General features: G+C 53.2%; 98 protein-coding genes and 1 pseudogene (1 of these 99 running past the window's edge). 72 read left to right on the plus strand and 27 right to left on the minus strand.

All coding sequences use genetic code 11. The annotated features are described in order from the left end of the window. The first annotated feature begins 280 nt into the window (after window positions 1–280). The 3 genes from IAE55_RS19400 to IAE55_RS19410 all read left to right on the plus strand — a co-directional run bounded on the left by IAE55_RS19400 (window position 281) and on the right by IAE55_RS19410 (window position 4,893). Window positions 281–1,951, plus strand: a complete 1,671-nt coding sequence (locus IAE55_RS19400) for an ABC transporter substrate-binding protein (protein WP_325168667.1) — start codon at window positions 281–283, stop codon at window positions 1,949–1,951. A gap of 109 nt (window positions 1,952–2,060) precedes the next feature. Continuing rightward, the gene (locus tag IAE55_RS19405) at window positions 2,061–3,974 is read left to right on the plus strand and encodes a DUF5711 family protein (protein WP_200633617.1); all 1,914 of its coding nucleotides are present in this window, start codon (window positions 2,061–2,063) and stop codon (window positions 3,972–3,974) included. A gap of 19 nt (window positions 3,975–3,993) precedes the next feature. Beyond that, window positions 3,994–4,893 (plus strand): carbohydrate ABC transporter permease, encoded by a 900-nt coding sequence (locus IAE55_RS19410; protein ID WP_200633618.1) that lies wholly within the window; start codon window positions 3,994–3,996, stop codon window positions 4,891–4,893. Between the two features lie 132 nt (window positions 4,894–5,025). On the opposite strand, the gene IAE55_RS19415 is transcribed toward IAE55_RS19410, so the two are convergent. From IAE55_RS19415 to IAE55_RS19425, 3 genes are all read right to left on the minus strand, one after another. Beyond that, entirely contained in the window at window positions 5,026–5,502 is a 477-nt protein-coding gene (locus IAE55_RS19415) for a MarR family transcriptional regulator (protein ID WP_200633619.1), read from the minus strand. 188 nt (window positions 5,503–5,690) lie between these two features. Then, on the minus strand, window positions 5,691–6,740 hold the full coding sequence (locus IAE55_RS19420) for a flavin-containing monooxygenase (protein WP_200633620.1): 1,050 nt from the start codon (window positions 6,738–6,740) through the stop codon (window positions 5,691–5,693). Between the two features lie 230 nt (window positions 6,741–6,970). Continuing rightward, window positions 6,971–9,628 carry a DUF4855 domain-containing protein gene (locus IAE55_RS19425; RefSeq protein ID WP_145156509.1) on the minus strand — a complete coding sequence of 886 codons (2,658 nt, stop codon included), beginning with the start codon at window positions 9,626–9,628 and terminating at the stop codon, window positions 6,971–6,973. Between the two features lie 406 nt (window positions 9,629–10,034). Between IAE55_RS19425 and IAE55_RS19430 the strand changes: the two genes are divergently transcribed. Continuing rightward, the gene (locus tag IAE55_RS19430) at window positions 10,035–10,502 is read left to right on the plus strand and encodes a DinB family protein (RefSeq protein WP_145156510.1); all 468 of its coding nucleotides are present in this window, start codon (window positions 10,035–10,037) and stop codon (window positions 10,500–10,502) included. Between the two features lie 88 nt (window positions 10,503–10,590). Here IAE55_RS19430 and sigJ read toward each other — a convergent pair whose 3' ends face one another. Next, a complete protein-coding gene (gene sigJ, locus IAE55_RS19435) occupies window positions 10,591–11,454 on the minus strand; it encodes an RNA polymerase sigma factor SigJ (protein ID WP_200633621.1) in 864 nt (287 codons plus the stop codon). A 68-nt stretch (window positions 11,455–11,522) separates the two neighbouring features. After that, window positions 11,523–12,188, minus strand: a complete 666-nt coding sequence (locus IAE55_RS19440; protein ID WP_234489703.1) for an NAD(P)H-dependent oxidoreductase — start codon at window positions 12,186–12,188, stop codon at window positions 11,523–11,525. A gap of 223 nt (window positions 12,189–12,411) precedes the next feature. Between IAE55_RS19440 and IAE55_RS19445 the strand changes: the two genes are divergently transcribed. From IAE55_RS19445 to IAE55_RS19470, 6 genes and pseudogenes are all read left to right on the plus strand, one after another. Continuing rightward, the gene (locus tag IAE55_RS19445; protein ID WP_200633622.1) at window positions 12,412–13,194 is read left to right on the plus strand and encodes a class I SAM-dependent methyltransferase; all 783 of its coding nucleotides are present in this window, start codon (window positions 12,412–12,414) and stop codon (window positions 13,192–13,194) included. Between the two features lie 641 nt (window positions 13,195–13,835). Then, entirely contained in the window at window positions 13,836–14,924 is a 1,089-nt protein-coding gene (locus tag IAE55_RS19450; protein ID WP_200633623.1) for an amidohydrolase family protein, read from the plus strand. A gap of 28 nt (window positions 14,925–14,952) precedes the next feature. Further along, entirely contained in the window at window positions 14,953–15,363 is a 411-nt protein-coding gene (locus IAE55_RS19455; protein WP_105443884.1) for a Rieske (2Fe-2S) protein, read from the plus strand. A gap of 132 nt (window positions 15,364–15,495) precedes the next feature. Next, complete coding sequence (locus IAE55_RS19460) at window positions 15,496–16,449, plus strand: D-2-hydroxyacid dehydrogenase family protein (protein ID WP_200633624.1); 954 nt, start codon at window positions 15,496–15,498, stop codon at window positions 16,447–16,449. A gap of 1 nt (window position 16,450) precedes the next feature. Beyond that, a pseudogene (locus tag IAE55_RS19465) lies at window positions 16,451–16,582 on the plus strand (N-acetylmannosamine-6-phosphate 2-epimerase); the annotation flags it as partial. A gap of 226 nt (window positions 16,583–16,808) precedes the next feature. Then, complete coding sequence (locus IAE55_RS19470) at window positions 16,809–17,408, plus strand: short chain dehydrogenase (protein ID WP_200633625.1); 600 nt, start codon at window positions 16,809–16,811, stop codon at window positions 17,406–17,408. 210 nt (window positions 17,409–17,618) lie between these two features. Here IAE55_RS19470 and IAE55_RS19475 read toward each other — a convergent pair whose 3' ends face one another. The 4 genes from IAE55_RS19475 to IAE55_RS19490 form a co-directional block, all read right to left on the minus strand. After that, window positions 17,619–18,323 (minus strand): DUF421 domain-containing protein, encoded by a 705-nt coding sequence (locus tag IAE55_RS19475; RefSeq protein ID WP_200633626.1) that lies wholly within the window; start codon window positions 18,321–18,323, stop codon window positions 17,619–17,621. 268 nt (window positions 18,324–18,591) lie between these two features. After that, complete coding sequence (locus IAE55_RS19480) at window positions 18,592–19,209, minus strand: hypothetical protein (protein WP_200633627.1); 618 nt, start codon at window positions 19,207–19,209, stop codon at window positions 18,592–18,594. Window positions 19,210–19,413: 204 nt separating this feature from the next. Further along, window positions 19,414–20,436: a cytochrome d ubiquinol oxidase subunit II gene (locus tag IAE55_RS19485; protein WP_200633628.1), complete on the minus strand. Its 1,023-nt coding sequence runs from the start codon at window positions 20,434–20,436 to the stop codon at window positions 19,414–19,416. Next, entirely contained in the window at window positions 20,433–21,779 is a 1,347-nt protein-coding gene (locus tag IAE55_RS19490; RefSeq protein WP_145022664.1) for a cytochrome ubiquinol oxidase subunit I, read from the minus strand. The genes IAE55_RS19485 and IAE55_RS19490 overlap by 4 nt, the downstream gene beginning before the upstream one ends. 197 nt (window positions 21,780–21,976) lie before the next feature. Here IAE55_RS19490 and IAE55_RS19495 point away from each other — a divergent pair, with 197 nt between their 5' ends. The 5 genes from IAE55_RS19495 (at window position 21,977) to IAE55_RS19515 (ending at window position 27,995) form a co-directional block, all read left to right on the plus strand. Continuing rightward, window positions 21,977–22,342 (plus strand): MerR family transcriptional regulator, encoded by a 366-nt coding sequence (locus tag IAE55_RS19495; RefSeq protein ID WP_200633629.1) that lies wholly within the window; start codon window positions 21,977–21,979, stop codon window positions 22,340–22,342. A gap of 111 nt (window positions 22,343–22,453) precedes the next feature. Further along, window positions 22,454–23,389: an NAD(P)-dependent oxidoreductase gene (locus IAE55_RS19500; RefSeq protein ID WP_200633630.1), complete on the plus strand. Its 936-nt coding sequence runs from the start codon at window positions 22,454–22,456 to the stop codon at window positions 23,387–23,389. Window positions 23,390–23,696: 307 nt separating this feature from the next. Continuing rightward, the gene (locus IAE55_RS19505) at window positions 23,697–26,498 is read left to right on the plus strand and encodes a glycoside hydrolase family 2 TIM barrel-domain containing protein (RefSeq protein WP_234489704.1); all 2,802 of its coding nucleotides are present in this window, start codon (window positions 23,697–23,699) and stop codon (window positions 26,496–26,498) included. Between the two features lie 137 nt (window positions 26,499–26,635). Further along, window positions 26,636–27,238: a TetR/AcrR family transcriptional regulator gene (locus IAE55_RS19510; protein ID WP_200633631.1), complete on the plus strand. Its 603-nt coding sequence runs from the start codon at window positions 26,636–26,638 to the stop codon at window positions 27,236–27,238. 187 nt (window positions 27,239–27,425) lie between these two features. Beyond that, window positions 27,426–27,995: a VanZ family protein gene (locus IAE55_RS19515; protein WP_234489705.1), complete on the plus strand. Its 570-nt coding sequence runs from the start codon at window positions 27,426–27,428 to the stop codon at window positions 27,993–27,995. A 186-nt stretch (window positions 27,996–28,181) separates the two neighbouring features. Here IAE55_RS19515 and IAE55_RS19520 read toward each other — a convergent pair whose 3' ends face one another. Continuing rightward, window positions 28,182–29,054 (minus strand): ergot alkaloid biosynthesis protein, encoded by an 873-nt coding sequence (locus IAE55_RS19520; protein ID WP_200633632.1) that lies wholly within the window; start codon window positions 29,052–29,054, stop codon window positions 28,182–28,184. 34 nt (window positions 29,055–29,088) lie between these two features. After that, complete coding sequence (locus IAE55_RS19525; RefSeq protein WP_200633633.1) at window positions 29,089–29,484, minus strand: nuclear transport factor 2 family protein; 396 nt, start codon at window positions 29,482–29,484, stop codon at window positions 29,089–29,091. A 276-nt stretch (window positions 29,485–29,760) separates the two neighbouring features. Between IAE55_RS19525 and IAE55_RS19530 the strand changes: the two genes are divergently transcribed. The 8 genes from IAE55_RS19530 (at window position 29,761) to IAE55_RS19565 (ending at window position 39,234) form a co-directional block, all read left to right on the plus strand. Continuing rightward, window positions 29,761–30,138 carry a nuclear transport factor 2 family protein gene (locus IAE55_RS19530; RefSeq protein ID WP_076168916.1) on the plus strand — a complete coding sequence of 126 codons (378 nt, stop codon included), beginning with the start codon at window positions 29,761–29,763 and terminating at the stop codon, window positions 30,136–30,138. 335 nt (window positions 30,139–30,473) lie between these two features. Then, window positions 30,474–32,972, plus strand: coding sequence for a glycosylhydrolase-like jelly roll fold domain-containing protein (locus IAE55_RS19535; RefSeq protein ID WP_200633634.1), 2,499 nt, complete (start codon window positions 30,474–30,476; stop codon window positions 32,970–32,972). A gap of 381 nt (window positions 32,973–33,353) precedes the next feature. After that, a complete protein-coding gene (locus IAE55_RS19540; protein WP_234489706.1) occupies window positions 33,354–34,847 on the plus strand; it encodes a spore germination protein in 1,494 nt (497 codons plus the stop codon). 10 nt (window positions 34,848–34,857) lie between these two features. Next, on the plus strand, window positions 34,858–35,943 hold the full coding sequence (locus IAE55_RS19545) for a GerAB/ArcD/ProY family transporter (RefSeq protein WP_200633635.1): 1,086 nt from the start codon (window positions 34,858–34,860) through the stop codon (window positions 35,941–35,943). Continuing rightward, on the plus strand, window positions 35,940–37,037 hold the full coding sequence (locus IAE55_RS19550; RefSeq protein WP_145156528.1) for a Ger(x)C family spore germination protein: 1,098 nt from the start codon (window positions 35,940–35,942) through the stop codon (window positions 37,035–37,037). The genes IAE55_RS19545 and IAE55_RS19550 overlap by 4 nt, the downstream gene beginning before the upstream one ends. 150 nt (window positions 37,038–37,187) lie before the next feature. Next, window positions 37,188–37,556 carry a MarR family winged helix-turn-helix transcriptional regulator gene (locus IAE55_RS19555; protein ID WP_234489707.1) on the plus strand — a complete coding sequence of 123 codons (369 nt, stop codon included), beginning with the start codon at window positions 37,188–37,190 and terminating at the stop codon, window positions 37,554–37,556. Between the two features lie 109 nt (window positions 37,557–37,665). After that, complete coding sequence (locus tag IAE55_RS19560) at window positions 37,666–38,604, plus strand: ring-cleaving dioxygenase (RefSeq protein ID WP_200633636.1); 939 nt, start codon at window positions 37,666–37,668, stop codon at window positions 38,602–38,604. A gap of 21 nt (window positions 38,605–38,625) precedes the next feature. Next, window positions 38,626–39,234: a flavin reductase family protein gene (locus tag IAE55_RS19565; RefSeq protein ID WP_200633637.1), complete on the plus strand. Its 609-nt coding sequence runs from the start codon at window positions 38,626–38,628 to the stop codon at window positions 39,232–39,234. 141 nt (window positions 39,235–39,375) lie between these two features. On the opposite strand, the gene IAE55_RS19570 is transcribed toward IAE55_RS19565, so the two are convergent. After that, entirely contained in the window at window positions 39,376–39,972 is a 597-nt protein-coding gene (locus IAE55_RS19570; protein WP_200633638.1) for a GyrI-like domain-containing protein, read from the minus strand. 161 nt (window positions 39,973–40,133) lie between these two features. Between IAE55_RS19570 and IAE55_RS19575 the strand changes: the two genes are divergently transcribed. Next, complete coding sequence (locus IAE55_RS19575) at window positions 40,134–41,066, plus strand: helix-turn-helix transcriptional regulator (protein WP_200633639.1); 933 nt, start codon at window positions 40,134–40,136, stop codon at window positions 41,064–41,066. A gap of 95 nt (window positions 41,067–41,161) precedes the next feature. Here IAE55_RS19575 and IAE55_RS19580 read toward each other — a convergent pair whose 3' ends face one another. Together IAE55_RS19580 and IAE55_RS19585 are read right to left on the minus strand one after the other, a co-directional pair. Beyond that, window positions 41,162–42,157 (minus strand): acrylyl-CoA reductase family protein, encoded by a 996-nt coding sequence (locus tag IAE55_RS19580; RefSeq protein WP_145156534.1) that lies wholly within the window; start codon window positions 42,155–42,157, stop codon window positions 41,162–41,164. Between the two features lie 79 nt (window positions 42,158–42,236). Continuing rightward, on the minus strand, window positions 42,237–43,106 hold the full coding sequence (locus IAE55_RS19585) for an alpha/beta fold hydrolase (protein ID WP_186381810.1): 870 nt from the start codon (window positions 43,104–43,106) through the stop codon (window positions 42,237–42,239). Between the two features lie 103 nt (window positions 43,107–43,209). Here IAE55_RS19585 and IAE55_RS19590 point away from each other — a divergent pair, with 103 nt between their 5' ends. Then, window positions 43,210–44,106 (plus strand): LysR family transcriptional regulator, encoded by an 897-nt coding sequence (locus IAE55_RS19590; RefSeq protein ID WP_186327559.1) that lies wholly within the window; start codon window positions 43,210–43,212, stop codon window positions 44,104–44,106. 12 nt (window positions 44,107–44,118) lie between these two features. On the opposite strand, the gene IAE55_RS19595 is transcribed toward IAE55_RS19590, so the two are convergent. Genes IAE55_RS19595 through IAE55_RS19605 form a run of 3 tightly spaced genes read right to left on the minus strand, consistent with a single transcriptional unit; the run spans window position 44,119 to window position 47,785 of the window. Further along, window positions 44,119–45,255, minus strand: a complete 1,137-nt coding sequence (locus IAE55_RS19595; protein ID WP_186381812.1) for a Ger(x)C family spore germination protein — start codon at window positions 45,253–45,255, stop codon at window positions 44,119–44,121. Between the two features lie 8 nt (window positions 45,256–45,263). Beyond that, complete coding sequence (locus IAE55_RS19600) at window positions 45,264–46,703, minus strand: spore germination protein (RefSeq protein WP_200633640.1); 1,440 nt, start codon at window positions 46,701–46,703, stop codon at window positions 45,264–45,266. Beyond that, on the minus strand, window positions 46,700–47,785 hold the full coding sequence (locus tag IAE55_RS19605) for a GerAB/ArcD/ProY family transporter (protein ID WP_200633641.1): 1,086 nt from the start codon (window positions 47,783–47,785) through the stop codon (window positions 46,700–46,702). Before IAE55_RS19605 ends, IAE55_RS19600 begins: the two co-directional genes overlap by 4 nt. A 241-nt stretch (window positions 47,786–48,026) precedes the next feature. Here IAE55_RS19605 and IAE55_RS19610 point away from each other — a divergent pair, with 241 nt between their 5' ends. The 3 genes from IAE55_RS19610 (at window position 48,027) to IAE55_RS19620 (ending at window position 57,389) form a co-directional block, all read left to right on the plus strand. Beyond that, on the plus strand, window positions 48,027–54,269 hold the full coding sequence (locus IAE55_RS19610) for an invasin domain 3-containing protein (protein WP_267918365.1): 6,243 nt from the start codon (window positions 48,027–48,029) through the stop codon (window positions 54,267–54,269). 168 nt (window positions 54,270–54,437) lie between these two features. Next, window positions 54,438–56,042, plus strand: coding sequence for an extracellular solute-binding protein (locus IAE55_RS19615; protein WP_234489708.1), 1,605 nt, complete (start codon window positions 54,438–54,440; stop codon window positions 56,040–56,042). A 258-nt stretch (window positions 56,043–56,300) separates the two neighbouring features. Then, window positions 56,301–57,389 (plus strand): Gfo/Idh/MocA family protein, encoded by a 1,089-nt coding sequence (locus IAE55_RS19620; RefSeq protein ID WP_200633643.1) that lies wholly within the window; start codon window positions 56,301–56,303, stop codon window positions 57,387–57,389. A 90-nt stretch (window positions 57,390–57,479) separates the two neighbouring features. On the opposite strand, the gene IAE55_RS19625 is transcribed toward IAE55_RS19620, so the two are convergent. Genes IAE55_RS19625 through IAE55_RS33890 form a run of 3 tightly spaced genes read right to left on the minus strand, consistent with a single transcriptional unit; the run spans window position 57,480 to window position 59,139 of the window. Next, entirely contained in the window at window positions 57,480–58,598 is a 1,119-nt protein-coding gene (locus IAE55_RS19625) for a DUF4179 domain-containing protein (RefSeq protein ID WP_200633644.1), read from the minus strand. Further along, on the minus strand, window positions 58,595–58,783 hold the full coding sequence (locus tag IAE55_RS33885; protein WP_234489709.1) for an RNA polymerase sigma factor: 189 nt from the start codon (window positions 58,781–58,783) through the stop codon (window positions 58,595–58,597). Before IAE55_RS33885 ends, IAE55_RS19625 begins: the two co-directional genes overlap by 4 nt. After that, a complete protein-coding gene (locus tag IAE55_RS33890; protein WP_234489710.1) occupies window positions 58,759–59,139 on the minus strand; it encodes an RNA polymerase sigma factor in 381 nt (126 codons plus the stop codon). The genes IAE55_RS33885 and IAE55_RS33890 overlap by 25 nt, the downstream gene beginning before the upstream one ends. 172 nt (window positions 59,140–59,311) lie before the next feature. On the opposite strand from IAE55_RS33890, the gene katA reads away from it, so the two are divergent. Next, window positions 59,312–60,772 carry a catalase KatA gene (katA, locus tag IAE55_RS19635; protein WP_105443860.1) on the plus strand — a complete coding sequence of 487 codons (1,461 nt, stop codon included), beginning with the start codon at window positions 59,312–59,314 and terminating at the stop codon, window positions 60,770–60,772. A gap of 503 nt (window positions 60,773–61,275) precedes the next feature. On the opposite strand, the gene IAE55_RS19640 is transcribed toward katA, so the two are convergent. Further along, complete coding sequence (locus IAE55_RS19640) at window positions 61,276–62,259, minus strand: bile acid:sodium symporter family protein (RefSeq protein ID WP_200633645.1); 984 nt, start codon at window positions 62,257–62,259, stop codon at window positions 61,276–61,278. 258 nt (window positions 62,260–62,517) lie between these two features. On the opposite strand from IAE55_RS19640, the gene IAE55_RS19645 reads away from it, so the two are divergent. The 4 genes from IAE55_RS19645 to IAE55_RS19660 all read left to right on the plus strand — a co-directional run bounded on the left by IAE55_RS19645 (window position 62,518) and on the right by IAE55_RS19660 (window position 67,208). Further along, window positions 62,518–63,519: a LacI family DNA-binding transcriptional regulator gene (locus tag IAE55_RS19645; protein ID WP_200633646.1), complete on the plus strand. Its 1,002-nt coding sequence runs from the start codon at window positions 62,518–62,520 to the stop codon at window positions 63,517–63,519. A gap of 326 nt (window positions 63,520–63,845) precedes the next feature. Continuing rightward, complete coding sequence (locus IAE55_RS19650) at window positions 63,846–65,204, plus strand: MFS transporter (RefSeq protein ID WP_145156549.1); 1,359 nt, start codon at window positions 63,846–63,848, stop codon at window positions 65,202–65,204. A gap of 23 nt (window positions 65,205–65,227) precedes the next feature. After that, complete coding sequence (locus tag IAE55_RS19655) at window positions 65,228–66,073, plus strand: sugar phosphate isomerase/epimerase family protein (RefSeq protein ID WP_145156550.1); 846 nt, start codon at window positions 65,228–65,230, stop codon at window positions 66,071–66,073. Between the two features lie 40 nt (window positions 66,074–66,113). Beyond that, window positions 66,114–67,208, plus strand: a complete 1,095-nt coding sequence (locus IAE55_RS19660; RefSeq protein ID WP_200633647.1) for a Gfo/Idh/MocA family protein — start codon at window positions 66,114–66,116, stop codon at window positions 67,206–67,208. A gap of 77 nt (window positions 67,209–67,285) precedes the next feature. Here the strand turns inward: IAE55_RS19660 and IAE55_RS19665 are convergent, their stop codons facing one another. Then, complete coding sequence (locus IAE55_RS19665; RefSeq protein ID WP_200633648.1) at window positions 67,286–68,056, minus strand: SDR family NAD(P)-dependent oxidoreductase; 771 nt, start codon at window positions 68,054–68,056, stop codon at window positions 67,286–67,288. Window positions 68,057–68,205: 149 nt separating this feature from the next. Between IAE55_RS19665 and IAE55_RS19670 the strand changes: the two genes are divergently transcribed. The 3 genes from IAE55_RS19670 (at window position 68,206) to IAE55_RS19680 (ending at window position 70,090) form a co-directional block, all read left to right on the plus strand. Next, window positions 68,206–68,790, plus strand: coding sequence for a TetR family transcriptional regulator (locus IAE55_RS19670; protein ID WP_145156553.1), 585 nt, complete (start codon window positions 68,206–68,208; stop codon window positions 68,788–68,790). A gap of 54 nt (window positions 68,791–68,844) precedes the next feature. Next, entirely contained in the window at window positions 68,845–69,489 is a 645-nt protein-coding gene (locus IAE55_RS19675; RefSeq protein ID WP_200633649.1) for an alpha/beta hydrolase, read from the plus strand. Between the two features lie 148 nt (window positions 69,490–69,637). After that, window positions 69,638–70,090: an SRPBCC family protein gene (locus IAE55_RS19680; protein WP_105443852.1), complete on the plus strand. Its 453-nt coding sequence runs from the start codon at window positions 69,638–69,640 to the stop codon at window positions 70,088–70,090. Between the two features lie 113 nt (window positions 70,091–70,203). On the opposite strand, the gene IAE55_RS19685 is transcribed toward IAE55_RS19680, so the two are convergent. Further along, a complete protein-coding gene (locus tag IAE55_RS19685) occupies window positions 70,204–70,857 on the minus strand; it encodes a cell wall hydrolase (protein ID WP_234489711.1) in 654 nt (217 codons plus the stop codon). A 277-nt stretch (window positions 70,858–71,134) separates the two neighbouring features. Here IAE55_RS19685 and IAE55_RS19690 point away from each other — a divergent pair, with 277 nt between their 5' ends. The 11 genes from IAE55_RS19690 (at window position 71,135) to IAE55_RS19740 (ending at window position 85,322) form a co-directional block, all read left to right on the plus strand. Further along, the gene (locus IAE55_RS19690) at window positions 71,135–73,387 is read left to right on the plus strand and encodes a helix-turn-helix domain-containing protein (protein WP_200633651.1); all 2,253 of its coding nucleotides are present in this window, start codon (window positions 71,135–71,137) and stop codon (window positions 73,385–73,387) included. 258 nt (window positions 73,388–73,645) lie between these two features. After that, window positions 73,646–74,620: an ABC transporter permease gene (locus IAE55_RS19695; RefSeq protein WP_116231465.1), complete on the plus strand. Its 975-nt coding sequence runs from the start codon at window positions 73,646–73,648 to the stop codon at window positions 74,618–74,620. Further along, complete coding sequence (locus IAE55_RS19700) at window positions 74,614–75,528, plus strand: carbohydrate ABC transporter permease (RefSeq protein ID WP_234489712.1); 915 nt, start codon at window positions 74,614–74,616, stop codon at window positions 75,526–75,528. Before IAE55_RS19695 ends, IAE55_RS19700 begins: the two co-directional genes overlap by 7 nt. Before the next feature lie 88 nt (window positions 75,529–75,616). Further along, window positions 75,617–77,281, plus strand: a complete 1,665-nt coding sequence (locus tag IAE55_RS19705; RefSeq protein ID WP_442793341.1) for an ABC transporter substrate-binding protein — start codon at window positions 75,617–75,619, stop codon at window positions 77,279–77,281. Between the two features lie 102 nt (window positions 77,282–77,383). After that, on the plus strand, window positions 77,384–78,811 hold the full coding sequence (locus tag IAE55_RS19710) for an alpha-L-fucosidase (RefSeq protein ID WP_200633653.1): 1,428 nt from the start codon (window positions 77,384–77,386) through the stop codon (window positions 78,809–78,811). Window positions 78,812–78,998: 187 nt separating this feature from the next. Then, window positions 78,999–79,787, plus strand: a complete 789-nt coding sequence (locus IAE55_RS19715; protein ID WP_076168852.1) for a helix-turn-helix domain-containing protein — start codon at window positions 78,999–79,001, stop codon at window positions 79,785–79,787. A 172-nt stretch (window positions 79,788–79,959) separates the two neighbouring features. Next, a complete protein-coding gene (locus IAE55_RS19720; RefSeq protein ID WP_234489713.1) occupies window positions 79,960–80,904 on the plus strand; it encodes a carbohydrate ABC transporter permease in 945 nt (314 codons plus the stop codon). A 22-nt stretch (window positions 80,905–80,926) separates the two neighbouring features. Continuing rightward, window positions 80,927–82,309, plus strand: coding sequence for an ABC transporter substrate-binding protein (locus IAE55_RS19725; protein WP_200633654.1), 1,383 nt, complete (start codon window positions 80,927–80,929; stop codon window positions 82,307–82,309). A gap of 80 nt (window positions 82,310–82,389) precedes the next feature. After that, complete coding sequence (locus IAE55_RS19730) at window positions 82,390–83,259, plus strand: carbohydrate ABC transporter permease (RefSeq protein WP_200633655.1); 870 nt, start codon at window positions 82,390–82,392, stop codon at window positions 83,257–83,259. Between the two features lie 59 nt (window positions 83,260–83,318). Continuing rightward, window positions 83,319–84,641 carry an alpha-galactosidase gene (melA, locus tag IAE55_RS19735; RefSeq protein ID WP_200633656.1) on the plus strand — a complete coding sequence of 441 codons (1,323 nt, stop codon included), beginning with the start codon at window positions 83,319–83,321 and terminating at the stop codon, window positions 84,639–84,641. Between the two features lie 69 nt (window positions 84,642–84,710). Beyond that, the gene (locus IAE55_RS19740) at window positions 84,711–85,322 is read left to right on the plus strand and encodes a DL-endopeptidase inhibitor IseA family protein (RefSeq protein WP_200633657.1); all 612 of its coding nucleotides are present in this window, start codon (window positions 84,711–84,713) and stop codon (window positions 85,320–85,322) included. Window positions 85,323–85,826: 504 nt separating this feature from the next. Here the strand turns inward: IAE55_RS19740 and IAE55_RS19745 are convergent. Continuing rightward, window positions 85,827–86,216 carry a hypothetical protein gene (locus IAE55_RS19745; RefSeq protein WP_105443842.1) on the minus strand — a complete coding sequence of 130 codons (390 nt, stop codon included), beginning with the start codon at window positions 86,214–86,216 and terminating at the stop codon, window positions 85,827–85,829. 399 nt (window positions 86,217–86,615) lie between these two features. Here IAE55_RS19745 and IAE55_RS19750 point away from each other — a divergent pair, with 399 nt between their 5' ends. The 6 genes from IAE55_RS19750 to mmsB all read left to right on the plus strand — a co-directional run bounded on the left by IAE55_RS19750 (window position 86,616) and on the right by mmsB (window position 94,870). After that, the gene (locus IAE55_RS19750) at window positions 86,616–87,623 is read left to right on the plus strand and encodes a substrate-binding domain-containing protein (RefSeq protein ID WP_105443841.1); all 1,008 of its coding nucleotides are present in this window, start codon (window positions 86,616–86,618) and stop codon (window positions 87,621–87,623) included. Beyond that, window positions 87,613–89,535, plus strand: coding sequence for a cache domain-containing sensor histidine kinase (locus IAE55_RS19755; protein WP_145156561.1), 1,923 nt, complete (start codon window positions 87,613–87,615; stop codon window positions 89,533–89,535). The genes IAE55_RS19750 and IAE55_RS19755 overlap by 11 nt, the downstream gene beginning before the upstream one ends. After that, entirely contained in the window at window positions 89,535–90,749 is a 1,215-nt protein-coding gene (locus IAE55_RS19760; RefSeq protein WP_200633658.1) for a response regulator, read from the plus strand. Before IAE55_RS19755 ends, IAE55_RS19760 begins: the two co-directional genes overlap by 1 nt. 281 nt (window positions 90,750–91,030) lie before the next feature. Further along, window positions 91,031–92,116, plus strand: a complete 1,086-nt coding sequence (chvE, locus tag IAE55_RS19765) for a multiple monosaccharide ABC transporter substrate-binding protein (RefSeq protein WP_200633659.1) — start codon at window positions 91,031–91,033, stop codon at window positions 92,114–92,116. Window positions 92,117–92,166: 50 nt separating this feature from the next. Beyond that, entirely contained in the window at window positions 92,167–93,717 is a 1,551-nt protein-coding gene (mmsA, locus tag IAE55_RS19770; RefSeq protein ID WP_200633660.1) for a multiple monosaccharide ABC transporter ATP-binding protein, read from the plus strand. Next, window positions 93,701–94,870 (plus strand): multiple monosaccharide ABC transporter permease, encoded by a 1,170-nt coding sequence (gene mmsB / locus IAE55_RS19775; RefSeq protein WP_089546345.1) that lies wholly within the window; start codon window positions 93,701–93,703, stop codon window positions 94,868–94,870. The genes mmsA and mmsB overlap by 17 nt, the downstream gene beginning before the upstream one ends. 70 nt (window positions 94,871–94,940) lie before the next feature. Here mmsB and ant(6) read toward each other — a convergent pair whose 3' ends face one another. Next, window positions 94,941–95,795, minus strand: coding sequence for an aminoglycoside 6-adenylyltransferase (ant(6), locus tag IAE55_RS19780; protein ID WP_200633661.1), 855 nt, complete (start codon window positions 95,793–95,795; stop codon window positions 94,941–94,943). A gap of 388 nt (window positions 95,796–96,183) precedes the next feature. Between ant(6) and IAE55_RS19785 the strand changes: the two genes are divergently transcribed. From IAE55_RS19785 to IAE55_RS19795, 3 genes are all read left to right on the plus strand, one after another. After that, window positions 96,184–96,576: an NIPSNAP family protein gene (locus tag IAE55_RS19785; protein WP_145156566.1), complete on the plus strand. Its 393-nt coding sequence runs from the start codon at window positions 96,184–96,186 to the stop codon at window positions 96,574–96,576. Next, window positions 96,573–97,361, plus strand: a complete 789-nt coding sequence (locus tag IAE55_RS19790; RefSeq protein WP_200633662.1) for a hypothetical protein — start codon at window positions 96,573–96,575, stop codon at window positions 97,359–97,361. Before IAE55_RS19785 ends, IAE55_RS19790 begins: the two co-directional genes overlap by 4 nt. Window positions 97,362–97,504: 143 nt before the next feature. Continuing rightward, window positions 97,505–98,860, plus strand: a complete 1,356-nt coding sequence (locus tag IAE55_RS19795; protein WP_200633663.1) for a serine hydrolase domain-containing protein — start codon at window positions 97,505–97,507, stop codon at window positions 98,858–98,860. A gap of 24 nt (window positions 98,861–98,884) precedes the next feature. On the opposite strand, the gene IAE55_RS19800 is transcribed toward IAE55_RS19795, so the two are convergent. Next, window positions 98,885–99,163: a hypothetical protein gene (locus IAE55_RS19800; RefSeq protein ID WP_200633664.1), complete on the minus strand. Its 279-nt coding sequence runs from the start codon at window positions 99,161–99,163 to the stop codon at window positions 98,885–98,887. A gap of 333 nt (window positions 99,164–99,496) precedes the next feature. Between IAE55_RS19800 and IAE55_RS19805 the strand changes: the two genes are divergently transcribed. The 16 genes from IAE55_RS19805 to IAE55_RS19880 all read left to right on the plus strand — a co-directional run bounded on the left by IAE55_RS19805 (window position 99,497) and on the right by IAE55_RS19880 (window position 114,828). After that, entirely contained in the window at window positions 99,497–99,814 is a 318-nt protein-coding gene (locus IAE55_RS19805; RefSeq protein WP_200633665.1) for a hypothetical protein, read from the plus strand. Between the two features lie 98 nt (window positions 99,815–99,912). Continuing rightward, window positions 99,913–100,275, plus strand: coding sequence for a DUF3147 family protein (locus IAE55_RS19810; RefSeq protein WP_105444128.1), 363 nt, complete (start codon window positions 99,913–99,915; stop codon window positions 100,273–100,275). Window positions 100,276–100,290: 15 nt separating this feature from the next. Then, on the plus strand, window positions 100,291–100,689 hold the full coding sequence (locus IAE55_RS19815) for a DUF3147 family protein (RefSeq protein WP_145156570.1): 399 nt from the start codon (window positions 100,291–100,293) through the stop codon (window positions 100,687–100,689). A 145-nt stretch (window positions 100,690–100,834) separates the two neighbouring features. Further along, window positions 100,835–101,380 (plus strand): ribosome hibernation-promoting factor, HPF/YfiA family, encoded by a 546-nt coding sequence (hpf, locus tag IAE55_RS19820; RefSeq protein WP_200633666.1) that lies wholly within the window; start codon window positions 100,835–100,837, stop codon window positions 101,378–101,380. A 260-nt stretch (window positions 101,381–101,640) separates the two neighbouring features. Then, the gene (adhE, locus tag IAE55_RS19825) at window positions 101,641–104,247 is read left to right on the plus strand and encodes a bifunctional acetaldehyde-CoA/alcohol dehydrogenase (RefSeq protein ID WP_200633667.1); all 2,607 of its coding nucleotides are present in this window, start codon (window positions 101,641–101,643) and stop codon (window positions 104,245–104,247) included. A 104-nt stretch (window positions 104,248–104,351) separates the two neighbouring features. Further along, window positions 104,352–104,975, plus strand: coding sequence for a molybdenum cofactor guanylyltransferase (mobA, locus tag IAE55_RS19830; RefSeq protein WP_200633668.1), 624 nt, complete (start codon window positions 104,352–104,354; stop codon window positions 104,973–104,975). A gap of 110 nt (window positions 104,976–105,085) precedes the next feature. After that, window positions 105,086–107,356: a formate C-acetyltransferase gene (gene pflB, locus IAE55_RS19835; RefSeq protein WP_200633669.1), complete on the plus strand. Its 2,271-nt coding sequence runs from the start codon at window positions 105,086–105,088 to the stop codon at window positions 107,354–107,356. Between the two features lie 75 nt (window positions 107,357–107,431). Further along, on the plus strand, window positions 107,432–108,169 hold the full coding sequence (gene pflA, locus IAE55_RS19840; RefSeq protein WP_200633670.1) for a pyruvate formate-lyase-activating protein: 738 nt from the start codon (window positions 107,432–107,434) through the stop codon (window positions 108,167–108,169). A gap of 294 nt (window positions 108,170–108,463) precedes the next feature. Next, a complete protein-coding gene (locus IAE55_RS19845) occupies window positions 108,464–109,192 on the plus strand; it encodes a Crp/Fnr family transcriptional regulator (protein WP_200633671.1) in 729 nt (242 codons plus the stop codon). A 362-nt stretch (window positions 109,193–109,554) separates the two neighbouring features. Next, on the plus strand, window positions 109,555–110,001 hold the full coding sequence (locus IAE55_RS19850; protein WP_200633672.1) for a hypothetical protein: 447 nt from the start codon (window positions 109,555–109,557) through the stop codon (window positions 109,999–110,001). A gap of 34 nt (window positions 110,002–110,035) precedes the next feature. Continuing rightward, on the plus strand, window positions 110,036–110,689 hold the full coding sequence (locus IAE55_RS19855) for a response regulator transcription factor (RefSeq protein ID WP_076168789.1): 654 nt from the start codon (window positions 110,036–110,038) through the stop codon (window positions 110,687–110,689). After that, a complete protein-coding gene (locus tag IAE55_RS19860) occupies window positions 110,682–111,803 on the plus strand; it encodes a sensor histidine kinase (protein WP_200633673.1) in 1,122 nt (373 codons plus the stop codon). Before IAE55_RS19855 ends, IAE55_RS19860 begins: the two co-directional genes overlap by 8 nt. 62 nt (window positions 111,804–111,865) lie before the next feature. After that, window positions 111,866–112,270 (plus strand): nucleoside-diphosphate kinase, encoded by a 405-nt coding sequence (ndk, locus tag IAE55_RS19865; RefSeq protein WP_145156579.1) that lies wholly within the window; start codon window positions 111,866–111,868, stop codon window positions 112,268–112,270. Window positions 112,271–112,497: 227 nt separating this feature from the next. Further along, entirely contained in the window at window positions 112,498–112,686 is a 189-nt protein-coding gene (locus tag IAE55_RS19870) for a hypothetical protein (RefSeq protein WP_105443826.1), read from the plus strand. Window positions 112,687–112,945: 259 nt separating this feature from the next. Further along, on the plus strand, window positions 112,946–113,491 hold the full coding sequence (locus tag IAE55_RS19875) for an OsmC family protein (protein ID WP_076168781.1): 546 nt from the start codon (window positions 112,946–112,948) through the stop codon (window positions 113,489–113,491). After that, a complete protein-coding gene (locus tag IAE55_RS19880; protein WP_200633674.1) occupies window positions 113,488–114,828 on the plus strand; it encodes an LLM class flavin-dependent oxidoreductase in 1,341 nt (446 codons plus the stop codon). The genes IAE55_RS19875 and IAE55_RS19880 overlap by 4 nt, the downstream gene beginning before the upstream one ends. A 382-nt stretch (window positions 114,829–115,210) precedes the next feature. On the opposite strand, the gene IAE55_RS19885 is transcribed toward IAE55_RS19880, so the two are convergent. Then, a protein-coding gene (locus IAE55_RS19885; RefSeq protein ID WP_200633675.1) for a carbohydrate deacetylase crosses the window boundary here: on the minus strand, window positions 115,211–115,343 show its end. Its footprint extends 800 nt past the window's final position; the window shows 133 of its 933 coding nt (coding positions 801–933); its start codon lies beyond the right edge, outside the window — the gene reads right to left on this strand; it ends in the stop codon at window positions 115,211–115,213.

A 115,343-nucleotide genomic window follows, 5' to 3' on the forward strand; every position in this document is an offset into this window, starting at 1 on the left:
CTTTAAACGCGGTCTGTCTTCTTTGAAGGTACGTCGATGACGTTTTTCTTAAGATAGAAGAACATGTTCCCCGGTAATGTATCATCCTTATCCCGCCAGCAAAACTTCGGCTTTCCTCATAAAAACTATTGCAATAGGCAAACTCCTACAGTATACTTTGTTTATTAAAGTATACAAAATTTAAAACGTATACTTAGAGCTGAAGCGTATTCGTTCAAGTTTATTGCAATTGAAAGCGCTTCATATCATTCATGACCATTCGAAAATAGGGGAGATCAATGTGAACAAAAGGAAGGGATTCATCGTTCTCTTGAGTATTGTGATGCTTTTGGCTTTATTGTCAGCATGCACCAAAGCAGCTCCCACACCACCAGACAATTCAGGCACCGCAGAATCCAATCCAACGGGTGAGGATCAGGGTAAGGAAGATGCCGGGAAGGATCCGGCCGCGTCGCAGCTGACAGGAAATATTAACATTTCCTTGCCGAATGCATCGGCGTCAGTATGGAATGCGGTAGCCGAAGCGTATATGAAGAAAAATCCGGGAGTGAAGGTCAAAGTCGACAACAAGCCGGCGGAAGGCTACAAGGAATGGCTGACGGCTCAATTTGCAGCAGGTGTGCCGGATGTTGACCTGGTTACGAATAACGAAGTCGGTGGCCTAGTTAACAGTAAAAAATTTATGGACTTTTACCCTTATTTCGATAAGGTCAATCCTTATACGAACCAGCCTTGGCAGGACACCCTGGATCTGAAAGCGATGGGCATTAACCTCGAAGGTATTGGAGCCGAAGACCATTTGTACAACCTGAACTTTGAATCCGTACAGATCGTATGGGTGTACAACAAGGAGATTTTCCAGAAAGTCGGCATTACCGAAGCTCCCAAAACGTTTAACGAGATGATCGATGCTTTCAATAAAATAAAAAAGGCCGGATATACACCGCTGGCGCTCGGCGGAGACTCCAAGTCGATGTGGAGCGGCCAGGCGGGATGGCTGGTGCGGATCTATGCCGATCAGTACATGCGCGATTACATTAACATCATCAGGTCCCAAGAGCAGGACTATACTTACGTCCCTGAGCTCGACGAACAATGGAAATACGATCTGACAGATCCGTATAACGATTCCAACAGTAAGGTGACCAAAAACGAAATGCGGCTGTGGAAAGCTGTTAAAGACAAAGAAGGTCCCTTCAAAATTGCCGGCAATCCCCAGTGGAAGGCTTACTCGGAAAATCTGAAAAAACTGTTCGATTATGTGCCGGACGGATTTTTCGGAGTGAAAGAGGACCAGGCTTACAATCTGTTCCTGACGGGAAAAGCGGCGACGATGTTAGGTACGCCGGCCTCCTACTGGCAGCTCCCTAAAGATTTCGCGGATGAGGAAAAAACGGGTGCCACAGGAGGCGTGAAGCCTTTCGAATACGGATTCTTCAACATGCCTTCCATGGAAGGACCTGAGGTGATGGCACCGGCCCGTACGATCCAGATTCCGATCGGATTCTACGGTTTCGTCAATAAAGACGCGAAGCAAAATGAACTGAACGTGGATTTCATGATGTACCTGACGAGTCCGGAAGGCTACGCCGTATATTTGGATGCGATCCAGAAGAGTGACGACGCTTCCCTCTCAGGTGCACCGGCCATTAAAGGCATTACGCTCCCGGATGAGATGGCGGAGGCATTCGCCGACTTCAAGCCGATTGGAAATACCGAAGGCTATACCAGCGCCGCGAACAATCTGGCTCGCGGAATGTGGGATTACCAGCCGTCCGTGCAGGATTGGGTAGGGCTCGTACAGCGGTACTTCAGCGGTAAGCTGACAACGGATCAATATTTGGAGCAGCTGCAGGCGAATATCGATAAATATATGGAACCTGCTATGAAAGAAGCCAAGAAAGAACTCTCCGACTTGGATCACCCCGAGCGGCGTCCGCCGCAGCGTTAATCACTTTTTCACACAGGTCTGCACATGCATTTGCATGTGCAGACCACGTATGATGACCCGAGGAAAACAGGCAATTCGTAAGGATGACGGATAAAAAGGGAGGTTCATCATGAGGAAAGCCCCATGGATATTTCTTGCACTGGTCCTGCTTCTAGGGCTTGTCCCGGGCGCAGCACTTGCCAAAGACCATTGGTCCATTGAAGGAGCGGGGAATATCACCTCCCTCTCCGTATCAGCGGATGGGAGCCGTGTGGCCGTTGGGGGTCATAATGCGAAGGCATTTCTTTACGATTCCGAAGGCAATCCCATCTTTGAGGTTGAGGCCGGAAATGTCGTTACAGGGGTAGCACTTCTGAGTAACGGCACCTTTCTGGTTTCATCGGATGACAGGCATCTGTATGCGTATGACGAGACAGGAGGTCAGCTGTGGGATTCGGATCTGAAGCGGCAGGTCAAAAGCTTGGCCGCATCGCAGGACGGGTCCACCATCGTTCTCGTTACCCAGCGCAGCAAAGATCTGGTCATTGTGGATCAAAATAGCGGAGAACAGACAGGCAGCATTCCCATCGGTTCCCTGTTGAAGGAAGTGAGCGTATCGGGCAGCGGACAGTGGATCGTTGCCGCAACAAGCGACCAATTCGCCTATCTCCTGGACAAGGATGGCAGCCTGCTGTATAAATTCAGCGCAGATAATCAAATCCAGGCGGTGGCCGTTTCGGAGAATGGCCTGGCTGCTGTGGGTACGGCTTCCAATAAGGTGGAATTGTTTGATCAGAACGGGAGCGTTAACAGCTCAATTAACACGAGGGACATCGTGACCGATGTCTCCTTCTCAAGCGATGGGGAACGGATCGGCGTCTCGGATTTATCCGGTAACTACTATATTTTCGACGGGCACGGAAAGCAGCTGTGGGAGTCAAAGATCACTGGGGAAGGCCGGGGCGTTCAATTTGACCGGGAGGGCAAGACGCTGTATTCGGGCACCAATGACGGAAGGATTTTTAAGTACGATGTAGGCAGTGTCATCGATCAAGCGGCAAGCAAGGCACGCCTAAACGCTATGTTATGGGCTGCAGCCGGTGTCTTGGCGGTCGTCCTTATTCTGCTGTACTTGCATTACCTGAAGAAGCGCAACCGGCTGGTTATTTTCCGCCAGATATGGAAAAGCAAATATATTTACCTGGGCTTGGCACCGACCTTTATCCTGGTGTTCGTCTTTCTCTATTACCCGGCTTTTTCGGGCTTATTCCATTCCTTATATGACTGGCAGCCAGGGGGCAGGACCACCTTTGTCGGCTTGGCCAATTTTGAACGAATGATTCATGATCCTTATGTCATTAAGGGGATGGGCAACCTGCTCATTCTGATCATCACCGGTTTGATCAAAGCGATTATCCCTGCACTCATTACCGCTGAACTCATATTCCATCTACGCAGTAAACGTCTGCAATACGGCTTTCGGACGGCATTTACCGCATCGATGGTTATTCCGGGTGTGGCCCTATTGTTGATTTGGCAAAACCTGTATGATCCGAACGTGGGTCTGATCAATAACGTCTTAGAACTGATCGGGCTTGGTTCCTGGGCGCATGGTTGGCTTGGTGACCCTAATACCGCCTTGTGGGCTATTATTTTTATCGGGTTTCCGTTTATCGGCATCCTGCAGCTGCTGGTGTTTTACGCAGGTCTGCTGTCCATTCCGAACGAGCTGATCGAGTCCGCAAAAATGGATGGGGCCAATCTTTGGCGGATTATCCGTTCCATTCATTTGCCGCTGCTGGGCGGTCAATTCAAGTTTCTGATCATTTTAACCCTCATTGGCATTATTCAGGATTTTAACGGCATCATGATCGTTACGGGCGGCGGTCCCATGGACTCGACTTATGTACCCGCACTGCAGATGTATTATGCCGCCACCAAGTTTAACGATCTCGGGTATGCCTCGGCGCTCGGTGTAAGCATGTTCCTGGCGATCCTTGCGATTACGGTTGTGAACATGAAGCTTATTAAAACAGAAGATTAAGGAAGGAGGAGAGGCATCGATGTATACCCAAACGGATACAGCGGCAGAAAGCGTTGGCCCCGTGAAAAAGCTCAGAAAAAACGAAGGTTGGCTCATTAAGGTTCTCAGTTTCCCTCAGATCACCATCATCGTGCTGCTGTGCGTGCTGGTCATCCTGATGCTGGTGCCGATTCTGTTCATGATCGTCAGCTCCTTAAAAAGCAATGCGCAAATTCTCGGCAATTTCTGGGGACTGCCTTCTCCGGCCAAATGGAATAATTACGGCGCTGCGTTCACCAGTATTTGGCGATATATGGTGAATTCCATCTTGTATGCGGTCGGAGCCAGTGCTAGTGTCATTCTGCTCTCTTCCATTTCAGGATATATATTCGCCAAAAAAAGCTTTCCCGGTAAAGAACTGCTGTTTATGATGATGCTGGCAATGATGATGATTCCGGGTGTGTTAACGCTGATTCCTTCGTACGTCCTGTATAATAACCTGGGACTAACGAATACACCTTGGGTGATCATTATTGCCGGTGCAGCCGGCGGGCAAATCTTCGGAACCTTTTTGTGCAGGAGTTTTATGTCCGGCATCCCCAGCGAGCTGTTTGAAGCGGCCCGGATGGATGGAGCATCGGAGATTCGTGTATTTTTTCAAATCGTCATCCCGCTGTCGCTGCCGATCCTGGCCACCTTGTTCATTATGCAGGCTGTTGGCGTGTACAATGATTACATTTGGCCGCTGCTTACGATCAGGGACAGCAGTCTTCAGGTGGTTGCTGTTGGCCTTACCGTCTTTACAAAGCAGTTCGGCATCACCGATATGGGAACGCAGTTTTCGGCATACGCCATTTCCTCGATCCCGTTAATTTTGATTTTCTCTTTCGGCATGAAATATTACATTCAGGGCATGACGCAAGGGGCTTTGAAAATGTAGCGTGTGAGATGAATCGTTTGATCAATGTAGCGCTCTCGGCGCTGTGCTCACTTCATCGAGTAACAAAAAAGCAGCCGGCGGCTACCGGTTGCTTTTGATTTTGGTTTTGGTTTCTTTGGCCGGTGGTACGTGTCAGCGATAGAAGTCAACCATGTCTGCAAACAGGCGCTTGATCAAATCAAGCTCGGCATCGCTGTACCTTCCCAAAAACTCGTACATTCTTTGCCTTTCCATCATATGGAGCTCATCATGCGCAGCAAACAGCTTTTTGCCGGCAGGAGTTAACCGAAAGTACACTTCCTTTTTGTTATCATTGAGCTGGGCTTTCCGCACCCAACCGGCTTTAAGTAATTTGTTCGCGATCTTGGAGGTGTTCCCTTTGCTCAAATTCATCTTTTCCGCGATGGAAGTGACATTGATCGGCTCCTGCTCCCCGATGCACGCAATGGTGTGCAGTTCTGTCATGTTCAAACTGAATTCGGCACCGATGTGCTTCCGGATATCTTCAAGATAGGTTGCGGATATTCGGGATTCGTATTCTTCTTTTTGCTGAAGAAACTGAATAAAAAATTCATGAATTGCGGCTTTGCTTTTATCTGCAGTGTCCATGGTTCATGCTGGCTCCTCGACTCATTTTTTTTAGTATATCATAAATAGTTTCCTGAGAAATAATTACGCATACTTCTAGGCAAGGATGACACGTCAAGGGTGGCCGGTACAAGGGAAGCTGGTTTCAGACTTTTGTTTGCGAGCGAAAAAAAGAAGTGCTAAACCTAGATAAGTCCCGGCGAGAAGAGTTAAATTGACTTTAAATCATTATTTATGTATTCGGCGATACGTCTGGCATCCTGCTGTACCCACCCCAAAAGAGCAGACCCTCTGCAGGACAGCCACGGTAGACCGATAAAATATAGGCCAGGAATATTAGAAATACCTTTGAACTGGGTAATTTCTTGATGTTCATTAAACAGATGATTGATTTTGATCCAGGAGAAATCCGGCCGGAACCCGGTTGCCCAAATGATATTGTCAGCCTCAACATGTTGGTCGTCCGCAAAAAATACAGTACGTGACTCCGCGCTGACTGCCCTCGGGAATAACTTGATTTTCCCTTCTTGTAATCGTTGTTTTAATTGGAATCCATAGATTTGTTCAGGTTGTTGGCGTAACCACTCCCCGCGTTTGGTGTGATTTCCTGCCTGTAAAAAACCCAATTTGTCGTAATACCAAAAAATACTCTTTCCCAATATGTACAGAGGTTTAAAATGGAGCTGGTTTGATGCGGATAAATAGACATCAAAGTTATTAGACAGTTCTACTGCAATTTGTGCACCTGAATTTCCTGCTCCCACGACCAACACGCTTCCTGGTTTAAGCTGGCCGGGATTCCGGTATGCGGAAGAATGAAGCTGAGTCGTATCATTGGAAATGGATTGGCTGATGGCTGGAACATACGGTTTATGAAAAGGCCCTGTAGCCACGATTACATTTTTGGATTGAATCGTTCCTCGGATTGTCTCCACCTCAAATCCCCTTGGGATGGAGGTTAACGACTTGACTTCCGTATCCAATTGAATCGGAAAATCAAAGGTTAAAGCGTATTCCGATAAGTATGCGGCAACCTCATCTTTTGTAGGAAGGCCCTTTGGATCTCCAGGCAGATCAAGACCAGGTAAACGGCTGTAATTCCTGGGTGTGAATAATTGTAAGGAGTCGTATCTGTTGCGCCAGGAATCGCCTAAAGCTTTGGCTTTATCGATTAACATAAATGGTATTTCTTTTTGCTTTAAGAAGTAGGCAGCTGCAAGACCAGCCTGTCCGGTACCAATAATCAAGACATCCAGCATAGAAACTCCCCCATGAAAATTAATTTTTATTATATAATACATGATCATTTGTTCATATGTAAATGAAATGATTTGAATCTTCGCTTGAAAGCCAAGTCCAGATATATGGAAAAAGGTGGGATTATACCGATGGAAAGCAAGCAAGAAAGAAGACTACCGGTTAAACGGCAGTCTTCTTCTAACAAGGACTATATGGATGACAAGAGGAGAGTTATCTTATACCAAAGTTCTTACTCCCTTGACTGCGAGAGATTATAGATCCCAAACTCATAAAAGGAATATCCATAATCGGTGGCTCTTTCAATCCCCTGAAATTTAACGTATCTGGCTGTAACGGGAGCGAAATGGACCGTTTCTTTGCCATCATGGGCCGCAATGATGCCATCATTGTCCTGGATCACGCTGCTCCAGTTCTGCTGGTCGTCAGAGACAAGGATTTTGTAAGTTTTGGCGCGGGCGAATTCCCACTCGATGCGGACCGTATCGAATGCTTTGGTTTCGCCTAGATCGACCTGGAACCAGCTGTCATTCACGTAGCTGCTAGCCCATCTTGTCGAAGAAAACCCATCGACGGCATATTTCGGCGCCAAGGTCGAAACGGAGCCTTCGACGGAAGAGGCGGTTGCGGTTTTATTTTCCGCCAGGTTACCGGCAAGATCATACACCTCTTCTTTCAGCGAAGCATAAGCCGTATCCGAAACGATACGATCCGCATACAGTTGATTCAGCTTTGCATTGAAACCTTTGAGGAATTTGTCAAACTGCGCCGCATTCTTTCCTTCAAAACGCTTCATCTGGTCCAGCTGTGCGTTCAACGAGCGGGGAGCCCCGGGCGTCGTGAACTGCTTTTGCTCGGCGAAGAGATTCACATGAGCTTTCATCGTGTCAGCGGAAGATGCCGCCCGGATCGTGTAAGCCGTCGTTTTGGATTTGGCAGCCGCCACGGTAATGGCCAGTTGATGCTTACCTGGCATTCCCTTCAGATCAATCGGCGTTCCAGGGGCGTAGGGTTTGCCGTCGAAAGTGGCCGTAACCCTCGTCAAACCGCTGTCGTCACCGTCACGGACTTCCCATGTGAATGCTACTGTTTCGGTATCCGGTACGACCACATCGCCTTGTAACATTTGTCCGTTGATAAATACGTCTGCTTCAGGTGGTGTACTGTTTTGAATGTCGTATGTTCCGTTCAAGTATTGATACAGCCAGTCATACATGAGACGCAGGCCGGGATCTTTGCTCACCGCCAAATTATAAACCGCATTATTTCCCTGGTAATAAGCTCTGAATCCCTTTTGCATCAAGCCGGTTGCGGCGCCGCTGTTCAAGTAATCGATATAACGCTCACGGAATACGCCATCCTGCAGCATCCGGTCATCAAATTCGACTTCATTCGACATTCCGTACCGCTTTGCAGTATCTGCGGCATCTTCCAACCGGTCTTGATCCATACCGCCAAAGAAATAGTTCGGTTGAAGCGCCGCGGCATCAAATCCTACGTCTTTCCACACATAACTTTTATAAGCCAAAGAGTGGGGGATCCAGAAAAATTTCAGATTCATGTCATGGACCTTGCCGCTCACGGCTTTAATCAAGCCGGGTCCCGTTTCGCTTGTGCTGATTTGTTCTTCCAGCCAGTACATGCCGACGAGCTCCAGGTTGGAATAATTCGCGGCCTGCCATCTTTGCCGTACCTGATCCAGCCACCACTGAACCGCTTTTTTTCTGTTTTCGAGGGCTTTCTCTTGTCCGACGACAGAGGCATTAAAGCTTAACGATTCCCCTGATCCGTCCACATCGCCAAAATCGTTTAAAGATTCCCCTGGATTCGGAATCATGAGCACAACCTTCTCTTTATAATCAGGTTGGTTCAGCTTGGACCCGACTTCCTTGGTCGCCTCATTCAACTGCTGCATATCTCCCGCAGCCGCAAAGGTTTTGTCCAAATACCAGGTCCAGTCCCCCAGATTTGTTTGCCCAAGACCGAAATCCCGGCCGGCAGGGGAAGCAAGCCCGAGATATAATACACCGTCAAAAAGCCAGTCGGCAGGTTCCCCGTTCTGATCCACGTAACTGATGTTCGGGATGATCCGTTCCTTGGTCCAGTCCCCCAAACCATCCGCATACTGTCCGTTATACAGCAGATTCAGATTCCGGATCCCGCCCGTAGCGTCGCCCGGCTCCAAAAAATGAGGCTGCTCAGCGGGAACCTTTACCGCTCCGTCAATCTTTCCGTCCATGCCCATAATTTCAATTTCGTCAATGTATTCCCATAGGGTAGGATGCATCGTGAAAATGACTTTTACATAGCGGGCATAAGCCAGCTTGCCGTCCGCGCTTCCGCCTTGGATTCCGTCCCGGCTGCCATCCCACGCAAACGTTTCCTGCCTTGGCGGTCCTTCTCCCCAGAGCAGTTGGGTGGCGTTATGGGAGAGAAGGCCCCAATTCTCCTTATCGTCCGAGACATACATCGATACTGTCAAAGGTACGAGGATGGAGTTGGCAGGGTAATCCTGAAAAAAATGGGCGGTTATTTTTCCGATCGACTTTTCCTCACCCAAATCAAACACGACTTCACGCGCTTTGCCCCGAACATGTCCTACCCAGGCCGGGTCCTTCATATCCAATTGTCCATATTTCCCATCTGTAAGCTTATTCCCGGCATCAGGATGCGACGGATCCGGGGCTTCAGACCATTCATAAGGGAGTCCAAGGGCAAGATTACGGAGCTCCGGCTGCACCTCATCTAGTGGTGACGCTGGATCTTCCGCCGGGGAAATCCCTTTTGCCTGTATCGTCGGAACCAGCTCGCTCGCTTGGGCCGCGGGAACCAGCGACACCATCATGACTGCAGCCATTGCAACCGCAGCCCATCTCTTATACCAACTCATTAAGTTCAGCTCCTTTTCTCGGGTTAAGAAACCGCTTTCAAATTTTGGTCAGCATTTTCTTCGAATCAAACTTTCCGTCACCCCCTCACTGCGATTCGATCTGACAGGTGTAAGTCATGGAGACACCCTTCCGCATGTTTGATGGTAAATGGGGCCATATAGGCAAGGCAAGCAACATTTTTTGATGCGTTCGCAATATTTTCATAACACTGGAGGGAGGGGATTTAAAGACTCATTTATGCGATTCTGAGTTCATTGGCCCGAATGAATAAACCGCGTTTTATGAGATAATCATCGCTATGTCATCCGAACTGAGCATAGAAGGAAATGGGTCCAGGCTGGCGAACTCCTCAGATAACCTGAATTTTGATAAGGAAAATTATGGTGTGAGGGGGCGTTTAAGGAAATGAAAACGATTCGCAGCATGTACGAACAGCTCTATTGGGCCGACAAGCGCATACTGGATGCGCTGGAAGCTGGCGGGGAGGGGGAATCCGAAGCCGAAGCGCTCCGGCTGCTAAGTCATACTCTGCGTGCGGAGCAGGTGTGGTTCACCCGGCTGCAGGGACAGGACAGCAACCACCTGCCGCTTTGGCCAAACGACAGTCTGGATGAGTGTAAACGTCTTGCGCAAGAGATGCGGGAAGCCTTCAGCGCATATCTCGCCGAGCTAACCGACGAACGTCTGGACGATGTGATTACTTACAGCAACCAGTACGGGAGATCGTATCGGACATCCGTTCAAGACATTTTGACTCATCTTGCGCTGCATGGCCAGTATCACAGGGGGCAAATCAACATGAAGCTTCGCACAGCCGGCATGGAGCCGGTCAACGTGGATTATATTACATTTGTGCGGCAGCAGGGACAGTAACCCCCCCGTTCTCACTCAAATGAAAAAGTCATAACCACAGATTGTGGCTATGACTTTTTTTTGGATGACCGGTGCTCCAGTTCGTACGCTAGAAGATATGCCCCAGCTTGTCGGGGTTTCGAACAATATAGATGTTGTGGATCTTCCCATCTTCGAAGTGAAAGAGCAGCACTCCATTGACCGCGCTGTCTTCCGAACGCAGCAGTATGGCAGCTTCTCCATTGACTTGCCCCATATCGACAGTCGTTCCTTCTCCAAACATGGCTGCTTTGCGCATGCCGCCGAGAAGGTAACGCCCGACCCGTTCACGGGAGACAACCGGATGGACCGTTGCAACCACTTTGCCGCCACCGTCGGCAACCAGCACGACATCTTGGTCCAGCAGCGATAAAAGCTGATCCATGTTCCCTTTCTTGAGGGCTCCCATAAATCCATGAACCCATTGCTGGCTCTCAGGGTGGATCTGAACGGGCTCGTCGGTTACCCGTCCCATCTTTGCGCTCGCACGGCTGAACAGTTTCCGGCAGCTCACTTCGCTTTTTTCCATAAGCTCGGCGATCTCGTTGTAATTGAAGCCCAGCGCTTCGCGCAGGATGAACACGGCACGCTCGGAGGTCGTCAGATTTTCCAGCAGAACAAGCATTCCATAAGAGAGGAGATCATCCCTTTCCAATGCTTCCGTTGAATCGTCGTTTAACATGAGAAAGGGCTCGGGAAGCCATTCCCCGTAATATTCTTCCCTTTGTTTTCGTGCCGATTTCATCATATCTTTACAGTGGTTCGTGACCATTTTGCACAAAAAAGCCTTGGGCTGTGTTAAACGTTCCCGTGGGATATCATGTACCTTCACAAAAACATCCTGCACGGCGTCTTCCGCATCGGAAACCGAACCTGTCAATTGATAAGCAAGCTTGAATAACAGCTTCTTGTACTGCTTGTAAAGATCCTGCATCCGACTTGCTCCTTCCGCAGCTGATTTTCTATTTTCACCTTAAAGGAATCAGGGCTTTTACACAACCTTTACCGCCACTCGACGATCTCATCGAGGCGCTGCCTTGCTTTTGGACGTTTGGGGTCCTCTTGCCGGTATCCGAAAGCAACCATACAGGACACGCCGAAATCGCCGTCACCGATAATACCTTCGTTTTGTAAAATAGAGGTCACCTGCTTTTTATCAAATCCTTCGATGGGACTGGAATCAATGCCGATTTGAGCCGCGGCTGTCATCATGTTGGCCAGTGCGATATACGTTTGTTTGCATGCCCATTCAAACAGGAGACGGTCATTATTTTCGAGCTCCGTTTCGATGAAGGTTTTATAGAACCCGGAAACCCGCTGCACTACTTCTTCAGGCATATGCTGGATGTCTTTCAGCATTTTCATGACATGAGCCGAATCATGCCTTAAGCCTTGTCTGGCCAAAATCACAACAAAATGGCTCGCCGTAGGCAGTTGTCCTAGGGCTCCGCCCGTGACAGGTTTTAACTTTTCGCGGAGCGCCGCATCCTGAATCACGACGAACTTCCAAGGCTCAAGGCCAACCGAACTCGGAGACAATCTTCCTGCCTCCAAAATAAAGTGGAAGTCTTCATCCGGGATTTTTTGGCTGCTATCAAATACATGGCAAGCATGTCTGAATTGAAAAGCATTTAAAATTTCTTCTTTTTTATTCACCGCTGCGATCATATGGGATCAACCTTCTTTCGTGGGTTTACACATATAACGAGGTAAGGCTGGCATTTGTGACCGCTGCTCAAACACGACTCTTGGTTCATTTACAATGCGGAAGTACTGTGTTAAATTTAATCGTGTATCAACAAATGAAATCTAGTTTCATCTTGTGAAACATATTAGTGGCTATTGTATAAAAATGATTTGGATGATGAGGATGGAATAAGGGAGGAATATGATGGATGAGTCGATGAAGAACCAGGTAAAGCAGCAGTTTTCCCGGAATGCGGATAAGTACGTGACGAGCGCAATCCATGCCAATGGCGAGGATCTGGCCTGGCTCGTGTCCTGTGCCAAAGCAAACGCAAATATGAATGTGCTTGATATCGCAACAGGGGGAGGGCATGTAGCCAATGCGCTTGCCCCGCTAGTTCGGCATGTAACGGCTTGCGATTTGACCCGTGAAATGCTGGCGGCAGCAGAACGCTTTATCGGCGGCAACGGACACACGAATGTAAGTTACATAACGGGAGACGCAGAGCAGCTGCCTTTTGAAGATGAATCCTTCGATCTGGTGACCTGCCGAATCGCCGCGCATCATTTCACAGATGTTCCGGCTTTTGCCGCTGAGGCTCTGCGGGTTGCCAAACTTGGAGGGAAACTGCTCTTCATAGACAACGTAGCTCCCGAGCAGGACCCTTTGGATCAATTTTATAATGATATCGAAAAGTTACGGGACCCGAGCCATGTCCGGGCATGGAAGAAATCGGAGTGGATTCATTTGCTCGAAAGCACCGGCTTCCGCATCGAGATGGCCGTCTGCTTCCCGAAACCGTTCCGGTTTCAGGATTGGTGCGAGCGGGCAGGGCTTCCGCAAGCGGAAAGAGATGCTTTGGAGAACAAGATGCTGCAGTCTGCAGAAGGCATGCGCAGGTTTTTCTCGATATTTTCTGATGAAAACGGCAGGCTTTCCAGCTTTTCCGGAGAATCCGTCTATATTCAGGCTGTCCGGGTGGAGTAACAGACGGGCTCCTGCCGCTGGGCGGCTGCCACGCCTTAACTTATCGATAACGGATGGGTCGGCCGCCATTCCGTTTCCCACTTGAACTGGGAACCAGGTGACGGCCGAAATATTGATCCTGAACTTAAGACAGAGATTCTGAGGAGGTTGCTGATCTGAAAGGAGTCGTTCAAAATGTTCTTATAGGAGCTGCAGTATTTGTTGTAGGATTAATCGTTATTTTACTTCTTACAAGCTCTGATATGGATGCAGAACTGACCTATTATGCGGCGATTGCTTACGCCCTTTTGTAATTAGCAAGCGTTATATCCGTTTGTACCGCGGTTGTCATTAGAAAGATCAATTCAATAAAGAAAAAAGAATCTGATTCATCTAAGGGGTTATGACGAGCAGCAATTAAGAACGCCGGGAATGATAAAAATGTACATCATCAGGCAGGAAATGGCGAAAAAACGGATAAATGATGTAATAGCGCACATAAAATGAATTGGATCGTTATTACCGCTGACAACGCAGCGTTAATTGGTTTTAGAAGAATACGCCGCAGCACGGAAGGGTCATGCAAAGAGGCCGGCGGAATTGCCGCTTGTTTTTGTATGCGCTTGCAAAGAGTCTACTACGTTAAGGAGGTTGAGGAAGTAATGGAGCAGCAGGTACAACCCGAAACGAAGAAAACGAGGGGCGGCCGGACCTACGGCATTATCGATTGCGACGTTCATCCGTCCCCCATAAACACGGACGAAATCCGGTCTTACATGTCCCAGCCGTGGAAAGACCGCTATCACGGAAGCACGCGGGGCTTTTTCGGCAATCCAGTTCACGGCGCGCGTCTGGACGCGACGCCCCCAGGGGGCGGCCCGACCGGCTCCAACCCCGATTTTTTGCGGGAGCAGCTCATCGACAAATATGGCCATGCGTATGCGATTTTGCTGCCGCGTGCTTTCTGCAATCTTCAACCCGACCCTGATTTCGGAACCGCGATCGCTGCCGCATTCAACGATTGGCTGGCCGACACTTGGCTCGGCAAGTACAACCATGACGGCGTGTTCAAAGGATCGATTACGGTCAACCATCAGGACCCGCAGGCTGCTGCTCGGGAAATCGAGCGATGGGACGGGCACCCGCATTTCGTCCAAGTCATGACTGATTCGGGTGCCCGGGCCCCTTTCGGACAGCGGCAGTATTACCCTATCTACGAGGCATGCGAACGCCACGGCCTTCCCTTCGCCATCCATCCGGGCACGGACGGCATGGGTATCAACATCCAGCCTTCTCCCGGTTACCCCACGCATTATATCGAATGGCATACCTGTCTTTCCCTGGGCTTTCAGGCCCATCTCGTCAGCTTCCTTACTGAAGGCGTGTTCGAACGCTTCCCGAATTTCAAAATCGTCTTGACCGAGGGCGGCGTCGCTTGGCTGCCCGGATTGATGTGGCGCCTCAACGCGGAGTATAAGGCGCTACGGTACGAGGTTCCGTGGATGAAACGCCGCCCGAGCGACTACCTGCGAGATCATGTCCGGCTCTCCTCCCAACCGCTGGAGCGGCCCGATGATGACCGCGAGCTGCTGCAGATGCTGGAGATGATGGACGCGAAGCACATTCTGATGTTCGCGAGCGATTATCCGCACTGGGATTTCGATTCGCCTACGCAAACCTTTCCGAGACTGCCTGAAGAGATGCACCGGCGGATTTTCTTCGAAAATGCACGCGAACTGTATAACCTATAACCTATTCGGCTGGGAGGAAGCGTGAGAGATGGGTAGACATGTGATCGGAGCCGCGGCGGAACTGCCTCCGGGCAAGAACAAGATCGTGATGGTCGAAGGACGTTCCGTCGGAGTGTTTAACGTAAACGGCAGCTATTATGCGCTGAAAAATGCCTGTCCGCATCAAGGCGCCCCGCTGTGCATGGGCCGGGTGACCGGGATGACCCTGCCGTCCGAGCCGGGACAGTATTTGTATGGAAGGGACGGCGAGATTTTGCGGTGTCCGTGGCACGGCTGGGAGTTTGACATTACGAACGGCAAGTCGATCTTTGATCCGCATAAATGTCTGGTAAAGACTTATAAGGTGGAGATCGAGGAGGGGCATACCGAGGAAGAAAGCCCTTCCGTTGAAACTTATGAGGTCAAAGTGGAGGATGCGAAGATCGTCGTCTATATTTAACGGGGACGAACGGTATGAACCCGGGCTGAAGGTATCAGTCGCAGCGGCCGACAATTTCGGGAGCTTGGCAAACCTTTCGCCGTATGCGATGATGGGTTCATATATTCGCTCGGGAAGGGGAAATAACGGATAATGAAATGCGCAATTCTGGACGATTATCAACAGGTTGCCTTATCGATGACGGACTGGTCCGCCGTCGCGGAGCGCGTCGAGCTCCGCGTATTCGATCATCATTTCGATGACGAGGAGGAGCTGGCCGCCGCGATCGAAGATTGCGAGATCGTCGTCATTATGAGGGAGCGGACGCCGTTCCGGGAATCGCTGTTCCGGCGTCTGCCGCGCCTGAAGCTGCTGGTCACGACAGGCATGCGCAACGCCTCGGTCGATCTGGCCGCGGCTGCGGAACGAGGCGTCGTTGTATGCGGGACGCGAGGAGGCGGCGAGGGGACGACGGAGCTGACTTGGGCGCTCATTCTCGGGCTCGCAAGAAGGCTGGTACAGGAGAACGAAGCGCTGCGCAGCGGCGGAGCCTGGCAAAGCACGATCGGCGTAGACCTGATCGGCAAACGGTTAGGGCTGCTCGGCCTCGGCCATATCGGAAGCAACGTCGCGCGCATCGGGCAGGCGTTCGGCATGGAGGTTATGGCCTGGAGCCAGAACTTGACCGCCGACAAAGCCGCCGCCGCGGGAGTGAAGCTCGCATCGTCGAAGGACGAGCTGCTGGAGAGCAGCGATTTCGTCTCCATCCATGTCGTGCTCAGTGACCGCACGAGAGGGTTGATCGGCGCGCGGGAGCTTGGACTCATGCGTCCGTCCGCCTACCTCATCAACACCTCGCGGGCACCGATCGTTGACCGCGAGGCTTTGATCGAAGCCTTGCGCAGCGGCAAGATCGCGGGTGCCGGCTTGGACGTATTCGAGCAGGAGCCGCTGCCTATAGACGACCCGCTCCGGACGATGCCGAACGTGCTGGCCACGCCGCATATCGGTTACGTTACCGAAGCGACCTACCGCGCCTACTTCCGCGGCATCGTCGAGGCGATCGATGCGTACCTGAAAGGCTCGCCCGTGAATGTGATTGGGTAACGAAGGCGATGTCATCACGCCGGACATGTTCAGCCGCTGTCTCGAGCTTGGCGCATACGCCGCCGTCGTAGGCGGTGCTATTACGAGGCCGAAGGAAATTACGTTCCGAATCGTACAGGCATCCGCGAGATGATTTTTTAATGGATTTGGTGATTATTTTAAATCCCTGATTCGTCAGTATCTCTGATGTATCCGGGTTTTTTATTTTAATATAGGGGCATTTTTGGGAGCAGCATATTCAGATACGCCAAACCAAATCAGTGCAGCCCACATTGATGGAAATTCTCCTATTGTGTTAAAATTTCTTGTGTTTGTTCAATCAGATTGCCGAATAATAGCTGGCACAGGAGGGTTCGAACATGAAAATATTGATCGTCGGCGCAACGGGTACGCTTGGAACGGCGGTTCGCCGTGAATTGGAGCAGAGCCATGAGATCATTACGGCCGGACGCAAAGGGGCTGACGTCACCGTCGATATGTCGGTACCTGATAGCATCATCGCCATGTATGATGCTGTCGGCAAGGTCGATGCGGTGATCTGCACCGCCGGACAAGCTTACTTCGGTCCGCTGCAGGAATTAACACCGGAACGTAATGAAATCGCGGTCTTAGGGAAGCTGAAAGGACAAATCAACCTTGTGCTGCTGGGGTTGGACCATGTAAATGATCAAGGAAGCTTTACCCTGACTACCGGTATTATTATGGACAGTCCCATTGTGGGCGGAATCTCATCAGCGATGGCGGGCGGTGCCATCAAAGCCTTCGTACAGTCGGCAGCCATTGAAATGCCAAGAGGAATCCGGATCAACAATGTCAGCCCAAATGTACTGGAGGAGTCCATGGATACCTATGGACCCTATTTCCCGGGCTTTGAGCCTGTACCTGCTAGAAGAGCTGCCTTAGCGTTCCGGAAAAGTGTGGAAGGTGCCCAGACCGGACAAACTTATACGGTCTATTGAAGTAAGACGACCGAAGCGAATGTTGTTGTCCGTAAAGTCGAAGCTAGATTAACAATTGAATGTAGCTGTCAGCGAACAAGAAACTTTGGCAGATATGCAGAGCCAGTGGTTGGAGGATATCCAGCGACTGGCTCTTTTTATGCAGTTCCTCGTTCTGCTATCCTCTACAGGATCCGAAGGTTGGCAAATCGAATGATGGAACCCCAGGTCCTACCTGCCGCTAGCGTCTTTGTCATAAGTCTGGACGTAAATACCGTCCCCTTCCTGCCATTCGGCGATCAGAACGTCTTTATAATCGGTTATGTGATACGGTTCCAGCTGTGCTCTCAACCAGGATTCGTCAAATCCGAGATCCTTGATTTCGTCCCATAACACCTTCCCGTCGCGGATAATCGTTACGGGAACGTATACCGGTTTGTCAGGCAGGTTTAAGTCCTCCCCGGTCGTTTTCTGATACTTGGACTTTTTTAAAATGCTGAGGGAGCCGTCGGCCTCCAAATAGCAGAAGGCGACCTCCCGAATCGAGAAGGTTTCGCTCTGGCGGAGCAAGCTTTGCAGCTGGTTTATGTTCATCCGGTTTTTCTTCAGCGCCTGAAGATCCAGGACGCCGTTTTTGATCAATGCAGAAGGCTTGCCCTCAAATATCCCCCGGAAAAACAGCGATTTTTGCCCCAGGTATTCGATAATGACAAGCAGCACTCCCCACAGGCAGATGGAATAGACGATATAAGACAACCCGACTTTCGGTTCATACAAGGCGTTTCCGAGCAGCTCTCCAAACACGATGGAGGCGATGAAGGTGAAGGGGGTAATTTGTTTTATGATTTTTCTTCCGGCAAATCTCACGATCACGAACAATAAAAAAAATCCGACGATTAGTTTGAGGGTTACGGGCCCTAAATGTATTTCCGGCATATCATTAACCTCGCAGCGGCTTCTATTTTGGATTACATTCTATGTATGCCCATATTGCGCCCGATATTTACTATCTACGTTTCAAGCTGGACGGTAACACAAAAGAACCGGCATTTGGCCGGTTCCTGGATTAAGGATAAGTATGTGCATCTGAGATTTTGATTTCCGATATCGCAAGGAAAGCTTCCGCTAAGTGCAGCCTGCTTTCCTTGAAGATTCGTCGATCGACGTTTTCTAATGCGGCGAGTGGCGGAATGAAAGACAGATGTTACAGTTTGCTTATCGTCAGCAATCTTTTTCCCATGAACCATATGACAGTGCCGGTGCCCCACAGAATCAAGGCGGACCCAAGGCCGACTACGGACATATACGCATTGATGTGAGCCTCGCCAAAGCTGGCCTCCACAGGCAGGAACAACAGTGTTGCTAGCGCGAGCAGACACAGTAACGCCCCGGTCAGATGATAAAACTTGACCCGGAACAAAGAGGCCAGCGGAAAAAAGTGAATTCCGACAATCAGAGCGGTGACACTGGGGATCAACGCCGTGCGGCCGGCGGCATAGCAGACAGCAACCGCAATGGCGATTGCGGCACCCTCTGCCGCAAAGACGATATTGAAACGGATGGCGATCCGTTTGCCGGGCCTTGCATCAGCTACTGCGCTTTGATCCTTGATCTTCCGCGACCCACGGATCAGCGAGGCACCTCCGATGAACAGCACAACCCCAATGGCGACAGCTGCGGCTAACCACAAAGGAGCTGCTAACTCCTGCAATCCCATGATGCCGGTATACGCCCACAGCGTACCGAATAAGGCCATAAAAAAAACGCCGCTTGCCGTTCCGCGTATGGCGGAACTATGGATGGTGCCAGATGGTTTTTTCATAATATTAACTCCTCCGAATGGATATGATCTTCACTGGATTCATCATATCAAACGGACCGAACCCCCAGGTATTCACGGTTGTCATGACTTTGATGTGACAGTTGTCATCAATTTCCCTATGCTCCAACGCCGCAATATTTCGGCAGTATGCCATGCCAAAGAAGCCGACCGGCAATGGGCGCCGGTCAGCTTCTGCAGGTCGTATTATTTTGTCCGCAAATACCGCTTGTCCTTCAGGAATAACCACCAGAACAAAATAAACGCCGGCAGCAGAATGACGGTGCCGAAGCCGTAGCCCCAGAGCAGCGACACGAACATCGAGTGGTTCGTAAAACCGGCCTCCACGGTCAGGTCGGGGTGTACGATGTAGGGCATATGCGCTCTCCCGTAGGCGTAGCTCGCAAGGGCAAACTGCAGGATCACGGCGATAACGGACAAGCGCAGCCAGCCTTTTCTGCCGTTTTTCCGGCGGATCCACAGTGCACCGTACCCGATGGCAAAAGCGACGACCGACAGCAAGAACCACACCGACTGCTCCTGCATTCGGGCTACGATCCATAAGGCTTCCGGAACCATCGTAAACGTCGCCAGGACGGCCATCGCCAGCGCCAGCGGCCCCAGAACGACCGCGATGGAGCGGTAGTGCTGCGAGACCTGTTCGTCGCCGGCTTCCCGGCCGTAGTCGGACAGGAACAAGGCCGACAGGAACAGCTCGGTCAGAATGCCGAAGCCGACGTGGGCGTACAGCGTGGCGCTGGTCAGCAGCTTCCCGAACTCCAGCTGGGGAAACCCCTGGCTCATGTGAATAAATCCGCCGAGCGAAATCGGCAGTACGCTGACGAGCAGACCTGGGATCAGCAGTCCGGTGACGCCGGACACGATCCGAAGCGCCAGTTCATGCTTCTGGACAGAGTACGAATAGACGATGAACGCGCTCCGAAACAGCAGCAGGACGAGCACCAGGCTCACTGGCACGAGCAGGAGCGTGCCCAGGACATAAGCGGCCCGGGGGAAAAAGCCGACCAGCGCGACCACGAGCAGGACGAGGAAGACGTTGGTGACTTCCCAGGAAGGGGACAGGAAGCGATTGGCGATGTCGGCCGCATGCGGATTCCGTCTGCTGAACACCATGGACCAGAAACCGGCGCCGAAGTCGATGGAACCGGCGATGGAATAGATGAAAATAAAGCACCAGAGAATGGTGATCGCAAGCTGCGTGTCGCTCATAGGCTTCTCCCCTCTCCGTTTACGCCCTCCACCCCGTCGAAGGTGACCGGATGCCGTTTGAAATAGTAGTACATCACCACGGCCGTGACGATGAGCAGAAAAACATACAGGCCAAGGAAAAGGACAAACAGCGAGCCGAGATGCTGCGCCTTCGTCGCGGCCGACGCCGTCGTCTGCATATGGTAGATCGTCCACGGCTGACGCCCCGTACAGCTGAACACCCAGCCCGTTTCAATGCCGATCATGGACAGCGGGCCGGCCAGCAGCAGGGCGGACAGCAGCCACCTCGGATAGGGACGCTTGGTCAGCAGCCGCAGACCGACCGTAAAGGCCGATGCGAGGATCAGCAGCGTGCCGATCCCGACCATGACGTTGAACAGCGTATGAATGATCAGCGGAGGCCACTGATCCTCCGGAAAATCGTTCAGACCCTTCACCACCGTGTCGAACCGGTTGCCCGCCAGAAAGCTGAGCGCCCACGGAATTTCGATGGCGCCTTTAATACTGCGGGTTTCTTTATCAGTGACACCGCCGATCGCGAGCGGAGCATAGGCTTGGGTCTCAAAGAGTCCCTCGGCCGCCGCCAGCTTCTCGGGTTGATGCTCATGCAGCATTTGCGCGGTTTCGTGGCCGCTCAGCGCCGTCATGAGCGAAATGATCCCGCCGATGAGCAGTCCAAGGAACAGGCTCTTCTGGTGATAGGACCGCTCGCGTTCCGACGATCCGCGCTTCAGCAGCTTATAGGCGGCAACCGAAGCGACCGCAAACGCGCCGGTCATATAGGCCGAGAGCAGGACATGCATGGCCGTCGTCGGCAGGCTCGGGTTGAACACGGCCGCCCATGGATGGACGTCAAACACCCGGCCATTTTCCATCCGGAAGCCGCTGGGCGTATTCATCCAGGCGTGGGCGTCGGTAATGAGCACAGCGGACATGCTGGATCCGATCGCAACAAAGATGACACTCAGAATCCGCAGGGTTGGCGGAAGCCGATCCGCCGCGTAGACATAGATGGACATGAACAGCGCCTCGAGGAAAAATGCCCAGATCTCAATCTGGAAGGGAAGCGCGATCACTTGGCCGACGATTTCCATAAAGCCGGGCCACAAGAGGGACAGCATCACGCCGACCAGGGTTCCCGACGGAATGGCGACGCCAAGGAGAATGGCGAGGCCTTTGGTCCAGCGTTTGGCGAGCGTGGCGTAGTCCTTGTCCTTTTTCACCTGGTACAAAATTTCCGCGATGACGATCATGAAGGGGATGCCTACCCCGAGTGTCGCAAAGATGATATGAAACGCCATGGACGATCCGAACAGTGACCGTGCCAGCATAACGTTATCCATAAGAAGCCTCCGTTCTGAGCGTAAAGTCGCATCTTATTGTGAACCAAGGTTATCCAAAGTATTCCTGCACAGATAAATAACGCCAAGAGCGTAAAGCGGCCGGAACAGAGAGTAAGCGGGCGGGGACAATGGATTGTGGCTGTAACCATCCTGACTGTATAATGAAGATAAGATGACTAGGAAAGGGGCGACCCGGAGTGAAAATCAGCGAATTGTCGCAATTAACCCATGTCAGTGCCCGCTCGATCCGTCATTACGAAAATAAAGGTCTTCTAATCGCCGACAGACTAAATAACGATTACCGGGATTTCCCTGAATCGGCCGTCGGGCGGGTCAAGGCGATCCAGCTGTACTTGAAACTGGGATTGACGGTTGAAGAGATCAAAGCGTTATTCAGAACGGAAGTGGCCGATCCTGACGGTTATGAATATTGCGAGGAGATGCTGGCCACGTATGAGGGAAAGCTGCAGCAGGTAAATGAGCAGATCGAAGCCTTGCACGGGCTGAAGACATTACTGGAAAGGCAAATCGCCTTCACCAACGGGAAAAAGAACGTCGTATAGCCAAGACAGCACTGGAGCGCCGGAAGCATGCTCCGGTTTTTTTATGTTGACATTGACACTAGTGTAAACCTTTATGATGGGCTTAATCTCGTGATGAAGGGAGCTTTACCTATGAATACAGGTTTTCCAAATGACAACCGTCAAGCTGGCGATTCGTATGCGGCCGGCCATTCCAAATCAATCACCCTCATCGGACTCGGCCCGATGGGACAGGCGATGGCGCGCGTACTGCTTGACCGCGGCTATGCCGTGACCTTGTGGAACCGGACCCTCGGCAAGGTGGAAGAGCTTGTCCAGCAAGGTGCCGTCCAGGCCGAGACGGTTGGCGAAGCTTTGGATGCGAATGAGCTTACGATACTTAGCCTCACCGATTACGACGTCATGTACACTATTTTCGAACCGGCCATAGAGCGCTTAGCAGGCAAAACGATCGTCAACCTGAGCTCGGACACGCCGGCGAACGCCCGTAAGGCGGCGGAGTGGCTAGCGGACCGCGGCGCCCGTCTCGTCACTGGTGGCGTGCAGGTTCCTCCTTCAGGGATCGGCCAATCCGGATCCTACACGTATTACAGCGGGCCAAGGGAGGCGTTTGAGGCTTATAAGGAGACGCTGGAGGTGTTGACCGGCACCGATTACAGGGGAGAGGATCCCGGACTTTCCATGGTGTATTACCAGATCCAAATGGACATGTTCTGGACATCCATGCTCAGCTATTTACATGCGCTTGCGCTGGCTGACGCAAATGGCATTTCAGCGGAACAGCTTCTGCCGTATGCTTCAGCGACCCTGTCGTCGCTGCCGGGCTTCATCGCGTTCTATACGCCTCGCCTTGACGAGGGGCTGCATCCCGGCGATGTGGACAGACTGGCCATGGGTGTGGCGAGCGTCCAGCATGTCGTGCATACAGCAGAAGATGCGGGGATTGATGCTGCTTTACCGGCTGCCGTTCTCCAGATTTTCAGGCGGGGAATGGACCAAGGATATGCCGGGAACAGCTTTACCAGCCTGATTGAAACGTTCAAAGCAGCCAAAGTGCGGAACACATGACCCGCAATGCCGAAGCCTGACTCCATTTGGAGTTCAGGCTTTTTTGTACTGTATCTGAGAAGCCGATTGACCTTCGTCAAGGTCTAGGGGTATACTTTATTCAATTTTTCAGAATACGTTTTCGTAGCTCGGCATGAGCAAAAAAACGAGAGTCTGTTTTACATATAACGATATAAGTTGACCTATCGTAGGGACATTTTACGTACTTGCTCCTATCGTTCATTTCAAATTTTCAACTTATACAGCTTCTGTTTCTATGACTATGTATGCGCTGCATGCAGCGTAACGATCTCAAGGAGGTTATCATTTGCTTACTACATTAAATCTAGCCGGAATTTGGGAACTCCAACTGGATGGGGAGAAGTCCGGATTGCAAACGCCGTTCACCGATACGATGGAGCTCCCGGGCACGACATCCCATGCCCGAAAAGGGGAGCGGAACGAAGCCGCAGAGATCGGCTCGCTGACGGATGAGTATCGTTTTGAAGGCTATGCCTGGTTTTCACGGACGTTTGAAGTGGACGCATCACTCACGGGGTTACCCTGCCTCCTTTACCTGGAGCGTACGCGTGTGACAACCGTTTGGATCGACGGTGAGGAATTGGGCAGCCGTAACAGTCTGAGCACCCCCCATGTGTACGAGATCTCCGGAGGACTGACGGCAGGAACGCATACGATGCTCATTCGCGTCGACAACACGAACTATCCGACCAAAGGCGGCCATCTTACATCCCCGGATACGCAGACGAACTGGAACGGCATCACCGGACGGATCGAGCTGCAATTTACGGGCCAGCGTTACCTGCAAAATGTCCAGGTCTATCCGGATACAGCAAGCCGCTCGGTCACCGTCAAGGCGTGCCGCGTGGGCATTTCCGCAGACAAGCTGGTCGTGTCAGCATCCGGATTCAACGGCGATTACGAGCATCGGCCGGAGGCGCAATCGTTCAGCCTTTCCGATGATCGCGAGGTCGTTATCACATACCCGCTCGGTGAAGACGCCAGACTGTGGAGCGAGTTCGATCCCTACCTGTACAAGCTGAACCTTCGTCTGGAGGACGAGGAAGGAACGCTGCTGGACGTGACCGAAATCGTATTCGGACTGCGGGCATTCCAGGCTGATGGCGATAAGTTTACCATTAACGGGGTCCGGACCTTTTTGCGCGGGAAGCATGACGGCCTCATTTTCCCGTTGACAGCCTATGCGCCGACAACCGTTGACGAATGGCTGCGGGTGCTTACCATTGCCAAATCGTACGGCATCAACCATTATCGCTTCCATACCTGCTGTCCGCCGGAAGCCGCTTTTACCGCGGCCGATCTGCTGGGGATCTATATGGAGCCGGAGCTGCCGTTCTGGGGAACCGTCACCGACGAATCCGATCCGAATCATAACGCCGCCGAACAGGAATACCTGATCCAGGAAGGGTTCTCCATGCTGGAGAGCTTCGGCAATCATCCGTCTTTTGTCATGATGTCGCTCGGGAACGAGCTGTGGGGGAGCAAGGCGCGCCTCAGTGAAATCCTTGCCGCTTACAAAGCGTTCGATGACCGCCCCTTGTATACGCAAGGATCGAACAACTTCCAGTTCGTGCCGGACATTCTCCCGGAGGAGGATTTTTTCTGCGGCGTCCGATTCTCGCGGGATCGTCTCTTCCGCGGATCCTACGCCATGTGTGACGCGCCGCAGGGCCACGTGCAGACGGACATGCCAAGCACCCGCAAAGATTATGACGAGCAGATCCAGCCGTCCGTCATCGGTAAAGGACCGGAGGAAGGGACCGGGAACAGCATCCAGATCCAGTACGGAACAGGTACGAAGACCGTGCAGGCGTCAGCCGTAGAAGAACAATTGATCCCCCGCATTCCGGTCGTTTCGCACGAGATCGGACAGTATGCCACCTTCCCGAATTTTGGCGAGATCGAAAAATACACGGGTCCCCTCAAAGCCCGCAATTTCGAAACGTTCCGGAAACGGCTCGAAGATAAGGGGCTTGGCCATTTGGCGGAAGCATACTTTTGGAACTCGGGGCAGCTGGCGGTAGACTGCTATAAGGAGGAGCTGGAAGCTGCTTTCCGGTCCCGACGGCTGGCAGGGTTCCAGCTGTTGGATCTCCAGGATTTCAGCGGCCAAGGGACGGCGCTTGTGGGTGTGCTGGATGCTTTTATGGACAGCAAGGGCTTGGTGGCTCCGGAGGAGTGGCGGACGTTCTGCTCCGACGCCGTGCTGCTGGCGCGTTTTGACAAATATCATTTTACAGCCGGCGAGCGTTTCGATGCGCACGTCGAACTGGCTTATTTCCGCGGCATACCGCTAAACGCGGCTGAGGTGGTCTGGAACGTTGCGGAAGGCGGGACGATACTGGCCGAAGGAACGCTGGCTGCAGAAGTATCAAAAGACGACAACTACGTCGATTTCGGGGATATCTCCTTTGTGGTTCCTGAACCTGCGGGAATGACACAGGTCACCTTGTCACTCGCCATCACCGGGACGGATATCCGTAAAACCTACCCGCTCTGGCTCTACCCGTCTGGAGTGACTGTCGATGAATCTGCCGAGCAATGGGTAACCGCACTGGACCCAGGTGTCCTGGCGCGTCTTGCGCAGGGAGAGTCTCTGCTGCTTACGCCTGACCCGGCCCGGCTGGAATCCGCCGTAGACGGTACGTACTGCACGGATTTCTGGTGTTATCCGATGTTCCGGTCGATATCGGAGAGCATGAACAAGCCTGTGCCTGTCGGTACGATGGGACTGCTGATCGATCACTTGCATCCGGCACTGCGGCATTTTCCAAGCGTGTCGCATTCGACGTATCCTTGGTGGAGCATCGCGACCCACTCACGTCCGCTCATTCTGGACGAACTGTCCCAAGCATTGTCGCCGATCGTTCAGACGATTGACAATTTTGAGCGCAACCATAAGCTGGGCCTCTTGTTCGAGTGCCGGGTCGGCGCCGGCAGGCTCCTCGTCTGTCCGCTGAATACGGAAGCGGTGATTGGTACGCCGGAGGGCAAGCAGTTCCTGCACAGCCTGATCGAATATGTACGATCCGAAGACTTTGATCCGCAGGTTGAGCTTGCGCCTTCCGAGCTTCAGGCCATCCTGTAAGCTCACGATCTTCAGGAGGGCTCCATCCAAACCGGACGTTGCTGAAAACACGGGGACGTTTGGTTGAGCAAAGCTGCCGCTGACGTTGCAGCTCCCCGTAATTTGCCCTATGATGAGAGAGAAAAGGGGAGCTGAGCGTGGCAAGAACCAAAGCATTTGATACGAATGAAGTTCTGCATAAAGCGATGAAGGTTTTCGGGAGCCGGGGCTACGAGGGCACTACGCTGCCGGACCTGCTAACCGGGCTGGGCATCGCCCGCCAGAGTTTGTATGACACGTACGGCACGAAGCGTGACCTGTTCGTGACAGCCGTCAAATATTATATGGATCGAAAAAATCGCGATTTGCTGGAATTGATGGACCAGCCGGGTGCGGTTATGGATAAAGTGAAGCTGGCTTTCACTGCGATGATCAGCGCTCTGGCGGACCCGGAGCTGCGCCGGGAGTGCTTTATCATCAGCAGCGCGATTGAGTATGCGCCTCATGACGAGGAGCTGGCCGCCTATATCCGCTCCAACACCGAACAGGTGGAGCAGGCTTTCTATAGCATGCTGGAGCGCGGGAAGGAGCGGGGCGAGATAGATCCGGAAACCCATATCCGCGAGCTGGCCCGCTTTCTGGCGCATGAACGGATATCCTTGGTCGTTGCGGCAAAGATGGGGATGGATGAACAGAACCTGTTGGGGATCATGGAGATCGTGCTGTCGGTCGTCAATCCAAGTAAAAGTCATGTTGAATAGAAGCGGTGCACAAAAAGGGCAATCCCGTGGTCATCGGTCATGATCATGGGGATAGCCTTTCTTCATGTTGCTTAAAGAGTAAATAAGCTATTACAAGCGTAGTAGAATGGTTTTACACGTAGGGCGGCTTAAAGCCAAAGCCGATGTGAATTTTGTGAACTGAACACTGGAGCATAGGCGGGGAAAAATGAAAATGAAAAACGGAAGTATGATGAGTACACAAGAGAGAATGGAAACTGCCTTTTTATATGCAGTGTTCATTTGTTACATCCTTTTTTTATGTAAATTATTGTTCTTATCAAGGGTTTCGCTTGTGGATTTGTTCAATAGTCAAAGGACTGTAGATAGGTCGATCAATCTCATCCCTTTTCATAGTATAAAGGACTATATATTTAGCAACTCTGCCACGATAAAAAAATTCGCTTTTGCTAATGTGGTTGGCAATATCGTTATCTTTATTCCTCTCGGCACCTATTTGTCGTTATTTAAGAACAATAAAAGAACAACCAATCTGCTATTCATAGTAATAATAAGTTTATTTATTGAAATCATTCAGGGTCTTTTAGGCATTGGAGCATCAGACATTGATGACATCATTTTAAATGGTTTGGGTGGATTCGTCGGTGTTTTAGGGTATACGTTTTTAATGTTTATATTACGGGATAAGAAAAAAGTACGTACTGCAATTACAATACTATCGGCAATAGGATTACCCGTTCTATTATATTTATTATTTGCGGTGAGATTGCGCCTCTGAATATCTTTATTGCATAAGCAAGATGGTCCCTTACGGAAACGGAACGGACTTATGACAAAGGATTGTTCTTCTGCTTATGAACAATCGTTCTTTGCCGTAAGCCCGCTCCATGACCGTAATAAAGTCGAGCTATTCTTTTGCTAGCGTTTATTGGTTAATCAACAGCCCGAAACTATACATCGTTGCTCAGACGTAAGCCTTCTCCAGCCAGCACCGGTTGTCCCGGATAAAATCCTCCAGCGACCGCGGATTCCGCCCGGTTACTCGCAGAACCGTGTCCGTAACCTGATCTTCCACGCCTTCCGTCCGAATACGGCGATCCAGATCAGCCAGGAGTTCGGCGTAATCATTCGGAATACCGACAGTTGTAAGCGACTGTGCCAGCTGCTCTTCCGTAATGCGGCTGTACTTGACGGCCAGGCCGGTAACCCGGCTGATTATCGCTGCGGCTTCATCATAGCTGAGCGATTCGGGGCCCGTAATGATATGCTCCGTATTGTGCGGTTCCTTATCCGTCAGCGCATGGAAGGCGACGGCTGAAATATCATCCGCATCAACGAAGCCGATTTTGCCGTCTCCGGCTGCGGTGATGATTTCTCCCTGCTGGCGAATCGTATGGCCATGTCCTGCTTCCGTAAAGTTCTGCATGAAATAGGATGGCCGCAGCACGGCCCACTCAGGCACATGCTCTTTCAGGTACTGATGGACGGGGCCGAAGACCGGCCCCTGCTCCGTGACAGATGCGCTGGACAGCAGGACAAAGCGGCGGACAGAGGCGGCCAGTGCTTTGCGGATAAAAGGGATCATGACTTTATCCGGGTGCATGCCCGTCGGGGCGACGAGATAAATGGCACCAACACCTTGCAGGGCTGCTTCGTGGGTGGAATCGTCGTACCAGTCAAAGCGAACATGGTCTGCCAGCGCATTCTCCATGTTGGACGGACTTCGTCCGGCAATCCGGATGGAGCAGCCTTGGTTGATCAAAAGCTGGGCGAGGCGGGAGGAAGTTTTTCCTTGTCCTCCCGTGATTAGAATGCGATTGGATGAATCGGTATGCATAAGAACAGCTCCTTTTTTATCGTTTGGATGATGATCAAAGTGCTAACGGGTTCCAGTAGTCCTGAAACCGGACAATTTTTCCGTTCTTAACCTCTACGACAGAAATATACTTCTGCTCGTATGGTTTACCATCTGAGAGGACCGTCCCGCTTCCTTTGTACTGGGCGATAAATACCGGAGATTCCGCCGATACATGGATAAGCGGTTCGGTAAAAGAACGAATCTCAAGGAGGGTGTCCAGTCTTTCCAGGTACTCCTTCAGCGCTCTTTTACCATTTAAAAGTTGCGTTAGCGCTTCAGGCGCGTAAGGGAATTCGAAAATGACATCCTCATCAAATAAATCTAGAAAACCTTCATAATCTTTGTTCTTAATACGATCTGTGAACAATTGCATGATCGTTTCTGCTTGTGCGTAAGAAATCGTGCTCATTTCAGATGCCTCGCTTTCTGCGGTGGATTGGACCTGTTTAGCAATTCGCCAAAGGTATGGACCTAATATAACAATTCCGGACTAAATGGTCAATAATATTTTGACTAAATAGTCCGAAAAAATGGGTGGAAAGAGAGCGCCTGTTAACAGGAAGCCGACCCTGCTTTTCATGAATAAGGTGCGCTCCATTGGCATACGGACGAAGGGAGGTATACAATACCATTTGGGCGAGCATCGCAAATAACCCATGAAAAATCTGTTCATAGGAGGGGAACCATGCCGCAGGAAGACGTGATCAAAACCGTGATGAAACAGTATATTGACCGCTTCAATCAGGATGATGTGGAAGGCGTGCTTTCCCTTTTTGGGGAAGAAGCCACCGTGGAAGATCCGGTCGGTTCACCGGCTGTAGAAGGGAAATCCGCAATCGCTGAATTTTACAAAAAGGTGGTTAATGGAAATACCCGAATCCGGCTTGAGGGACCCATACGGGGATCTCACGGCAATTCGGGAGCCATGGCGCTGCAAATTACGACCTCAGCTGAAGGGAAAACCATTTCCATACCGGTCATTGAAGTGATGACCTTCGACGAACAAGGCAGCATCGCTTCGATGAAGGCATACTGGGGACCGGGGGATATGGTCATTAAGTAATACGGTATTGGCATGGGTGCCGCCGTACTGGAGCACATGCTGCCCGGTGCGGCGGCTTTATTTCTTCTGGGGAACAGGATGCACGGGGATACTCACGACACCAGATAATCATAAAACTTGATTTTTTTCACGTCCGGCAGCAGGTGATATTCTGGGGAGGCGCAGCCCTGAAGTCCAAATTATTATATGATTTCGCACTATTTTAATATTGTCCTTTCCACTGCATGACGGTAAGATCGTTGTAGTTTGAATTGAAACCGCTTCCTAAAAAGAATTCCATATGCGTATTTCTACAGGTATGGATTGCTGATCAACGTGAAAATGAGGTGCAGTTCATGACGGAAATCGAAAATCTTAAACAGCAGTTTGCCGATCCGCCTGCTGAATTCAGCCCTATTCCTTTTTGGTTCTGGAACGATGCCCTGACCGAGGAGGAAATCATCCGCCAAATCCATGATTTTTATGCCAAAGAGGTGGCAGGGTTCGTCATTCACCCGCGGATGGGCATGCCCAGAGAGATCCCTTATTTGTCGGAGAAGTACATGGACTTGGTCGAAACAGCCGTATCGGAAGCCGCCGATCTGGGGATGCGGGTCATTCTGTATGATGAAGGGATGTATCCTTCCGGGTCCGCCTGCGGACTCGTCGTGCAGCAGAATCCCGGGTTTGCCAGCCGGGGGTTGCGGCTTCAGGAGATCCCATGCGATAAAGGAGTAGGCCCCGTCAGGGTCCCCATCGCGCTGTCCCCAGGGGAGACGCTGGTGTCGGTTCAAGCCGTCATCAAGCCGTCTGCAGGTGAGGCTCAAGTTGAAACGGCAATCGTGCTCGAATGTGAGAACGACGGCGTGTCGTTCACGCCGCCGGCCGTAGGAAATTGGTCGGTTTTATTGTTCATCGAGACTCCATCGCGGGGAACCATCCGCGGCGTTCATCCCGGACAGGACGATGGCGAGCCGGACGCCCCATTAGCGGCCGATTTGCTGAATCCGGATGCGGTGAAAAGCTTTATTACGATAACGCATGAAAGATACTATCAAAAGCTGCATCACTATTTTGGATCGACCATATTCGCCTTTTTCACCGACGAACCGGATTTGCTCGGCCGCGGCCATATCAGGGGTCTGAAGCCATGGACGAACGGCTTCCTGAATGAGCTTATCGAAGGCGGCTTTCGCGAGCAGGATTTGCCGGCGCTATGGTTCGAGACGGGAGAATCGGCTGCTTCGGTCCGCGAAGCCTACGAAACGGCGGTTCGGAACCGGCTGGGTCGCACGTATTATAAGCAGATTGCCGATTGGTGCGAAGCGCACGGCATCAGTCTTACCGGTCATCCGGCGGGAAGCGACGACATCGGGCTGCTGGAGCATTTTCATATTCCCGGGCAGGATGTCGTCTGGAGGTACATTGCACCCGAAGACGGCAAGTCGCTCACCGGCGTGCACAGCACCATGGGCAAGTGCTCATCGGATGCCGCCCGCCACCGGGGAAGACGAAGAAACCTGAACGAGTGCTTCGGCGTTTGCGGAATCGAGGGCGGCTGGTCGCTGACCGCCGACAATATGAAATGGTACCTGGACTGGCTGTTCGTCCGGGGTGTCAATCTGATCAGCCCGCATGCCTTTTATTACTCCATCCGTGGGGAGCGCAGGGACGAGCGTCCGCCGGATGTCGGACCTCATAACATATGGTGGCCGGAATACGGCCGGTTCGCAAGATACATCAAGCGGATGAGCTGGATGATGACGGGCGGCATAAACGGAGCGGAGGTCGCCGTATTGGCGGGGGCCAAGCACCTGCCTTGGCAAATCGTCAAGCCGCTGTATGAGCAGCAGATCGAGTTCAATTACTTGGAGGAATCGCTGCTGAACACCTTCTGCGAGTTAGAGGACGGGACGATTGCGATTGCCGGTTACCGGTATATAGCGCTCCTGATTGAGGATTCCCTGCGGCTTGCGCCGTCCAGCCTGCAATTCCTGAGGACGTTTGCCGATCAGGGCGGGGTGATCATCGAATGGAGTCCTGAAAGAAAGGATAGCGCGCATATCGGCCAGGTCGAGGTAAGCCGTGCCGAAGAGGTTCCGGAAGCGCTGGGGCGCAGGCTGGGCTGGAAGCATAGGCTCGAACCCGCCGCGGAAGCGATTCGGATCACTCGGGTGATGAAGAACGATATCTGTTTCTATGTCATCGTCAATGAGGGCGAACAAAGATACGAAGGTAACTTGCGGATCAACCACACCGGTACGGCGGAATATTGGCGGCCTTGGACAGGGGAATGCGAAGCAGCGGGGACGCTTCGAACAGAGGATGGACAGATCGTTGACTTACGTATAGAGCGCAGGGAATGCATCATCCTTGCCGTGGATCCGGCCTCGGATGACCAAGGGACAGGCTTCAGAGTGGAGCCGGCGAAAAGCAAGAGGGATGGGGACGTATCGGTGGAGGACCTGTCGGAAGGCTGGCAGGTGATGGATGGTCCATGGACCGGGGAGCTCCCTTCGCTGTCGTCATGGACTCATTGGGAAGGGATGGACCACTTCTCGGGAACCGTTGTTTACGAGCGGAGCCTCGAGCTCGCAGACCCGTCCGCGTGGTCGGAACTCCTGCTTGATCTCGGCGATGCTCATGAATTCGTTCAGCTCGAGGTGAACGGCAGGGAGGCGGGGGTCCGGATGTGGAAGCCTTACATTTTTGACCTTGCCGAAACGGCGGTGCTTCCCGGAACGAACCGCCTGCGTGTGTCCGTCACGAACAGCCTGGCCAACCGCTACGACGGCAAGTCCTTCCCGTCCGGGTTGATTGGCCCGGTACAGCTGATGAAGGTGCCGCATCATTGAGATTTCTTTGGCAGGAAGACATGAGTTCGTGACGGCAAGTTGTCGAACCACTCATATGAAAGGTAACTCTTCGCTGCAGGCTGATCTGTTAAGGGATAGCGGATGACGTTACCAGTTTGACGGCCAGCTTGACGAAGCGGCACAGCGGTTTGAGTTTGAACCGGGACATAATTTCAATTGAGATCATCTTAAAATAACGGCAGGATCTGCTCCTCTTCCTGCGGCTGCACAGCGACTGTGCAGCCGTCCGAAGGGGAGTTTTCGCTTTTTGCCGTCATTGGCTCATATACGCATGCGCAACGATTCTCAAGTATATGGGTTCTGCGAGATGGCGAAAATGATGAGAAAGATTCATAAACCGTGCTGCAAGGGGACCGACAAATGTCATTTATCAAACAACTATGGAAAGCCATGCTCAAGGATGAATCTAAATCACAGGAAGCGATTGTCACACCATACACGGAAAACAATGAAAGACCATCCCTTCAACATACGCTGGAGCAATTTGACGATTGCGCCGATCTGGTGCATCGAGCTTACCCCAAACTTCAAGTTGATATCGTGTACTTTAGTCCCATGATGGATATGGACAAGCTGACTCGCGACGTATTAACCCCGATAATGCAGGCTGGTGAAGATGAAGTATCCGACTTGTTGGAGCAAAGCCAGTTTTCCAAAAATGAGGACAGCAAGCAAATCATTAAAGGGATTCTTTCCGGGCGGGCTGCTATCTTTTACGGGCAATCCGCCTATTTAGTGGATGTTTTTGGCCCTGAATCGCGCGCCGTTACCCAATCCGAAACGGAGACGGTCATAACCGGTCCCCATGATGCTTTTACAGAACGGGCGGGAACGAATCTGGCCCTGATTCGCAGCCGAATTCGAAGCTCACATTTAAAAGTGATCCAGTTGTCCGTGGGGGAAGTCACCAAAACGGATGTGTTTATCCTTTATATAGAAGGAATTGCAAACATGGATTATGTCCATGAGGCGATAAGCAGAATTAAAGCCATTGAAATGGACGCCGTGTATGACACCTCAATGCTCATCCAATGCATAGAGGACAGCCCGAAATCCGTGTTTCCCCAATTCATTACATCGGAACGTCCGGACGCGATTGCATCCAAGCTAGTATCCGGGCGGGTGGTCGGGCTCTGTGACGGGAGTCCTTCAGCATTTAGTGCCCCTACATCCGTGTTCGAATTTTTCTCTTCCTCGGACGATTACTACCAACGATGGATGGTCGGTACAGGGATCCGCCTGCTGAGATTCGTGGCCTTTATCATCACGGTGGCCTTCACCGCCCTTTACGTGTCCGTCACGACGTATCATTATGAGATGATTCCTGAAAATCTTCTGATCCCGTTAACGGAATCCAGAAGCAGGGTTCCCTTTCCGCCTTTATACGAAGCTCTGCTGATGGAAACCACGATCGAGCTGCTAAGGGAAGCCGGCGCACGGCTGCCTACTAAAATCGGGCAAACCATCGGTATCGTCGGGGGGATTGTGATAGGACAGGCAGCCGTTCAGGCCGGTCTGACAAGTAATATTTTAATTATCGCCGTGGCGATCTCTGCGATCTCCTCCTTTGTTATTCCCAGTTATGCCATGAGCGGCTCGATTCGAATCATCCGTTTCGGAATCATCGTATTGGCAGGAATATGGGGGAACTTCGGGATTGCGATCGGTTTCACCGCGATCATTATTCATCTTGGGGGAGTGCTCAGCCTTGGTACGTCATATTTAACTCCCGTTGCCCCGTTTAAGTTTAGGGATTGGAAAGATACGTTTATCCGGGCTCCATTTTTTATCCTGGATGAAAGACCTACGCAATCCAAGACTCCAAACCGGATAAGACAAAAGCCCAGAAGGTAGGTGACGGCTCATGAAGGAGAAGTTATCTGCGTTTCACGCCACCATATTAATCTATATGACCCAAGTCGGCGTATTCAGCTTCAGCCTTCCCCGAATGCTTGCCCAGCATTTTGGAACGAACGGTTGGCTTGCGATATTCATTATGGCGGCCTTTGTATTTCTAAACACCGCGATCATTGCTGTTGTTTATCGGCTGTCCAAAGGGAAATCCGTATTTGAAACGCTGGAAAGGTCGATTCCCAAAATCGTTCTGTTCCCGCTTTACCTTTTTTTATGCTGTTTCTGGGTAACGATCGGCTGTTTAGCCGCGAAGGAGTACATATTTATCTTTCAAATTATCGCTTTTCCTTCGACCCATCCGATGATCTTTATGTTTATTTTTTGTGTGCTTGCCTATTTATTAATTAATAAGGGAATTTACAATATTGCCAAAGTTTCGACCGTTTTTTATATCATCACGGTGTGGATCCTTTTTTTGTTCTTTTTTTACTATCATGACTTTAAGTGGACCCGGCTTACGCCTTTCATTTTTCAAGGTGGAAATCCGGACAAAATCAAAGGGTTTTTCGATGTGTATCCGGCTTTTCTCGGATACGAGCTGACCATACTGCTTTTTCCATATGCGGACAAAAAAACGCATCTAATGCGGTCGGCATTTATAAGCAGCGGGCTGGTGACCATCGTATATGCGTTCATTGCCTTCGTCTCATTTGGCTTTTTCAGTTTGGGCTATCTGAAGGTGCTGCAATACCCGATTCTGGTCTTGTTTGCGTATGTTCACCTTCCGCTCATAGAACGCATTGAGAATCTGCTTTACGGTTTTCTCTTGTTTACGACCATGATCACAACGGTGATGAACAGCTGGGCTGCCGTTGAGGTCGGGAAAAGGATGTTCCCCAAATTAAAAAATGCCGTATTAAGCTTTTTGATCATATTGTTCGGTTATGTGATCTCCTTTATCCCGGAGGTGCTGATGGAGGCACAGAGGTGGCTGAATTACGCAGCTTACATAGAAACCGGTCTTGCTTTCGGCTTCCCGATTGCTTTGATCCTGTTGTTGCTTATTCAACGAAGCAGAGGTGAATTACAATCATGAACAAAAGATGGCCCGGATTATTGTTGACCCTTGCCATGCTTACGGGATGCGACGATCAGCACATATTGGAGAGAACCGGATTTTGCCACACGATCAGCTATGATCTTTTGCCGGACCATAATTTTAAAATCGGACTGAGCGTACCCAAGGCAGATCCGAACTCCAAGACGGACCGGGAGGTGCTGCAAGCCATCGCCCACAGCAGTAAGGACTCACAACCGAAATTGGTCAGACAAACCAGTCTGCTGCTGGTTAACGGACAGCTGCGGAACCTTCTCTTCAGCCTGCCTTTAGCCGAGGGCGGTCTTTTGGACCAAATGGATACACTGAGCCGAGATCCATCGATTCCGCCTAAAGTCAAGATTACTTTGGCTGATGGCGATGCCTATGATTTGCTTAAAAAAAATTACAAGGAGCACCCCCGAACCGACCGGTACATTTATACTTTGCTGGAAAAGGAAGCGGCGTATCAAACGGTGCCTGAGGCTACCCTGTACGAATTCATACGGGATTATTACGATGACGGAATTGATCCGATCGCTCCCATCATCAAAGACGCGGGAGATACGATTACGGTCTCCGGCGTAGGACTGTTTAGAGGGGACAGATATATTACCAGGATCAAACCGGATGATTTGAACATATTGGCTTTGTTACGACATAATCTGCGGCATGCGGATATGACAATCCATCTGGCCTCGGAAGGACAGCACAAAGAGCTGATCACCTTCAACTATCTGAAGAGTGACCGGAAGATCGATGTTCTTCGCGACAAGAGCGGCAAACCCATGGTGATGATTCATATCAAGGCGTCCGGATCGGTGCTCGAGTATATCGGAAAATTGAAGCTGCACAGTGATGCGGACCGAAATACATTATTGCAGCAGGCAGCCAGGCATCTAGAGAGCAGAGCCGAAGAGATGATCAAGTTTTTGCAGGATAACAAGGTGGACAGCATCGGGATTGGTGCTTATGTGCGCAACAGTATGAGTTATGCGTCCTGGAAGAAACTTGACTGGTATGAAGAGTATGCTCATCTTACCGTGAAATGCAAGGTCGATTTAAACATCATCAACTCTGGACAAACCCTCTAGAAGCGGCTAACTGAGGCAGGGAAGGGGTTATTCAGAAAGACGAAAAAAAGGGGGTTGACACCAACCGCATTTAAGCATAGAATTTTCTCATAATCAAATATCTCAATTTAAAGACAAATTAATTTAAGGTTTTTGAAGGGTGGGAATCGGATGCAATCGACATGCAAAAATAAAGCGTACCTGGCGTTAATGCAGACTTCTAAAGAAATCCAGGAATGCATTAGAGCCGAGCTGGCGAAAACCGACCTTCACGTTACGGAATTTTCAGTATTGGAAGTCCTCTACTTCCATGGTAAGCAGACGATCCACGAAGTGGCGCAGCGCATTTTAGTGTCAAGCGGATCCATGACGTATGTGATCGATAAGCTGGAGCGCAAGAATATGCTCAAACGGGTACCGTGTCCTGACGACCGCCGGGTGATCCATCTGGTTCTTACCCCCGACGGGGAAGCGTTCATGCAGTCCATCATGCCGAGACATCAGGAGCGGGTTGAGCAGCTGGTTCGGATCACTGTCTGAAGAGGAGTCGGGAACCTTCGTACAGCTGCTCGGAAAAATCCAGCATCAGCTTCATGCGCAGGTTTAACCATCATCATATCCAAATAACGAGATACCGGAGGAATTTAAAATGAGTAAAAAAACGATGGGAATTCACCATATTACAGCAATTGTAGGTCATCCGCAGGAAAACGTCGATTTTTATGCCGGCGTATTGGGGCTTCGCCTGGTAAAGAAAACCGTCAACTTTGACGATCCGGGTACCTATCATTTGTACTTTGGCAATGAAGGCGGCAAACCGGGGACGATCATTACATTCTTCCCTTGGGCAAACGCGTATCAGGGCAAAATCGGCGACGGCCAGGTTGGAGTAACCTCTTATGTTGTTCCTGCCGGTGCGATGTCCTTCTGGGAAAAACGGCTGGAGCAGTTTCAGGTTCCTTTTACAAAAACGCAGCGCTTTGGCGAAACGTACTTGACGTTTGACGATCCGCACGGACTCCATCTGGAAATCGTTGAGCGGGAGGAAGGGGAGCCTAATGCCTGGAGCTTTGGCAGCGTAACTGCGGACGTTGCGATCAAAGGATTCGGAGGCGCGACCCTGTATTCTGCGCATCCGGAGCAGACGGCGGAATTGCTGGAGAACGTGATGGGTCTGGAACTCATCGGCAAAGAAGGGGATTTGGCCCGGTATCGCTCTACCGCAGATATCGGCAACGTCATCGATCTGAAGCTGGCCTCGGCAGGCCGCGGCCAGATGGGGGTCGGAACGGTTCACCATATTGCCTGGCGGGCCAAAGATGATCAGGATCAGCTGGACTGGCAAAGCTATGTTGCTGACAACGGCTATCATGTGACGCATGTACGCGATCGCAACTATTTCAATGCCGTCTACTTTAAAGAGCATGGCGAAATCTTGTTTGAAATTGCCACCGATCCTCCAGGATTTGCCCACGACGAGACTTTGGAAACGATGGGACAGCAGCTGATGCTGCCGGCGCAATACGAACCTCACCGCGCTGAGCTTGAACGGGTTCTGCTTCCGTTTGAAGTCAGAACACTGGACTAATTGAAGGGAGGGGCAACCTGTATGATATCCATCGATCCCCAAGCCCAGAGCGAAAGGGATAACTACAAGCTGCTGATTGGCAGCATCATTCCCAGGCCGATCGCGTTTGTGACGACGAAATCACAGGATGGCGTATTGAACGGGGCGCCATTCAGCTACTTTAACATCGTGTCCAGTAACCCTCCGATGATTTCCCTGTCCATTCAGCGGTCAGGCGGCGAACTTAAGGATACGGCCAGAAACATTCGCGACCTCCAGGAGTTAGTCGTTCATATCGTGGATGAGCAGAATGTTCGGCAAGTGAATGAAACCGCGGCCAAGCTGCCTCCGAACCACAGCGAAATCGAATTAGCCGGATTGACGCCAGTCAAAAGCACCAAAGTCTCTGTTCCGGGCGTCGCCGAAGCCAAGATACGGATGGAGTGTGTGCTCGAACAAGCGCTTGAGCTGGGCGGAACGGGTTCTGACGGATGCGACTTCATTATCGCCCGAATCGTTCAGTTTCATATCCAGGAGGATCTGTATGAGAACGGCCGAATCGACGCTCGGCGTCTGGCTGCGGTTAGCCGGCTGGCCGGCAACCATTACGCGCGGATCGGGGACATATTCACGATTGAGCGCCCGCAGTAATTTTGCTCGAATGGAACTGAAAAAATGGCGGTGCAGGGGGTTATCCCTGCGCCGCCATTTTTGACTTCCAATCGATTGCCGCCTCCTTTTGGCAAATTACGGGCAAGCGAAGTGATCCGACCTCAAGGCTCACCTTCTGGTTTATGTTGTGCCCTTTCTTACCGGGTGTCGTAAAATGGTCCTTGCCTTCTCCGGAGGGGTGCTCATGATATCGGAAATATAAATTTCATGATGAAGCCCGTTTTGTACCAGGTTATGTTCCTTCATAAATGCCTCAATCAAATCGACGGTTTCCTGCTCCCGATCATAGGGGCCGTTATGCATCATTTGCACGCATTTACCCTCATTGATCGTTTCTAGGACGATAGATTGAATGAGCGGATTGTCCATGATCGCATTTATTTTGGTCCTCTCCCAATGGCTCTCCGTCACGTAGTCGGGAACTCGTATGAGCAGTTTCCAATACCATTGCTCCATTGGCACTTCCCGAACAGGCTTATTGCTGTCCACCCACCAGAGCCCCTCCAGAACCGGCACGATAAAATCTTTGCCTTCCATCATCATCAGTGATTTGACTCCGTATGCAGAGGTGTGAAGTGCTTGTACAGCAGCCAGGTGGGCAGATCCGCCAGGGGCACCCTGATCGGAAATTGTAAGATAAAGGTTGCTTTCAAGCTCAATCAGTTCGGGGTGATCCGGAGCGTGATAATACTTGTTGTCTGTAATCATTAGATTCATCAAGGTTTGCCTCTCCTTTCGTTTAAGGTGCAGTGACATTGTACTATACCGTTTACGACATCATTATGTCATTAACTGTTCGGTTTTTTTAGGCCAACGTTTTGTGTTTTAATGAGTGTGTATTGAACTATAGTGTGAAGCGGGAATGGAGGACAAGGGCCTTGAAAATCGACAGGCTTCTTGCTATCGTGACGCTGCTGTTGGGGCGCGATAGAATAAGCGGCAAGGAACTCGCCGAACGCTTTGAGGTATCGGTCCGAACGATCTGCCGAGATATCGACGCAATTAATAAGGCGGGTATCCCTATCGTATCCTATACGGGGATCGCTGGGGGTTACGGACTGATCGATCATTATAAACTAGACCGTCAGCTGCTGACTTTTGAAGAACTGTTTGTGATTGAGACGGCTCTGAACGGGATGCTCTCCTCACTGGATGATCAGAAGATCCAACTGTTAATGGATAAAGTACAAGCTCTTATCGTAAAAGCGGAACGTGATCAAATGCAGGAGCATAAGCAGAAAATGATCGTAGACTTTAATCCGTGGGGGCACGGACGATCGGAACAAGACATTATAGAACAATTGCGCGGAGCCATTAAGGACAACCTGATGGTTGAATTTGATTACCCAAACACGATTGGCGAATATTATGCTCGCAAAATAGAACCGATGACGATAGCATTAAAAGGTTATCATTGGTATGTGTACGGGTATTGTACGACTCGGAAGAATTATCGAATCTTTCGATTATCCCGAATAAACAACCTCCGGATTGCCTTAGAGAGCTTTGTTCGCCGAGATAAAACGATCGAGGATTTAGAGGCTTTATGGAACGATCGCGGTCCGGTTACTCGTTTGGAGTTACATTTTCAGCCGCAGGTAAGAACTAGAGTACAGGACTACTTCAAAGCGGAATCGATCACCCCTTTACCTGACGGCTCACTTCAAGTTAAAGGGGAGTTTCTGGAGGATAGTTGGCTATATGATACGATTCTAAGTTTTGGGCCGAATGTCCTTGTATTGGAACCTGAACACATAAGGGCAGAGATCGCCGATCGAGTACGCAGAACTGCTCAATTATATGATAAATGATTTAACTCCTAACAATTGAAAAGACGTGACCGGATTGGCCGTTAACAGCGACCAGCGTTCCAGTACACGTCTCATGCTTTACCATGACAAGCTGCTCAAGTGAGGTTCACGATAGCCCGGCCCCGCATGCGGCCTTGAAGAATTTGAGTCAACGCGTCCGGCAGATCGGGCAGCGCAATCTCGTGAACGACGGAATCGAGCATTTCTTCTTCCGGCAACCACTCGGCCGCGATCCGTCCCCACACCTTGCGCCGGAGCTCCATAGGGCTCTGCACCGAGTCAATGCCGAGCAGATTAACGCCGCGTAAAATAAACGGAAGTACCGATGAGGCGAAGTCCATTCCCCCGGTAAAACCGCTGACAGCGACAGAGCCTCCGTAACGGACCGATCTTAGGACATGAGGCAGAAGAGCCCCGCCTACCGGATCGACCGCACCGGCCCACCGCTCCTGATGAAGGGAGCGTCCTTCAGGCAATTCCAGCTCTTGGGGCGAGATGCATTCGGTGGCGCCTAGTTTTTGCAAATACTCGGCTTCAGCGCTCTTACGGGAGCTGGCCGTCACGTCATAACCTGACCGCGCCAGCATGGCGACGGCCCAGCTTCCCACGCCGCCGGTGGCGCCGGTCACGAGCACAGGGCCTTGGCCGGGAGCCAGCCCGTTCTCCTCCATCCGGTGAATGGATAACGCAGCGGTGAACCCGGCGGTGCCGACCGCCATCGCTGCCTTCGCCGACATACCCGGCGGCAGGGGGACGACCCAAGCAGCGGGAACCCGCGTCATTTTGCTGAAGCCACCCGGATGGGATACCCCCAATCCGTATCCCGTAACGAGGACTTCGTCTCCCTCACGGAATGCAGGATCAGACGAAGCGACGACGGTTCCGGACAAGTCGATTCCCGGAATATGCGGGTAACTGTTCACGATATTGCCTCCAGGGATGCTGGCCAGCCCGTCTTTATAATTCACGCCTGAGTATGCAACACGGATCGTTACGTCTCCTTCCGGCAGATCGTCCAGCGAATAGCCCCGTATTTCCGGCTTCAGCTTTTCCCCTTTCCAATCTACCGTTAATGCTTGATAAGTGTTCATTTTTGATGCCGCCTCTCTTGAAAAATGATGGATGATTTGCAGAAAATTAAGCTCTGAGCATCGATTCAGCGTTTCAGATTCAGCTCTGCCCGATCGAATCAACAAACTCTTTGAGTTCCAGATTAAAGCGCTCCGGCTGATCCCAAAAGACCGCATGTCCTGCTTCTTCATACAGGGATACCCCGGAATGGGGGATGATTTCAGCGGTTCGCCGGCTGGCCTCAAGCTTCACGGTGCAATCCTGGGCTCCGTGCGTGATCCGAACGGGCTTCGTCATCGACGACAATACATCGTCGTTCGTGATCTGCCTGTTAAAGATTCCTTGATGTACGAATGCCGGAACGACCACATTGGATCCGAGAAAGAGATAGTGCTCCTCGCGGGTCAAAGTGTGATAAAACACGCTTTGCCCCAGCCACTGGTCCAGCGTGTTGATCCGAACCATCGGTTCGTCGGAGAAGAGGCCCGCCGACATGTTCAGCGTGTCGCTTCCCATATCGGCTATTAAGGATTCCCTGCCCAGCCGGGTTAAAGCACCAGCAAACAGGATACCTCCAATTTCGTTCTCCCCATACTCCCGGATATAGTCGAGAAGGGGGATTCCCGCGAATGACCACCCGACCAATACCGGTTGAATCAATCCCATCTCTCGGATGACTGAATGAATATCCTCTGCCCACAGCCGTCCATCGGCATACCCTTGCGCCGGTTTATCCGATTGCCCGTGTCCGCGAAAATCCATCGTTACCAGGCGGTAATCCAGAGCAAGCTCCGAATGAATCTGCTTCTTCCAACACAAGCTACACTGCGATCCGCCGTGCAGGAACAGCATCGGGCGGCCATGGACATTGCCCGATTCCTCGACATGGAGCTTAACGCCACCGCCCCCAGTTACCGTAAAAGACACGGGCTGCCGCAAGTGGTTTAGCATCTGCTTATCGAACGTCATCTGCGATCCCTCCTTATAGTTAGAATCGTATCCTTGTTCATTCATTTCGTCTAATTTATAATTCGTATATAAATCATGCATAAATGTAATGGATGAGGAGGGGATGAAAATCGAGTGGCAGCAGATTGAGTATTTTATTGCGGTGGCGAAGCTGCAGCATATGACGAAGGCGGCACAGCAGTTATCCCTGTCCCAGCCTGCCTTGAGCCGTTCCATTGCAGGCTTGGAGAAGGAGCTGGGCGTGGCTTTGTTCGAACGGAGTGGACGTAATCTGGTCCTGAACCGGTTCGGACGCCTTTTTCTGGAACGGGCCGAACATGCTTTTCGTGAAATTGAGCAAGCCAAACAGGAGATCGCAAACCAAATCAATCCGGAGGCGGGTGTGATTTCCCTTAGCTTCCTGCATACGCTCGGAGCTCAGCTGATCCCGAGCCTGCTCGGTTCCTTTCGGGAGCGTTATACCGACATCCGTTTTGAGCTTCATGAGAGCTCCAATCAACAATTGCTTACGCTCATCTCCAATCACGAATGCGATTTCGGCCTTTCCACGCCCGAGCTGCTGGATGACAAGTTCAACTGGCATTTGCTCGGCATGCCCGAATTATTTCTGGCCCTTCCGCAGCATCATCGGTGGAGCAGCAAAAGCCAAATCAGTTTGGAGGAGCTGCAGGATGAGCCTTTTGTCGGTTTAAAGACGACCTGCGGGTTAAATTTCACCATCAACCAATTGTTCGAAAAAAAACAGATTCGCCCGAACACCGTATTTGAAGCGGACGAATTGGATACGGTGGCCGGGCTCGTTTCTGCGGGTTTTGGAGTTGCCTTGCTGCCGAAGACGATAGGTGTTCAAAATCATCAATTGCACTGGGTGAAGGTCGATGACCCGGCATGCAAGCTTCCGATCGGCGTAGTATGGAAAAAAGACAGGCCGCTTACCCCGGTATCGGAAACTTTCCTTGACTTCATCCGCGAAAAATATCCCTTGGTTCAACAGGAGTAATGCTGTATCATTTCATCGCATTTTGGAAATACCGCCGCTGATCAAATTCACCTTGACGGTAATGATACCAATGCTGCCCCGATCCAGCTTTAATTGGCCTTTGGCGCTGAGTTCCTGCCATTCCTTGGGCATGCTGCGGTACAGTTTTGCCGACAGGCTGTACACGTCAATGTCCTTCTCCAACCCCTTTACATACGTGTCCATGATCTGACTTTTGACTTCTTTGGCAGCCTGCAGCTCAAGCTGTTGTCGATGAAGGCTTGTGCTCAGCTGCGGAAGCGTACCCTGCATGGAAACCTTGATATCGAAGACAGGTTTCCCGTTGACGGTACGTGGCCGGATCGAAGATTTGATGTTGTTCATGACGATGACGGCTTTGATTTTCTTTTTTTCCTTGATGATCAGGGGCGTTCTTATCGTTTTTTTCTCCGTCCAGCGGAGTCCCAGGATATCTTGGGCCGGAAGACAGCTCCGGAACTTCTGATGATCCAGAAAGCATACGCCGGCCATGCTGTTGTTAGGGGACTGCTTCTGGTTGTCGGTCCAACCCGATACGGTTTCCAGGTAAGGCAGTTGGACCGTTTCACCTTTTTCTTTCCATTTCCAAATGAATTTGTACATATACAGCGGGGCGACAATGGAGCTTTGTTCATAAGACCGCATCGGGCTGTTCAGCTGCGAGTATATGGCGGACAGTTCGCTGGTTGACGTCGCATTGAGCACCCGCTCCAAGGGTTCCCTAGTGGCCATTGCCCATACGGTATAACGAAACTCGTAATACCGGTCCCATACGTCAAAAACCTGATCGATCAGTCCGTGCTTTAATGCATTCTCGGTAAAGACAACCGACTTCACGTTGCTCCAGACAATTCGCTGCGGACTCGATTCGTACAGGTTGAATACCGCGGCGTCGAACGCATCGCCTTCAGCTTTCCCGACATAGGTCTTCTGCTGTTGGGACTGCCCCGATTCTTTCTTGGCAATCCCTCCAAAGTTAACCATTTGGATGTACACGACGACTTTGTCTTTGACATAATCTACGCCTAGTGTATTTACATAGATCATATGATCGATTTCCCTCGTTCCCCAGCAGCCGGTCAGCAGCGTGGAGAGCAGGATCACAGTTAAAATGCATCTTATCGTTCTCATGCCTCTACTCATCCTTTGTTTCCGGATTGGTCGGTGAATTTTCCTTTGCCCCAAGGCATGCGGAAAAGGACCTTAAACCATTCCTTAAATTGCGGTGGGGATAGAGGGGCCAAATAAGGGGTGCCAAAGGATCGAAGATTGACCAGGAACAGGACGAGCGCCAGCAGGCTCGTCAGCGTGCCGAACAGTCCTAGAAACCCGCTGATCAGCAGAATCGCCAGCCTTAGCAAGCTTACCACCGTGACCAAGGATTGGTTCACCAGTGTAAAGGTGGATACGACCGATATCGCCGTAACGACGATGGTTCCCGGTGCTGCAATCCCGGCGCTAATGGCCGCCTGGCCAATAATCAACCCGCCGACGACCGACAAGGTCTGTCCGAAGGATGAAGGCAATCTCATCCCCGCCTCCCTGAAAATCTCGAATAGCAGCAGGCTCACCACAGCCTCCAAAGGGACGGGGAGCGGCACGCCTTGCCTGGAATTGACGATGGTCGCCAGCAGGGTGAAAGGGATCTGATCCTGATGGTATGTCGTAACCGCTGTCCAAAAGCCCGGCAAAAAAAGCGACAGCAAAACCCCGCTTATTCTTAATAATCTGGTGAAGGCCACAAAGACATTGACGTAATGAGCGTCTTCCGACGTGTTAAGCAGAAGGTTAAAGGTCACGGGGGCAAAGACCACCGTCGGCGAACCGTTCATCACCAGCACGAATTTGCCATGAAGCAGCGCGTTTACGGCGTAGTCCGGTCTGCCCGTGTAGGACATCAGCGGAAAAAAGGAAAAGCCTGTCAACGTTTCTTCCAGCTGCGTATTGCTGATCAGGCCCTTGGTACGTACGTGCGTAAGCCTGGAGCGAATTTCATCAAGTACGTTCTTCTGAATTTCACCCTTATGGTACATCAGAAATACCTCGGTCGACGTTTCGGATCCGATCGTGAACGCTTCAACCGCCAGCATCTCAGTCTTGAGCCTTCTTCGAATCAAGGCCAGATTGGTATATGCATCTTCCACAAATCCGTCCCGCGGTCCGCGGGACGACACCTCTGTATTGGGCTCCTCCGGCTGCCGTAAGGGCGGATCGGCTACGGTCACCGAGTAAAACTGATACGTAGGTTTGAATAGGAGCAGAAGATTTCCGTTCAGCACCGTTTCCTTGATGGCTTCTTCACGGCCTTTTTCAGGCAGGTTTTTCATGTGAAATGGAACCTTCTGCTGCAGGTTCATCTGGTCCGATCGAAAAATATCTTCAGAAATGTCCTTCAGCGCAGGAATGATATCCTGCTCCACTTTGTTGACGTCACACAACCCTTGGCAGTACAGCAGCTGAACGCTGTAGTCTGCATTGGATAGCTGGAGGGTTATATTCTTAATATCCGCACTCGAATCGAATAAGCGGGAGACCAAAGCATCGATCGCTGAACCGTTCCGGCTGCTTTTTCTGATCATGATGCTGCTTTCCCCCTTCGCTTGGCCAGCAGGATGAGTCCGGCCATAATCACCGAAAACGCCAGCACTCCCCACAGCGAGATAGGGAGCAAATAGTTGGACATTATTTTTAAAAATGCCTGATCGCTGATCGGCATGGTTGAGATGAAAAGGATGACCGCGTATAGGCAGCCCAGCATCCAGGCTTTTCCCCTTTTGCTCTGGATCCGGAATATGTCCAGCATGAGAAACAAGGTGAGGGAAATCCGGATGAACGCGCCGCTGAACCACTGGTACACGCTAAAAAAGTCCAGATGTTCGATGTAGCGGCCGATCGTGAGCAGTCTCCATTCCTCGTAAGCCGGAAACCTCAGCTTGGCCGCTTCGTCCGTCCCGAATTCCGTGATGGCACCGATTAGCGGCCCAAAGGTAAGGCCTGCCAGCAGGAATATGATGATCATAAAAGATAGATACGACAGGCGGGTTTTGATGTGATGATGCATGAAGAACAGCATGATCACTTCCGAGAAGCCGGCTCCGACATAGATCACCCCGCGCCACACCGGCTGCATGCCATGGGCGAGAAGCGGTTTAAGCAAGGAATAATCTTTATGCGGAGTGTTCGAAAACATGACGAAAAAGCCGAGCAGGACGACCACGGGCAGCAGAACGCTGGCCGTATTGGCAATCGATTGGATACCAAGGTACGCGTTGGCCACCGAAATGAAGAGAAAAATCAAGGCGAACACCAGAATCGGTGTTTCAGGGGAAAAGGTCTGGTGGATCCAGTAGACGGTATCCCGGGTCGTGACCGTGCATATCGCAAAGAGGTAGATCGCTACCGCTCCGGCCAGCACCCTTGCAACGAAAGGGTGGTAAGCTTTCGAGACCATCTCGAATATCGGCTGCTTGCCGATTTTACGGATTCCGAAAGACAGGATGGCAATCCACGCTAGAGAGCATGCTCCCGCAAGAAGTATGGACATCCAGGCGTCCCGATCGGCCGCATCCAGCAGAACCGGAATGATGATGACATGGTTCATCAGCCCCGTGCTGAGCATCAAGATCATGACCGTTTGAATAAACGAAATAGGGGTTTTCATGGTCATCTTCCTCCTGATTTGGCAATCCTTCCTTCTTATAGTGGGATATTTTAGATGAATTATACTGTCGAACCAAAACGAAGGCAGAGGATAACATGAGCTTCTTATGACAGTAGTAGCATCAGCTTTATTAAAAAGAGTTAACCTTTGTTAATCGACAACGCCACTTTTCGCTCCTATAATGATTCAATCTTAGGTTTAGGAGTTGATCATATTGCTTTGGCGATGGAAACAGGCTGGATTGATATTCCTTTGTTTATGCATCGGGCTTCCATCCATTTATTCATTTCCGCCTGTACAAGCATTCGCTTCTTCAGCGGCTGCGCCTTACGATATTCAAGACATAGCGGCTGGCGGTTATCACTCCCTCATGCTGACAGCTGACGGTACCGTTTGGGGTTGGGGGGGCAACGAGGCTGGCGAAGTAGGCAACGGGACGAGCGGGAATAATGTCCAGCGTCCAGTGCAAGTGCTGCAAACGGGCGGAACGGTCCTGACGGGCGTAACCGGAATAACAGCAGGCACCTGGCATTCAGCCGCCCTAAAGTCGGATGGAACCGTCTGGACATGGGGATTCAATAGGTATGGACAGCTTGGCGACGGAACCATGACGGACCAATCCCAAGCCGTTCAAGTGATAACTTCCGCTGGGGTGCCCCTCACCGAAGTAAAAAGAGTTCAAGCGGCAGGCCAAGAAACGTTTGTGATTAAAAATGACGGTACTCTGTGGGGCTTCGGGATCTCCGGCACATTGGCGGGTACCGACAATTCCAGCAATCGGGCGGTCCAAATCAAAGCTTCGGCCAATGCGTATTTAACCGGTGTTAAGGATGTGGCCGGCAGTCAATACCACGTGTTGGCCCTCAAAGAAGACGGGACGGTCTGGGCTTGGGGGTATGGCGGCTATGGAGCCCTGGGAAACGGATCAACAAAAGATGCCGAATACCCGGTGCAAGTAAAAATGAGCAGCGGAGACCTCCTAACGGATGTCGTTGATGTTGCCTCGAATGATATTGCCTCGTTTGCATTAAAGAGTGACGGGACGGTCTGGAGCTGGGGGAACAATTTGTACGGTAACCTCGGCAATGGAGGCGGAAACACAACGACTGCCATCCAGGTACTCGACTCAACAGGCGAACCGCTTACGGATGTCGTTGGGGTTGCAGGCGGTATCCAAATCAACGTAGCCATGAAGAGCGACGGTACGTTATGGTGGTGGGGTCTTCAAAATTCGGGATATCCCAAAGCGACCAAGGTGAACCTAGCCGGCGTTACCAGCTTCTCGGCCGGAGCCAATTTTGGCGTCGGGCTGCTGAGTGACGGCACGATATGGAGCTGGGGGTGGAACACCGACGACCAGTTTGGAGTGGATACCAACAAGCTCACATATTCCATAAACCCGATCAGGACCTATCCCGCAGGCGCAAATTTTGCAGCGAATCCTGGATCGGTTCAGGCAGACGGGATTAGCAAGTCAGCTATTACAGTTACGCTGAAGGATGGGATTAACGAGTCTCTTACAGCTGGTGAGGGGCAGCTCGAACTAATGTCTACGCTCGGTCGTCTTAGCGAAGTAACAGATAATGGAAACGGGACCTACAGCACCGAATTGACTCCGGGCTCTGAAGCAGGTACGGCGAAAATTACGGGGACGATCAACGGCTATCCGTTGTCCGGGCAGGGATCGGTGGTAATCACACCGTTAGCGGCATCGACCGAGGCATCCACGCTTACTGTAAATCCCCTATCCTTGACCGCGAATGGGACGAGTAAAGCCACGGTTACCGTACAATTAAAAGATGCGAACGGGAACAGCCTGACGGCCAGCGGCGGATCAGTAACGCTCAGAACGACGGCAGGGACATTGGGTCCGGTCAGCGACAAGGGGGATGGCACCTATACAGCCATTGTGACCTCGCCGACCACTGTGGGAACGGGTGTCGTCAGCGCGAAGTTGAACGGAAAGGCTCTGAGCCAAACGGCAAATGTAAAGTTCATTCCCGGAGCGGCATCGGCTTCCCAATCCGTTCTGTCGGCGAGCCCAACGACGCTTACGGCGAACGGCAGCAGCAAGTCGACCATCACTGTTCAACTGAAGGATGCGAACGGCAACAACTTGACCGCCAGCGGTGGAACGGTGACGCTCAGCACAACGGCGGGAACGCTGGGTGCGGTAACGGACCGCGGAGACGGCAGCTATACAGCCCAGCTTACGGCACCGGCAACTGCCGGTACGGCCACGGTCAGCGGGAAAGTATCGGGAACATCCATGAGCCAGACGGCCACCGTCGGCTTTGTCCCCGGCCCGGCATCTGCCGCCAAGTCCACGGTAACTGCGGCTCTATCGTCGATCACGGCAGACGGGAGAAGCAGCACAACCATCGCTGTTCAATTAAAAGATGCGAATGGCAATAACTTGACGGTCAGCGGTGGACCGGTGACGCTGAGCACGACGGCGGGGACGCTGGGAGCGGTAACGGATCACGGAGACGGGAGCTATACAGCCGAGCTCACGGCGCCAACCGCTGCCGGAAAGGCTGCGATCAGCGGCAAACTGTCGGGAACAAGCTTGTCGCAGACTGCTGCCGTAACTTTTGTCCCAGGGGCGTCTTCCGCGGCCAAGTCAACTCTGACGGTAAGTCCGGCTACCCTTACGGCCGATGGGACCAGTAAAGCGACAGTTACCGTTCACCTTAAGGACGCCTACGGAAACAGCCTGACGACCAGCGGCCGAGTCGTGACGCTGGGCACGACGGCCGGCAAGTTAGGTCCCGTGACCGATCACGGCGACGGCAGTTATACAGCCGAGCTCACGGCGCCAACAGCCGCCGGTCCGGCCGTCGTCAGTGGGAAACTGTCAGGCACGGCCCTGGCGGAGACCGCCGCTGTGACTTTTGTTCCAGGTGCGGCATCCGCCGCCAAATCGGCCTTGAGTGCAAGCGAGAGCGCGATCACGGCGGACGGGAGCAGCCGCACGAAGGTGACCGTGCAGCTTAAAGATGCCTACGGGAACCAGCTTACGGCCAGCGGCGGCCCCGTGTCATTAAGCACCACGGCCGGGGCATTGGGAGCGGTGACGGATCATGGAAACGGCAGTTATACGGCTGTGCTTACAGCACCGACGGCGGCCGGAACGGCGGTGATCAGCGGGAAGCTGTCGGGAACAAACATGGCACAGACAGCGACTGTCCATTTTGTTCCGGGTGCGGCATCCGCCGCTGCATCAGCTATTTCCGCACGCGAGAGTTCGATCACCGCGGACGGCAGCAGCCAGACGTTGATTACCGTCCAGCTGAAAGACGCCTACGGGAACGACCTGACGACCAGCGGCGGACCGGTGACGATCAGCACAACAGACGGGACGCTGGGCACCGTAACGGATCATGATGACGGCAGCTATTCGGCCGTGCTTACGGCATCTACTGCCGCTGGACCGGCGGTAATCAGCGGGAAGCTGTCGGGAACAAGCCTGACGCAGACAACGACCGTCCATTTTGTTCCGGGTGCGGCATCCGCCGCTGCATCGGCCATTTCCGCACGCGAGAATTCGATCACAGCAGACGGCAGCAGCCAGACGTTGATCACGGTGCAGCTGAAGGACGCCTACGGGAATAACTTAACGACGAGCGGCGGAGACGTAATGCTCAGCACGACAGGCGGGACGCTGGGCACCGTGACGGATCACGAAGACGGCAGCTACACAGCAGTGCTTACGGCACCGCTTGGAACCGGCAAGGCAGTGATCACCGGGAAGCTTGATGGGGTTGATCTGGAAGGGAAGACAATGGTCGATTTCGTACCGGGAGCAGCTTCACCGGAGACGTCCTTATTGACTGTCAGTCCGAACGTGATCACCGCTGATGGACAGAGCACTTCCACCATCACCGTTCAGCTTAAAGATGCCTATGGGAACAATCTGACCTCAAGCGGGGGAGACCTCGAGCTCATGGCCGACTCGGGTTCCATAAGCGAAGTAACCGATTATGGCAGCGGAACGTATTCCGCCGTCCTGACTTCTTCGAAAGCGGCAGGAACGGCCACCGTCACCGGCGTATTAAACGGTGTTGAATTAACGCAGACAGCCACGGTCATCTTCTCGCCGGGGGCCCCTTCGGCGGCAGTCTCAACGGTCTCCGTTGACAAGGACAGTGTAACGGCAGACGGAATCAGTTCGGCTGCGGTCAGCGTCCGGCTGAAAGACGAGAACGGAAATGACGTTTATTCGGATGACGGCAGTCAGGTGCAGATCTTATCGTCGCTTGGCTCGATCACGGACACAGCGGTTCTTCCGGACGGAAGCTATGAAGCTTCGGTCACGTCGACAACGGCCGGAACAGCTGTTTTGACCGCTACGCTGGACGGAATTCCGCTTGAGGGTAAAGCTGAGGTTGAATTTACGGCTGGACCCTATGTATTGGAAAGTTCCGTCATCACAGCCGGCGCGACGGAGCTTCCGGCGAATGGACTCGGTCTCTCAGTAATCACGATCGAAATCAAAGACGCTTTCGGTAACCTGACAGATCAGCATCCGGAGGTTCATGGTGACACAACGCTTGGCAACCTTTCAGATTTTACCTATAAGAGCCAGGGTGTCTATACCGCGCTGATCAGCTCTTTCCAATCGGGTACCGCGGTGATCCGCGGATTTATTGGCGAGGAAGAGCTGATGCCGGAGATCCGTATCGACTTTGGCGACGGCATGTTTATCGTTCCTTCAGACTATTCCATTGAAGTGGGGGGAAAGGCCCCTACGGTGGTGCAAACGGTAGATGGATCATCGACCGTCGATTGGACCTCAGAAGTCCAGTGGCAATATGATCCGGAAATGATCAAAGTGGGTCAGGAGGATGACAACTGGTATATTTACGGCTTGAAGCCTGGAACGAGCGTAGTTTCGGCCGTATATGGCGAAGGAGCCGAGGCCCTGACGGCGACAGCTTCCGTCACGGTGTATGCCGTTCTGAACGGATTGACATTGGATTCTCCTTCCTACGATTTACGGACGCGCGGACAAATACGGATTCAGGCCATCGCCAGTTATTCGGATCAAACGGAGAAAGATGTGACCGGATTGGTGGATTACCATATCGATGATCCGAACATAGCCAAGGTAGACTCCGATGGACTGGTTACGGGGCTGACAGCCGGGCAAACCGTCATTACGGCAACGTACGGAGGACAGGCGGCGACTGCGCTGATCAGGGTCAGCGAGCCGGTCATTGCCGGAGGAGGCAGCAGTGGTTCGTCGTCTAACGCTGGCGGTAAACCGCCCGAAACGCCGGCTCTTCAGCCGCTCTCCCTCCAAATCGAGTACGATCAAATGAAAGGGACGATCTTGCTTCACGAGGAAGAGGTCAAGCAAGGGCGCATCCATGTGCGTACCGAGGAAGGAGATCAGAGCTGGGGGCTCCGTCTTTCCGGACCACTCATCCATCGGCTTTTATCCATCAACCCGGATCTGAAGATCGAGTGGGCGACACCGGGTGGCAGCGTTGTATTGCCGCTCAAGGAGATCAAGATGGCGGATTCGGGTAATCCATCGGAAGGTACGAATGGCGAAGGGTTGTTGTTTACGATGAAACGCCCGGACGCCGGGTTGAAATCACAAATCCAAGACGCCGCAAAGCGCGCGCATGCCGAAATGATAACCGAACCGTTCCAGTTTAATGTCTCGGCGGTTCAGGATGGTGCAGGAATAGCACACGCGGTCAATATAGATAAACTGACTTTTTTGCTTGACGACAGCGCTGGCGGTAAACTTCAGCCTGATCATGCATCTGCTGCCGTTTTACAGCCGACCGGGCAAACCTTCCGTTTCGTTCCGGCTATGTTTGGAAAGGACGCAGCCGGTTCACAGACAGCTACGGTTCTTCATAAAGGCTTCGAAGCGGATGTGATTGTTCTGCTTCAACGAAACGCATCCTTTGCGGATCTTCAGAACCATTGGTCGCAGGGGGATGTCCTGCTGCTTGCCAACAAATGGCTGCTTCAAGGGAAAACGGCGTCCAGCTTCGCTCCCGGAGACACCGTTACCCGGGCGGAATTTGCTGTGCTGCTGGCCCGGGCGCTTCAGCTCCCCGAACAGGCAGGAACAAGTATCTTCGACGATGTTGACGATAAGGACTGGTATGCGGCGGAAGTACAATCGGCCACGAAGGCAGGAATCATCCAGGGGGCAGGTGACGGCGGATTTCTTCCGGATCGCGCGGTAACCCGGCAGGAAATGGCGCTGATGATCAGTAAATTCATGACGTACTCAGGCAAAGCGGATACTCAAGGCAGCGTTGAACAAGTGAGTCTCGAGGGTTTCGCTGACCAAGAAGAGATCGCCAGCTGGGCCCATGATGCGATGATGAAGATCGTTCAGGCGGGAATTATGCAAGGTGACCAGCATGGCGCACTGCGTCCGGACGAGACTTGCACTCGTGCCGAAATGGCGGTCATGATCGTCCGGATGCTGAAGGAAATCCAATATATCAATTAGGCTGTTCCCATGGTCGATTGACGTGACACTTTGATATAGCGTTTAGTCGCAGAAACATCAGTGTACACAGGATATGGATTAGAGCAGATTTTTATTGTTTTCGATATGTAAAATCAAGAAAAAAACAGCCATTCGCCTGTATGTAACCGGCGATTGGCTGTTTTTGTGTTGGATCAACATGTGAAAAGAGCGGAGCGCTGCATCCAGGTTCCGCTAACCGCTTTGGCTGGTGCTCTGAAGCCAATGCCTTTTGCGGTAGGCACCCGGCGTGATGCCGGTCACCTTTTTAAAGGTCCGGTTGAAAGAGGTGATATTGAGCTGACCTTTTTCACAGGCAAGTCGCCGACCAACGGCAGCAAATTTGAAGATACGCTGATTTGGAAAACGTACAGCCAAATGTCGAATGTCCAGGTGAAGTTCAATCTGGTGCCGTTTGAAACGCTGACCGAGAAGAGGAACCTGGCGCTGGCGGGAGGCGACTATCCGGACGTCTTTTATTCGGCGCGCGTCGGATCGGCTGAGCTCGCCCGGTACGGGCAGGAGGGCGTCTTCATCCCGTTAAACGACCTGATCGATAAATATGCGCCCAATTTCAAAAAGCTGATGGATAAATATCCGGACATCCGCAAAGGGTTGACGATGCCGGACGGCAACATTTATTCGCTTCCGTCCTTTTATGACCCGGACCTTTTCTCCATGCTGATCGGTACGCCGCTGTGGATCAACCAGGATTGGCTGAAGAAGCTGGGGATGGAGGAACCGCAGACGACCGAGGAATTTTACAAGTACCTGCAGGCGGTCAAGGCGACGGACCTGAACGGGAACGGCAAGCATGACGAGATTCCGTTCAGCGCCGGCGGCGTCACGGCACTGATCGACCACATGAAAGGAGTCTGGGGGCTCGGTACCAGCGGCCTTGGGCATAAGCTGGTGGATGTGGACCCTGGGACAGGCAAGCTTCGTTTTATCAAAACCCTGCCGAAGTACAAAGAGGTGCTGCAGTTTATAAGCAAGCTCTATAAGGAGGGGCTGATCGATCCCGAAATATTTACGATCGAGGGCAGCGCCTTGAACGCCAAGGGTCAAGCCGGTCTGCTCGGTTCAACAGTGGTGCCGAACCCTGAAACCGTGATGGGGCGCAAGGAATTTACGGGACTCGGAGCCTTGAAAGGGCCGCATGGTGACCAGCTGTATGCCCATGTCAAAGTTCCGATGGTGCATGTCGGCGCTTTTGCCATTACCAATAAAGATCCGTATCCGGAAGCCACGATCCGCTGGATGGATTACTTCTACAGCGATGAAGGCGCCAAGCTGTATTTCATGGGCAAGGAAGGGGAGACGTATACCAGTGACGCGAGCGGCAATTTGAAATACGTGGACGAAATCACGAACAATCCGGACGGGCTGACCCAGGACCAGGTATTGGCCAAATACTTCACCTGGCTGGGTGGAAGCTATCCCGGCTTCGTGACGGAAAAGTATTTCAAAGGGTCGGAGACGCTCCCGAATTCCATGGCCGCGGCCGAAAAAGCCAAGCCTTACGCGGTGAAGAACATCCTGTATAACTTTAACTATACGCCGGAGGAGACGGAGGTCATGTCTTCTATCGGCAAGGACATTGAGGATTACACCACGGAAATGGAAGCAAAATTCATTAACGGCTCCGCGTCTTTCGATCAGTGGGACGGGTACGTCAATAACTTAAAGAAAATGGGACTGGACCAGTACATGTCCGTGTATCAGGCGGCTTATGATCGGTATCAGGCGGAATAAATCATCATACGAAGCTTGGAATTCTTCCGGGAACAATGATGACAGGTACACAAGAAAAAATAGTTCCATCCTCATCGGGGAAGAACCGGCCAACGGCCGGTTCTTTCTTCTGACTATCGGCGGATTGTCAATGATCAGGGCCAGTGCTAAGGTAGTTATTATCCAAGGGAGAAGCGGGCGATATCCGCGATTCGTTCATGGCTGTCGCTCATGGTACTGCCGCCTTCGGGCTGCTCTCAATAAAAAGGAGGTGTTGTTATGGGAAGGCCTGCAACTTTCGGCATTATCGGTGGCGGTGGATTTCGGGCCCAATATTTTTTAAGAATTGCGCAAGCGCTTCCAGAGAAATTCCAGGTCACGGGAATGGTGGTCCGGGACGCAGCCAAAGGCCAGGCGATGGAGCGCCAGTGGCAGGTGGCCGCATATAGGACGCTTGAACAGCTGTTGACCGGCCCGCAGCCGGATTTCATGGTTGTATCCGTCAGCGCATCGGCTTGCGCGGAGTATTTGATTCAGCTTGCGGACCATGGCATTCCCGCATTGGCGGAAACGCCTCCTGCACCTGATTTGGACGGGCTGATCAGGCTGCATGACCAGCTGACACGCCGTGGTGCGCGGGTGCAGGTCGCCGAGCAGTATCCGTTCCATCCGATGAATCAAGCTAGAATGGCTATCATTCGGGAAGGGCTGCTCGGGAACGTAACCCAGGCAACCGTATCGATTTCACACTTTTACCACGGAGCCGCCCTGCTTCGGAAGATGCTCGGTATTGGATTTGAAGACGTCCGCGTTCGGGCAATGCGGTTTGAGTCCGACTGGGTGGCAGGACCTACCCGGAGCGGACCGCCGCCGGAAGAACAGATCGTGACGTCCCGGCGAGATTTGGCCTGGCTGGATTTCGGCGGCAAGCTCGGGATCTACGATTTCACCGCGGAGCAGCATCGTTCCTGGATCCGCTCGAACCACCTGTCGGTTCGGGGGGAGCGGGGCGAAATATTCGATGACCGGCTGACGGTCCTGAAGGACTTCCGTACGCCGCTTTATTTGAACTTCAAGCGAATCAATAAGGGTGAGCTCGAGAATCAAGAAGGGTACTTTCTGGAGGGGATCATGGCAGGAGAACGGTGGGTGTATAACAATCCGTTTGCTCCTGCAAGGCTGTACGACGACGAAATCGCGATTGCCTGCTGCCTGCAGCAAATGGCTGTCTACGCTGCGGGCGGGCCCAGTTTCTACAGTCTCTCTGATGCTTCGCAGGATCATTATTTAGGCATGCTCATGCAGCAGGCGATTCAGTCTGGAGAAACTGTCGTTTCTCCACGCCAAGTTTGGTCAGGAGATGAGTAGATGAAGATCCCGATGCCCGAGCCCGGATCATAAGGCAGCAGACTAAAAAACCGGGAATATATCGCGGTTTTTTAGTCTTCATTACAGCCATCATTTGATTTTCAGTTCAACGACGGGCAGATCCTTTAGCGGTTTGGGGGCACCTGTGTCCGAATCGATGTACATCTTCAGCACAAGCGAGCGGGGCTTGTCGAGCATGCTGCTGCTGAATATTTGCTGGAAGCCCTCGTCGGTCCCGTTTCCGGCTACCGGACTCAGCTGCACAGCCCTTCCATTTCTGTTAGTGGAGACGATGGTCATGTAACGGAGCTTGTCTCGAATGGATTGCTTTGTTTTGAAGTCCAATTCGCTGCCGTTATCGATCGCGAAGGTGGTTCGCGTCATCAGCGGAGATATTTCCATTTTGGAGAGAACAACCTTACGGCCGTCGATGCTTATGGACCGGTCAGGCTGCATCACAACGGTCGGCGTCTTTTCAAATTTTGGTTCTAAATCAACGTTAATTTTCATACGGTCGGAATAAAGGAAGTCCGTAGCGGCCGCTCTGGTTTTGGGGTCGCCCAGCTTCCCGGGATTTACGGAGGTCACCTGAAGATCGACCTCGATGTGGCTCGGAAAAGGCTGGCTTCGGTCAAGCATCACCGTGCTCAGAGCGGAGAAGCTGTGTACGTCTCCGTTGCTGATCTGCAGCTCAGCATTCAGAGGCCTGCCTGAATTCAAATCGGTCACTTTGACGCTGTTCACCGCTTTGATTTCATGGCTGGACTCTGCCGTTGCCGTGTAAAGCAGCAGCATCTTGTTCTCGTCTGCTGTGACGGCATCGAGTGTAATTCGGTAAAGACCGGAGGAAACCGACTTGTTGACGATTTGGATGTAATCGTTGCGTACTGCGGATTCGAGTGTCGCATGGTCCACGTCTTTGGTGGATAGGGCCCTGTACCTTTCCAATGCGCCCCAACTCATATCCTTCGCCGTATGCGGTGCAGGAATGCCGATCGGGCCGCCCTGCCACCATCTGGCACCCAGCAGCACGGCCAGCACCACTGCAGCGACGGCATAGGGCAGGAAACGCCGCTTCCGCGAAGCCGATCTATTCGCGAACCCGCGCCGGGTCGCCTCGGTAGCTTCCGTGTCGCCGATTTGCATCCTTTCCCGCCGGAGCTGCGCCGCGTCGGCAAGCAGGGCTTGTTCTTCAGGGTTCGTGTTCATTCCCAATCCCTCCGATTCTTCATCCATTTGCGGAGCTGGCCAAGCCCCTTATGCTGCCACGTTTTGACCGTGCCTTCCGGTTTGCCGAGAACCGCGGCGATTTCCGTGAGCGTCAGGTCGTTGTAGTATTTCAGGATCAGCACATGGCGGTATTTCGGCTTCACCTTTTCCAGCAGGGGACCCATGTCGACCTTATCGTGGTTGAACGCTTTGAATGCTCATGAGGCTGGCTAATCTCCTCAAGCTGCTCATCCACGGTAGGAACGGCCCGCTTCCGGCGCCGCTGCTCATCGATGCATACATAAATGAGAATGCGGATGAGCCAAGCCTTCAGCGCCCTGCCGTCTTTCAGCGTCGAGCGTTTGACCCATGCCCTGCACGTCATTTCCTGCAGCGCCTCCAAGGCATCATGACGATTGCGCAAATAGCTGTAAGCGATGTTCAGCAGCGTTTCCCGGTGCTCCATGATGGCGTCATAAACATCGGTTTCTACTCCGGCTTGACCCATGCTAACCTTTTTCATTTCTGCGTGAGAGCCCAAGCGGGCAGCCCTCCTTTCTTTGTCTCTGTGGTACAGACGGACCAACGTTTCAAACGGTTTTAAAAATCTTATTTATAATTATTCTAAATAAATATTGACTTTAAATTGATAAGTGTTATCATTTGTTTATGAGGTTTTTTGATGATCATTTTACGAAAAAGGTGGAGAGCTAATGAGTACAAATCATTCCGATTCCAATAAACTGACAACGAGCTGGGGAGCCCCGGTTGGGGACAACCAAAATTCCATCACGGCCGGACATCGCGGTCCTACCCTGATTCAAGATGTTCACCTGCTGGAGAAATTAGCCCACTTTAATCGCGAGAGAGTTCCTGAGCGTGTCGTTCATGCGAAAGGTGCCGGAGCACACGGTTATTTCGAAGTGACCAACGACATGTCTAAATATACCAAAGCGAAGCTGTTCCATGACAAGGGCAAGCGAACCGACCTCTTTATCCGGTTTTCGACCGTTGCGGGAGAACTTGGCTCCGCAGACACCGTCCGCGACCCGCGCGGATTTGCTGTAAAGTTCTACACTGAAGAAGGCAATTACGATATCGTCGGCAACAACACGCCGATCTTTTTCATTCGCGACGCGATCAAATTCCCGGACTTTATCCATACTCAAAAGCGCGATCCGAGAACGCACCTTAAAAATCCGAACGCCGTATGGGATTTCTGGTCCTTATCTCCTGAATCGCTGCACCAGGTTACTTACCTGATGGGCGACCGCGGCATTCCGGCGACGCTGCGTCATATGCACGGTTTCGGCAGCCATACATTCAAATGGGTCAACGAGCAGGGTGAAGCCGTGTGGATCAAGTACCATTTTAAAACAGACCAAGGCGTGAAGAACCTGGATCCGGATCTGGCGGCAAAGCTGGCAGGTGAAAATCCCGACTACCATACTCAGGACCTGCAGCAGGCGATCGAAGCAGGGGACTATCCGTCCTGGACGCTGTATGTTCAGATCATGCCGCTGGAGGACGCAAATACGTACCGGTTCGATCCGTTTGACGTGACGAAGACGTGGTCCCAGAAGGATTATCCGTTAATCGAGGTTGGGAAAATGGTGCTTGACCGGAATCCGGAAAACTATTTTGCCGAAGTGGAGCAGGCCACGTTCTCTCCGGGCAACCTCGTTCCCGGCGTTGAACCGTCCCCGGACAAAATGCTGCAGGGCCGCCTGTTCGCTTATGCGGATGCGCACCGTTACCGTGTAGGGGCGAACCACAACCAGCTGCCGATCAACCGTCCGAAGGTACCGGTCAACAACTATCAGCGCGACGGATACATGAATTCGGGTACGAACGGCGGCGGATCGGTCTATTACGAACCTAACAGCTTCAACGGACCGAAGGAAGATCCGCATGCCCGGATCACTCCGTTCGAGGTTGACGGCTATGCTGCACAAACGGCTTACGATCACGATGATCACTATACGCAAGCCGGGGACTTGTACCGCTTGATGAGCGAAGAAGAGAAGGCCCGCCTCATCAGGACCATCGTGGAAGCGATGAAGCCGGTAGAGCTGGAGGAAATTAAGCTGCGCCAGATCTCCCATTTCTACAAAGCGGATCCGGATTACGGAACCCGCGTTGCCGAAGGTTTGGGCTTAACCGTCCAAGCGTAAAGCGGCGGCAGCGGTTTTGCCCCTTAAGGGCGGCAGCCGCATGGATCGAGGCGTGCGAACAAATGAAAGGGAGGGTGATCCGGCATGATGCTTCAGCCAAGTGTATGCCCCATGTGCCACCAGCCGATCAAAAATTTGAAGCATACGATCATTTGCGGCTGCGGGAGCAAAATCAAAACCAAAATCAAATTCAAGTAACAAGAAGAAGCTTACCCTTCACGTCAAGGGTGAGCTTCTTTTTTTGATATAAATATTCGTTCTTCTAGCTCCCGCAGGAAATACCCCGCCAAATTGCTGTCCGGCTTCCTTGATTCCTTGATGCGGCAAGGACTGATAAACGGCTGGTTGCAAAAAAGAGGTCGTATGTTTATATTAAAACACACCACTTTATGATCGAAATGATAAGGTAAGGTCTACACGTAATTCTGAAAAGCCACAAAACGAAAAAAATCCCGTACAGTCGAATGACTGCACAGGATCGTTGTGCTTCTCCTACAGGATGCTTACAGGGCGCGAGTTTGCGTTTTTCCTGATTCTTCCCGCTGGATACGCAGCTGCGTGCGGCGACCGAGCAAGAGTCCGACCAGAGACGCCATCATCTGCTGGAAGACCATACCCAGAACGACGGGAACGGCGACCGGCGCGGGAAAATAGGCGACGGCCAGGACGGCGCCCGCGCTGATGTTGCGCATCCCGCCGTTGAAGACGAGGGCGACCTGCTCCGGCTCGCTCCAGCCCATCAGGGCGGAGATCGCGAAGCTCAGCAGGTACCCGGCCGCGGCCAAAAAGACGATAACCGCAGCCATGCCGACCAGCCGGGGGCTGATGTCGGACAGATAGGGAGCGACCACGGAGCCGTTGATCATGATGACCAGCGCCATGGCCAGTTTGGAGAACGGGTTGAGGCGCGGTCCCCAGACCGGAACGATGGCGCCTTTGCTCCATTCGTTCAAGGCCATGCCGAGCAGGGAAGGGACCACGATCATGCCGAACAGGCTGCTGATCATCGGCAGGATGTCCATATGAACGCTCGTTCCGATCAGCAGCGACAGAATGCCCGGAACGGCGAAAGGCGCGATCAGCGTGTCGACCAGGATGATGGACAATGTCAGCGCGATATGGCCCTTGTACAGGCTTACCCATACGAAGCTGCTGACCCCCGTAGGGATGACGGCGGCAAGCACAAGCCCGGTGATCGTATAAGCATCGAGCGGGAATAGAACCTTGCCCGTGCCGAGGGCGACCAGCGGCATGATCACATGCAAAACGAGCAGGCAGGCGAAGAGCGGCAGCGGCCTTTTCATGACACTGAGAAAATCCTTGAAGCTTAAGCTGATGCTTCCGGCAAATGTCATAAAAGCAAACAGCCAGGGAGACATGAACGTATACGAAGACAGCAAACCTCCGCATAAGACGCCGATGACGATGCTGGCCGGCGTAATCAAAGGCATGATTCGGTTGAGTCGGGCATTCAGCGATTGCAGCATAAGCAGTCCGTCCTTATGTTTTCGTATTCATACATTATACATGGCATGGCAGTATTGAAAAAGGCTGAATCTGCCAAGATGGGCACAGGCGAGCTGTTTGATTTCGGCATCAGGTCTCCTGATAAAGGGTATCCCGTGTACAGCGTTTTCTATGAAAATATGGAGCTTCAGCCAACCATGTAATTGGAATTGGCTTTGAAATCTATGATAAAATGAAAGATAAACCCATTTGTACGGAGTAAAGGAGCGGCCTATTATATGAGACCCATACAGTTCGTGGCCAAGACGGCCGGCGTGTCCGTTGCGACCGTGTCCCGGGTGCTGAACAACAGTCCCCTCGTCAAGGAATCGACGCGCAAGAAAGTGATGGAAACGATCAGAGCGCTGGAGTATGAGCCCAATTCCCTCGGCAGGGAATTAAGAAGAGCGGAGACGCGCCGCATTATGGTGCTGACTCCGAGCCTCGTCTTTCCAATTATGGCGGACGTGTATAAGGGCATACAGGATGTAGCTCAGAAGAACGGATATCAGGTGCTGGTCTGCGCCTCCGAGGACGACCATGATAAGGAAGAAGAACTGCTGCAGATGCTCAAGAAAAAAATCGTCGACGGCGTCATCATCGTGGCCTCCACCTTGAGCGCGGAGGAGCTGGATCAGCTGGCGAAAGATTACAGCATCGTGCAGTGCTCGGAATATGAGCAGGTGCAGCACGCTTACAGCGTTTCGGTCGACAATGAGCAGGCAGCTTATGATGCGGTGTCCCACCTCCTGTCTTTGGGTCACCGGCGAATTGCCATGGTTAAAGGGGGAAACGCGAAGAGTTCTTCCGCCGCCCGGGAGCAGGGGTACCGGCGAGCGCTGGAATCGGCGGGGATCGAGGTGCGCCAAGAGTGGATCAGGGAGAGCGACTACGAGTACCAAAACGGGTACGACCTTGCCGTCGAATGGCTTCAAGCTGCGGAGCATCCGACCGCCATTTTCTGCTCCAGCGACGCTACAGCCATCGGCTGCGTCAATGGGGCGTTATCGCTGGGCAAATCGGTGCCGGATGACGTCGCCGTCGTCGGATTCGACGATACGGTGGAATCGCTGATGAGCCGGCCGCCTATCACGACGGTACGCCAGCCCAAGTATGATCTCGGCCGTGCCGCCATGGAGGCGCTCCTGCAAAGCTTGCGCGGAGAAGCGGGCGAGAACAAGACGATCCTGCTGCCTCATGAAATCGTCATTCGGGAGTCGACGGCAAAGCGCTCCCGCTGACAGGTGAAAAATGGGGGTTGCGCTCTTCCGAGAAATCGCTTACAATATCGCTTAAAGAAACGGTTACCAAGCAGCCGTTTTTTTAAAACCGCTGAAATGTAATGCGTTACATTTCTGGATCCGGATTCGCGCGAATCAAAGGTACCGCTTAGCAAAACCAACCAGTAAGGCCAATATCTCTTTTTCATACCTTAAAATGTAACGCATTACATTTTGCCGGAGGAAGGGTGATTTTCCGGATTCGCCCGGGGGAAGAAAGCAAGCATGTTCATCAGGATAGGAAACCGAGAAACCGCATTGTAAAACACAAAAAGTGGTGATGAGACATGGCTCAAGCGGCGGGAAAGCTGTCCTTAAGCGAAAAAATCAGTTACGGCTTTGGAGACTTGGCGTCCAACTTCGTCTGGGGGATGACGACAAGCTATCTGCTCTATTTTTACACGAATGTGTACGGCCTGGCCGCCACGGCCATCGGCACCTTGTTTCTGATTACAAGAATTCTTGACGCGGTGATCGACCCGGTGATCGGGGTCATGATCGACAAGACCAGCAGCCGGTTCGGCAAGGCGCGGCCGTTCATTCTCTTTTTGACGATTCCGTTCGCCATCTTCAGCGTCTTAACGTTCATTACGCCGGATTGGTCGGAAGGCGGGAAGCTGATCTACGCCTATTTGACCTACCTGATTCTTGGGATCCTGTATTCCGGTGTCAACCTTCCTTACGGCGCACTGATGCCGATGATGACCAAGGATCCGGAGGAGAAAAACCAGCTCAGCAGCTTCCGGATCATGGGGATGGCCATTGGGGCCATCGCGGTATCGGCGCTCACCAACCCGCTGGTGAAATGGATCGGCGGCGGGAACGACCGCTTGGGGTTCCCGGTTACGATGGGCATTTTCACGGTCGTCGCCGTCGTGATGTTTTATGTGGTGTTTCTCAAATGTAAAGAACGGTTCTCGGAGAGCGCCGAGAAAACCAAAGAGTTTAACACGCTCACATCGGCCAAGCATATGTTTGGCAATCAGCCTTGGGTGATGATCGCCCTGAACTCCCTCTTCATGTTTCTGCGGATCGGCGTCGTGTTCGGCGTGCTGGTGTATTTCGTTCAGTACGTTCTGGGCCAGCCCGAAATGATCCCGCTGTACCTGACACTCGCGAATGTCGCCAACTTTGTCGGAGGCGCACTCGCCCCGTTTGTACTCAGAAGGCTTGGTAAGCGTAACGGCAGCATCTTGGCCTTGACTGGCGCCGTGCTGCTGTACGGATTGCTGTTTTTCCTGGAAAGCAGTCCGCCATTTCTGTATCTCGTCATTTTCTTTATTGCCAACATTGGCATCGGCATTAACAGTCCGGCCAACTTCTCCATGCTCGCCGATACGGTGGATTACCATGAATGGAAGTTCGGCCACCGGTCCGAAGGCATGCTGTATTCGGCATACAGCTTCGCCACCAAGTTCGGCATTGCCGTCGGCGGCTCCGTTGTCGCTTATGCACTTGGTTTCGCCGGATATGATCCCGATGCGGTTTCGCTGCAGGCGACCGATATGATCCGCGTCCTGTTCTACCTGGGACCGATCCTACTCACCATTCTGCAAATCGGTTGTCTGGTGCTGTATAAGCTGGACAAGGAGCACAAGCAGATTGTTCAAGATTTGGACCTGCGCACATCGTCGGTCAAAGCCTAAATTTTATAGAGGAGTGATTTCACATGATTCAAATTCCAGTTGGTCTGCAGCTGTTTTCGGTACGGGAAGCGCTGGCTAAAGATTTTGCCGGGACGCTGCAAAGCATAGCGGATATCGGATACAAAAACATCGAGTTCGCGTTTCATAACATCCGGGAAGACGGCACGTTCGAGGTCGACTACACGGCGGCGGAGCTGAAGGCCATGATGGACAAGCTGGACCTGCAGGTGGTCACGAGCCACGTGGCCTATCATCCGAATCTGGATCTGGATGCGGTCATTCGGTATAACGCGGAGATCGGAAGCAAGGGCATCGTTATGCCGTGCGCCTTTTTCCGTGACCGGGAGGATGCGGTGGAATTGGCCAAATGGCTCAATGCGTCCGGACGCAAGTCCAAAGAAGCCGGCATTCAGTTCTACTTCCATAACCATTTTCATGAGTTTCAGGAGTTTGATGGCCAGACCATTATGGACATTCTGCTGGAGCATACCGATCCGGAGCTGGTTCAGATTGAATTCGACACGTTCTGGGCGCTGCGCGGCGGCGTGGATCCCATCGCTTTTATGGACAAGTACGGCAGCCGGATCGGGCTTCTTCACCAGAAGGACCTTGCCCCGTCGGCCAGTCCGGTGAATCTGCTGGAGAAGGTTTCAGGACATCTTACCGATGAAGTGGTGTTCTCAGCCGCAAACCAGGAGGATTTCACCGAGATCGGCGCAGGCGTCATGGACATTCCGTCGATTCTGAAAAAAGCGGAACAGCTTGGGACGGTTCAATACATCATCGTCGAACAGGATCAGACCGTAAAAGGCGAGCTGGCCAGCGTTAAGGAAAGCTTCGACAACATCCAGCGGCTGCTGGCACAGTAAGGCAGAACTTCGGATAGACAACCAACAGGGAGGGAACCAGATGACTACTTTGAAAATCGGCATTATCGGATGCGGCGGGATCGCCAAGGGCAAGCATTTGCCCGCGCTGGCCAAGCAGCGCCACAAGGCGGAAATGACGGCGTTTTGCGACATCGAGCTGGATCGCGCGGAGCTTGCGGCCAAGGAGTATGGAATGGAAGAAGCCAAGGTATATACGGATTATAAGGAGCTGCTCAAGGACCCGTCGATCGACGTGGTGCATGTGCTTACCCCGAACAGCACGCATGCCGTCATTACGGTCGCCGCGCTGGAAGCCGGCAAGCATGTCATGTGCGAAAAACCGATGGCGATGAATACCGCCGAGGCGCAGCAAATGCTGGATGCTGCGAAGCGCACGGGCAAAAAGCTGACGATTGGCTACCAGAACCGGTTCCGTTCGGATTCGAGAGCGCTATATACGGCATGTGAACAAGGGGATCTTGGCGAGGTTTATTTTGCAAAGGCGCATGCCATCCGCAGACGCGGCGTTCCGACATGGGGCGTGTTTATGGATATCGAAAAGCAGGGCGGCGGCCCGCTGATTGACATCGGCACGCATGCCTTGGATCTGGCTCTATGGACCATGGACAACTATAAGCCGAAGCTCGTCGTCGGGTCTGCGTTCCATAAGCTGAAGGATAAGATGGACGGCAACATGTTCGGCCCATGGAATCCGGAAGAGTTCAAGGTGGAGGATTCGGCCTTTGGCTTCATTAAGATGGAAAATGGAGCGACGATTACGCTGGAAGCTTCGTGGGCGCTGAACATGATCAACGCAAAAGAAGCGCAGGTCACCCTGTGCGGTACCGAAGGCGGGGCCGAAATGTTCGGCGACGCCTGGGATAACAAAGGCACGGTGACATTTAACCATACGCGGTATGGGCAGCTGGTCGAAACGAGCACTTCTGTAGGGGGCGGCATCGCCTTTTATGAAGGAGAATCGCTGAACGCCGGCGAACTGGAGGCGAAGCAGTGGATCGATGCCATTCTGGAAGATCGGGAGCCGCTGGTCAAGCCGGAGCAGGCGCTTGTGGTGACGCAGATCCTCGAGGCCATCTACAAATCGTCGGAGACCGGCAATGCGATCACATTGTAATCACCTATATATATGAAGAGAACTGCCTGTCCTCCGCGATGTGGACAGGCAGTTCTTCGTTTGTTGGGGAAGGGACGTCAGATTAACATGCCTCCGGAAACCTCGATTCGCTGCGCGTTCACCCAGCGGTTGTCTTCGGAGAGGAGGGAAGCAATCATCGGCCCGACGTCATCCGGAACTCCGGCGCGTCCAAGCGCCGTCATGCCGGCGATCTGCTGATTCAGCTCGGCGTTGTCGCGTACCATGCCGCCGCTGAAGTCGGTCGCGATCGCTCCGGGTGCCACCGTATTGACGGCGATGCGGCGCTCGCCGAGCTCCTTGGCCAGGTACCGGGTAAGCACCTCGACCGCACCCTTCATCGAGGCATAAGCGGCGCTTCCCGGGATGCTCATGCGCGTCAGCCCCGAGGAGATGTTAACGATGCGCCCGCCATCGTTAATGAGGGGAAGCAGCTTTTGCGTCAGGAAAAAGACGCCCTTGAAGTGGACGTTGTACAGCTGGTCCAGTTCTTCTTCGGTTGTCTGCTCGATGGAGTTGTGATGCGAGGTTCCGGCATTGTTAACCAGGTAATCGAACCGCTTCGCCCCAAGCTCCGCCAAGACTTGGCGGACGTTCTGGGCGAAACCGTCAAAGGAAGAGGTGTCTGCCGTGTTCAGCTGCAGGGCGACAGCTTCCTGCCCCAGATCCCGGACAGACTGGACGACTTGCTGCGCTTCGGTTTCATTGGTGTGATAGGTAAAGATCGAATCGACGCCGCGTTTGGCAAGCTGAAGAATCGTATTGCGGCCCAGACCGCGGCTTCCGCCGGTCACGAGTGCGATTTTATGATCAGAGGTTTGTACAGTCATTCAAAGGACCTTCTTTCCATTGATTTTTCCAGCGATCAGGTTTACTAACTAACTGGTTAGTTCATAATATATAACTAACTAACCGGTTTGTCAATGGCTTAAAAATCGTGATATAGTAAATCCTATGCAAAAACACGGGAGGAACCACTATGCGTAACGCCGAAGCTACGAAAGAGAAAATACTGGAGGCGGCCATGGCCGAGTTCTCCGCCTACGGAATTGCCGGCGCCCGGGTGGACCGGATCGCCAAGATGGCGAAGTGCAACAAGAACATGATCTATATTTATTTTGAAAATAAAGAGCAGCTCTTCTCGACCGTGCTGGAAATGCATTTGACGAGGGTGTACGAGGAGTTTGCCTTTACTCCGGAAGATCTTCCGGGGTATGCCGCGCGGGTTTTTGATTTTATGATGGCCAATCCCGACCTGATGCGGCTGATGACATGGTTTACGCTGGAGCAGAAGACGGAGCAGCTGGATCAGAGGAAGGAAGCCCATAACCGCAAGATTGCGGAGCTGGCGAAAGCACAGGAGGCCGGGCACATCGGAACGGATTTTTCCCCGGCGTTTCTTCTGACCAGCATCATGGTTCTGGCCACGGCCTGGATGCCGACCAACCCGTTTGGTCCATCGATCGATCCGGCCAGTGCCGGCAAAACTGATGAACTTCGGGAAGCGATCATGAGGGCGGTCGGACGGTTGGCAGGCGAACCTGCATCTAAGGAAAATCGCTAATCTAGATAGAAAAGTGAACCCTCATTAGATATGTCTGAAAAGGGAGGTTTATGGATGAAGATCATGGCAGACAGCGTGCAAGGTTATAAGGACAGGGAAATATCCTATACCTTATTGTCTAAAGCAGAATCCAACTCCAGCGGCTTGGCGATCATTTTTCCGGGACAGGGGTACACCGCACAGGCGCCTCTTTTGTACTACTCCATGGGGATTTATCTGAACCAAAACTACGATGTGCTGCAGGTGAACTATCAGTATAATGATCCGTTCTACCGGGAGTTCGGCTTTGATGAGATCGCCGAAGCGATCCGCACCGATGTCGGAGCCGTGATCGACCATGTGCTGCAGAACGCATCCTACGACGACTACATTCTGATCGGCAAGTCCATTGGAACGATTGCGCTTGGGTTTGAGGTGCAGCGTGATCTGTTCCGAAAGGCCAAGGTCATCTGGTTTACTCCCCTGCTGGGCAGAGATTTCGTCTGGAACGCGATGATGCACAGTAAGCAGAGAAGCCTATGCTTCATCGGCGACAACGACAGCTGCTATATCGAGGAGAGATTTCAGCAGCTTCGGGCAAATCCGAATCTGCTGCTGCGCTTGATCCCCGGCGTGAATCACGGCCTGGAATACGAAACCGATCTTTTTGCGTCGATGGACGTGTTAAAACAGGTGATGAAGGAAGTCGAAGCATTTTAGTTCGGTATTTCGTTCAAGCCCGCTCTTGGAGCGGGTTTTTTGTTTGCTTAAAAAAGTGGCTTGCACCTGACGCGGCGTCACCTTTTATAATGGGCCTACCGGTAAAAAATAGGCGCCTAAAAAATTGAGCCTGTAGGAGGACATTGGCATGACGATCGGTAAGAACGAAATTATTTCCACACGGGCGTTCGACGCACCGCAGCACCTTGTGTATCAGGCCTGGACGACCCCGGATTTATTGGCCCGCTGGTGGGGGCCTCACGGGTTCACGAATACGTTCCATGAAATCGACATCACGCCGGGCGGAGCCTGGAAATTCACCATGCACGGACCGGATGGCCGGGATTATCCAAACGAGAGCGTTTTTGTAGAAATTGTCCCTATGGAGCGGGTCGTCCTGGAACATCTCTCCGAGCCCCAGTTCCGCGTTACGGCGACGTTTGAAGAAGAAAAGGGCCGGACTAAAGTTGTTTTTCGCCAGACGTTCAAAAAGGAAAAGCAATTTGAGCAGATCAAACAAATGTGCATCAACGGCAATGAGGAAAATTTCGACCGGTTCGGCCAACTGCTGGAGGAAATGAAGTCCGGCACCGCGGGTTAAGCGCAGCTTAAGGGGAGCGGGAGTGACAGTCAAGACAGGTGGCATTCACGATGTTACTGCCGTATTAAAAAAAGGCCCAGGGGCATGATCCCTTGGGCCTATGTACGTTGATATCAAATGGCAAATACATGACGTCCGATATTTACGGTACGGGCGCGCGTCCAAATCCACTTGTTCGTTGCCGTTTTCGGGTTATAGTAGTAGAGCGAGTTATGGGTCGGGTCCCATCCGCGCACGGCATCGATGGCGGCACGATAGGCGGTCCGGTTCGGCTTCATGCCGTACTGGCCGTCGCTGACGGCGGTGAATGCGTTTTTCTGAAAAACGACGCCTTGAATCGTGTCCGGGAACTCGTCCGACTGAATCCGGTTCATGATGACGGCACCGACGGCTACCTGTCCTTTATAGGACTCGCCGCGGGCTTCAGCGTAAATGATTTTCGCCATAATCTCCATATCGTTTTTGCTTAAGGTGTACTTCCGGAGCTGTCTCCACGTAGCGGGACCGACCGTGCCATCCGCAGCGGAGCCGTACTCCCTCTGGAATTCCTTGACGCTGGCTTCCGTGCCGGGGCCGTATTTTCCGTCCAGAGCACCGTCATAGAGACCGAGCACCTGCAGCCGGTACTGTAAATCAGAAACTTTGGGATCCTCGCTCCCTAATTTAAGGACGGGAGCCGCTTCGGCATGATCAGCCTTCCACGCGAAGCTTTGAATGACTAAGAGGACGACGAGGATCGAGGTAACTGCCCATTTTTTGGTTGTCATCGAAATCATCTCCTTCACGAGGCATTATAACGGGAGGAGGACGGACAAGGCAAAGCCATAAACTGGAAAATATGTGGTAAAACCTTGCGGCTCTAAGCGAAATTTTGGAAAATCGGCGGGGTTAAAATGATGGTGTAGGTTCGTTTTTTACACGTTATGCATTTGGAACTAATGAATTCGAGGCCGCAGGATGCTATAATTGAACAAATATGAAAGCGTTTTACTAGGGCGGCAGACAGGAGATTTAGGAGCCATACATAAGGAGTGCATAGAACGGATGGGGAAACGGAATTGGTTTTACCGCCAGCTTTTTTCATATATGCCAGCTTTCTTAATCGTCATTTCGTTTATTTTTTTCGTTTTCTTTCAAATGCTGGGGGATCAGAGCCGCAAGGAAGCCGTAAAAGCCAATGAGACGCTGATGCTGCAGGCGATGAGCTCCATTGACGCTTCCCTGAAAACGATCGAGCAGATGCTGATGACGGAACTGCTGAATAATCCGGATTTGTCGACTTTTTACAAGAGCGGAACCGAAAACGACTATTACCTGAACATCCGGATCGTCAAGTTTATGAATAACTTCAGAAATGCCTATCCTTTGGTGGATTCCATTTATCTCGTCCGGTCCAGCGACGGATTTGTCCTGAGCAATGCGACCAGCTCCAGCCTGGAAGACTATCCGGATGCGTCTTTTATCAAGCCATATATCGAGCAGGCGAAGAAGGATGAGGGCTGGAGCGGTGTCCGCCATTTCGAGGAGTTCAGCATTAAAGGGCCGAAGCGGGTCGTGAGCCTTGCGTTGAAGGCGCCTTTCCTGAAGACCGGGCAGGGATTCCTGGTCGTGAATGTAACGGCGGATGGGCTGAGCCAGTTGATCGAGAGTATGTACAGCCGGGATGTCAGCTACATCCATATCATCGACAAATCGGGGGCAGACGTGCTTCCGAACGGTAAATCGGAGCAGGAGCGCAGCATCGTGTCGAGCGCGATTTCGCCCGTGACCGGCTGGGATTACCAAAGCGGACTGATTAACGGAAAATGGGTGGACGTGGCTAGCCAGCTCTATAACGTCTGGTTCATCCTTGGTATCGTTATGATCGCCGCAGGCGGCTTGTGGATCGTCTATGCCGCACGAAAAAATTACAAGCCGATCGAAAGGATCGTCACCCAGGTTCAGAAGTTATCCCAGACGAAGGCGGCGGCTCTGATGCAGGGCAGCGGCCAGGACGAGTTTACCTTTTTGCAGTCCGCCATTAATCAGATGCTGGAGCAGTCCAACACCTATCAGCGCCAGTTCCGCGAGGATCTGCACGTCAAGAAGGCGTATCTGTTCCAGCAGCTGGTCGAAGGGCAACATTTACCGAAATCCGAAGAATGGGAAGCCCTGCGGGACACGATGCAGCTCAACGATCTCGACATGCCGCAGGTCGTGTGCGTTGTAGAAATCGACAAGTTTGCTTCGTTCTGCAGCCAGTTCACCCAAGAGGACCAGTACTTGATGAAGTTCGCCCTGAAGAGCGTCATCCAGGAAACCGCCCAAGAGCACGGGGGAATCGTGTGGACGGAATGGATTTCCGGCGACGGGCTCGGAGTGCTGGTGCAGATCGAGGAGACGGACGATCCCCGCGGCCGGGTCACCGATATGCTGGACCATGCAAGAAGATGGGTGCAGGAGCATTTGAAGCTTACCGTTACGGTCGGTGCGGGGGCGGCAGCCCAATGCCCGGTGGAAATTCCGGAATCTTACGCCCAAGCCCAGCAGGCTCTGAAATATAAAATGGTTCTCGGCAGCAACCGGATCATTTTCTACGATTCGCTGGCCAAAGAGGATCAGGGAGCCATGTTCGACTATTTTCAGCTGGTCCACTCAATCGCCCAATCGTTCCGGCTCGGCAAGCCGGACTGGAAGGATAAGTACGGCCAATTGATTCAAGGTATCGGGCAGCATCTGCTGAGCCGCGACCATATCGTCAGCCTGGCGGATTATTTGATCTATTCCATCGGGCGGGAAATGGGCAAAATGACGAAGGAATACCAGGAGCTGTGGGAGGAGACCGGGCACCGTCCCCTGCAGCAGGCGCTGCACGCGTCAGATACCTTTGAGCAGGTGGAAGAGAGCTTCATGAAGACGCTGGAACGGTGTTATGAACAGCTGCTGCAAATTCAGGTCACCCGGAATCATTCGGATACGATCCGCAAGGTCCGCGAAACGATGGAGCGGGAATTCGCCAATCCGGATTTGTCGCTTGATTTTCTCAGTGAACGGTTCGATCTTCCCTCCAAAACGCTCAGCAAATTGTTCAAGGAGGAAACCGGGCAGAAGTTCGTGGACTATCTGATCGAGCTTCGGGTCGGCCGCGCGCGGACGCTGCTGAAGAATACGGACCATGCCGTGCAGGAAATCGCCGAAGAGGTCGGATATTTGAACGTCATTTCGTTTGGTCGGATGTTTAAAAAAATCGTGGGCCTGTCTCCGGGGGAATACCGTGAACACATCACCCGGACAGAGCGGGATTCAGCCGCTCTCTGACAAGCCGTTTGCGCCAGTTCCTCAAGGTGCCGTATCCCGCCGGGACAGATCCCTGCGGGATTTTTTTGGGTATGGACCAGGCCGGGAAGAAAAAAGTTGCACGGAGAAAAAGGTTTAGCCCTTCAGATTTTTCCTATGGGAACGCCGATTCCGTAACATGGCGGAAATAAGTTGACCGGGCGAAAGTTGTATATTGAACGCATCCGTGCCGTGCCGATAACATGAAGGCAACTCAAGCGCAAAGGAGAGTCGGCAGGTATGGAAGCAACTCGCAGCAAGGCGGCTTCGCCGCATCCCCCCGGATTGGCCGCCCGCCGGAAGAGGGCGGGGTCACAGGCAGGCCGGAAAATCAGGAAGCACTGGCAGTTTTATTTGCTCGTCTTTCTCCCTCTGCTTTATATCGTCATTTTCAAGTACGTGCCGATGTTCGGCGTCATCATCGCATTTAAGGAGTACAACGTCGTACAAGGCATCCTCGGCAGCCCCTGGGCCGGGCTGAAGTACTTTAAGCAGCTGTTTGATACCCCGTTCTTCTGGCAGTACTTTAAGAACACGCTCGAAATTTCGCTGTACGGCATGGCCATCGGATTTCCGGCGCCGATCATTCTGGCGCTGGCGCTGAACGAAATTCGCAACGGCTTGTTCAAGAAATCGGTTCAAATGATTACCTATGCCCCTTACTTCATATCAACGGTCGTGATCGTCTCGATTCTGATCGTCAACTTGTCGCCAAACGTCGGGCTCCTCAGCAACATCTTCAGGTCGCTCGGAATGGAGCCGATCGATTTTATGGGCAAGGCGGGGTACTTCAAAACGATTTACGTCCTCTCGGATGTGTGGCAGTTCACCGGATACGGGGCGATCATTTATATCGCGGCGCTGTCCGGGGTCAATCCCGATTTATACGAGGCTGCCAAGGTGGACGGAGCTTCCCGGTTTCAGAAAATTGTCCATATCGACCTTCCCAGCCTCGTTCCGGTCATCGTCATCATGCTGATTCTGAACCTGGGACAGATCATGGGACTGGGCTTCGAGAAGATCTACTTAATGCAAAATCCGCTGAACCTGAACACGTCGGAGGTCATTTCGACTTACGTCTACAAGATCGGCTTGCTGGGCGCCAATTTCAGCTTCTCGGCCGCGATCGGGCTGTTCAACTCGGTCATTAACTTTGTGCTGCTGATCCTTGTCAATTTCATCGCCAAAAAGATTTCGTCCAACAGTTTATGGTAGGAGGTGCGGAAAGCGTGCAATCAACGAAAATACGCGAAGCGGTAGCGGACCGGCTGTTTCTGGGCATCGTCTACCTGTTTTTATCGCTGGTGCTGATCGTCATTTTATTTCCATTGCTGCATGTGCTGAGCGCATCCTTCAGCTCGCCGGCGGCGGTGACGTCCGGGAAGGTGTGGCTCTGGCCCGTGAATTTCAGCCTGGTCGGCTACAAGGCGGTATTCCAAAATTCCGATATTTTGATCGGATTCGGCAATTCGCTCTTTTATTCGGTCGTAGGTACGCTCATTAACGTTTCGTTCACGGTGATGCTGGCCTATCCGCTGGCCCGCAAAACGTTTTACGGCCGCGGGCTGATTATGGTGCTGATCGTGTTTACGATGTTTTTCGACGGCGGGCTGATTCCGAACTATCTGCTCGTCAAATCCCTCGGTATGGTCAATACGAGATGGGCCATGATCATCCCCGGCGCGCTGGCCGTATTTCAGGTCATTATCGCCAGGACGTTCTTCCAGTCGCTTCCCGACGAGCTGGCCGAGGCCGCTGAAATGGACGGGTGCAGCGACATGAGATTTTTTCTGCAGGTCGTACTGCCGTTATCCAAGCCCATCCTTGCGGTATTGTTCCTGATGTATGCCATCGGGCATTGGAACGCTTACTTTAATGCACTCATTTACCTGAAAGACAACAGCATGTTCCCTCTGCAAATCTTCCTGCGGAACATTCTCATCCTGAACTCGGAAAATTCCGACATGATGACCAATGTGAACAGCCTGCTCGTGCAGCAGGGGCTGAAGGATTTGCTGAAATATTCGCTTATCGTCGTCTCCAGCGCGCCGGTGCTGATCATTTATCCGTTTGTCCAGAAGCATTTTGTTAAAGGAGTCATGATCGGATCGCTGAAGGGATGATGGCGGTGAACGGAATTCCGTAAGGGGGGTGTGACCGGGTTAACGCTGCAGGATGTTTTGAAGTGGTCATTTGTAAGGGGGCATGGATATGAGCCATTTAAGCAAAGGAGGAGTTTCTTTGAAAAAACGGGCATTTATCGGCTTAAGCGTGTTGTTGGTATTATCCCTTCTGCTGTCGGCATGCGGAGGCTCCAAGCAGGAGCAGAATGACGCTGGGGCTGCCGGCTCGGATCCCAGTAAACCGGTGGAGCTGTCGGTATTCGCGCCGCAGCAGGCGGGGATCGAAAACATGGACGTTAACAAGTTCTCCAAGTACATCGAGGACAAGCTCGGCATCAAGTTTAATTGGAGCACGGTGCCGGACGCCGGCTTCAGCGACAAAAAGCTGCTGCTTCTGGCGAGCGGCGACTACCCGGCCGTCATCATGAACGCGGGCATATCCAAAGCGGACCAGATCAAATACGGCCAGCAGGGAGCCTTCATCCCGCTGAACGATCTGATCGACCAGTACGCCCCCAACATTAAAAAGGCGATGGAGGACGTGTCTTACCTGAAGCAGGGCATGGTCGCCCCGGACGGCAAAATTTACGCGCTGCCGAAGCTGAACGAATGTCTGCACTGCACCTATGGGCAGCGGATGTGGATCAATACTTCCTGGCTGGAGAAGCTGGGCCTGTCGATGCCGACGACGACCGATGAGTTTTACAACGTGCTGAAGGCATTTAAGGAGAAAGACCCGAACGGCAACGGCAAAGCCGACGAAATTCCGTTCACCACCTCGTCCGATGGCGTATGGGGAGGCGGCGTGGATTCGTTCCTGATGAACGCTTTTATCTATGACAACACCTCGGATTACTTAAGCATCAAAGACGGCCAGGTCATCTATTCACCGGCGCAGCCCGAATGGAAGGAAGGCCTGAAGTATTTGCGGAAGCTGTTTGCCGAAGGCTTGATGGATAAAGCCGTTTTTACGCAGAACAACGATGCGGTGAAGCAGCTGGCCAACAAGCCGGACGCCGCCGTGGGCACCGTAGGTTACGCGCTGCTTAGCAGTGCCTTCAGCGTGGACGACTCGAACCCGAGACATAAAGATTACGACGTCGTTCCGCCGCTGAAAGGACCAAATGGAGTCCAGCTGACAGGCTACAGCATTGGCGTGGGCGACGGATCGTTCGTGATCACGAACAAGGCGACGAAAGAGGAGCAGGTCGCTGCCATCAAACTGGCGGATTATCTCTGGTCCGAAGAGGGAACGGTCATGACCTCCTGGGGCTTTGAAGGTGAAGGCTGGAAAAAAGCCGACAGCGGCAAGCTGGATTACAACGGCAAACCGGCGAAGTATGAAGTGGTTCCGAAGGCTCCGTCCGCGAACGGGGAAACGGCGCTGGACAATTTCTGGTGGCAGCTCGGCACGATGCAAATGCTCAACTCCATCCGCGAATCCTTTGCCGCTCCAAGCGATCCGCTGGGCAACGGTGCCTATGAATACCGCTTATGGCTGGCAGCCAAAAAATACGAGCCTTTCGCCAAGCCGGAAGTCGTCTATCCTGCGGATACGTTCATTGACCCGGCGGACGCCATGACGGTTGCGCAAATGCAGAAGTCGCTGACTGATTATGTGAAATCGAGCCTGGCGCAGTTCGTGACGGGCAACAAAGACATCGACAAGGATTGGGACAGCTATATCGCCGGCTTCAAGGGATTGCAGCTGGATCAATACTTGGCGATCTACCAAAAAGCGTTAAAGAAATAAGGGACAGCAGCCGGATATCTGAGGTGTAAAGCAGGTATCCGGCTTTTACAAGGAGAACAAGGTATGCATACCTGTAATCAAAACCAGGATGGAGGGCATTTCATGATGGTAACGACCGAAAGGATCCGCTACGCCGCACAGGTTCAGCCGACCGAACGGCAGCTGGCCGTGCAGGAGATGGAGTTCTACGCGTTCATTCATTTTACGGTCAATACGTTTACGGACCGGGAGTGGGGGGACGGGAAGGAGGATCCGGCTATCTTTAATCCGGCGGAGCTGGATGCCGGCCAATGGGTGGCGGCGATCAAGTCAGCCGGAATGAAGGGGCTGATTCTGACCTGCAAGCACCACGACGGTTTCTGCCTCTGGCCGAGCCGGTATACGGAGCACTCGGTCAAGAACAGCCCGTGGAAGGACGGGCAGGGCGATGTGGTCCGGGAAGTGTCGGAGGCGTGCCGGAGGGAAGGGATCCGCTTTGGCATTTACCTGTCCCCCTGGGACCGGCATGAGCCTACATACGGCGATTCGCCGGCGTATAACGAATATTTTACCAATCAGCTGAGAGAGCTGCTGACCAATTATGGCGACGTGTTCTGCGTCTGGTTCGACGGCGCCTGCGGTGAAGGGCCGAACGGCAAGCGCCAGGTGTACGACTGGGACGCTTACTACGCGCTGATCCGCGAGCTGCAGCCGGAGGCGGCGATTTCGGTCTGCGGTCCGGATATCCGCTGGTGCGGCAACGAAGCCGGCCACTGCCGGGAATCGGAGTGGAGCGTCGTGCCTGCGTCGCTGCGGGATAACGAGAAGATCCAGGCGAAATCGCAGCAGGAAGACGATCCGGCGTTTGCCCGGAGCTACCGGTCGGAGGACGAGGACCTGGGCAGCCGGGCGGTCATCGAGCACGAGCAGGATCTGGTCTGGTACCCGGCGGAGGTCAACACGTCGATCCGTCCGGGTTGGTTCTACCACGCCTCCGAAGATGACAAGGTCAAATCGCTGGATGAGCTGATGAACGTATATTATGGATCGGTCGGCGGCAACGCGACGTTCCTACTTAACCTTCCGCCGGACCGGCGCGGCCTCATTCATGAGCGGGACGTCCAGCGCCTGCAGGAGCTGGGGGACAGGATCCGCAGCACGTTTGGTACAGACTTGGCTGCAGGGGCTGCGGTGGAGGCATCCGTCCAGGCAGAAGACCATCAAGCAGACCATGTTCTTGACGGACAACCGGACACGTACTGGGCGCCGCCCGAAGGCACGGAGCAGGCGTCGCTCACGCTGGATCTGCAGAGGGAGACCTCCTTTGACCACATCGTGCTGCAGGAATACCGGTACAGCCAGCGGGTAGAGCGCTTTGAGCTCGAGTATCTGGATGGAGATACGTGGAAAACAGTTTATGCGGGTACGGTTATCGGCCACAAGCGGATCTGCCGTTTTCCCGCCGTCAAGAGCCGTTATATCCGGCTTCAAATCCGGGAGTCCCGGTGGTGTCCGCAGATTTCCTCCATTCGGATCTATCTGCAGCCATAGAGCGGAATAATTATAGTTTCTTTTCAATCGTATACTATGCACACTTATTAAACTCCTCGCTGAGGCGGCCCGTATAGGGTCTGTCCATCGGGGAGTTTTTTTGCGGTTATCCGACATTCCCGCCTCAGTATAATGTTAATGAACTTCGAACCAACAACTTCAAATTATGGAAGGTGGGATATTCGTATTGGATAGATCTTCACTGTACACCGATCTCGTAACGTACCCTTCCGGATGGAAAATGGGCACGCATGTGCATCCCCATTTCGAAATCTGCGTGGTCACTTTCGGACGAGGTGTGTTCTATGCTGAAGACCAGGTCTTTTCGATTCAGGAGGGGGACGTCATCCTGATCACCCCAGGCGTACCCCACGACTACAGCTCCGTTACACCGATCCGCTTCGCCGTCCTGCAGGTTGACCATTTGTCGCATGAGCTCGAACGGTTATTTTTTCAAATGACAAATGAAGAATCGCTGCACCTGTTTCCCCTGGCCCATTATGCATTGGAGCGTTTTGAGAAGTTGTTCAGCGTGTGGCTCCACATGACCTCCGTCCGTCCGAATCAGCTGTTTAACCGGTTGTTAAAAACGTGGGTCGAGTTATTTATGCTGTTTTTATTGGACCGCATCGAACAACAGGATTCCAGAATCACCTTGGATGCCATCGCCGAGTATATCAGAACTAACCTGGACAAAGAAATGAGGGTGACCGATCTGGCGCGGATGATCCGCATGTCGGAGAGCGGGCTGCGCTCCTGTTTCAAAAAGACTTACGGTCTCTCACCCAAGCAATATCTACAGCAGTACCGGATGTCCGAGGCCAAAATGCTGCTTACCTTCTCCGACAAGACGGTTCAGCAAATCGCGAGCGGGGTCGGATTCCCCAATATTCATGCCTTCTCCGCCTGGTTTCAAAAACAGACGGGAATGTCTCCCACCGCCTGGAGGAAAGAGCAGCGAAGAAGGGGCGGGTGAGAAGTCGAAGGCTGTCTTCGGTAAATGTTAAGCGATAATCGTAAAACTTGTGAAGTTTTTTATAAATACAGCGAGAGCGTCCCTTTATAAAATAGGCTTGCACGTTTAAGAAAACGCTGTCAAAGGAGGGGGAATCTGCTAAATCTGCAAAAATCGGCTAGGAGGTGTCTGCTTGTCCCGTTCAAGTGCAGAGGTTCAACCGTCTGTTCAGGTCCGTTCGTCTAGGGGATCCATGAGCAAAATCGCAAAAGTGAATCTTCGGAACGGTCTGCTGTTCGTTTCACCCTGGCTGGCAGGGTTTGCCGCCTTTTCGCTGCTGCCGTTTCTGCTATCCCTGTACTACAGCTTTACGACCTACGATGTGGTCAGTTCGCCCGTATGGGTAGGGTTGGATAATTTTGTGCAGTTATTCAAAGACCCGTTATTCTGGAAATCGATTACCAACACGATGTACTATACGTTATTTTCGGTTCCGCTCGGCATCGTCTTCGGCGTGGCTCTGGCGCTGCTGCTGAACATGAAAGTTAAGGGAATGGCTTTGTACCGGACGATTTTTTACCTGCCCAGCATCGTTCCGGTTGTGGCGTCTTCCGTACTGTGGCTGTGGCTGTTCGACCCGCAGTTCGGACTGATCAACGGTCTGCTGGATGCCATCGGCATTGCGGGTCCCGGGTGGCTGGTCGACCCGGCATGGTCGAAGCCTGCCCTGATCGTGATGGGACTGTGGGGCGTCGGCGGCGCGATGATCATCTATCTCGCAGGGCTGCAGGATATTCCGCAGGAAATGTACGAGTCGGCGCAGATCGACGGGGCGGTATGGTGGCAAAAAATCGTCTATATTACGCTGCCGATGCTGAGTCCGGTCATTTTCTTCAATTTAATTATGGGCCTGATCGGTTCCTTTCAGTATTTTACGCAGGCCTACATTATTACGTCCGGCGGACCCAATGATTCTACGCTGTTCTATTCGCTGTATCTGTACAAGAACGCCTTTTCTTACTTCCATATGGGGTATGCCTCGGCTATGGCATGGATTTTGTTCCTGCTGATTATGGCCGTCACGCTGCTGGTATTTAAGAGCTCGGCACGCTGGGTTTTCTATGGCGGGGAAAGGTAAAACGATATCGGAGGTGCATGGAATGAAGTCAACGCTCAAACCGTTCTTATCGATGGTGCTGATCATGCTGATGCTTGCCGGCCTAATAGCATGTTCCTCACCGGGTACTCCGGCGGCCGGGCAGGATGGCAAGAAGGAAGATACGTCCGCCCCGTCTTCCGATTCCGGGAAGAAAGGCGACGGAAAAGCCGTAGAAGTTACATATTGGCATATGTGGACGAGTGACTGGAAGAAGCTGATCGACAGCCTGGTTGATGAGTTTAATCAGACGCATCCCGGCATTCATGTGACCGCACTCTCTATTACCGGCGATGCCAACGCTAAATTTTTGACGGCACAGGCCGGCGGGGATCCGCCCGACGTCATGACCCAATGGAACCAGATCATTCCCTCGTGGGCGGAAAAGGGAGCCATCGCTTCACTGGATCCGTACATCCAGGCCGACGCGCCGGATTTGGGCGAGTGGATGTATCCCACGGTAAAGGAAATCGGCACCTACAAAGGAAAAATGTACGCGATCCCATTCTCGATGAACACGCTGGCGATGTATTACAACAAGGATATTTTGAAAGAGGAAGGGTTCGATCCGGAAAAACCGCCTGCCACGATCCAGGAGCTGGATGCGATGCAGGATAAATTGTGGAAACTGGATAAGCGCGGATTCATCCAGCGGGTCGGCTATATGCCGAGCGGGCTTACCCAGTGGAGCACGGCTTTCGGCGGGAAATGGGCGGATGAGGACGGCAAGCCGACGGCAACCGATCCGAACAACCTGGCCACATTGGAATGGTTTCAGTCTTACGCGAAAAAATACGATCCGACCAAAGTCGCCGCTTTTAACAAAAGCATGTCTTCCAACGTGAACTCGGCGTGGTCTTTCCTCAGCGGCAAGCAGGTGTTCGCGATGGACGGCATGTGGAGGCTGGAGGACCTGAAAAATTATGCTCCGGATCTTCAGTACGGCGTCATGACGCTGCCCTACCCGGAAGGAACCGGAAAACCGGACGCGACCTGGGTCAATGGAAACTTTAACATCATTCCGGAAAAAGCCAAGCATCCGAAAGAGGCGTGGGAATTCATCCTGTGGCTGACCGGCTACCATAACGAAGATTGGGCGGCGCAAATGCTGACCAAAGGCGGGTGGATCCCGCCATCGCCAAAAATTACGGAGAAGCAGGCTTACCAGGATTTCATGAATGAAATTCCGGCCAGAAAAACGTTCGTCGATCTGCTCGGCAGCCCTAATGCGAAGATCACACCGGTCATTCCGGTGCAGCAGTATTATTGGGACCGGGCGGCAAAAGCCGAAGAGTCCGTCATGACGGGAAACAAAGATCCGAAGCAGGCCTTGGAAACCTTGCAGAAAGAAGTCGAAGAAGAGATCGCCAAAGCCGGAGGCAAATAACGGATAAGGGCAGGGAGGAAGGGGATCCAATTTGGTTACCCTTCCTCCTGCCTTCATAACCGTGAAAGGAGAGGCCCAAGATGCTTGAAATCAAGGCACAGTCTACCACGAAATTAAGCAGAACAAAGAAAGGCGTGTTTCAACAGCTGATCGCCCATGTTTGCTTGATCGTACTGGGCATCACCTTTCTTTTTCCTTTTGTCTGGATGCTGTCCACCGCGCTCAAACCGGAGGCGCAAATTTTCAAATGGCCGCCGGAGTGGATTCCGGATCAGTTCCTATGGTCGAACTTTCCGGAGGCACTTACGTTTGTCCCGTTCGGTACTTACGTCCTCAATACGTTAACGATTTGCATCTGGGCAATGGTCGGCACCTGCGTTTCCTCCGCCCTCGTGGCTTACGGGTTTGCCAAAATCCAATGGCCGGGACGGAACGTACTGTTCATGATTATGCTCAGCACAATGATGCTGCCTTCCCAGGTCACGATGATTCCGATTTTCGTCATTTTCAAAAAGATCGGCTGGGTGGGAAGCTACAAACCGCTCATTATCCCGGCATTTTTAGGCGGTGCGTTTTTTATTTTTCTGCTGAGGCAGTTTTTTCTGACGATTCCTCAGGAACTATCCGAAGCGGCCAAGATCGACGGCTGTTCGGAGTTCCGGACCTTCTGGCAGATCATTCTCCCGCTCGCCCGTCCGGCGTTCGCCACGGTAGCGTTATTTACGTTCATGAACAACTGGAACGACTTCATGGGACCGTTAATTTATTTGAGCGACGAGAAAATGTACACCGTATCGCTTGGGTTGCAGCAGTTTATTGGTCAATACGGCACGCGTTGGGGGATGCTGATGGCGGCTTCCACCGTTGCGACGCTGCCTATTATCATTTTGTTCTTTTTTGCCCAAAAGACCTTTATTCAGGGGATTTCGACGACAGGCATCAAAGGCTGACAGCTGACTGGCCGGGGTTCTGGCCGCATGCAGCTTGATCAAAAGGGAGGAATTCGGCAGTGAAGAAAATCGTATTTATCGGGGCAGGCAGTCTCGTGTTCACGAAAAACCTCGTTCGCGATCTGCTTACATTCCCTGCGCTCGCTGACAGCATCATCGCTTTGGTTGACATTGACGAGGAGCGTCTCGGATTTGCGAAGAAAACGGTGGAGAAAATTATTTCGGCCGGAGGCTATCCGGCGAAAGTCGAGGCGCATACCGACAGGACCAGAGCGCTAGACGGGGCGGACGGAGTCGTCTGCACGATCTTGGCGGGAAGCCTGGACATCTGGCGGAAAGACATCGAGATTCCGAAACAGTACGGCGTGGACATTAATGTCGGAGATACACGCGGGCCATCCGGCATATTCAGGGCGCTCCGCACGATTCCGGTGATGCTGGACATTTGCCGCGATATCGAGCGGTACTGTCCGCAGGCGGTATTTCTGAATTATACGAACCCGATGGCGATGCTGTGCAGGGCGATGCAGAGCGAAACGAACGTGACCGTGACAGGTCTGTGCCACAGCGTGCAGGGAACGGCATCGATGCTGGCCAGGTGGATCGGGGCGCCTAAAGAGGAGATCACGTATCTCTGCGCAGGCATCAATCATCAGGCGTTCTACCTGGATTTTCGCTGGAACGGCCAAGACGCGTATCCGCTTATCCGGGAGGCGATGAATCATCCGGACATTTACAACGAGGAGCAGGTCCGAAATGAAATGTTCCTTCATCTGGATTATTACGTCACGGAATCCAGCGGCCATAACTCTGAATACAATGCCTGGTTCCGAAAGCGGCCGGATTTGATTGAAAAGTACTGCACGAACGGCACGGGCTGGAATCCCGGTGAATACGCGTATATTATCAAAGGCTACGAGCAGAGGCAGGGCAGCTGGAAGGAACAGATGCGGCGCTGGATGGAAGAGCCCGTCGATTTAAACCGGGGCGAAGAGTACGCCGCGTATATCTTTAATGCTACGATCGGGGGCGGTACCCTGTTTAAATTCAACGGCAACGTCCGTAATCATGGCCTGATCGATAATTTGCCGGACGGCTGCTGCGTTGAGGTCCCGGTATTGGCTTCGAAAAGAGGGCTGGAGCCGATTCATGTGGGAGCCCTGCCGGATCAGCTGGCGGCCCTGACCAATATAAGCGCCCGCTGCGAAGAGATGGCTGTGGAAGGCGCGCTAACGGGCGATCCGCGGAAAGTATTCCATGCGGTATGCTTCGATCCGCTGACTTCCGCGGTCCTCAGCCTGGCTGAGATCAAATCGATGGTTGATGAGATGTTTGAAGCCAATCGCGAATATTTGCCGCAGTTTAAACATTTCAAATCATAGCTTATCGTTTCCTGGATGAAACTTTTTCCATCCTGATTTCGTTTAACAGGGTGGAGGCGATAATACAAGATGAAACTTAATCGAAAAATTGGATTTACACTAGCAACCGGTTTGATGGGAGCAAGCCTGCTGGCTGCTGCGGCCGGAGCGGCTCCGGCGGGGAGCGTGACTGTTCCGGCGCAGGTGCCGGAACAAACGGTAGAGAAGGTCGTCGTGACCGACGCAACCAAGATCAGCAAGCTGAACCATACCAGCGTGACGCCATTAATCATAGAAGCTGAGAAGCGGTATTTTTATGCCCTGGGCGGCGGCAAGGGATTAGGGGACACATTCGAGGTCGATGGCCGGCAGTATCGGTACTTGTCCGATGATATCGGAACCCGGGAGAAGCTGATGAACTATTTGAAGTCCGTATATACGGAAAAGGCAGCGGCCTATTTTGTGGACAAATATTTCATTTCTCATGATGGTCGTTTGGCCCAGCTGAACGCCGATGGCGGCAACATTCTGGAGTTCGACAAGGCGACGGCCAAACTGCTCAGCATGACGGATACGCAGCGCGTGTATAAGCTGAGCGTTCCTTACCCGGAGCATCTTCAGGGTCCGGCATACGTGACGGTCAAGTTTGAGAAAGTCGGGCAATTTTGGAGAGTGGGCACCGCCCCGCATGCGATTTTTTAGTAGGATCTCTACTTTCGAAGTTCCATATGCATTGAGGGAAGAGGAAACAGACGAAAGACCCTGCCGGCTCCGGCGGGGTCTTTATTTAAGAGATCATAAAGTATAAGTTTCGGAGCTTCTGCTTCCTGATCTCGCAAGAAAAACCTCCTCTAGAAGCGGTCTGTCTTCTTTGAAGGTACGTCGATAGACGTTTTTCTTATAATATCAGAATGTATAAACTCCAGAGCTATTGCTTCCTGATATTGCAAGAAAAATTACCTTTAAACGCGGTCTGTCTTCTTTGAAGGTACGTCGATAGACGTTTTTCTTATCAAAAAACCAGCCTGGACAACGCGTCCAGGCTGGTTTACAAATTTCATTATCAGTTTCCATTTGAATTTCGTTCGAGCATTCTGTTTCCATTGACCGTGGTGAATCATGTTATCCTCCATGTGTGAACGCCGGATCCGTATCGGAGCGCCCGGATGACCGATCAAAACGTTGGACGGTCGTATGTACCTCCAGTTACCCGAATGAAGTATGGACACTTCGTTCGACGATTCCCCTTAGTTCAGCCTTGTGCGCCGCATATTGATCTGCGCTAATGCTCCCTTTGCGCAGGCGCTCATCCAGCTGGCGGGTCAGCTGCGATACTTGCAAATCGATGATTCTCTGGATGTCGGCTCCCTGGTCAGCGGCGATGTCATGCAGGGACTTGCCCTCATACAGCGCCTCATACAGTTCCTCGTCGGAGTCCTGATGGAGAGCTTCCAGCAATTCGTCTTTATCCTTTACGCCGGTGGTGGCCCATTTCGCGGCCGGGCTTGCGCTTGTGATGGAGGCGCTTAACGCGGTGCTTCCAAAGGACATGATCACGACCATCGTTCCGACAATCATCACTCGCTTTATGTTCATGGTTAAAAATCCTCTTTTCATGTATTTTGTTACGGGTCATTTGTGTGAACGGATATGGGGGATGTGAGATCTTCAGCCTAAGGTCATTATAGACAGCAAACCTGAGGAAAACCTTAAAGATTCTATAACCGTACCTAAAGATTTTACGTGTTGCTTCCCGGATCGGTTTCACTTTAGAGATAAAAAACAACGGAAAGCTCATGAGCTTCCCCCAATATCTATTGGCCATTCCGGTGAAATCAGGGGAGCATCAAGGGTTTGCCGATGGACAGTAAAAGGTGGTGCTGCAGGATAGTGATACGGATATTGGCAAGTTCTTGCGCTTCCCAAAAGTTTGCCTTGTGCTATAATGTAACCGATTCCATAGAGTTCAGCAGACTGTGACAAGGGGAAACGCAGATGAAGAAGATGATGATGGTTTACCTGGTACTAATCATTGCGTTTGGCGTCTATGTATTTATGTACCGGATGGATGACAAGCGTTCTTCTGCATGGCCGGACGGCGGGCTGCACGGCAGCATCGGGGAGAACTATGTGATGGTAACCTTTCAATCCGGAATGGAATATTGGAAAAATATTGTGAAAGGCTTCGAGGATGGAGGCGACGCCCTCGGCGTGTCCGTCGAATACCACGGAGCCACCCAGTACGACGTGCAGGAGCAGATCACCGTGCTTGAGCAAGTCATTGCCAAAAAGCCTGCCGGCATCGCGCTGTCGGCCATCGACTCCGACGCTTTGACCGCGACGATCAACAAAGCGGTGGACGCGGGCATTCCCGTCGTCCTGTTCGACTCGGACGCCCCGGACAGCAAAGCGTACTCTTTTCTTGCGACCAATAACTACGATGCGGGTGTGGCGGCCGCCGATAAAATGGCGCAAATCGTCGGCCGGCAGGGCGAGGTCGGCATCATCACGCAGTCCGGCCAGCAAAACCACAGCGACCGCACATCAGGGTTCAAGGAAACGATCGCGAGCCGATATCCGGCGATGTCTGTGGTTGAGGTGAAGGAAGGAAAAGGCGACGCCATGATCGCTAAGTCCGCGGCCGCGGACATGCTGGGCAAGCATCCGGACCTTAAAGGCATTTTCGTGACGGAAGCCAGCGGCGGCACAGGGGCGGCGGACGCGGTGATCGCTGCGAATCGGACCGGGAAGGTGAAGATCATCGGGTTTGATACCAATAAAGAGACGCTGGACCGGATATCCGACGGCACGATTTCAGCGACGATTGCTCAGGGGACATGGAATATGGGCTACTGGTCGCTGCAGTATTTATTCCATCTTCATCATGGGCTGACCGTTCCCGCACCGACGCTGGGCAACGACGTATCCCCGCTGCCGCCGCGGGTGGATACCGGCATTACAATCGTTACCCGCGAGAATGTGAAGGATTATTATGCGAAATAAGCTGCGTAACAATTGGCGGCAGCGTCTGCTGCAGTGGACCCGGTTCGGTGATCTGCCTCTGCGGTACAAGCTGATCATCCTTTTTCTGATGGTAGGCATCCTTCCGTCGATTGCGCTCGGTGCATTGGTCAACTGGACGGTCAATCGGATCGTCGACGGGCAGGTCACGGCGAACACGGTGCAGCTCATCGGCAAAGTCAATCAGACGCTTGATAACGATATGGAAAACTTGCAGAACATTACGTATTTGATCGGCTTTGACCCGGCCATCAACCGGTTCCTGAATGGGCAGATTGCCGCTGAAGGGGCGGGTGCCGCCGGAGGGATTGCCGGACAAGCGCAGCGCCCGCAGATTAATGACCAAAACGGGGAAGTGTACGCCTTGAAGAAGTATCTGCAGGGCTTCACGACGCTGTATCCGGAAATTGCCGCCATCCTGGTCGTGAACCACAACGGCGATTACATCAGCAACGAAATGTATGCCCGGACGCCGGCCAATTTGACCCGGGATTCGTGGTATGAGGAGGCTGCGGGACACGAAGGGATTTTTACAGTGCTGGGTCATCCTTCTGAGCGAAACGTCACGACGCATGTGCATTATGCCAACGATGAGTTGATCTCGGTCGTGCGGTCCTTTGTCGATCCGGATACGCGTAAAGTCACAGGAGCCGTGCTGATCGACTTGAAGCTGCGGGCGGTGGCCAGCACAGTCCGGAACGTCACCCTCGGTAAAAACGGGTATTTGATGGTAACCGATGCCGGCGGCTCGGCCATTTACACCCCGGATGAACCGTTGGTTCGGGACATTCCTTCATCCTGGATTCCCCGGGAAGACAGCGGCATGTTCAGGCATGAGGTCGACGGCAGGCGGCTGCAGTTTATTTACGGCACATCGTCTTTTACAGGCTGGCGGACCATCGGCGTATTCGACAGCGGCGAAGCGGTCCGCGAAGTGCGGGAGATCCGCTTCTACGTGATCTGCTTCCTGTTTGTCGTCTGCATGTTCGGCCTGACGGCCTCGTATACGCTGTCGCAGTCCGTGTCCCGGCCGATCCGCCAGCTGATGGCCTTTATGCAGAAGGCCGAATCCGGGGATTTGACGATCCGGTATTGGGGCGGAAGGCAGGACGAGGTTGGTATGCTGGGCCGCAGCTTTAACCGGATGCTGGCCGAAATCCGCAAGCTGCTGAAACTGAGCGAGCTTCGGGAACGGCAGAAGCGCGAAGCGGAGCTGCGCAGCCTGCAGGCGCATATCAAGCCGCATTTTTTATACAATACCCTTGATACGATCCATTGGATGGCTAAGAAAAAAGGGGCCGACGATGTGTCCGATATGGTAGAGTCGCTGTCCAGGCTGTTCCGGATCGGGCTCAGCAAAGGGGATGACATCATTCCGATGACCGACGAATGGACACATATCTCCAGCTATTTGCAGATTCAGAAGACGCGCTACCGGGACCGGCTCACCTACGAGCTGGATCTGCCCAAGGAAGCGGAAGGGCTGTACGTTCTAAAGCTTGTGCTTCAGCCAATCGTTGAAAACGCCATCTATCACGGCATTAAGGCACGCCGAGGCCCGGGCATCATACGGGTGTCCTCTGAGGTGGAGGGCGGCGTCCTGCGCCTCATTGTTAAGGACAACGGGGCGGGGATGTCCCAGGAGCGGCTAGTTGCGCTCCGCCGCCAGCTTCAGGATCCTTTGGCGGCCATGGATCATCCACCGGAAGAAGGTGGACCGGCCAGCCGCAGCTATGGCATGCTGAACGTCCAGGCGCGGCTTGCGCTGACTTTTGGGGAAAAATACGGAATTAGCATCGAGAGTACGGAAGGCACGGGCACGAGCGTGATGATCGAGCATCCGCTGCTGCATACGGTCCCGGCGCAACGTGTACAAGATGGGAGAGATCGTTAATGAAGAAGCGATATCAGGTGCTGATTGCGGACGATGAACCGATTATCCGGGAAGGCATCATGGATTCGGTGGATTGGGAGACGCTTGGCATGGAGGTCGCCGGTGAAGCGGAGGACGGGGAGGAAGCGCTTGAGTTCGCCCTGCGCGAAGCGGTCGACATCGTTCTGGTCGACATGAATATGCCGATCATGGACGGCTTGACGCTGATGAAGCGGCTGAAGGCCGAACGCCCGGCGTGCCGGTTCGTCATCATTACCGGGCATGACGAATTTGCCTACGCACAGGAAGCGATCCGCCTCGGCGTCAAGGATTATATTTTGAAGCCGGTCAACAGCGGCCATTTGCAAGAGGTGCTGCAGAGCGTCAAGCAGGAGCTTGATGAGCAGCAGGTGCAAAGCCACTATTTGAAGCAGGCCTCGGAGCAGATTGAGCGGAACATCCCGCTCCTGCGGCAGCGCTTCTGCCAGGAGTGGATTCAGGGGCTGGTGGATGACGGGAACGCGCTCGAGCAGCTGGAGTTTCTTGGCCTGCCTTCCGGTTTCCCGGCAGAGCTGGGGATCGTCAGGTGGCCGGAGACGGCCTCAAACCAGACGCTGATGAAAGAGAGCGAGAGACAGCTGTATTTGTTCGCGATCGAGAACATCGTTTCGGAGCTGCTGCAGGATACGCCCCATCAGGTGTTCCAGGAGCATACGGAATTGATCGGCATCTGCTTGTGGGATAACGCGCCGCTGGAAATGGCCGCGAATATTGAATCGGCGGTGCAGCAATATTTGAAAATCACCGTCCACTGCCAGATCGAGGAGGTGCCGGAAGGCCCGGGTGCTATGGCGGCCGCGTATGACGCCTGCCGGGAGGCGGTGTTCCGGGACGCGCAGCTGTCCCCGCTGGTGCGGCGGGCCCGACAGCTCATCCACGACAATTACGACCGGCCCGAACTTACGCTGGAGTCGTTTGCGGAGAGCCTGCAGGTATCGCCGGTTTATTTGAGCCGGATGCTGAAGAAGGAGCTGGGGACTTCCTTCGTCGGCTTCCTGACGCAGACGAGGATCCGCAAAGCGATCCAGCTGCTGAACGCGACGAACCTGACCATCCACGAAATTGCCGAGCAGGTCGGCTACGACAGCCAGCATTACTTCAGCACTGCATTCAAGAAGGTGATGGGCGTCTCGCCCAACCGGTACCGGCGCGGCGACGCGTATCAGGAAGTGTAGAGGCCCGGGAGGAGCAGGCGGCATCATTATAAACCCAACGACCGACGACCGAAATTTTTCGGTCGTTTTTTATTTGCCCTTATAGCCATCCCACACGTCTTACCCTGGCATGACCCTCTGGCAACGATCCCAACAAAGGTTTGAAATTTATAAAAAAGGTTCGATCCGTGGAAAGACCCCGGCGCGGGTCAGCATGTATCCTTTGAAGTACAGAGAGGCTTTACGATCCATTGGATGTAAGCGCTCTCGACCTTGGGCATACCGGAAAGGAGAACGTACCGATGAAGAAAGCAATGTTAGCGCTCCTGATGGTCGCGATGCTGATGGCCCTGACGGCCTGCAATCTGGCCGAGAGCGGAGCCGGTGATAAAAGCAAGGGCTATGTCGGACTGGCGATGCCGACCAAATCGTCCGAGCGCTGGGTGAACGACGGCAAAAACATGGAGCGGCTGTTCCAGGAAAAAGGCTACAAGACCGATTTGCAGTTTGCGGAGGATGTGGTCGAGAACCAGATTTCGCAAATCGAGAACATGATTATCAAGGGGGTTGACGTCATTGTCGTCGCCTCGATTGACGGAAACACGCTGACCGACGTCATCAAGAAGGCGCATGATCAGGGGATTAAAGTCATCTCCTATGACCGGCTGATCCGGAACACGCCGTATCTGTCCTACTACGCGACGTTCGACAATTTCAAAGTCGGCGTGCTGCAGGCTTCCTATATTGAGCAGAAGCTAGGTCTTAAGGAAGGCAAAGGCCCCTTCAATATTGAGCTGTTCGGCGGATCGCCGGACGACAACAACTCCTATTTCTTCTACGACGGCGCGATGTCCATTTTGAAGCCGTATATCGACTCCGGCAAGCTGGTCGTCCGCAGCAAGCAGACGACGATGGCGCAGATCGCGACCCTCCGCTGGGACGGCGCCTTGGCGCAATCACGGATGGATAACCTGCTCAGCGCGAACTACTCGAACGCGAACCTGGACGCGGTGCTGTCGCCGTACGACGGCATCAGCATCGGGATCATTTCTTCGCTGAAGGGCGTCGGCTACGGCACGGCCAAAAAGCCGATGCCGATCATCACCGGCCAGGACGGGGAGCTTGCTTCCATCAAGTCCATCGTCGCCGGGGAGCAGACGCAGACGGTGTTCAAAGACACCCGCAAGCTGGCGGAGCAGGCGGTCAAGATGGCTGAGAGCATCCTGAAGGGCCAGAAGGCGGAAGTCAACGATACGAAGTCTTACGATAACGGCATCCAAGTCGTGCCGGCTTATCTGCTGCCGCCGGTATCGGTCGATGCGACGAACGTCGAGAAAGAGATGGTGGAATCCGGTTATTACACCAAGGCGGAAATTGGCCTGAAGTAGTCCGAAGTTCAGAATCAACATAAGCGAAGCGAGGGGAAGGTGAAGCACACATGTCGGAATACATTTTGGAAATGAGGAACATTACGAAGGAGTTTCCCGGCGTCAAGGCGCTGAGCAACGTGAACCTTAAAATCCGGGAAGGCGAAATTCACTCCCTGTGCGGGGAGAACGGGGCGGGCAAATCGACGCTGATGAAGGTGCTGAGCGGGGTCTATCCGCACGGTACCTATGACGGAGAGATTTTATTCAAAGGGAAAACCTGCGAATTTAAAAATATCAAGCACAGCGAGGAGCTCGGCATCGTCATCATCCACCAGGAGCTCGCGCTGATCCCGTATCTGTCGATTGCAGAAAATATATTCCTCGGCAATGAACGGTCGAGCCGCGGCATCATGAACTGGAATGAAACGATCACGGGAGCGAAAGAGCTGCTGGAGAAAGTCGGACTGAAGGAAAACCCGAACACGCCCGTGGGCAATATCGGGGTCGGCAAGCAGCAGCTGGTCGAAATTGCGAAAGCGCTCTCCAAAAAGGTCAAGCTGCTCATCCTGGATGAGCCGACCGCGGCCCTAAACGAGGACGACAGCGAAAACCTGCTCCAGCTGATGCTGGAATTCAAGCGGCAGGGCATCTCCTGCATTCTCATCTCCCACAAGCTGAATGAGGTGTCGAAAGTATCCGATTCGATCACGATTTTGCGCGACGGCCAAACGATCGAGACGCTTGACATGAAGGGCGGGGACGTGAACGAGGACCGGATTATCCGCGGCATGGTCGGACGGGACCTGACGAACCGTTATCCGGAGCGCACGCCGAAGATCGGCGATACGATTCTGGAGGTCAAGGACTGGACCGTGTACGACGAACAGCGGAGCGACCGCAAAATGCTGGATCAGGTCAATCTTCATATCCGGCGCGGGGAGATCGTCGGCATTGCCGGGCTGATGGGGGCCGGGCGGACGGAGCTGGCGATGAGCATTTTCGGCAAAGCTTATGGGCGCAACATTTCCGGGACGCTGATCAAGGACGGAAAGCCGATCCAGAACAACACGATCACGCAGGCGATCGACAACGGCTTTGCGTACGTGACAGAGGACCGCAAGCATTACGGCCTGATCCTGATCGACGATATCAAGCGCAACATTTCGCTGACGGGGCTGCCCAAGCTGGCCAAGGGCACGGTGATCGACGATAAGCAGGAGGTTCTGGTGGCGGAGGAAATGCGGAAGAAGCTGAAGATTAAGACGCCGAACATTTTGCAGAAAACGGGGAATCTCAGCGGAGGCAACCAGCAGAAGGTGGTGCTGAGCAAATGGATTTTTTCCGAGCCGGATATCCTCATTCTCGACGAACCGACGCGCGGAATCGACGTGGGAGCCAAATACGAAATTTATACGATTATCAATCAGCTGGCCGATGAGGGCAAAGGCGTCCTCGTTATTTCTTCCGAGCTCCCGGAAATTCTAGGGATCTGCGACCGCATTTATGTGATGAACGCTGGCCGGATCACGGGCGAAGTGAGCCGTGAAGAAGCTTCGCAGGAGACGCTGATGAGATATATGACCAAGACTGGAGGGGCCAAGCATGGAAACGTTGGTTAAACTGTTTAAAAATAATATCCGGCAGTATGGGATGATCATCGCCCTTGTCGTCATCATGATTTTGTTTGAAATTATTACGGGCGGCCTGCTGCTCAAGCCGATTAACATTACCAATCTGATTTTGCAAAACAGCTACATTCTCGTCCTGGCGATCGGGATGGTGCTGGTCATTATTACCGGGCATATCGACCTGTCGGTCGGCTCGATCGCCGCGTTCGTCGGTGCGGTGGCCGCCATTATGATGGTTGACCTGCACTGGCATCCGGTTGTTGCCGTTATCGCCTCCCTGGTTGTCGGTGCGCTGATCGGCGCCTGGCAGGGCTTTTGGGTCGCTTATGTAAAAATCCCGGCGTTTATCGTTACGCTGGCCGGCATGCTGCTGTTCCGCGGTCTGACGATGATCGTGCTGAAAGGGCAGTCCATCGCGCCGTTTCCGAACGGATTTCAGAAGATCAGCTCCGGCTTCATTCCGGATTTCGGCAGTGCCGGAACGAATATCGTGGCGGTGCTGGCGGGAATTCTTTTCACCGTCATCTATATCGTCAATGAGCTTCGTGACCGCAGAGCACAGAAGAAATATAACTTTGAAGTGGTCTCGGGCGGACTGTTCATCCTGAAGCTCGTCGTCATTGCGGCCATCATCAACGCATTTACCTTTATGCTTGCGATCTACGCCGGGCTGCCGAACATTCTGATTCTGCTGCTGGTGCTCATTATCATCTACTCGTTCGTCATGAACAAAACCGTGATGGGACGCCATATTTACGCTCTCGGCGGCAACGAAAAAGCGGCGGATCTGTCCGGCGTGAAGACGAAAAAGGTGACGTTCTGGGTCTTCGTCAACATGGGCGTGCTGGCGGCCATCTCGGGACTCATCTTTGCGGCACGCCTGAACGCGGCCACGCCTAGAGCCGGCACAAACTTTGAGCTGGACGCGATCGCCGCAAGCTTCATCGGCGGGGCATCGGCGACGGGCGGCATCGGAACGGTCTTCGGCGCCATTATCGGCGGCCTCGTCATGGGCGTGCTCAACAACGGGATGTCGCTCATCGGTCTGGGGGTCGACTGGCAGCAGGGGATTAAGGGTCTTGTCCTTTTGGCGGCCGTAGCCTTCGATATATATAATAAGAAGAAAGTGACTTTTCTGAAGTGATCGTTTTGAAGCAGCTTAACGGAAAAGGCTGGCATCCCCCGGATGCCAGCCTTTTTTAATAGCGGTTCACTTACTTCCATGCAGAATAAACATTTTCCGTATACTTTGAAATGGCTTCGTCGTAATCGGGATACGGATATCCGAGACGGCTAGACACCGTTTTGGAATATTTTCTGAAAAGCTCATAACAAGTGAATAAAGACTTCCACATGTGCTCGTACCCGTTCTCCGCGTAGGTTGACAGCAGAGTCTCCCAATCTTCAACGGGAAGGTAACGGTCGATAAATTTATAATTTTTTCCTACGCTAAAGGTAAACCCGTGCTCAGAGCCAATTTGCCAGGCCATCATCCTCAGCAGATTGGGCCGGGCGATCCCGTTCAAGTGGTCGATGGCAAACAGGATTTCTTTTCGCGCCAATCCCTTGACTACGTAAGTGGATACCATCCAGAACTCATTGCAGCAATCGTCGAATTCCCTGGCCGTAGGCTTTTTAATCCAATACTGGCGGTCATCCGCGATCACCTCATTTGTCATGACAGCATCCTTATCCAGCAACACCTCGACCAAACCGTCGCTTTGGGTGAAATAGTTCTCCACCTCATTGAATGGAATCAGAGTCAAATCAACTTTATTGCCGTCTTCCAGGTGAATTAGATAGGAAAACCAATTGCCCAGTTCCGGCGGAAACAGCTCCATATCCTCAGGTTTTTGCATCATGATGCGCTTCCCTAAAAAGTCGAGCCACCCGTCATGCTCCTTGAACGAATCCATTTCGGTTACAAAATAAGAAATGTCGTAATCCTGGAATGCATCCGAAGGGATATTTGTGTTGGTGCGCGATCCTTCCAGGGTCACCAATCGAATCCGGTCATCGTGTTTTGCATAATCCAAAAGCAGCTTCATCATTTCTTGCTCACATCGCATTTTGCCTTCAACCTCCCCTATTTTCTAGGTCTGCAATGTCATCCTTGAAGGAAGGCGGTCCGCGAATCCGAAGGAAACAGCGCTCTCGGTCTGAGGCACGTTATAACTTATCCAGCCGCTTTTTCATAAGTCATGGCCCTCCGTTTCTTGAACGATAATGTTTTATTTTACCATAAATTAAAGGCATACCCCAGCAAAAAACATAACGTTTGCACTCCGGGAGGCGTTTATAATAATAGACGAGTCGAAGGAGGCGGGAGAATGGCCTTATTACGAGACAGTTCGCAGCAAGAAGAGCTAAAAGAGCAGTACGATCGTCTTTGGATCGAATTTCAGCATATGGAGGATCGAAAAGTTTGGGTTGAATAATGTGGGAGGAAGTGAACAGATGTTTTACCGCAGAAAATTTTACATTGTGAAAAATGAATTTGTGGACGTTTTCAACCGCCATTTTAATGAAACCAATTTACCGAATCAAATGAAGCACGGCACCCGCCTGATCGGAAGATGGATGGTGCCTCGTGATGAATCCACTACCGAAATTTTTGCGATTTGGGAATATGACAGCCGCGATCAGTACGAGGAGATTGAGGCTAAAATAAGAAGCGACAAGGAACACGTACGGCGGATACAGAACTGGTACGACCAGCATGGCGGCAGGGACCGCGTGTATAAGGAGTATCTATTAGAGGTCCGAAATGAAGAGCTGTTATCTACGGTTGAACATGACGGATTGGCGGATTCGGAATCGGCCGGGCGGCAGCAGGAAAGAGCGACATGAGGAAAGTTCCATTAACGATGGCATCGATGTTGTTATTCGGTTTCTTACTCGCCTGTAATCAAAGCGACGATCTACCGGATAACGCTGTATCCACTGAGATTTCATCGACGGATGACAACCCTGGCGAAGGTATGCAGCAGCCATCCACTTCTTCCCCGGGCACTTTGGTTGAACGGGTCAGCCGATTTCCGGAATCGTTCCTTTCGGGATCGGTTGTGCTTGACTCGGCTTCGGATACGCGGGCGGTTCGTGCAGAAACCGTGACCCGGCAAGGGACTCTCCTCATGATTTCCCAAGGAAGGGAGGAACGGGGGCATTTAGCGGTTCCGAGCAATTACGGACGGGAAGGGGACCTGACGTTTCAGGCCGACTATTCCATCGTTTACAGGCAAGCCGGGAAGGAAGATACTCTGTTATTGGACCTGCCTGCCTTTTTATTTGTAAGACCCGATGACGGGAAGGTTCCTTTCGAACAGGTTCGTTTCCAAGAGGCGGATGTTTACTTTCTTGCGCCTCAGTATAAGTCGGGTCATGGAATGGAGGCGTACGTATTTGCGATCGATCGCCGCAGCGGCGAAGCCACAGCTTTAAAAGTCATGCAAAAGGGGCATGCTTTCGGCACGCTTGTGTATTCGGAAATAAAGCCTTTCCCGCACATCGAAAACGACCGCCTGGTGGTCCATCCCCCGATCGGAGCCGGGACTCCCGAAGAAGACACCCGCGATGTGTTATACCGGTTGGATTTGGCCAATAAGCGGTTGGTGGCCATCGATAATAAAAATTAATTATAACTATGCTGTATATTGCCGCCCCCTTTCCCGAGGTGATACGCTGGAGATGTTAAATCCAGGAAGGCGGTGCTTCCATTGGTAAGAGTATGAGGTTGCTGACAACAGAATACAAATATTCGATCCATGGAGGCTATAGGATGCCAAACGTAGAGCAAATAACGAAGCGGCTGGACCAGCTGCTGAATGATTATATCGCGCAGGATGGCGCGGCAGCGGGCATGTCTGTAGGAATCGTGTACAATCGCGAGCCTGTCTACGCCAAAGGATTTGGTGTGAAAAGTAAAGAGACCGGAGCCCCGGTGGATGAGAATACCCTGTTCCACATGGCCTCAATTTCCAAAACCTATGTGGCTACGGCGGTTATGCAGCTCGTGGAACGCGGACAAATCAAGCTGGATGAGAAAGTGACGGCGTACCTGCCTTACTTCAGGCTGGAGGACACGCGTTATCGGGATATCACGATCAGGCACATGCTCACCCATACCTCCGGCATGCCGGATGAGGATGATTATGAATGGGATCGGCCTCAGTTGGATCCAGGAGCGCTGGGGCGTTACGTTCGCAGCGTATCGAACCGAGAGCTGTTATGGGAACCCGGTCAGGGAACATATGCTTACAGCAACATAGCCTTTGAGGTTCTCGGTGATGTCATCGCGAAGGTCTCGGGGGTTTCCTTTGAACAGTACATGCAGGAGCATATTTTGGATGTGCTTGGCATGGAAACGAGCACCTATACGATGCCGGATGCAGACCAGGGCCTGCTTGCCGCCCCGCATATTATGGGGATGGGATCTTCCTTTGGAGCGAAGGTCAGCCGCGTTTATCCGTATAACCGGGCGCATGGGCCAAGCTCCACCTTGCTGACGAGTGCGGCGGAATCGTGCAGCTACGCGGCGACTTACTTAAACGGGGGAAAATGGGGCACTGCACCCGTTCTGCAGCCGTCCAGCATTGAGGAGCTGTGGCAAAGCCATGCACCGGCTGACGATTTCGGTTATTACCGGAACATTGGCCTGGGCTGGTTCATGGGACCGTATAAGGGGCTGGAAGCGAAAGCGCATGGCGGATCGGACACGGGATTTCGTTCCAATCTGGTCGTCTTGCCCGAACCGGGTATCGCGGTAACTCTCATGTTCAATACCGATTACCTTGGACTCCATCAGGTCAACAACGCCATCTTGGACGTGCTGCTTGGGGAGCAGGTCGAAGTGATTCCGCGTTCGCTGACGATGCATGCAGCTGGAGTATTGGCCGCGGAAGGAATAGAATCGGCCCTGAGTGTATACAAGGCGGGCAGCGAGCAGCGCTCCAAGCTCGGTTATGTACCGTACGAATTCGACTTCGGCTTTCAGGGCATTGCCGGCAGACTGCTTCGAGGCGGGGAACCGGACGGAGCCGCGGCCATCGTTGATTTAGCGTTAGCGCTGGATCCGGATGATCAAGAACACCGTTTGATGAAGGATCAGCTTGCTGATTCTATTGCGCGATCCTGATCGTCGTCGCGGCCGCGGCCGCCATCATGTTTTGAACACAAGCCGGTGAAACAGGAACGCAGCGGCGGCCGAAATCACGAGAGAGATCAACCACACCGATATTTTTTGCGGTGTAATCCGCGGACGGTCGGAGCCGAATTCAACTTTGGATGGCAGGGGTTCCGCACCGTTTGGATCATAGGCGGCCATCATGTTGGCTGTATGTTTTTGGGTCATATACATGCCGAGGCCCGTCTGAATGCCGGTTTGGATAAGAACAAAACAAACGGCAAAGATGATAGGTAAAGCGATGTACTTTAGCATAGATTAGTGAGTTCCTCCGATTCTATTTTTGTTAAATGTTACCACAGGTAAAATGGAGTTGTCTCTATTTCGACAGGCTTTTTTGATAAGCAGAAATCTGCTGAACCTGTGAAAACCTGAGGGAGCAGTGGATAAAAAGATCCTGGCAATCATGCCAAGGATCTTTTTTAGTGCTCATGCCGGTAATACGGCGGTCGTTCGGGGGCAAAGCTGATGGGTTCGATTTTTTTCATAGATTCCTTGTGCCCCAGAGCTCGTCTAAGATTATAATAGTTTCAAGATGGCGGCTTGCAGCCGTCACAGACGTTAACCTTTCGTAAATGGAGAGTAGTCATGATCCAAAAAGTCTTTGCCTTGATGCTGATTTGCGCCCTTTGGCTTCCGGCAAACTCGGAGAGAGTTCAAGCTTCGGGGTTATCGTCATGGGAAGGGCCGATCCTTACGAAACGCGTACCCATACCCGTCGTCACAAGCCCGGCTGTATCCCCCAAGCTTTCAGATGAGGAAGCGAAGCGGCTAAGGGAGGCCTACGGCCTCGAGCAGCCTGAAACAGAGATACGACAGAGCATCGGCGATTTCGGCGCCAGCTTCCGTACTCAAGAGCTGCTGGCATGGATATGCATTTTATTCCTGTCCTGGGCACGGCTGTGATGCAGATTACAGAACCTGATCCAGCCCTGTGCTATGATGGGTTCGGTTAAATTAGTGATTATTTTCACAAAATTGGACGGGGGAGATTGGACATGGCTCTGGCTCATCTATCGCTGATAGGCATTTTGCTGCGGTTCCTTCTGGGAGGCGCAGCCGTGGTGGCGGCATCACTTATTGCCAAACGCGCGGGAGGAGCTGTCGGCGGCATTTTTGCCGCGTTTCCAGCGGTTTTTCTGGCGGCGCTGCTGACGATGAGGTTTGATTACGGGGCCCGTGAACTGGTCGCCCATTCGATTGATTTGTCCCAAGGCGCTTTGATCGGTATGGCGATTAATGTAGCGTGCGCCGCGGCGGCAGGCTACTTGTGCACCAGCAGAGGATGGAAGAAGGGGCTGACCTTGTCCGTAGGCGGCTGGCTGCTCGTTTCGTTCACGATATCCTATGTGCTGTTCAGCTTGTAAAGGGGGAAACAGGAAATGAAATTACGGGAGCTGCTGCTTCGGTTCGTGTTGGGCGGCCTGGCGGTCGTATTGAGCTATATGGCGTCGGTCCTGCTGCCGTGGAAGGCGCTTGGCGGTATTTTTGCGGCGTTTCCCGCCGTGATGGTCGTCGCCGTGCTGATGGTCGGCCTCAGCCAGGGCTCGGAAAAGGCGGCCGCGGTTGCCAGAGGTTCGGTATACGGGATGACCGGCTGCGCCGTCTGTGTCGTGACGGTCTGGTATGCCCTGAAAATAACCGGCGCCTGGTGGCCCAGCCTGATGCTGGGACTTATAGGCTGGTTTGCCGGCTCGTTTGCGCTGCTGAAAGTGAAGGAGAAAGTGCAAAAAATCCAGCATATGCACCGGCTGCCGCGAAAACAGACCAAGCATGTGTAAATGGCCGACTTGCGTCAAGGATCAGTCATGCGCAGGGATGCGGGACGTTTCCGGGTTAGTGTGATATTTTTCACAGCGCAGGGTGCCCAGCCGTTTTACAATAAAGTCATGCAAGAGTCCTTTCCCGTTGAAGGAGGCAGATCCCATGGCTACACACATTCATGGCAAACATTTTGAAGTGACACCGGCGCTCCAGGCGTATGCCGAGCAGAAGATCGGTTCGGCCCAATCCTGGTTTGACGAGACGGTGACCATCCATGTTACCCTGCTGCTGCAGGCCCGGAAACAGGAGCATGTCGTTGAAGCTACCATTCCCTATCACGGCATGGTCTTTCGGGTCGAAGTGAAGGATGCGGACATGTATGCCGCCATTGACCAGGCCGCGGATAAGCTGGACCGCAAGCTCCGCAAGTACAAGGAGCGGGCGCGCCGCAAGCTGCGCAGCCACGGGAGCTCGGTCGGCACCGGCATTCAGGACGGCGGACAGCCGGAACCGGAAGCACCGGAGGAAGCCTTTGTCATTGCAAAAGAAAAGCGGCTCGTGATGAAGCCGGTGGATCTGCAGGAAGCTGTGCTGCAGATGAATTTGCTGGACCACAGCTTCCATCTGTTCTTGAACCGGGATACCAACCGTGAGGAAGTCGTTTACCGCAGGGCGGACGGCACTTACGGGCACCTCTTTGCTGATTAAGCCAGGTTTGTTGTCTTCAAGTCTTGATGACTCCTAACTGCTATTCCTTTGCGCCGAATGGAGAGCCATAGCTCCATTCGGTATTTTTTTGTTTAGACGATAGAATTTCGCAAAAAGCGCCTAAGCACCGCATTTTTCGGACCTTTAAAATTTTATAGATCGATGTGAGTAATGTCATAGTTAGCCCCCCTGGGGTTCCAGTAGGATGAACTCATCAAGGAGATGAGGGACCGGTAAAGGTCTCCAAGGAGGAGAAAACGATGGCTGTTAAAGAAAGCAAGCTGGAAACAAAGAACTCCGCCCAAGAAGAAGTGAACCGATTGGTCGCCCGCGCCAGGAAGGCGCAGGAAGCGTACCTGAACATGAATCAAGAGGAAATTGACGAAATCGTACAGGCGATGGCGCTGGCCGGCTTGGACCGGCACATGCCGCTCGCGAAGATGGCGGTCGAGGAGACCGGCCGGGGCGTCTACGAGGACAAAATCACCAAGAATATATTCGCGACGGAATACATCTATCACAGTATCAAGCATGACAAGACGGTCGGCGTTATCGAGGAAAACGCGTTTGAGAGCTACAAGAAGGTCGCCGAGCCGGTCGGCATCATCGCCGGTGTTACACCGGTGACGAACCCGACGTCCACGACCATGTTCAAGACGCTGATCGCAACGAAGACGCGCAATCCGATCATCTTTGCCTTCCACCCTTCCGCCCAAAAGTGCAGCGCTGAAGCAGCCCGCACGCTGCGTGACGCCGGAATCGCGGCCGGCGCGCCGGAGCACTGCGTGCAGTGGATTGAAACGCCGTCCCTAGAAGCGACGCAGCTGCTGATGAACCACCCCGACGTGGCGCTCGTGCTGGCAACCGGAGGCTCGGCGATGGTGAAATCCGCCTACAGCACGGGCAAACCCGCGCTTGGCGTCGGGCCGGGCAACGTTCCCTGCTTCATTGAGCAGTCTGCGGATTTGAAGCAAGCTGTGACCGACTTGATTCTCTCGAAGACGTTCGACAACGGCATGATCTGCGCTTCCGAGCAGGCGGTCATTATCGAGGAGCCGGTGTACGACCAGGTCCGGAAGCTGATGAAGGACAGCGGCTGCTACTTCCTGAACAAGGCCGAAACCGAGGCCGTGTCCAAGCTGGTCATCAACAGCGAGAAGTGCGCGGTGAACGGGGTCATCGTCGGCCAGTCGGCGGTAAAAATCGCCGAAATGTCCGGCATTCAGGTGCCGCAGGACACCAAAATTCTCGTGGCCGAGCTGGCGGGCGTCGGTCCGGCCTACCCGCTGTCCGCAGAGAAGCTGAGCCCGGTGCTTGCCTGCTATAAGGTCAAGACGGCGGCGCAGGGCATCGAGCGCGCGGCCGAAGTGGTCCAATTCGGCGGCATGGGACACTCGTCCGTCATCCATTCGAACGATGACGCCGTCATCCAGGCGTTCGCCAACCGCCTGCAGACCGGGCGCGTGATCGTCAACTCGCCTTCGACGCACGGGGCGATCGGCGACATCTACAACACGAACCTGCCGTCGCTGACGCTCGGCTGCGGTTCGTACGGACACAACTCGACGACGTCCAACGTCACGTCGGTGAACCTGATCAACGTGAAACACGTGGCCTACCGGACGGTCAACATGCAGTGGTTCAAGGTTCCGCCGAAGGTCTATTTTGAGAAGGGCGCGACGCAGTACCTTGAGAAAATGCCGAACATTTCCCGTGTGCTGGTCGTCACCGACGAGATGATGGTCAAGCTGGGATACGTCGAAAAGGTGGAGTACTACCTGCGCAAACGCGTCAACCCGGTAGCGATCGAAGTGTTCTCCGACGTGGAGCCGGATCCGTCCGTCGAGACGGTAGAGCGCGGCACGAGGCTGATGGAGAGCTTTAAGCCCGACTGCATTATCGCGCTCGGTGGCGGCTCCCCGATGGATGCGGCCAAGGCGATGTGGCTCTTCTACGAATATCCGGACACCAGTTTCCACTCGCTGAAGCAGAAGTTCATGGATATCCGCAAGCGGGTCTATAAATACCCGCGTCTTGGCGAAAAAGCCCAGTTTGTCGCCATCCCGACCACTTCGGGCACCGGCTCGGAAGTAACCTCTTTTGCCGTCATCACGGACAAGAAGGAAGGGAATACGAAGTATCCGCTTGCCGATTACGAGCTGACGCCGGACGTGGCGATCATCGACCCGGAATTCGTGTACAGCCTGCCGAAAACGGCGGTGGCCGACACCGGCATGGACGTCCTCACGCATGCCATCGAGGCGTACGTTTCCGTCATGGCGAGCGATTACACCGACGGGCTTGCGCTTCATGCGATCCGGCTGGTTTTCGAAAATCTGGAAAAGTCCTTCCACACGGCGGATCCGCTGGCCAGGGAGAAGATGCATAACGCGTCGACGATTGCCGGCATGGCGTTTGCCAACGCCTTCCTCGGCATCAACCACAGCCTGGCCCACAAGTGGGGCGGCCTGTACCATACGGCCCACGGGCGGACGAATGCGATCCTGATGCCGCATGTCATCCGGTACAATGCGCAGAAACCGACGAAGTTCGCGTCGTTCCCGAAATACAACCATTTCGTGGCCGACCTGCGCTATGCGGAAATCGCCCGGATGCTCGGTCTGCCGTCCCGGAATACAGAGGAAGGCGTCAACAGCCTGATCGAGGCGGTGCGCAAGTTGAACCAGTCGCTGGGCATTCCGGAGAAATTCCAGGATCTCGGCTTTGATCCGGCCGATTTCGAGGCCAAAGTGGATTATTTGGCCGACCGTGCGTTCGAAGACCAGTGCACGACGGCCAACCCGCGGATGCCGCTGGTCAGTGAACTGGCGGACGTTTACCGGAACGCCTTCTACGGCAAATTCTAGGAGCTGCACCGCATGATCCAGCCGGCTGTCGACCGAAAGCGTCGGCAGCCTTCTTGTTTCAGAATCGTGATGTGCGTTGATCGCAGTGGAAAGGAGTGATTCATATGCTGTCCGGCGTTATTTTGGCAGGCGGCAATCATGGTTCTACGAAAGGCGCACCTACCCTATTCCGGATGATTCAAGGAGAAACGCTGCTGCAGCGGCAGGTCCGTGAAATGCGGAAGTGCTGCGGCGAGATTACGATTGTGACGGACGATCCCCGGCCGCTGCTTCGCCAGGTGGACCGGGATATCCGGATCATTACGGATTATTATGTCGGAAAAGGAATGCTTGGCGGCATGCACGCGGGCCTCTCCCTGTCTAAACACCGGGCCGTGTGGATCATCGGGTGCCACATGCCGTATCCCTCGGCCGACGCCGCTGAGCTGATGGCGCTGAGGCTGGAGGACGGGCTCGACGCCGTCCTGCCGATGATCGGCGGCAGGCTCCATCCGCTTCACGGTATTTATGAACGCTCCTGCGCCGTGTATTTTGGGCAGTTTTTGGAGAGCGGCCATACGGAAGCTGATGGTCTGGTTCGCCAGCTTCGTTATCTGACGGTTGCGGAAACGGATTTCGGATATCAAGGCATGGACGGCGGCTTTGTTCGCACACTCGAAGATGCTTGGGGAGATGCGCTGACCGAATTTTTGGCTGACGAAGGGAAAGCATCAAAATCGTTCAAATAAAAATATGCGGCAGCGAAGATGGTGAGAAAAGTGAAAAGAGTGAGAAAAATCACTGTCTTTAACCTGTGAAAAAAGTAACATGAAAGCATAGAAAACGGAGGTGCTTGATCATGGCGATGAAAGAAAGCGAAGTAAAGAACCGGGCTGGATTCGAGGAGGCATGGCGCGGTTTTGCGGGAGGCAGCTGGCAGAAGAATATTGACATCAATTCATTTATCGGGTGCAACCTCACATCGTATGAGGGCGATGAGCAGTTCCTTGCGCCGCCAACAGAGAACACGCTGGAGCTGTGGGAGCAGGTCAGCCAGCTGTTGAAGGAAGAGCGGGAGCGGGGCGGCGTTCACGACGTGGACGTGAACACGGTCTCCACCATAACCTCGCATGCACCGGGATACATCGACCAAGACAAGGAAACCATCGTCGGATTGCAGACCGACGCACCGCTTAAGCGTGCCGTTCAGCCGTTCGGCGGTATCCGGATGGTCGTCGATGCCTGCAATGCATACGGGTATCAATTGAACCCGGAGCTGGAGCGCATGTTTACCGATCTGCGCAAGACGCATAACCAAGGCGTGTTTGACGCCTATACGTCCGAGATGCGAGCAGCCCGCAAGGCCGGCATTATCACGGGCCTTCCGGATGCCTACGGACGGGGCCGGATTATCGGCGACTACCGCCGCGTGGCGCTGTACGGTGTCGACCGCCTCATCCAGGGCAAGAAGGAGGAGTTGCTCCAGCTCGAAGTCGACGCGATGAGCGAAGACGTCATCCGGCTGCGCGAAGAGCTGTCCGAACAGATCCGAAGCCTCGGCGAGCTGAAGGCGATGGCCGCATCTTACGGACATGATATCTCGAGACCCGCGATGAACGCCAAAGAGGCGGTGCAGTGGCTCTACTTCGCTTATCTGGCAGCCATTAAGGAGCAGAACGGAGCGGCGATGAGCCTCGGCCGGGTATCCAGCTTCCTGGACATTTATATCGAGCGCGACCTCGCGGAAGGCACGCTGACGGAGAGCCTGGCGCAGGAGATCGTCGACCATTTCGTCATGAAGCTGCGGATCGTCAAATTTTTGCGCACGCCGGACTACAACGAGCTGTTCAGCGGCGATCCGACATGGGTGACCGAGTCGGTCGGCGGCATGGGGCTTGACGGCAAGACGCGCGTAACGCGGAACTCCTTCCGCTTCCTGCATACCCTCTACAACCTGGGACCTGCGCCCGAGCCGAACCTGACGGTGCTATGGTCGGCGCAGCTGCCGGAGAACTTCAAGAAGTTCTGTGCCAAAGTGTCGGCTGAGACCAGCTCGATCCAGTACGAGAACGACGACCTGATGCGTCCGCACTTCGGCGACGATTACGGCATCGCCTGCTGCGTATCCGCGATGCGGATCGGCAAGCAGATGCAGTTCTTCGGAGCCCGGGCCAATCTGGCCAAGGCGCTCTTGTACGCCGTCAACGGCGGCGTAGACGAGAAGAGCGGCGCCCAGGTCGGACCGGCCATCGCGCCGATCACGTCCGAGGTGCTGGACTATGAGGAATTGAAAGCGAAGTTCGACGTCATCCAGGATTGGCTGGCGAAGTTGTACATCAACACGCTGAACGTCATCCACTACATGCATGACAAATACTGCTACGAGCGCATCGAAATGGCCCTTCATGACCGGGATATTGTCCGGACGATGGCCTGCGGCATCGCCGGCCTGTCGGTCGTGGCCGACAGCCTGAGCGCCATTCGTTACGCGAAGGTTCGCCCGATCCGCAACGAAAAAGGGATCGCGGTCGATTTTGAAATCGAAGGCGAGTATCCGCAATACGGCAACAACGACGACCGAGTCGACCAGCTCGCCGTGGAGCTGGCAGAAGGGTTCATGAACCGGCTGCGCAAGCATAAAACATACCGCGGCGCGATTCCGACCATGTCGGTTCTGACGATTACGTCTAACGTCGTATACGGCAAGAAGACGGGCAGCACGCCGGACGGCCGCAAGGCCGGACAGCCGTTTGCACCGGGGGCGAACCCGATGCACGGACGCGACCGCAAAGGCGCGCTCGCTTCGCTGGCTTCGGTCGCCAAAATCCCTTACGAGCACAGCCTGGACGGCATTTCCAATACATTCTCGATCATTCCGAAGGCGCTCGGCAAAGAGGACGTAGCCAGACACAGCAACCTGGCGGCACTGCTGGACGGCTATACCGCTAGCGGCGGACATCATCTGAACGTCAACGTCTTTAACCGCGAGCAGCTGCTGGATGCAATGGAGCATCCGGAGAACTATCCGCAGCTGACCATCCGGGTATCCGGCTATGCGGTCAACTTCATCAAGCTGACGCGGGAGCAGCAGCTGGATGTCATCAGCCGCACGTTCCACGGAGAGATCTGAACGTTACCGTTACGATTCGCAAAGCAATAAAGCAATGAAATCAAAAGTTGTCATCAAGAGAGGAGCGTGGCCCGCATGAAAGGCAGAATACATTCCATGGACACCTTCGGTACGGTGGACGGACCGGGCATCCGCTTCGTCCTGTTCATGCAGGGCTGCGCGCTGCAGTGCCAATTTTGCCATAACCCCGATACATGGGACACGAAGGGAGGACGCCAAGTTACCGTCGAGGAGATTCTCCGGGAAATCGAACCCTATGTGCCTTACTATAAAAGCTCGGGTGGCGGCATCACGGTGACGGGGGGCGAACCGACGCTTCAGGCGCCTTTTGTGGCGCAGCTGTTCAAGGCTTGCAAGGAGCGGTTCGGCCTGCATACGGCGCTCGACAGCTCAGGTTTCTGCGAACCGTCTCATGCAGGCGAGCTGATGAAGTATACGGATCTGGTCCTGCTCGATCTGAAGCAGCTGAACAACGAGAAGCATGAGCGGCTGACCTCCCAGCCGAATGACCGGATCCTGAAATTTGCGGCATGGCTGTCCGCCATCGGGAAGCCGGTATGGATTAGACATGTTCTGATACCGGGGATCACCGATCAGGCAGGAGATCTGACGCTGCTGGGGGAATTTATCGGACACCTGCGCAATGTGGAGAAAGTCGAGCTGCTGCCCTATCACCGGATGGGCGTATACAAATGGCAGCAGTTAGGTAGAACGTACGCGCTGGAAGAGGTGCCTACGCCAAACGACCGCGAGGTGGAGCGCGCAAGAGAGCTGATCGAAGCGGCGCGGAGGGTGGCGGCGTCCCGGTCATAATAGCGAGAAGCGTGCCGTGAATAGGAAGTGGCAGCCCTTAGCCCCGGCGCTATTGCCGAATTGTTCGCCGGAATACTCTCTGCCCCTCGGTTCCATTCGAATCCGTCCGGGTATTTCCTGAGCACTGCTTCGTTCCTTTTAAGGGACTGACCTAAGGGATTTACCACGGTAGGTGTGATTTTTCTCATAGGATCAGGGGGTTACCCCTATGAAAAATCAGTGCATCCCCCGATAGGTTAATCCATCCCGAAGGGTTATGATAAAGGCAAAGATGTGCGGAGGGGGAAATGAACGATGGGGCAGACCGTGACGGGAACAAAGGCGAAGCATCGCCGGGAGGGCTTGGAGCCGCTGCTGTCGCAAGAGAGCTTCGAGAAGCTGGAGAGCATCATGTATAAGCGCAGCGCGGAAAAGGGCAGCTGCCTGTTCTGGGAAGGCGATCCGGCCGACAAGCTGTATTTCATCATCGAGGGCCGGGTGAGAACGACGAAGACCTCGGACAGCGGGCGGGCTTTGACGCTGTATCTGCATCATGAAGGGGATCTGGTCGGACAGATGGATCCGTTTCAGGATTCGGTGCACAGCTTCAGCGCCGAGGTCATGGAGGATGCCAAGGTCGGGGTCATTCAGCGCAAAGACCTGGAGGTTCTGCTCTGGCAGCACGGCGATCTGGCCGTCGAGTTCATGAAATGGATGGGCCTGATGCATCGTTTGACGCAAACCAAATTCCGCGACCTCATGATGTTCGGCAAGACGGGAGCGCTCTGTTCGCTGTTGATTCGACTTGGGAATTCGTATGGAACGGAGCGGGAAGAAGGCGTCTATATCGATTTGAAAATCAACAATTCCGAAATGGCCGACATGATCGGGGCCACGCGCGAAAGTGTGAACCGGATGCTGAGCGATTTGAAAAAGGAAGACGTGATCGAAACGGTGGATGGCCATATCATTATCAAGGACCTTCACTATCTGCAGGATATTTGCCGCTGCGAGAACTGTCCGAAAGAAATATGCCGTATGTAATCCGGACCGGAGTAGGGAAGACCGGGCAGCTGCTGCCTGGTCTTCCTTTTGCTGCGCAGCAGGCATTCCGTACGGAGTGAGCCCACATTACAAACCAAGCTGGCCGTTTTGCATATATAGGTGGCAGCTCCCTGAGCTGGGAATCGGGGGATCCCCTTACATCAAACAGGCGGGCTTTTTTAGAAATCAGAAAATATAAACGGACGAGGCTAAACATCCTGATCTCGCAAAAAAACTTCAACTAAACGCGGTCCGGATTCATAGAATGTACGTCGCTAGACGTTTCTATTTTCAATAGAACTATTGGGAAAATAAGAATAACGATGTTCATGAAGCGCACGACTCGATAGAGGGGGATATGCATGGAAAGGGCAGTGACAGACGACGAATTCGACCGCCGGCTGGAATGGATTCGCCTGAAAAGCGGAAGCGATTTCATCGCTTATGCGCAGCCGGCCGGCAGCTCCCGCAGGATGGGATGGGACCGCATCCTGGGTGGCAGCAATGTCCGGGTGCGGCAGATGACGATCAAGCCCGGCGTTGGTTTGGGCGGCATGGTGATGCGCCATGGCACGGTATATACGGCTCACGAAGGGGAGAACCCGTTCATGCGTGAAGAATGTCCGGTTATGCTCGCCGAAAAGCTGCTCTCCGGTATGGCATTTCCGGTAACCACTGGCCATTCTACTGCCAGCAGCGGTATTCTATTGCTAGGGAGACGGGATGGCAGGGCATATGCCAAGACGGAGACGGCGTGGATCAAGTCCGCGCTATCCGGACGAAGCGCCTGTGAACCCGGCAAGAAATGATATGATTAGATCATAAAAGCAAAAGGAGGACGCCATGATCAACATTATCATTGTGGACGACCATGCCATGGTCAGGTCCGGGCTTCGCATGCTGCTGAGCGCGGCGCCCGACATTGAGGTGGCGGCTGAAGCATCCGAAGGGGACGAAGGCATCCGCATGGCTCTTGAGCATCAGCCGAACGTTGTCCTGATGGACTTAAGCATGCCTCACGGGAAGGACGGGTTAACGGCGGCGACCGAGCTCAAGCAGCAGCTGCCGGACGTGGCGGTTCTCATTCTGACCATGCATGACGACGACGAATACTTGTTCCGGGCGATTCATGCCGGCGCCGCGGGCTATGTGCTCAAGAGCGCGCCCCATGAAGAGCTGCTTACCGCGATCCGCACGGTCGCCGGAGGTGACGCCTATTTGTACCCGACGGCGACGAAGCGGCTGATGAACGAATATGTGGAGCAGATGCGGAGGGGCGAGAGCACCGATTTGTTCGACGGCCTCTCGGAACGCGAGAAGGAGGTCTTGTCGCTGACGGCCATGGGCTATGCCAACAAAGAAATCGCCGAGCAGCTCGTGATCAGTGTCAAGACCGTCGAGACGCATAAGAGCAATCTGATGGAGAAGCTGGGGCTGAAAACCCGGCCAGAGCTAATTAAATACGCCATGAAGAAGGGGCTGCTGCAATTTGAATAAACAACCGGAACCCGGAAGGAAGATCATCGCCGAGCATGTCGAGTCGCTTCTGTCCCAGCTCGATGAGCAGCTCCCGGAATCCCGGTTCCGCACGGACTTGCGGGAATCGCTGAAACAGCTGGCGGATGTCAAATTCGCTCTGGACGAGTCTTCGATCGTGGCGGTGACCGATCGCCGGGGGAAGATCCAATACGTCAACGATAAATTTTGCGAAATCTCAAAATACGACCGCTCCGAGCTCTTGGGCCAGGATCACCGGATCATCAACTCAGGGACGCATTCCAAAGCGTTTATGCGCGACTTGTGGAGCACCATCTCCACCGGCCAGGTCTGGACCGGAGATATCCGGAACCGGGCCAAAGACGGGACTTATTATTGGGTGAACACGACGATCGTCCCGTTCATAGGCGAGGACGGGAAGCCTTATCAATATTTGGCTATCCGCAACGAAGTCACCCGCCTGAAAAAGGTGGAGGAAGAGCTGCAGGAAACGCTGGCCAAGGTCATGACCATTCAGGAAGAAGAGCGGCGTAAATTTTCGCGCGAGCTCCATGACGGCATCGGGCAGAGCTTATTTTCCCTGCTAATCCAGCTGGACCGGGCCATTGCCTCCCCAGAGCCTGAAAAAGAAGACCTTCGCGGGATCCGTGAGCACGTCGCGGGGGTGATCGAGGAAGTCCGGGGGCTCGCCTGGGAACTGCGGCCGTCCGTTTTGGATGACCTCGGCATCGTCCCTGCGATCCGTACTTATATCGAAAACTATGCATCCCATTATGGGATCAAGGTTGCGTTTGAATGCAATTTGCGCAAGCGTCTGGATATCCAGAAGGAAACCGTGATCTACCGGGTCATTCAGGAGGCGCTGACCAATATCGCCAAATATGCCGACGTTTCCGAAGCTGAGGTGGAGATCAGGGAGCAAGAAGAAGAGGTTGCCGTGCGCATCAGCGACCAGGGGGCCGGTTTCGAGCCGTCTCTGCCAACCCAAGGGGTGGGACGCTTCAGTATGGCGGAGCGGGCCCGGATTGCCAGCGGCCGTCTCCGGATCGACTCCGCGCCGGGAAGCGGGACGACGGTAACGTTGACGCTGCCGAAATCAACGGCGAAACTGTGAGAAAGCTCACTTCTTTTTTTCGACTTAACCCGTAAGATGGGGGCTAGAAGGAGATGACAACGATGAGCGAAAAAGCATTCGTCATGATTAAACCCGACGGCGTCCGGCGGGGGCTGGTCGGCGAAATCGTCAGCCGCTTTGAGAAGAAGGGACTCCGTCTGCTGCGCGGCGAAATCATGGAAATTTCCCAGGAAACGGCGCGCGTGCATTACGGCCATCTTCAGGACAAGCCGTTCTTTGAAGAACTGGTCGAATATATTACGTCCGGACCGGTTTTTGCCATGATCGTGGAAGGGAAGGAAGCGGTGGCTAACGCGCGTTCCCTCATCGGTCCCACCAATCCGGCTGAGGCGCCTCCCGGCACGATCCGTGGCGACTTCGGGCTGGCCGTTGAAGAGAATGTCATCCACGGATCCGATTCGCCGGAGCATGCGCGCAGGGAAATCCGGTTATTTTTCGAAAAATAGCGTTTGAACGCCACAAGTGTAATATAGGTCACAGTTTCAACTCATGTTCGGATATATAATGAAAATGCAGGGGGAAGCCGAAAAGAGCACGAATGCCGGACTTTCAAGCATTGTAACTTTGGAGCCCGGCCTCTTCCGCCCGATGATGTGAAGTGTTTCACAACTCTGGCAGTCTTTCGCATCATGACCTGGATGAGCAGTCCTATCACGAGAAGAGGTGAACGGTGATGACCGAGATCAATCGACTCCGCGACCTGACGACGTTTATGATCCACTGCTGTTATACTTGTCCGAAAGCTTACGAGTGCACGACCGAAGAGCAATGCCTGGCCTGCTGGAAGGCCCAGCATACAGGTGTTGAAGAGGAGCCGGATGCCGAAACGACGGAAAAGCTTTTGAAGGAGTACGCACTTTAGGCCGAGCATGACGGGTGAACGCCCTGAGAAAGCTATTTATTCCAAATTAAGGTTTGTCTCAAATAGGCTAGATCAATGGGTCGTCGTTTTCGGCGGCCTTTTTTGTATGGATTTAAATTTTGCATGCGCGAATTGGATTTTTCTATTACACAAGCCGCTGGAGTTCCCCTATATTTATAATTACTACATTTCTTATAGGATTTATAGAAAATTCCGTTGGTGGCATGGCGGAAAATATCAGTGGGAGGCGAAGTCCAATATGGCTGATCTGAATGAGTATTTGAAGCAAAAGAGGAATGCGCTGCTGCTCCGGCGAGCAAAGGCCGAAGCGGAGCCGGCGCAGGCCGTCAACACGCTGCGTGCCAAAGTGTCGGCCAAGGGAAGAAGCGGAGTTCGCGAAATCCGGATCCGGGATTACCGGGTGATCAGCGACAGTCCGCCTGACTTTGCCGGCTATGACCTGGGGCCTTCGTCACCTGAGCTTCAGCTCGGCGTGCTCGGCAGCTGCCTGACGCATATTACGCTCATTCAAGCCGCGGAACGCGAGGTGTCCCTGCACAGCCTGGAAGTCGAAGTGGAGGCGCAGATGCATCCGCTGGCGGGAAGACCCGGATACGAGCATATCCCTATCTACCCGCATGACATCCGCTACCGGCTGATCATTGAATCGGACGAAAGCGAGGAGACGCTGCAGGCGCTGCACGAGGCTGTCGAACGGGTCTGCCCGATATTCAATTTGCTCCGCGATCCCCAGGCGATCGAAGGCGAGCTGGTCCTCAGCCGGCCGGAGGAGGCTGTACGATGACCAGAAGGCAATTAAAGCTGGGTGCAAATCTCAATGGCGTCGGCAACAGCATTTCTTTATGGAGGCATCCCTCTATTCCCACCGATGCGAGCGTAAGCCTGGAGTTTTACAAGAAGCAGGCGCTGAAGGCGGAAGAGGGGAAATTCGATTTGCTGTTCATCGCAGACGGTTTGTACATTAACGAGAAATCCAATCCCCATTTTCTGAACCGGTTCGAGCCGCTGACCCTGTTGTCCGCACTGGCGGCCGTGACGACGAATATCGGCCTCGTAGCCACCCTGTCCACATCCTACAGCGAGCCGTTTACCGTAGCCCGGCAGTTCGCTTCCATCGATAAATTAAGCGGGGGCAGAGCGGGTTGGAATGTGGTCACCTCGCCGCTGGAGGGCTCTGCGCTCAATTTCGGCAAGGGAGAGCATCCCCAGCATTCCCTGCGGTACGAAATCGCCGAGGAACATGTGGAAGTCGTCAAAGGGCTGTGGGATTCCTGGGAGGATGACGCGTTTGTCGGAGATAAGGCGGCAGGGGTATTTTTCGACCCGTCCAAGCTGCATACGCTGCACCATCAAGGCAAGCACTTTTCCGTGCAGGGGCCGCTCAACATCGCACGGTCAAAGCAGGGGCATCCGGTCATCTTTCAAGCCGGATCCTCCGAGTCCGGCAGGGATTTGGCGGCCCGCACCGCGGACGCGATTTATACCGCACACGAGACGCTGGAGGAAGCACGCGCTTTCTACCAGGACGTCAAAGCTCGAGCCGCATCGTACGGCCGCAAGCCGGATGAGCTGCTGATCTTTCCAGGCATCGGGCCGATCGTCGGCCGCACTGAGGAGGAGGCGGAGCGGAAATACCGCGAGATTGCGGAGCTCGTTTCGATCGATCAGGCGCTGAATTACTTGGGACGTTATTTCGACCATTTCGACTTTTCGCAATTCCCCTTGGACGAGCCGTTCCCGGACATCGGCGATTTGGGCAGCAACAGCTTCCGCAGCACGACGGACAAAATCAAGCAGGAAGCCAGGGAGCAGGGGCTCACGCTCCGCGAAGTGGCGCTGCGGGCTTCGACACCGCGCACCTCGTTTATCGGTACGCCGGAGCGGGTCGCCGACCTGATTCAGGAATGGTTTGAAGAAGGGGCGGCCGACGGCTTCAATGTCCGGACTGTGGTGCCGAACGGTCTGGCTGATTTCGTCGATCTCGTGGTGCCGATCCTTCAAGCGAGGGGGCTGTACCGGACGGAGTACGAAAGCGATACGCTGCGCGGGAATCTCAGGCTGCCGGTCCCGGCCAACCGGTACGCGGCTCAAAACCTCGCCAAGGCAGTCCACGAAGCTTAGTCGTCATTGCACCGGCATGCTTGGCACTGCATCGGTGCACGGAAAGTACCTTCCACCGTTTGCAGCCGTTTCATTGCAGCATATCTACTGCCGATTCGTTCGGTTGACCGCCGTGGACTAAGGAGAAGAAGATGCTTTCTTCTCCTTTTTTTGCCGTTCCTTCCAAATCCGTAACAAAACACCTGTATCGTCCCCTGAAGCGGGTTTATGCTATTAAACGAACTGTAAACCTATGGAAACGACGCGTTTGTGACGGTGCGTCCACCCGCAGCCGTGAGTCGTTCCAAGTGAATGCAGGAATGAACTGCTGAATCCTTTTGCACATTCCTTGTGAGGTTTATCATGCGATGGAAAGCCCTCCACATGGAGGGCTTTCGGCATGTTACGGCAGGGGAGGCTTCCCGGAAGGGGTTCCGGAACGCCTGCGCCGGCGTGTATGGTTTGCGTGCCTGCCGGTTTGCGTGATCGACGAGCGCGATCTCCTTTTCGCTAAAGAGCTTCGCGGGACGGCGGTT

It is taken from the genome of Paenibacillus sp. S28, from assembly GCF_016624415.1.
Lineage (GTDB): Bacteria > Bacillota > Bacilli > Paenibacillales > Paenibacillaceae > Paenibacillus_AQ > Paenibacillus_AQ favisporus.

Excerpts from the sequence above, each read along its gene's own strand:
- IAE55_RS19405 (WP_200633617.1), top strand. The coding sequence starts at position 2,061 with ATGAGGAAAGCCCCATGGATATTTCTTGCACTGGTCCTGCTTCTAGGG.
- IAE55_RS19410 (WP_200633618.1), top strand. The coding sequence starts at position 3,994 with ATGTATACCCAAACGGATACAGCGGCAGAAAGCGTTGGCCCCGTGAAA.
- IAE55_RS19415 (WP_200633619.1), bottom strand. The coding sequence starts at position 5,502 with ATGGACACTGCAGATAAAAGCAAAGCCGCAATTCATGAATTTTTTATT.
- IAE55_RS19420 (WP_200633620.1), bottom strand. The coding sequence starts at position 6,740 with ATGCTGGATGTCTTGATTATTGGTACCGGACAGGCTGGTCTTGCAGCT.
- IAE55_RS19425 (WP_145156509.1), bottom strand. The coding sequence starts at position 9,628 with ATGAGTTGGTATAAGAGATGGGCTGCGGTTGCAATGGCTGCAGTCATG.
- IAE55_RS19430 (WP_145156510.1), top strand. The coding sequence starts at position 10,035 with ATGAAAACGATTCGCAGCATGTACGAACAGCTCTATTGGGCCGACAAG.
- sigJ (WP_200633621.1), bottom strand. The coding sequence starts at position 11,454 with ATGCAGGATCTTTACAAGCAGTACAAGAAGCTGTTATTCAAGCTTGCT.
- IAE55_RS19440 (WP_234489703.1), bottom strand. The coding sequence starts at position 12,188 with ATGATCGCAGCGGTGAATAAAAAAGAAGAAATTTTAAATGCTTTTCAA.
- IAE55_RS19445 (WP_200633622.1), top strand. The coding sequence starts at position 12,412 with ATGGATGAGTCGATGAAGAACCAGGTAAAGCAGCAGTTTTCCCGGAAT.
- IAE55_RS19450 (WP_200633623.1), top strand. The coding sequence starts at position 13,836 with ATGGAGCAGCAGGTACAACCCGAAACGAAGAAAACGAGGGGCGGCCGG.
- IAE55_RS19455 (WP_105443884.1), top strand. The coding sequence starts at position 14,953 with ATGGGTAGACATGTGATCGGAGCCGCGGCGGAACTGCCTCCGGGCAAG.
- IAE55_RS19460 (WP_200633624.1), top strand. The coding sequence starts at position 15,496 with ATGAAATGCGCAATTCTGGACGATTATCAACAGGTTGCCTTATCGATG.
- IAE55_RS19470 (WP_200633625.1), top strand. The coding sequence starts at position 16,809 with ATGAAAATATTGATCGTCGGCGCAACGGGTACGCTTGGAACGGCGGTT.
- IAE55_RS19475 (WP_200633626.1), bottom strand. The coding sequence starts at position 18,323 with ATGCCGGAAATACATTTAGGGCCCGTAACCCTCAAACTAATCGTCGGA.
- IAE55_RS19480 (WP_200633627.1), bottom strand. The coding sequence starts at position 19,209 with ATGAAAAAACCATCTGGCACCATCCATAGTTCCGCCATACGCGGAACG.
- IAE55_RS19485 (WP_200633628.1), bottom strand. The coding sequence starts at position 20,436 with ATGAGCGACACGCAGCTTGCGATCACCATTCTCTGGTGCTTTATTTTC.
- IAE55_RS19490 (WP_145022664.1), bottom strand. The coding sequence starts at position 21,779 with ATGGATAACGTTATGCTGGCACGGTCACTGTTCGGATCGTCCATGGCG.
- IAE55_RS19500 (WP_200633630.1), top strand. The coding sequence starts at position 22,454 with ATGAATACAGGTTTTCCAAATGACAACCGTCAAGCTGGCGATTCGTAT.
- IAE55_RS19515 (WP_234489705.1), top strand. The coding sequence starts at position 27,426 with ATGAAAATGAAAAACGGAAGTATGATGAGTACACAAGAGAGAATGGAA.
- IAE55_RS19520 (WP_200633632.1), bottom strand. The coding sequence starts at position 29,054 with ATGCATACCGATTCATCCAATCGCATTCTAATCACGGGAGGACAAGGA.
- IAE55_RS19525 (WP_200633633.1), bottom strand. The coding sequence starts at position 29,484 with ATGAGCACGATTTCTTACGCACAAGCAGAAACGATCATGCAATTGTTC.
- IAE55_RS19530 (WP_076168916.1), top strand. The coding sequence starts at position 29,761 with ATGCCGCAGGAAGACGTGATCAAAACCGTGATGAAACAGTATATTGAC.
- IAE55_RS19535 (WP_200633634.1), top strand. The coding sequence starts at position 30,474 with ATGACGGAAATCGAAAATCTTAAACAGCAGTTTGCCGATCCGCCTGCT.
- IAE55_RS19540 (WP_234489706.1), top strand. The coding sequence starts at position 33,354 with ATGTCATTTATCAAACAACTATGGAAAGCCATGCTCAAGGATGAATCT.
- IAE55_RS19545 (WP_200633635.1), top strand. The coding sequence starts at position 34,858 with ATGAAGGAGAAGTTATCTGCGTTTCACGCCACCATATTAATCTATATG.
- IAE55_RS19550 (WP_145156528.1), top strand. The coding sequence starts at position 35,940 with ATGAACAAAAGATGGCCCGGATTATTGTTGACCCTTGCCATGCTTACG.
- IAE55_RS19555 (WP_234489707.1), top strand. The coding sequence starts at position 37,188 with ATGCAATCGACATGCAAAAATAAAGCGTACCTGGCGTTAATGCAGACT.
- IAE55_RS19560 (WP_200633636.1), top strand. The coding sequence starts at position 37,666 with ATGAGTAAAAAAACGATGGGAATTCACCATATTACAGCAATTGTAGGT.
- IAE55_RS19565 (WP_200633637.1), top strand. The coding sequence starts at position 38,626 with ATGATATCCATCGATCCCCAAGCCCAGAGCGAAAGGGATAACTACAAG.
- IAE55_RS19570 (WP_200633638.1), bottom strand. The coding sequence starts at position 39,972 with ATGAATCTAATGATTACAGACAACAAGTATTATCACGCTCCGGATCAC.
- IAE55_RS19580 (WP_145156534.1), bottom strand. The coding sequence starts at position 42,157 with ATGAACACTTATCAAGCATTAACGGTAGATTGGAAAGGGGAAAAGCTG.
- IAE55_RS19585 (WP_186381810.1), bottom strand. The coding sequence starts at position 43,106 with ATGACGTTCGATAAGCAGATGCTAAACCACTTGCGGCAGCCCGTGTCT.
- IAE55_RS19590 (WP_186327559.1), top strand. The coding sequence starts at position 43,210 with ATGAAAATCGAGTGGCAGCAGATTGAGTATTTTATTGCGGTGGCGAAG.
- IAE55_RS19595 (WP_186381812.1), bottom strand. The coding sequence starts at position 45,255 with ATGAGAACGATAAGATGCATTTTAACTGTGATCCTGCTCTCCACGCTG.
- IAE55_RS19600 (WP_200633640.1), bottom strand. The coding sequence starts at position 46,703 with ATGATCAGAAAAAGCAGCCGGAACGGTTCAGCGATCGATGCTTTGGTC.
- IAE55_RS19605 (WP_200633641.1), bottom strand. The coding sequence starts at position 47,785 with ATGAAAACCCCTATTTCGTTTATTCAAACGGTCATGATCTTGATGCTC.
- IAE55_RS19620 (WP_200633643.1), top strand. The coding sequence starts at position 56,301 with ATGGGAAGGCCTGCAACTTTCGGCATTATCGGTGGCGGTGGATTTCGG.
- IAE55_RS19625 (WP_200633644.1), bottom strand. The coding sequence starts at position 58,598 with ATGAACACGAACCCTGAAGAACAAGCCCTGCTTGCCGACGCGGCGCAG.
- IAE55_RS33885 (WP_234489709.1), bottom strand. The coding sequence starts at position 58,783 with ATGGGTCCCCTGCTGGAAAAGGTGAAGCCGAAATACCGCCATGTGCTG.
- katA (WP_105443860.1), top strand. The coding sequence starts at position 59,312 with ATGAGTACAAATCATTCCGATTCCAATAAACTGACAACGAGCTGGGGA.
- IAE55_RS19640 (WP_200633645.1), bottom strand. The coding sequence starts at position 62,259 with ATGCTGCAATCGCTGAATGCCCGACTCAACCGAATCATGCCTTTGATT.
- IAE55_RS19645 (WP_200633646.1), top strand. The coding sequence starts at position 62,518 with ATGAGACCCATACAGTTCGTGGCCAAGACGGCCGGCGTGTCCGTTGCG.
- IAE55_RS19650 (WP_145156549.1), top strand. The coding sequence starts at position 63,846 with ATGGCTCAAGCGGCGGGAAAGCTGTCCTTAAGCGAAAAAATCAGTTAC.
- IAE55_RS19655 (WP_145156550.1), top strand. The coding sequence starts at position 65,228 with ATGATTCAAATTCCAGTTGGTCTGCAGCTGTTTTCGGTACGGGAAGCG.
- IAE55_RS19660 (WP_200633647.1), top strand. The coding sequence starts at position 66,114 with ATGACTACTTTGAAAATCGGCATTATCGGATGCGGCGGGATCGCCAAG.
- IAE55_RS19665 (WP_200633648.1), bottom strand. The coding sequence starts at position 68,056 with ATGACTGTACAAACCTCTGATCATAAAATCGCACTCGTGACCGGCGGA.
- IAE55_RS19670 (WP_145156553.1), top strand. The coding sequence starts at position 68,206 with ATGCGTAACGCCGAAGCTACGAAAGAGAAAATACTGGAGGCGGCCATG.
- IAE55_RS19675 (WP_200633649.1), top strand. The coding sequence starts at position 68,845 with ATGAAGATCATGGCAGACAGCGTGCAAGGTTATAAGGACAGGGAAATA.
- IAE55_RS19680 (WP_105443852.1), top strand. The coding sequence starts at position 69,638 with ATGACGATCGGTAAGAACGAAATTATTTCCACACGGGCGTTCGACGCA.
- IAE55_RS19685 (WP_234489711.1), bottom strand. The coding sequence starts at position 70,857 with ATGACAACCAAAAAATGGGCAGTTACCTCGATCCTCGTCGTCCTCTTA.
- IAE55_RS19690 (WP_200633651.1), top strand. The coding sequence starts at position 71,135 with ATGGGGAAACGGAATTGGTTTTACCGCCAGCTTTTTTCATATATGCCA.
- IAE55_RS19695 (WP_116231465.1), top strand. The coding sequence starts at position 73,646 with ATGGAAGCAACTCGCAGCAAGGCGGCTTCGCCGCATCCCCCCGGATTG.
- IAE55_RS19700 (WP_234489712.1), top strand. The coding sequence starts at position 74,614 with ATGGTAGGAGGTGCGGAAAGCGTGCAATCAACGAAAATACGCGAAGCG.
- IAE55_RS19705 (WP_442793341.1), top strand. The coding sequence starts at position 75,617 with ATGAGCCATTTAAGCAAAGGAGGAGTTTCTTTGAAAAAACGGGCATTT.
- IAE55_RS19710 (WP_200633653.1), top strand. The coding sequence starts at position 77,384 with ATGATGGTAACGACCGAAAGGATCCGCTACGCCGCACAGGTTCAGCCG.
- IAE55_RS19725 (WP_200633654.1), top strand. The coding sequence starts at position 80,927 with ATGAAGTCAACGCTCAAACCGTTCTTATCGATGGTGCTGATCATGCTG.
- IAE55_RS19730 (WP_200633655.1), top strand. The coding sequence starts at position 82,390 with ATGCTTGAAATCAAGGCACAGTCTACCACGAAATTAAGCAGAACAAAG.
- IAE55_RS19740 (WP_200633657.1), top strand. The coding sequence starts at position 84,711 with ATGAAACTTAATCGAAAAATTGGATTTACACTAGCAACCGGTTTGATG.
- IAE55_RS19745 (WP_105443842.1), bottom strand. The coding sequence starts at position 86,216 with ATGAACATAAAGCGAGTGATGATTGTCGGAACGATGGTCGTGATCATG.
- IAE55_RS19750 (WP_105443841.1), top strand. The coding sequence starts at position 86,616 with ATGAAGAAGATGATGATGGTTTACCTGGTACTAATCATTGCGTTTGGC.
- IAE55_RS19755 (WP_145156561.1), top strand. The coding sequence starts at position 87,613 with ATGCGAAATAAGCTGCGTAACAATTGGCGGCAGCGTCTGCTGCAGTGG.
- IAE55_RS19760 (WP_200633658.1), top strand. The coding sequence starts at position 89,535 with ATGAAGAAGCGATATCAGGTGCTGATTGCGGACGATGAACCGATTATC.
- chvE (WP_200633659.1), top strand. The coding sequence starts at position 91,031 with ATGAAGAAAGCAATGTTAGCGCTCCTGATGGTCGCGATGCTGATGGCC.
- mmsA (WP_200633660.1), top strand. The coding sequence starts at position 92,167 with ATGTCGGAATACATTTTGGAAATGAGGAACATTACGAAGGAGTTTCCC.
- mmsB (WP_089546345.1), top strand. The coding sequence starts at position 93,701 with ATGGAAACGTTGGTTAAACTGTTTAAAAATAATATCCGGCAGTATGGG.
- IAE55_RS19785 (WP_145156566.1), top strand. The coding sequence starts at position 96,184 with ATGTTTTACCGCAGAAAATTTTACATTGTGAAAAATGAATTTGTGGAC.
- IAE55_RS19790 (WP_200633662.1), top strand. The coding sequence starts at position 96,573 with ATGAGGAAAGTTCCATTAACGATGGCATCGATGTTGTTATTCGGTTTC.
- IAE55_RS19795 (WP_200633663.1), top strand. The coding sequence starts at position 97,505 with ATGCCAAACGTAGAGCAAATAACGAAGCGGCTGGACCAGCTGCTGAAT.
- IAE55_RS19800 (WP_200633664.1), bottom strand. The coding sequence starts at position 99,163 with ATGCTAAAGTACATCGCTTTACCTATCATCTTTGCCGTTTGTTTTGTT.
- IAE55_RS19805 (WP_200633665.1), top strand. The coding sequence starts at position 99,497 with ATGATCCAAAAAGTCTTTGCCTTGATGCTGATTTGCGCCCTTTGGCTT.
- IAE55_RS19815 (WP_145156570.1), top strand. The coding sequence starts at position 100,291 with ATGAAATTACGGGAGCTGCTGCTTCGGTTCGTGTTGGGCGGCCTGGCG.
- hpf (WP_200633666.1), top strand. The coding sequence starts at position 100,835 with ATGGCTACACACATTCATGGCAAACATTTTGAAGTGACACCGGCGCTC.
- adhE (WP_200633667.1), top strand. The coding sequence starts at position 101,641 with ATGGCTGTTAAAGAAAGCAAGCTGGAAACAAAGAACTCCGCCCAAGAA.
- mobA (WP_200633668.1), top strand. The coding sequence starts at position 104,352 with ATGCTGTCCGGCGTTATTTTGGCAGGCGGCAATCATGGTTCTACGAAA.
- pflB (WP_200633669.1), top strand. The coding sequence starts at position 105,086 with ATGGCGATGAAAGAAAGCGAAGTAAAGAACCGGGCTGGATTCGAGGAG.
- pflA (WP_200633670.1), top strand. The coding sequence starts at position 107,432 with ATGAAAGGCAGAATACATTCCATGGACACCTTCGGTACGGTGGACGGA.
- IAE55_RS19845 (WP_200633671.1), top strand. The coding sequence starts at position 108,464 with ATGGGGCAGACCGTGACGGGAACAAAGGCGAAGCATCGCCGGGAGGGC.
- IAE55_RS19850 (WP_200633672.1), top strand. The coding sequence starts at position 109,555 with ATGGAAAGGGCAGTGACAGACGACGAATTCGACCGCCGGCTGGAATGG.
- IAE55_RS19855 (WP_076168789.1), top strand. The coding sequence starts at position 110,036 with ATGATCAACATTATCATTGTGGACGACCATGCCATGGTCAGGTCCGGG.
- ndk (WP_145156579.1), top strand. The coding sequence starts at position 111,866 with ATGAGCGAAAAAGCATTCGTCATGATTAAACCCGACGGCGTCCGGCGG.
- IAE55_RS19870 (WP_105443826.1), top strand. The coding sequence starts at position 112,498 with ATGACCGAGATCAATCGACTCCGCGACCTGACGACGTTTATGATCCAC.
- IAE55_RS19875 (WP_076168781.1), top strand. The coding sequence starts at position 112,946 with ATGGCTGATCTGAATGAGTATTTGAAGCAAAAGAGGAATGCGCTGCTG.
- IAE55_RS19880 (WP_200633674.1), top strand. The coding sequence starts at position 113,488 with ATGACCAGAAGGCAATTAAAGCTGGGTGCAAATCTCAATGGCGTCGGC.